Raw genomic sequence first — 115,343 nt, forward strand, 5'->3', positions numbered from 1 at the left:
TCACGCTTTTTTTATGCCCGAAGGTTTTGTGTAATCGGCTAATGTCCTGCGACTCGCAAGCGGTCGCTGCGGATTGGATTGGCATGATTGCCGGGTTAGCACTCATAACTCAAATCCATTGTAGGAACTCCTACAAAAATCCTTTCCTAAACCAAACGATCAGTGAACTTGCCCTGCAATTCGTAGAACTCAAATTGTTAGTCGTTAATAAAAGTTTGCCAATGGAACTTATTTCCTGAGATTTGATCCATCATGTCGGCAAATACTTCCTCCTTTTTCAAATACTTAGGTCCGGGCCTTTTGTACGCAGGGGCTGCAGTGGGAGTTTCCCATTTGGTTCAGTCCACCCGGGCGGGCGCTATGTTCGGTTTCGAACTTTTGGCCGTCGTCATTTTTGCCAATATCATCAAATATCCTTTTTTCGAAATCGGAACTCGTTATACAATTGTTACAGGTAAATCCCTTCTGGACGGATACCAAAACCTGGGCAAACTTCCTATTTGGATCTTTTTCATCATTTCGTTCGGTACGATGTGTATCATCGTTGCTACTGTAACTCTTGTTACATCCGGTTTGTTCGCAAATATTCTGGGAATTAAGATAGAACCTTGGCTTCTTTGTCTGATCATCTTGGGATTCTGCCTGGTTCTCTTGTATTTCGGAAAATACGGAGCTTTGGACAAAATCATGAAGTGGATCGTGATCGGTTTGACTTTATCCACGGTTCTTGCTATGTTCTTTTCCTTTTTCGCAGACATTCCTAAATTAGAAACTGCAGGAAAAAGTTTCGATCTTTCCGATGCCGCGGATATTTCCTTTCTCATCGCATTGATGGGATGGATGCCGATTCCGATCGAAGCGGCCGTTTGGCAATCCGATTGGACATTGGCGAAAAAAGAAGAAACGGGAGAACTTCCTCCTATGAAATGGGCTCTTCTTGACTTTAACATAGGTTATTGGGGGACTACGATTCTTGCCGTTTTCTTTTTAACTTTGGGAGCAAATATGATGTACAATACTGGAAACGAATTCTCCAGCAATTCTGTTACTTTTGCATCAGAACTCATCCGTCTTTATACGACTTCATTAGGGTCTTGGTCTTATCCTATTATCCTGATCGCCGCATTTTTTACGATGTTTTCAACCACTTTGACTTGTTTCGATGCTTATCCTCGTGTCGTGGCGAATGCGAGTCAAAGAGTCGTTCCTCAGCTAACGAACGTTTCCAAAGAAAAACTCTATTGGATTTGGATATTAGTCGTGGCCGCAGGTTCCGTTGCAATCCTTGCTTTTTTCATCACAAGCATGAAGGGCCTTGTTGATTTTGCGACGACTGTTTCTTTTTTGAATGCTCCCATTTTGGCTCTCATTCATCATTTTATCTTATTCGGAAAAGATATTCCTAAGGAACACAGACCTTCTCCTGCGATGAATCTTCTGTCTTGGTTCGGGATTTTATTCCTTTTCGGATTTTCCATCTACTTCCTCCAAATCAGATTCTTCTCGTAACGAATTGATGAGAAATAGAATTCAAAATTTTATTTCTCTATCTCCTTTCTTTTATCTGCTCGGGATGATTTTTTTATCTCGGCAGATTTTCTCCGGAGATCCTTTGTATGGTTCTCATCAGTTCGCTCTGGTCTCTGCCGGTTTTCTTTTGGTTCTTCAGAGAATTCGAAGGGAACATTCTGTTCGAGCGTTTCTACTCGCATTCCAAAAAAATTTAACAGCGGTTCTTCCTGCTATGGAGATTCTTTTTTTCGTGGGAATGCTCATAGGTGCTTGGGCCGTCGCTGGTGTGTTAGGCTCCATGATCCGAATCGGTGTCGCAATCCTGCATCCTTCTTTTTTTCTTCCGGGAGTATGTTTAGCTGCAGGATTCGCATCCGTGATTTCGGGATCTTCCTGGACGACTGCAGGAACCTTGGGAGTTGCATTGATGGGGATCGGTAAAATTTTAGGAATCCCCGAAGGGATTTGTGCAGGTGCTGTCGTTTCCGGATGTTATTTCGGAGATAAACTATCCCCTCTTTCCGACACGACCAATTTGGCTTCTTCTCTCACATCCGTTCCTTTGCAGACTCATATTGCCCATATGGCAAAAACAACAATTCCTAGTTATGTGGTGAGTTTGATTTTGTTCGCAATTTGGAATTTTTCCTTTTTGGATGCAGGAGGAGACGATTCTATTTTGGAAACCTCTTCCATTTTGTCCCGACTGCACCAACTTCCTTTTTCCTATCTGGATCTTCTTCCCGTACTATTCGTATTCGGTTCTTCCTTGTTCGGAATGAAAGCAAGATACTCTTTAATTTTGGGAATCGTCTCCGGTATGGCATTAGCTTTTTGGAAATCTGTTTCCCTTTTCGATTTTTCTTCCGCTCTTCTATTCGGATTTCAAGCTCATACCGGAAATGAAAGCCTGAATTCTTTTTTGAGCGGGGGAGGAATCTCCGCCATTCTGCCTACTGAATTTCTGATTTTTGCCGCTGTTTGGTTCGGAGGAGCTTTGGAAGGATTAGGTTATTTGAATGAGATTTTGTTATCGATCAAGGTTTGGGTGAAAACGAAATGGGATGTGCTTTTGACCACTATGGGCACTTCTTTTTTTCTAAATCTGACAACGGCGGATCAATATCTATCCTTAGTGATTCCTGCACGTGCATTTCGCCATTTGGCGGATGTATTTCATTTGGAACCCAAAGAAGTCTCTAGGGCTTTGGAAGATTCAGGAACGATTTCTTCTCCTTTGGTTCCTTGGAACAGTTGCGGAGCCTTTATGGCGACTTCCTTAAATGTGGCCACTCTCGTTTATCTTCCCTATGTTTGGTTCAATATACTTCATATTTTTCTTTCGATTGCTCTTGTTATACGAAAGAGAAAAAAAGAAATTTCAGTTTAGTTCACCTTTTTGACCCGATCTTTTCGCTCTTTTGACTTCCCTTCGGGATGAGTTTAGGAATCTCTCTTTTCTTTCTTTTCTGCTCAGAAAAAAATATTCTTATATGTTGCCAAAAGTAGAAGATCAAGATTTACTAATTTGTATTATGCGGTCCAGAGAAACAGGAAATATGGAAGAATTAAGATGGAAACTTCCCATCTGGATGGTGGATCGGTTGCGAAGACGAAGAAAACTTTCCTCCGATGAATGCTCCGAGCTGAGGTTGACTATCCTAGAAACTTTGCCGAAAATTTGGAACCTTTCTTTGGCCTACCAAGAAGAAAATCTCCTCGGTTTTTTCGTGACTTATTGTTTTAATTTGTACAGAAATCTCTCCCGTAAAAATCAAGAAACGGAATCGAAGACAAATTATCTTCAATTGTGGAAAAATGATAGCTCTTCTCACGAAATGAAACTGCTTCTCAGTGAAGAAAATCGATGGGAAGCTCTGTCTCGTTTGGAAAAATTGCCAACTTTTACTTGTTTGGCGGTATGCCTGAAATACGATCTTCCTATCACCGGACAAAGGAAAAAACTTTTAGAGTGGAGGCTTGCCCTGTTTCAGAGAGAATATTCCTATTTTGAGAGGCTTTATTCGAAAAAAAGAGAGATTCGGATGCAAAAACTGAACCTCTTGGAACTCAGGGTTCTCCGTTATACTCGACTTTTATATGAACTACCCAATCCTGACAGAAGAAAGTGGTATTTAAGTAAAAAAGAAGACTGGGTCCAATTAAGAATTCGCACGCTTAACAGAAGTTTTTTTTCGGAAAGAGAAATCGCATTGATTTTAGGTATCAGCCGCAAACAAGTCCGAGGTCATCATATGCGAGGAACACAAGCCTTGCAGGCTTTGTTCCAAGATTTATTGCACTGCGCATAAAAATTTGCTTTACAAAGTCCAATTTTTACAGAATTTTATCGCCTATACCACCTTCCGAAAGGGTTATGAAAATCAAAGTTACTAGTAAAAACGACGTGCACATCATTAAGATTGAAGGTGCCATCAAAGCAGGGAACGAGTTCGAACTTTCCGAAAAGATCGAGCAATATATAAAGAAAGGTCAAGTTCCTAAATTTATCATTGATCTTAAAAAAGTTCCTTTTATCAATTCTGCAGGTCTCGGAACATTTCTTAATATTTACAAACACATCGATGGTCTCAATGGAAGACTTGTTTTTGCAAATCTCAATTCAGATATCGAAAATTTGATGGAAATCACCAAACTTTCCAGTGTTTTTGAAATCTACAAAACTCTGGAAGAGGCGGAAGACTCTTTCGAATATTAATTTCAAGCGAGGCGATTCTTGGAGTGGTTTCTCAATTCAAGGAAAACATAAACAGGGTCGCCCAAAAAACCTCCTTTCGCATCTTCTTAGGTTTTTTCCTCCTTTATAAACTCTTCTTCAATTCCTTCACCGCCGACATCCTAATTCCTAGATTGGTTTCTTCTCTGACCACTTCCCGGTTAGAGGCGAATTTTAGTACGTTTTCTTTGTTCTTCGGCATCGAAGCAAAGTCCGTGAAATGGGTGGCATTGGATCCTTCTTTTTCGGAAGAAACCATATTCGATGCCAAACGATTGGCAGTTCGTTATAACCTTCTCTCTCTTTTATTCCTGAAATTAAAAGTTTCCGAAGTAGCGATCGAGTCAGGCTCTTTGTATCTTCATGAAAAAAACGGAGTTTGGAATGTTCTCAGCATTTTAAAGCCGGGCAAAAAAGAAGAAGAGATCCCTGAAGAAGAAGGGGAGCCTCTTACTGAAATCAATACCTATCTTCCGTTAGCTGCCGAAGCGCATGTTCAAATCAACGGCCTTCAGGTAAAGGTTTGGAAAGAATCGGAAAAGAAGATGTATCTGAACGTCTCCGATCTTAATTTCAGAACGGACTTAGTCAGCAATCGTTTCACTTCCATTCCTCTTTCCATCGGATTGCTGGATCAGATCGATTCTTTTTATCTGGCACTTAATCCTGAAAGGCCAATCCCTATCGAATTGGATTTTCTGGATTTGAAATGGAAACAGACTTTGCCTTTGGGCATCCTTCTCGATTGGAATCGGGATTTGAATCCTCCTCGGTTTTTATTCACAACGAATTTAGGTTCCGATGAAATCCATTTGGAATACAAAAACAAACCGGTTCATTTGGGAGTATCTTTGAATCAAAAGATAGAATACTTCCCCGAGAAGGACGAAGTGAAGATCTCCCAATTTCTTTTGAAGTTGATGGGAGACAATTGGCTTTCTATCGAAGGGGGAATCTATCAAACCTTTCAAACATCCCGTAATGTAGATATTAAAGTCAAAGAGTCCGCTATCTCTTTGAATCCTTTGAATCAGACTTTATCTCAACTGCAAGGGATCTTACCTGACATGAGTTTGGCGGGAAAGATGTCTCTGCAAGGAACTGAAATTGCCGGGTCTTGGGATTCTTTAAAACTGGCAGTTCGTTTGTTCGCTTCCGATTTGTATTTTTCTTCGGGTAAATCCAAACCTCATAAAGTTCCTTCATTGGATATCAAATTGGGAGCCGTTTTGGATCCTTCTACCGAGGAAGAGGCAAGTGCCAAATCTCCGATCCCTCTTTTGAAAGAGTTGAACATAGAAAACTTTTATGCGGTATATAACGGGATCAAGGCAAAGTTAGATGGTAACTTAAAAAAAGACGAATATATCTCCTTACAGGCGAATGTGGAAGATCTTTCTCTTTCCGATTTCACATCCGTAGTCGGCGGTAAGGTTAAGGCGAACGTAAACGTGCAGGCGAAAGATTTTTCTTTTCTTCCTGCGGATTTGGATGTAGTAGTGGACGGGTTCCGGTATTCTTTGGATCGATCCAGATCCCCCGCTTCCAAACTTTCCCTTTCCGGGAAAGCGGAACTTGGTTTTTCCAAACCGTTCGGATTGGATTATATCAGGCTTCAGACTGTTTCTTTGGAACAGAAAACTTTGGGAGGTTCCAAGGCTGTCGGTTTGCAGTTAACCGGCCAGGTGGGGCTAGGTGACGAACTTCAAATTCATGTCGCTCCTGCAAATTTAAATCTAAACGTACCTAGTTTGCTTTTGGTTCTTCCTTTGGTATTGAAAGAGAAAATCGCTCCTCTGCAAACGATACTAGGAAATGAACCTTCCGTTAAGGCAAAGTTAGATGCTTCTCTTGGAAAACAAACTCAGAAATTCAAAGCGGGTGTGGTCGCATCTTTACCTGGTCTTGAATTGAACGATTTGAATCTGAATGCGGATGTAAGCATTCAAAAAGGAAAAGAACAAAAGATTTCAGTTCATACTTTGCAAGCTTCCGCATTTCAAAAAACGTTTTTGGTGAATTTGAAAGGGAATTTAGAGGAACGGGAAAAAGAACCGAATCCTCCTTTGGGATCTTTCTTCGGAAATCTGGATGCTGAGATTAAACTTTCTTCCAAGGAAAGAAAGTATCTTTTGAAAGGCGCTTCCTTTTCCGGAGATATTTCCATCAATGCGAAGGTTAAGGATTATGATATCACAGGAAGTTTGGTTTCTAACTCGTCAAATATTCATTATACGAATAATAAATGCCCCGGACCTGAATGTAATCTTTTTCTTGTGGAAGGCATTCAGGCACAAATCCCTCTTCATCATAACCTTGCTTGGAAAAAACAAGATAGTTTGATCGTAGGAGATAAATCCGTTTTCATCAAAACTTACGGAAGAACTGCATCACCTAATTTGACGATTTCGCAAGTTGTGGGAACTCATCCTAATATCCCCGATTTGCCATTTGAATATGTAAAAAAACAACCGAACTCTCCCGGCTTTACCGCACGAATCGATTATAGAGAAAACTATGCTACCATCGAAGAATTAAAATCCTACTCTTTGGACGGAATCGTACTTGGGAAAAACATAGTGTTCAATGTGGGAACCGGCGAACCTAAAAATATGGAATTTCGAGGGAATGTTCAAATCAGGGATATCGACTTGCGGCAGTTAATGCCTCCTAAGACGAGAGACAAAATCGACGACGGAAAAATTAAAGCCGATTTGAACATCACTCTTAGGGACTTGAGTGAACCGATTGCGAACTTGGATTTGTTTTTTTCCGTCTTCCAAATCGGAGAAGATTTCGGAAAGAGCGCTTTGAACGTAATTTCTCCCCAAAATTTCCTTATGGATCGTATTACGGATAGTTATGCGGTTAAAAAAATAGACGTTTCCCTATCGAAAGGACTTGTTTATGCGGACGTATTTTTCAGAAGGTCTCTTCTCTCTCTATTTTTAAACTTGGAAGAAGGTAAAATTTCGCAACAGAGGATGCCGCTCTTAAACTTCTTGAAGCGGGCTCAGTCGGAATTCGAAACCTATCAATAAGGAGTTTATCATGAAATATCTGAATCTTGTTTTGGCCGTTTTTTCTTTCGCATACTGCCAACTTCATTTAAAGGTTCCTCCGATTACGATTACGAACGCACAGACTGCAGCCGAAAAACAAATGATCGGCGAAGATAGGGATTTGGAAAAAGACGGATGGCTTGTTTCCTCGATCCAATCCTCTTCAGGAGGAGGTCTGCAAAATAAAGATAAGAACTTGGTCGATTCCAGTGATCCGGATATGTACGGCAACCTGCAAAGGCTTCAATATCTTTCTTCTGAAGTGAAAAGATACAAAATGCACGGTATGATCGGGGAAGGGATCGGAGGCGTCTTGAAGTTGAATCCGATCGCAAATATCAGTCCTTTTTACTCACAATATGAATTGCCCGCTAAAAAAAAGAGAGTGGAAGATGTGGTTCTTTTGGTAAATGAATCCAGGAAATTTATTATAGAAAAGCAGGTAGAGGCGGAGAAGAAAAAAGGGAAAAAAGAAGAAGAAGTCAGTCTTTTCAAACAGTCTCTCGTTGATTCTTACCAAAGAAATATCGCTAAGGGAGAGTTTTTCGAGTCCAAACTGGGCAAATGGGAGAGACTGTAAATGAGATTCGTTTCTTTTCTCTTCCTTGTTTTTGTTTTTTCCGTTTCGGAGAATTGTTCCCTTTTTCAGAAATCTGTCAAAATCACACCGGTTAATTTTAATTATACGGGAATTTCCAAAAACTATTTTTCCCCTTCTCAGACAAAACCTTTCCCTTTAACAGTACAAAGAGGGAACAATCTTTATAATTCGACGACTGCCGACGGAAGGTATCTATTTTATGCCACGGATCAGAACGGAAATTTCGATATTTGGTTCCGTGATCTTCAGAGTTCCGTGGTCGTTCCTGTTACGAATCATTCTTTCAGTGAATCCAAACCTTCCATATCACCTGATGGTCGTTACCTGGTTTTCGTTTCCGAAGAATTCGATTCGGACGGAGATTTGGTTCTTCTCGAGATGGACATCAAAGATTGGGTGGACGAACTGCTTCAGGGAAATCGTTTTATAGATGATAACTTCGTAAATTTAACGAATCCTAATGCCAAAAAAGAAGGAATCAAACAAAAAATCGTAGATACTGATCCCGTTTGGTCGCCGGACGGAAAATACATTCTTTATGTAACCGACAAATTCACTCCGGGGCTTCCGAATTTGGCTCTATTGAATCCTAAAAAGCCCGATTCCATTCTACAGCTAACAAAGGACGGTGGAGTGAATCCTTCCTGGTCTAAGGACGGGTCTAAAATTTTTTATATCTCCTACAAGGACGATAAAAACGGAGAAATCTATTCTTTGAATTTTCCGGACCTTTCCGAAAAAAAGATCACTGAAAACTCGTTTTTGAATTATTCCCCTTCCGTAGATGCCAAGGGGCAATACATCTATTATGCCTCTATTAGAAAGGACACAAACGGAAACGGATCTCTGGATGAAAGAGATAACAGTTATCTTGTTATGCGACATTTGGAATCAGGAAAGGAAAGGCTTCTTTCTTCCGGAGAAACCTCCTATTTCGACGTTCGATATTCTTCTTTCAACGGAGGTTCTATTCTATTTTCCGCTCCTTATTACAACTCGATTAACGTTTATTTCATTCCGGAAAGTGGCTCCGTTCCTAAACAAGGTTCGATCAATGATCAGTATCAATATGCCAAAAGTTTCGCCAATAAACAAACATTAGATTCGTATTTTCTTGCTTTGGATTCCGTAGAACTTTTTTTCTCAGAAGATCCTTTGTATCCCATCTATCAGGCCAAAGTGAAATCGTTAAAGGTTTCTTCCTTGGATAAGGCGGGTAAGTCGGAACAAGGAAACCGAATTTTGAAGGATATGTCCGGCCTTCCTCCTTCTCCGGAGTCCTATTTTGAAAGAGGGTTCGGAAGATGGCTTTCCGGGGACCCGAAAACCAGAAACAGGGAGCTGGAAATTTATATCGAATCGCTTCCTTCTTCGAATCTCGCATTGGATACTGTTCCCAGTCTGATGCATATCCTTGTGGATGAATATGAGAAGGAAAAAAATTTCAAAAAGACAAACGATTATCTGAATCAGATCTATCGAAATTATCCCGATTATAATCAAATCCATGAGATCAGACGCAGGTTAGGCGGATATGAATTTCACTCGGATACTAAAGTTCTTCCTCCCGTTTATTCTTCTATTTTTGCGGACTGGGAAAAGGAAAGAATCCGATTCGAAGCGGATCCTAAGACGAAATTCTCAGATGATTTGATTTTGGACGTTCGTTTTGTTTTGGAAGATATTTCTGCTAAAATCGAATCGGGAAGAAATGCGGATGAGTTGGGGGTTTGGGCGGACAATCTTCTTCAAGTTCCCGAAAATCAAAACGAAAGAATTTTTTCCTCTTTTTTAAACTACATTAAAGCAAGATCTCTCGCAGACTCTAGAAAGTTCCGAGAGTCGAGTGCTCTTCTCGATTCCATCATTCCTATACCGACGAACATCGATTTGGAGCCTCCCGGCCAGCCATCCGTTTTCGAAAAAACCCAGTTTCAATCCGTTTATAAAAACCCGGTTCTTTTACGCGCCCATCTTCAGAAGTATCAGAATGAAAAATCCTCGGGAAATACTTCGGAAGCTCTTCGCAATATGAAGATCTATTTGGAGTTTTACGACCCTCTTTTGGGTGTGGATTTGAAAGTGGAAGAGATTCAAAATGCTTTTTTCTATTTTGAGAACAAAGCGCTTGAATTCGAAAGATTGGGAGATCTTTTACAGTCTTCTTTTCATTACTTTTTCAACAATCAAAACATGTTTCTTGTAAAAACCAGAAATCTCTATCTGGACACTTTGTACAAAGAATATGCGGTTTATTATCAGCGCAAGATGGTGGATACCATTTTCGATTACGGAAAAAAACTGAGAGAGGAAGAGGAAAGAGCTCTTCTCAGTCAGTTGAATATTCTCGGTAAGGATAAGTTGAACCTCATAGGGAATGTATCCGACGCAGCGTCCGTAGTTACTTTTTTCGCAGACACGAAACTTCTGAAGAACGTAATCAATATCAAAGACTTGGAAAATATAGAGGTCCTTTCCGGCAAAGCTTTGAGTTGGACGGAACTTTATTACAAACAGGCCGTTCCTAGAGCACGACCTTATCTTGATTTGGCGACCTTATACGGATATGCTTATTTTTTAATCAATAAATACGTCATTTTCGAATCCTATTATTATGCGACAGATACGATGACGGATCTTCGTAAAAAAGAGATCCTGGAAAATTACAAAAGAGCGGAATGGGAGTTGAAGTGGATCATTTTCGCTGATCCTACCTATTATGACGCCTATCAGTTGCTTGGTTGGTTGTATCAATATGTCGATTTGATGAAGCTCAGACAGGAGAAAAAAGGAGGGGAGACGGACGAAGAAAAATATGCTTCTCTCTATTCCAAATATTTTCCTGAAAAGAACTTGGAAGCGAATGTCGAGCTGTACAGTCAGATTTTGGTCTTCTTGGGGGCTTCTTATCCGGATGCGAAAGTGATTTCCGATTTGAATTTGAATTTAGGAAATAATCATTTTCTTTTGAACAATTACCCTAAAGCAAACGAAAGTTATTTGAAGGTAGAAGCTGCCTCTCAGTATCTTCTCTCCAAAAATCAGTTTGAACAATATAAACAAGAGGCCGTTTTTCGATACAATTTCGGAAGATCCTTGATTTATCAGGGACAATACAAAAAGGCCATCGAACAATTCGAAAAATCCATAGATATCTATTTCAAAAAAGAATATTATCAAGCGGTAAATTCCGCCGCCTCGGACGATTCGGATGCCAATAAGGAGAGACTGAAAAACATTCGTTCCAAACTGGCTCTTCTTTTTTCTTTAAAAGGACTTTCCGAGTTGGAAAGCCAGAAATATCAGGAAGCAGCCGTATCCTTCCAAACTGCAATCGCATATAATAATAATATTAACTTCATAAATCCTATCAATTTGTATAACTACCTTGCTATCGCTTTTCAAAAAGCGGGAAGATTCAGGGATTCTTATGCGATGTTGGATCTTGCGGAGAAGGAGTATCAAAAAGAAAAGGAAAGTTTTTGGGTTAAGGCTTTGAAGTGGTCTCCTTGGGATCTTGTGATCTCCGAAAAATTCAGAGTTTACGGAGAAGGTAGATTTCCGGGCGATTTTCCAGTCGATTTCAAATATTTGCTTTCGTTAGGTGTTCGAATCGAAAACCACATCGAACAAAGAGAATACTCCCTTGCCTTGCAGGAGTTGAATTCCAGAAACCAATTTATTTTGGATAAATCTTTGGACAAAACGATTATGGGAGCGAATATTCTCGCCAAATCGAAGCAGGTGGCGGCCCAAATTCATTATGAAAACAGAGAAAACGACCTAGCCGTCGATTCTTACAAAGAACTAACCGATCTGATTTTGAAACAAGGAAACGGGTCCAGTAAGGAGAAAGCCTTTGTAGGATTCGGTTATTCCGTTTTTTCCTTTGTGGAATCGAACCTTCAGTCTCCTCAAACTTCCAAAGAGAAACTGCTTTCTTTTCTGGAAGACTTGAAGTCTTGGAAGGAAGGGGAACTGAAAGTTTGCGGACAGGAAGGTGAGACGGAAGCTGCCTGCGAAGATGAGTTTCGTTCTTCGAATATTCAATTCGATATTTTATTGGGAACAGGATACTTTTATCTGGGAGAAGTCAATTCCAAGCTGAACGATTCGAACACAGCTTTGGAGAATTATGCGGAAGCCGCCTATTATCTAGAGAATCCCGGTTATGTGGATCCGAAAAAGATCGGTTTGAATACTGATCCTTTAAAGAGAAAAGAAAGAATCCGCATCCTTCATAATCTTGCTACCATTTATTTCAGATTAGGTGATAGATCCCTCTTCGATAGAAAATGGAAAGAAGCCTATGAATTGGCTTATGAGTTCCGTTTGGAGGACGAGATTTTTTGGCTGAACAACTTGAAATTGGAAGTTCAGTTGCACAAGAAAAACGAATCTGCCAAGTCCCTTACTTCTACCGCTTCCGAAATCGTGTCTTCCTGGAAAAAACGCCCCGAAGTTCGGCTTTTTTCCAAAAGAACTAAGTTGGATCGTTTCAATCGCATCTTGACCGATTATTATCTTCAAATCAAAGATTATGCTTCTATTCCTTCTCTTTGGGAAGAAAGAAGAAGTGTCGATTTATTTAGAGAAGCGTTAGGTGCTCAATTCGAATTCGAAGATTCCAAACTCAATCTGGCTTATGTGGATCTAGTGTCTTGGGTGAAAAATTATAAAAAATTAATTTCCCAGATGGAAGATAAATCCCAAAAACGTGAGGATTTGAATCCCATACTGAAAGCTTACGGACAAGAAGTTTCTAAACTTTCTCCTCTTTTGCAAAAGGTGGTGTCTGTCAGTCCTGACCGTACTAGCTTTTTCGAACCTTTCCGTACCGATTTCGGAAAAACTTCCGAGTCTTGGTTGGGAGTTTATCCCGGGGAAAACCGTTTTCTTTTTCTTCAGTCTTTGAACGGAAACTATCAATTGAGTTTTTGTGAAATCAAAAATATATCTGAATGTTCCCTACCTTTGAATCCGAAGCATGTGTATGTGCAGGGTCTGGGTACAAACTTCGATCATTCTTTGTTAGGTGAACTGAGCGGGTTTCTAAAAACAGGTTCCCGAGAGATCAGTTATCTTTTCGATAGAAGGCACTTGAATTTATTCCCGGAAAGGAATGAAAGAAATTGGAAATGGGTTACCCTTCTGCAGTCGGGAAAAGAAAAAAATCCCGCCAGCCATGTAAGGGTTTTGCATCAATCAGAACTGGGGCCTTTGCTTTATGATACGGATATTTTAATCACCGATAGAGTTCGTAAGTTGAACGGAAGTTTGTTTGCGGATTCTTCTTCGGAACTTCTTCCTTTGCGGGAAATCTTCACTACTTCGGGATCTGAAATTTCTTTGGCTGCGGTTCCTTACTCCAATCTGATCACTTCTTATGATTGGAATCGTTTGGGGTATTTGTATGAAGTGCTTCGTTCGAAAAGAATTCAAAACTTGGCTCTTTTTCCTGATGCAAAAACGGAATCGGAAATTGCGGGAGGAGATCCGGATCTTTCCCTTCTTTCGGAGAACCCTCGTTTGGTTCTTTTTGGAAACTGGGACAAAAAAACGATTTCCCCGGAAGAAAGACAAAACAAAGCGAAGGACTTGATCCGTAAGGGATTCGTTCAGGAGAAAGAGAAAGATTTCAACGAATCATATAATCATTATTATACTGCTTCGACTCTTTTGGGAGATGACGATCCTTCCCTCCCTGAATTGGAATTGAAATTGGCAAAGTTAAAAACGGAACTTTTCCCCACCTATTCTAAAAAAGCTTTCTTCCAACCTCTTTGGAAAAAATACAAAGATTCCGAATTTCAGAATAAGATTAGATACGAATATCTTGTTAGTTGTTTATCGGATAAAAATACGGAAGACTGCGGTAAAATGCCGGAAGTATGGATCGGAGCAAATTCCAATTTGTATGCGAAAGCGGTTCAGTTTTATAAAAAACTTCGTTTCGGAAAAGTAGCTGGTCTTTCCGAATTCGATTCGGCTAGGAAGGAATTGGAGAAAGAAGAAGATCCGTTCCTTCAGTCCTATCGTTTGGGAACCTTATACATTCAAAATTATCTTTTTTACGAGGCGGAGAACGAACTGTCCAGATCCTATTCTTTTGCTAAAACGGCGAAAGAAAAGAACGTAGCGAAGAACCGTGAATTGGAGATCTTATTCCACAAAGGGATGTTATATGGAGATAAGGGCATTTTCCTCACGAATTTGACTTCCACTTCCGCTTACAGCCTTGGTTTTAGAAAAGACTGGAAGGTTTACGATGAAAAAATTTATTCCAGAGAATTTACTAAATTCGGTTATGCGGATTCCATTTACGATCAGTTCAGAAAAAAATTATATCAAAGTTGGAAAGACCAGCAGATTCGAGGTTACTTTGATCCTCTCGTCCTAACTCCGGAATTTTTAACAACGGGAGATTCCGTTCTGAATAAACTTTCTCATTTGAATAGAACCCTTATGTTCTCTCTTTTGAGTAAATCTGTTCCTTTGCAGAAAAAATCGGAAGTGAATTCCCTTGTGGATCTGATCCTTCAGGAGGAAGTTAAGGAAGAAAGACCGATGAGGGTCTTGGCATTTCAATTATTGTATGCTAAAAAATTATTTCTGAGGGGAGATACGGAAGCCGCTGAAAAATTCCTTAAAGAATTCGAATCGGAATATGCCAAACTGGGAGCAGGAAACCGCTTTTTGGATGAGGAATATACCGATCTGAAATATAAAGTAGGTTATATATACGGAAATCCTGCCAGCTTGCGGCCGTTGGGTGGAAATGATTTGTTCATTTCTTATTATCCTAAAATAGCTTCTTCTAATCCTGAAAATTATCTTTCCTTTGTGAATGAGATCGCCAGAAATTTAAGATCCGAATATTACAGTGAGGATCTGAGAGAAGAGTGGGAATTTCTGTTTCTGCATCTTCTGAATCAGTCTCTGGCTAAAAATTCATCCGAGACTTTTTTCGATTTGGCAGTGGCAAGAGATCAGATTCGTGTTTTTGCGGATCGTTATTTAGGGGACAAAACGTTCGGTCGATCGATTCCCAGATTCGATTCTTTCGGAGACGCCTTAAAGAAAAAGATTCCTTCCGGCCAGGAATTGACGGGAGTCGTAGATGTGGGTAAAAAAACCTATCAGTTGAGTTTCACTCAGAATAAATCTTCGGGTAGGGAGCTTTTTGCTGACAATAGGGAAATAGGAAGAGATGTTCTGCGTTATTTTCTGGAATCAGAGTTAGGTGGTTTGGAAACCCTCTTAAGAGACGCAGTATCCGATCGTTATCGAAATTCTCTTCGATTGGCGAAAGGGAAAAGACATTATCTTTATTTACAGGGGATTCACTCGAAAGCTCCTATACAGTTGCCCGATTTGGAATACTACCATGTGGCATCCGTTTCCGATTTCATAAATCGTCCTTCTCTCAAAAAAACTAATTTTGTGCAGTCCCGATTCGAAGTAGGTTCCGTAGATGATTCGAAATCCATCGCTTCGGACGATAAAATCTTTTCGGATTTGATTTCTTGGGAAGTCGCCGCCAAAAAAGGAACCGCTTCTTCCGTTTTGGATTTCACTAAAATCTATTGGAATGATGACAACTTTATCGATTTTGCAGGAACTCCCGTGGGTGCATCCGACTCTTATCGAAGAAAAGGAATCGTATTCTATGCAAACAATCGAGTAGGGGAAACCACTTTTTATTCGGATGATTTTCCTCATCTGGCTTATTTTCTAAGCAAAAAGAACGAAGGTTTGTTTGTGCTTCATTCCGGTTTACAGAAAGGAACACATAATATCTATTTTGCGAAGAAGTTCTTTGAAATCAGTCCTCTCCCCAAGCCGATGTATGTGCGTTTGGAGGAAGGTAAGGATGCAGCAAGGATCGACGCTCCCGAGGACAGATATTGGACCGGTTTTAAACTTTATACGACTTCTCTGATAGAAGATTAGTCGTCAGTTTTTTAAGAAATCTTTTCTTTCCCGGTCAGAAAGCTGAAATAGTTTTCTGACCGACTCATGGAATTTGGGAAAGTTTTCTCCCGATTCCTTGAATAGTTTTTCGAAAGAATTCTCCCCGGAATGATAACGAAGCACTCCTAAAAAGTCTTCGTTGTTCCATTCTTTTTTTTGAAACTCTTCCGCTTTCTCTTTCGGAACTAGATTTTGTTCGATCACTTCCCTTTTGAATTCGGAAATGATATTTCTTTTTTGATTTAGTTTTTCCTCTTTGCCGAGTACTGACGCATACAAAGATTCTAGTTTCTTCGCATAACGACTTAATAATTGAAGGGTTTTTTGTCTGTACGCTTTGTCCTTTTTCGCATCTTCCAGGCTTTTACTCGCCTTACCTTCTTTTTCAAGGTAATAAATTTCCATTCCTTTTTCTTCCACAAAACTGGCGTAAGATTCGTTGAGGTCGCTATCCCCGGGAAGATAAGCGGTGGCATGAGCCAATTCATGAAACACTAATCCTACCAACCTGTGTTCTTTCCAGGAGAGCTGCGGTGACAGAACAGGATCGGAGAACCAGCCTAAGGTGGAATAACCTCCTATCACTCGAATCCTTGTATCGTAACCTTCTTCTTTCAGCGAAGTTTCCAATTCCTGGGCGAGTTTTTTATCGAAATAACCTTTGTAAGGAACGGTGCCTGCGATAGGAAACCACCATGTGTAGGATTCGAATGCCAAAGTTTGGGAGGCGCTCACATTCCATCCGATTTCGTCTCTGTCCAGATGCGTGTAGTATACGAATCCTCCTTTTTCATTTAACCCTAGTTTTGAGATGGCGTATTCTCTGGCTTCCTGGATGAGTTTCAGTTTTTCCAGAAATTTTGGTTCCAATTTTTTTTCGGCCAAGACTTTTTCGATTTTTTCCCGTCCTAGAAGGATATGAGCCTGTTCTTTGCCCAGATGAAACAGGTAGGGTACGCATTGTAAATGAGGCATAAAAACCATCCATAAAACCATAGAAAAAAGCATTTTCTTTTTGATTCGACAAACGAAAGGAATCGGCAATCGTGGAGGAGAAGTTGGCATTGTATGGAAAGAAAATACTCCATTCCACCAGTCGTCTACATTAACTTTGCATTGGTTTTTGTACTATTGGTTGCTATTTTTTTCCCTGAAATTCGTTCCTCAGTAACGAAAATTTTTGCCACCCCTAAACCCATTTCTGCGGGCAAACAAAGCCAGGCCATTCAATTGCAGGGAAGTTTCCGCAATGTGTACAGAGTGGCTCAGGAATTCGTTGTTTCCATTCGTACCAAAAAAACGGAAATGATCTTCCATCCTTACGCATTCGGAGAAACCAGAGATGAAAGAATCTCCTCTCTTGGCAGCGGGTTTATCATAGATGAAAGGGGATTCGTAGTCACAAATTATCATGTAATCAAAAACGCTGAAATCATAGAAATCATCATGCCGGATGGTCGCATTTTCCCCGCACGTTATGTGGGAAGTCATGAAAGAGCAGACATTGCTCTCCTCAAAATACCGAGTAACGACCGTTTTAGTCCCGCATTTTTGGGAAATTCGGACGAGATCGAAGTGGGAGATTGGGCCATCGCAGTAGGCTCTCCTTACGGTTTGGAAAAAACTTTCACAGTGGGCGTGGTATCTGCCAAATCCAGAGAAGATCTGGACGAAACAGGACAAACCCACATCCAGACGGACACAGCCATCAATCCTGGTTCGAGTGGAGGACCTCTCTTGAATATTTACGGAGAAGTTGTGGGAATCAATCGAATGATCCGTTCCGCCTCCGGCTCCAGTTCAGGAATCGGTTTTGCCATCCCCATCAATTATGCCAAAAAAGTATTGAGACAGATCGAACAGAATGTAGGTCAAAATATCCGCCCTGCCACTTTGGGAGTTATGGCGACCACTCCTCTTCCAGATCATAGAAAATCTCTGGGCATTCCCAAAGATACGATCGGAGTCCTTGTTTACGACATCGAACCTTCCTCTTCCGCAGAAAGAGCAGGGCTTCGCAGATACGATTTTATCAAAGGCGCCAACGGGCTCTTGGTAAAAAATATCAACGATTTGAGGGAACAAGTCGGGCTTGTCGGTTTGGGAGGAGTCTTACGGTTGAAGATATTACGGGATACCCAAGAGATGGAATTATCCGTGCCTTTGGTGGAAGCTTCCTACCGTAAAGGGCAGTAGATTTTTAAACCATCATGAGAAGAAATATAGTTCATTCAGGTGCCGATGCACTGATCTATGAGATCCGTCAGATCGTTGCCTTGGCAAAAAACATTCAGGCGTTAGGTGTTTCCATCACTTGGGAAAACATTGGCGACCCGATTCAAAAAGGAGAATCCATCCCCGATTGGATGAAAGAAATCGTAGTCGGATTGGTGAACGAAAACAAATCTTGGGGTTATACCGCCACACAAGGCGATGAAGGAACCCGCAAGTTTTTGGCCTCGAAAGTCAACGAAAGAGGCGGCGCCCAAATCACTCACGAAGATATTCTTTTCTTCAACGGTTTGGGAGATGCAGTCGCGAAAATTTTCGGATTTATGAGACGAGAAGCCCGAGTGCTCGGGCCTTCTCCCGCCTATTCTACGTTATCTTCCGCAGAGGCGGCGCATTCCGGTTACGAACATCTTACTTATCAATTGAATCCTAAAAACGATTGGATGCCGGACCTGGAAGATATCGAAAACAAGGTAAAATACAACGATTCAATCGCGGGGATTCTTCTGATCAATCCCGACAATCCTACGGGAGCAGTCTATCCTAAGGAAGTGATCCGAGAAATCGTAAAGATCTGCGAAAAATACGATACCATTTTGATCTGTGACGAAACGTACGCTCATGTCAATTATTCCGAATGGGGTTCGATCCATCTTTCCGAGGTGATCGGAGATAAAGTTTGCGGATTTGCTCTTCGTTCCATTTCCAAGGAATTCCCTTGGCCGGGGGCTCGTTGCGGATGGTTGGAGATATTCAACCGTAAAAACGATCCGGTCTTCGATCGTTACATTAAATCCTTGTTAGATGCTAAGATGTTGGAAGTTTGTTCTACCACTCTTCCTCAGCTTTCCATTCCTAGAGTGTATTCTCATCCTGAATTTTTGCCTCATCTGAAATTCAGAAATGAAAAGTTCAAAAAAAGAGCGGAGAAAGCCACCAAAGCTCTTTCCGGAATTCCTGGAGTGACTGTTGCGCAGCCGAAGGGAGCTTTTTATCTGACTGTGCTTTTCGATGAAGGAGTTTTGAAGGATAACATGAAACTTCCTTTTGCAAACACTCAGGTGGAGGAATATGTTTCACCTTTACTTGGTAAGGCGGCATTGGATCGAAGATTCGTCCTTCACCTTTTGGCCAGTGCGGGGATCTGCGTGGTTCCTTTGAGTTCATTTTGCTGTGATCTGAACGGATTCCGGGTCACCTTACTAGAGGAAGACGAAACAAAGTTCGATTGGATATACAAAACTCTTGCCGATTCGATCAAGGAATATCTAAGGTCGTAAGATGAATGGTGTAAGCCGACACAGAATCGGATTGTTTGATTCTGGACTAGGTGGTCTTTCCGTTCTTCGTTCCCTTTGGAAGGAAACAGGGGACGTAGATTATATCTATTTTGCGGATTTAATCAACGCTCCCTACGGCAGAAAATCGAAAAAAGAAGTGTTGGAGTTTTCTCAGAACGCTTTTCAGTATCTTTTGGAGCAGAACTGTGACGCAGTTCTGTTTGCGTGTAACACTGCCACTTCGGCGGCGGCCAATCTGCTTCGACAAACTCACAGCATTCCTATTTTCGGAATGGAGCCTGCGGTAAAGCCCGCTTCTTTGGACCATCCCGATCGTCCTATCGCCATTTTTGCCACCGAACTTACCTTAAAGGAAGAAAAGTTCAAAAACCTTTTGGAATCTATGGGAGCAAAAAACGAGTTTATTTTCGTTCCCTGTGAAGGTCTTGCCAAACTCATTGATGAGGACGTTTGGGAGGATGCTTGGGATTTTCTGGATGCCAAAATCAAAACCGTGATCTCTAAAACGAATGTTTTCGTGTTAGGCTGCACTCATTATGTTTTTTTAAAAGAAAGAATCAATTATGTATATCCTGACGTTAAGGTTTATGACGGCAATTTAGGAACTTCTTTGCATATCAAAAATGCTCTTCAAATTCCAGGTTCCGGAAAAAACAATCTGGATATACTTTTAAACACTCATATTTCCGATTATGTGCATTTGGCGAATCGAATCGCCAAAAGTTTCAGCGCTTCTCATACTCTATCTCTTACGAATACAATTACAGGAAAAATTAATGTCTAATTCTTATAAACAAGCGGGAGTCGATACCGAAAAAGGACAGGAGTTTGTTCAAAGAATCAAACAAAATGTGGCCAGCACTCACAACTCGAATGTTCTGGGCGGTCTCGGCGGATTTGCCGCATGTTACGATGTTAGTTTTTTAAAAAATTATTCCCAACCGATCCTTCTTTCCGGAACGGACGGAGTAGGCACAAAACTTGAGTTAGCAAGACAATTGGACATTCACAATACTGTCGGAATCGACTTGGTCGCTATGTGTGTGAACGATATTTTGGTGAACGGAGGACAGCCTCTTTTTTTCCAAGACTACATCGCTTGCGGTAAATTGAATGTGCAAAAAATGGATCAAATCGTCTCGGGAATCGTAGAAGGATGCAAACAAGCCGACTGTTCTTTGGTAGGCGGAGAAACTGCGGAACACCCTGGTGTGATGGAAGAAGATGAATACGATTTGGCCGGTTTCGTAGTAGGAGCCGTGGAAAAGTCGAAAATGATCGACGGAAAGACGATTCAACCGGGCGATACTGTGATCGGTCTTTCTTCCTCAGGACCACATAGCAACGGTTTCTCTCTCATCCGCAGACTTCTTATGAAAGAGGGAAAACTTCCTACGAATTCTTCTGAACTCGATTTCATTAAAAACCATGTTTTTGTTCCTACTAAAATTTACGTAAAATCCATCCTCAGCCTGATCCAAAAATTCCCCGCCAAAGGAATGGTTCATATCACCGGGGGAGGATTTTACGAAAACATTCCCAGAGTGCTTCCTAAAGGTATGGGAGCTTCCATTTCTCTTCCCGATCTTCCCGAATCTTTTGTATTCGAAAAAATCAAAAAAGATCACGGATTGAAAACGGAAGATATGTTCTCTACCTTCAATATGGGAGTAGGGTATGTCTTGGTCGTTTCTTCGAACGATACGGATTCGGTTATTGCCGAATTGACAAAGTTAGGTGAATCTGCAAAACGGATCGGTGTAGTAGATACAAGCGGACAAATCAATATCCGATAGGGAATCTGAGGACGAATTTTGTTTTCCCCGGGGAGGATTCGAAATGAATGTTCCCGGAATGTCTTTTTACGATCTCTTGAATCAAATAAAGTCCTAATCCTAGACCGTCACCTGCATCTTTGGTGGAGAAAAAAGGCTGAAATACCTTCGATTGGTTTTCGGGTGCGATTCCTGGACCATTGTCTATAATGGCTACTTCTGCGAACTTTTCCACAGCGGTCGTTGTGATTTCAATCTCTCCTTTGTGCTGCATGGCTTGGATGCTGTTCCAAATGAAATGAGACCACATCTGGGTGAGGTCCGCCGGATTACAATGGATTCTTCCATCGAATTGAAAATCCGTTATCAGTCTGATGTTTCGTACAAAATGTTCTTTATAAAGTGCGATGGCAGAATGGATCGTGTCTTCCAGGCTGTGTAAACTTAAAGAAGTGTTCGATTGCATCCCTGCGAAGTTTTTCAGAGCATAGGTGATTCTGGAAAGACGTTTGATCGCATACATAATGTGATTGATGGAACGATTCATCACCAAAATTTTTCTCAACTGTGCGAAATCTTCCTCGGAGTCGCAGCTTTGAATGAGTCGAACGGCATCTTCATCGATTTCACTGATCCCAGAGTCTGTGAGTAATTCGGAATATTTATCCGATAGTTTAATATCTGTTTCTTGGAGTTTTTGATTGAGTTCCTTCCTCAATTTTCTGTTCGCAAGACCTGTTGTAAGCCCCAGTTCCGGATAAGGAAGATTTGTAAGTCGGAGAATTTTATCTTCGATTTTGGATCGTGCTTGTGAATTGTAATCGTCGTGCCATTCGCTGGATAGAGTTTCCGTAGAGGCTTTGATGGCTCCGATGGGGTTGTTGATCTCGTGAGACAAACCGGAGATGAGTTGTCCTAAGGAAGCTAGTTTTTCGGATTGAATTAGTTTTTCCTGAGTTTCTCTCAGTGCCGCCAAAGTCTGGTTTAATTCTTCGTTGCTGTTTTGAAGTTCCAAGGTTCTTTCCAAGACTTTGTTTTCCAGGGACTTGTTCAAGTCTCTGAGTTCGATTTCTGCCTTTCTTTTCTGTGTTTGGTCAATTCCGATCCAAATGATTTTTTTGACCTGATCGTTTTCCGCAGCAATGGTTCCTATCCTCCATTCTAAAAATCGAATTTGATTGTCTTTGGAAATGCATCTTAAGATGATGCTGTCCGCTATCTTTCTGAAATCTGAAATATCTTCTATCACTTCCTGGAGTGTTTTTCTATCCGTATCCAGAAGCATAATGTCGTAGATGAATTTGCCGATTGCGTCTTTGCGGGAGATCCCCATTAGATTTTCTGCGGCGTAATTGAAATTTTCGATCACTCCCGTTTCGGATGTGATGACCAAAATGCTAGCTGCATTGTCGAAGACCGCTATATTTAGATTTTTCTCCTCCTCCAAATAACCTTCCGCCGTCTTCGTATTCGTCACATCCATTGCGACTCCGTCTAACGTAAGAGGGTTTCCTTCTAGGTCGTAACTAATGCTTGTATAATGTTCGATCCATAATGTTTTTCCTTCTTTGTTTTTCCATCGAAGAAGTATTGGGGTTTGCCCGGAAAGAAAGTCGGAGATTTGTTTGATGTCTTCCGGAACGGAGATTTTAGAGAGTATTTCCGGATCCGTATAAAATTCTATGATGCTGTATCCCGTAAGTTCTTCCAACCTATGATTCAAATAAATAAAACGAGGGACGGGATTCAGTTCTATGCTGTAAATCAAAGCGGGAACCTGGTTGTTCATGATGAGTAGCCTGGTATGTAGCGCTCTCATTTTCTTTTGAAGTGAGTTGAGTTCCTCATTCGCTTCTTCCAGTTTGCGTTGCTGCAGAAGCAAAGCGGCAACGATCATAGTGATTCCGAATACGAACATTAATGTGATCGGTATGGCGATTCCTAGATTTTTATACCATTCGATTCGTATCAAGAAAGGATAGAAAATTCTATGAAGAGCGATGAACCAGGAGATGCTTGCGATGATGGCAGTGATGCTTTTGGGAAGATCTTTTCTTTGTATGGCTCCCCATCCGAAAAATGCAAAACTTGCGGCGATTAAGATCGAGCTGGGAATCGCAATATAAGAAGTTTCCTGATTTAACAAAAATAATATGAATGTGGAGGAGAATGCTAAAAATAGAACGATGCCTAGTTTGAGAAAAGGAGTTCTTCTTCGGTCTACTCGAAACGCTCCGTTGAATACGAAATATCCTGCGGAGATAGTGAATGTTTCCGAAATGAAATTCAATAGATTGTTGTCTAACGCAGGTTTTAAGGCGAGAAAAAGATACTTTACCGCCAGAATGAAGAAAGCGAGTGAGAGAGAGGAAAGTCCTAAGTTGAAGTCTTTTTTCTTCCCTAAGTAAAATAAGATTACCGCTAATATGAAATTAAAGGCGATCATCCAGCCGAATAAGAATGATTGGATATCCGCTGACACTGGACCTCCCTGCGATTAAAGTAGGCTCTGAATTAAATTGATAAGAGCTTCGTTTTCAAACGGCTTGTGAAGCCAGCCTATGGCGCCCGCATCCTTCCCTTTGTCTCTCATTTCAGGGCTAGTCTCGGTGGACAAGATCACTACTTTCAAATTTTTTCCGTTAGGTGAAGAGAGCGCTTTTTTAGTAAGTTCGATCCCTGAGATATCCGGCATATTTACGTCGAAAATCGCAATATTATAAACATTGGATTCCAGTTTCAGAAGTGCTTCTTTGCCGTTTGCTGCAGCATCCACTTCATGACCTTCCGTAGAAAGAACCAAGCGGAGGATTTTCAAAACAATGGGGGCATCGTCTACGATTAAAATTTTTGCCATCGTCTTTGCCTAAAAATTATCTTTTCATTTCTTTTCGGATCATACGACTCATTTTCAGACCAGGTGCGAAATTAATTTGAGAAGAGATTCGTTTGCGAACGGTTTTACCAGCCAGCCGACCGCCCCTGCATCTTGTCCTTTTTTCTTCATCTCATCGCTGGATTCCGTAGTGAGCATCACGATTTTCATACCTTTTCCGTTAGGTGAGGCTAGGACTTTCCCTGTCAGTTCGATCCCTGTCATCCCGGGCATATTTACGTCGAAAATCCCTATGTCAAACTTGTCGTTTTCCAGTTTATTCAATGCTTCCATTCCGTTGCTAGCAGAAGTAACTTCGTGTCCTTCCGTCGTTAATACCAAATTTAGAATTTTAAGAACTGCTGGTGCATCGTCCACTGTAAGTATTTTAGCCATAGTTTATATCCTTATTTTTGAATAGGAAGTCTGATGGTTAGGCAGACATCCTTACTTTTATTGGGTCGAATGTTGTTTTCAATTGTGTAAATCTGAACGTTCGCTTTGTGTTGTTCTATTATTTTTTTGACAAGAGGCAGACCTAAGCCGAATCGGAATTGTTCGTATTGGACATAACTGTCGTCCATTACGGAAGAGATTCTATAAAAGGGTTCGAACACAAGGTGCTCGTGTTTGCCGGAAACTCCGATAGTTTGGTCGGGATTTTCATAGGCTGGATTGACTACCTTGAGTTCCAGAAAATTCTCTTTTACGAAGAAGATCAGGTAGATTGTATCTTTCTCTCTGGAATATTTAAGAGCGTTGATCAGAACTTCTCTCACTGCATGTCTCATTTTTCCAGGATGCAATCGAATTTGGTTTCCTGATGTTCCACCAGGAACTCCGCTCATTGAAATTTTTTGATTCCTCAGAGAAGCCGCTTCTTCCAGTTGTCTGACTTCTTCTTCCATGATTTGGGAGAGAACGGAAATTGGATGCAGCTCTTCGATTTCAAAACTGTCGTCGATTACGTTTTGGGAGATGGACATACTGTCGAACATCCCTTTGGCGGATTCGTAATTTTCCCGAATCAAATCATAAAGGTTCTTAGGAATCGTATAGGTGGAGCTTGCTTCATCAAATTTTGATTTAGTGAGTAATACGCTGACTACGCTCATCAAGGTTCCTATCCCACTTCCTTGAAATAAACTAATATTCATTTGGTGGATCAAATCGCTCGCTATGTTTTCGGAATCTTTTTCCGTAAGCGCTTTTTTCCAATCGAAGATTTCTATCATTTTTTTATATAATAGATTTTCTCCTTCCTGGATCACTTCCGTCTTTCGTTTCAATTGTCCGTAGTCGAACGCACGATCGATGGTAAGTTTGAATTTATCTTTGCTGGTGATTTCTTCCAGATAGTCGTAGGCTTTATGTTGATTGAGATACTTTGCGACTTGATCCCAGCTTTGTTTTTCCGATTTGAGAATCACCAAAAGATCCGAATGATTCTTTTGAATTGTCTCCAGAATATTGGTTTTATCCTTTCCCAAAACTTCGCAGTCGATGATCAGGATTTGAAATCTTTCTTGGGAGAACATCTTCCAGAGATCATCTGCTTCGGAGATATGTTCTCCGGTATAGTTGAGTTCTTCTATATGACGCAGAACGATTTCCGCTCTTTCTCTGGAAGGATCGAAAATAAGAATGTGAGGAATCATGTTTGTGCCAGCGCCTTTATTTTTTCGCCGATTTTGTCCAAAGGCAATTGGTGGGAAACCGCTCCTAGTTCGAAAGCGACCTTGGGCATTCCGTAAACCACACAACTGTCTTCGTTCTGTCCTATGGTGACGGCTCCTTTTTCTTTGAGGTGAAGGAGTGCTTTCGCACCGTCTCCTCCCATACCGGTCAGTATCGTCGCTACCGTTTGATCGGATAATCTTTGTTCTACTACGGAATCGAACAAAACGTCCACGGAAGGTCTGTGGCCGTTGACTTTTTCCGTTTGTAAAAGTTTCGTATATAGGTCTTTGCCTATTTTTTGAACTGCCAAATGATAGTTTCCCGGCGCAATAAAGATCGAACCAGGCTCCATAATTTCTTTGTCTTTCGCCTCTTTTACGTTCAACCCCAATTCGTTTTTCAGTCTTTTGGCAAATAGTGTCGTGAAGTTTTCCGGCATGTGTTGTGCGATCAGAGTAGGAGGCATGCCGGATTCGAAATGAGAAAGAACCGTTCTGAGTGCGTATGTCCCTCCCGTAGAGGAACCGATCACTAGTAATTTTCTCTTATATATATTCTTCGTTTCCGTTTTGGAGGGAAGGGGAGGAGAAATATATGTCTTCGTTTTATGAAAGTTAACGTTAAAGCTGAGGGCTGCATTCAGTTTTTCGATGAGGGCCGTTTTGGTTTCTTCCAAACTCTCCGGACTTCCCGTCGGTTTAGATATAAAATCGAAAGCGCCAGCATCTAACGCTTCTAAGGTTGTATCCGCACCTTCAGTCGTATGGGAACTGAACATAATGACCGGCATAGGATATTGAGGTAGAAGTTTTTTTAAGAACTCGATCCCGTCCATCCCCGGCATGTGTACGTCCAAAGTCATTACGTCCGGTTTCGTATCTAGGATGCGGTCTCTTGCTTCGAAAGGCTGACTGGCTTCTGCCGCCACTTCCCAGCGAGGATCCGACTCCACCCAGCGGCGGATCATGGATCGAACTGATTTTTGATCGTCTACGATCAGAACTTTGTTTTTTTTCATACAAAGTTCCTTGCATCCTGTTGGTGGAAATAAATAGAGATGAGTTTTCTTACGTCCAAAATCAGACCTGCTTGTCCGTTCCCCAGTATGGTGCATCCGGCAAGACCGTTTATATTTTTGAAAACGGGAGAAATCGGTTTGATGACGATGGATTGATTCCCTAAAATTTGATCGAAAACGATTCCCAGTTTTTTATCTTCATATTCAGCAACGATTACGTAGGTCTCCTTGGGAGAATCGGGACTTCCCAGAGACGAATCGTTTCCAAATAACAGATCTAAGTCGGCTATAGGTATCATCGTATTTCTATATGGGAACATTCTATTATTTTTATATAGTTCGCTGAATTGATCAATAGAAATATAAAAAGTTTCCCGAATATCGATGGAAGGAATGATGAAAAAACCGTCTCCCTTTTTCATCACCATTCCTTCGATGATCGCCAAGGTGAGAGGAACTCGGATCAGAAAAGTAGTTCCTTGTCCCGGGCTGGATTGAACATCTACGAAACCTTTCAACGCGGAAACATTCTTTCTGACTACATCGAGACCGACACCTCTTCCTGAAAGATCGGTGACTTCGTTCGCAGTAGAAAAGCCGGGTTGAAATAAAAAATCCCATACTTCTTTATCCGTCATTTCGGATGTAAGAGAATGGGATGTGAGTCCTTGTTTCACTGCCTTATTGATTATTTTTTCCCGATCCAATCCCTTTCCGTCATCGGAAGCGGAAATCCACACTTCTTTTCCCGACTGCATTGCTTCCAGATAGATTTTTCCTACAGGATCTTTTCCTGCTTCTTTTCTGTCTTCCGTCGATTCCAATCCGTGATCGATCGCATTTCTCAGGATATGAACGAGAGGATCATAAATTTCTTCCACGATGGATTTATCGATTTCCGTCTCTCCTCCGGAGATCAGAAGAACAACTTGTTTGCCGGTCTTTTTGGAAGTGTCTCGGACAAGTCTTTCCATTCGAGAGAACACTCCCGCAATCGGCACCATTCGCAGACTGAGAGTGATCTCTTGCAGGTTGCGAACCAGTTTTTTCAACTGGGAAGCTGTTTTGTGAAAATTATCTAGTGTTAGATGAGCAAGATCCGGATGGTTCGTTACCATCGGTTCCGCAATTACGATTTCTCCTACGATGTCCAAAAGACTGTCCAGTTTGTCCGTGTCGATTCTGAGATCTTTCTTTTGCGCCTGTTTGGTGGTGGATTGAGAGAGAGGTTGTTGTATTGGAGCAGGTTCTTCTTTTTGTGCGGGGGCGAATAATCCGAACTCTTCTTCTTTCGGTTCCTCTTTTGTTTGAATAGGAAACAGTCCGAATTCCTCATTCTCTTCCGGAGATGATGCTGCCGGTTTGAGAAATAAACCGAATTCTTCCGCAGTGATTTGAGTGAGTTTTACCTCTTCGGAAGCTCCGGAAGTTTGGTTTCTTACTGATTCGTTTTTTGAATTCAATTCCGCTAAAAAGTCCCAATGATTGGGATTATGAAGATCTCCGTCTCCCGGATTCGTTTCCTCTGTATCAATTAACTCTCGTAAGATGTCATGAGCTTCCATCAGAAGCTCTAAAGTTTCTACATCCTGAAGTTCAGGATGAACTCTCAAAAAATCCAGAAGGTTTTCCGCAGCATGTGCGATCTTTACTACCCCGCTTAGACCGAAAAAGCCGGAACTTCCTTTGATCGTATGGAAATGGCGGAATAATGTGTCAAGAGTCGCCCGATCCGCTTCTTTGGAACTGTTTGCCAATTTTTCAAAATGCAATAGTTCCGTTTCAATGGCGGATAAAAACTCTCTCGCCTCCGCAAGAAACTCTAATACATCGTTTCTATCCAATTCCATAATTACGATTGAGGGATTTGTTTGGCCAGAGTCGTTTCATCATCGGATAGGATTTTTGTGATATCGATGATGATTTTTACTTCGTCACCGATCCTTCCCGTGGCGGTGATGAATCTACTGGCAAGACTGTCGCCGATTTTGGGAGCGGGATCGATATGGTCTTTAAGAATACGAGTAACTTCGTTCACTTTGTCCACAATCAGTCCGATCACCAGATCTTCCCATTGAACGAGTAAAACACAGGTTCTGTCATGATAGGCGATGGGTTCCATCAGAAAACGAAGCCTCATGTCCAAAACGGGAATCACCTTCCCTCTTAGGTTGATGACTCCCTTTAAAAAACTGATCGTCCCGGGAATGGTAGTGATCGGAGGAAGGGCAAGAATCTCCACCAGATGCCTGACTTCAAAAGCATAATCTTTGTTATCTAAAGAGAAAGTAAGATACAGATTTTCCATCGTATCTTCCTTCGTCTCTTCTTCCCATGTTTTTGCGAATTGAGTCATGTTTCTAAATGCCTTTAGAGGACGATCTCATGTCTTTCCATTCGTACCAGTGCCGTAGAAGTTTCTTTGGTATCCTTCAATTTGAATCCTAAAATGACGGATCTCATTATCTCCACCTGACGTTTCAAAGTCTCGCTGGAAGCGGCCACTTCCTCGGCGGAAGCGGCTGTTGTTGAAGTAACTGTTGTTACTTGATCTATTCCTTGAGTGATCTGAAGAACGGCCGATTTTTGTTCATTGATGGAAAGTGCGATTTCGTTTGTGATTCTATTTACGCCTTCCGCACTCTGAGTGATTTTTTCGAGCACATCCGCCGTTTTTTCCGTGGCTAGATTTCCTATTTTTACCTTTTTAAGAGAGGTTTCTATAAGAGATGTGGTTTCATCTGCCGCCCCTGCGCTTTTTTGCGCCAGGTTTCTTACTTCTTCTGCGACGACTGCGAAACCTTTTCCGTGTTGTCCTGCTCTCGCTGCTTCTACTGCCGCATTTAACGCAAGTATATTGGTTTGAAAGGCGATGTCGTTGATCACTTTATTGATTTTCGAAATTTGTTCGAATGAGGAACTGATCTCCTGCATGGCGCTGATGAGTTCCTGCATCTTTGCATTTCCCTCGTCCGCTTGTTTTGCGGTGACCTGGGAGAGTTGGGTCATTCGTTCTACATTTTCAGCATTCGATAAAAAGCTGTTACCGATTTGAGTCAAAGTGGCTGAAATCTCTTCTACGGCGCTTGCTTGTTCGCTGGCAGCTTCGGAAAGGGAAGTGCTGGCATCCGTCAATTGTTGAGCTCCAATATCCACTTCTTGGGAGGAAAAATGAAGTTTTTCAACGATTTCGGAAAGATTACGGAGCATTAGATGGAGACTTTTTCCTAAAACATCCTTATCCGATTTCAGGGAAACGGAAGAAGTGAGATCACTTGTGGAGATTCTTTCCAAAACATTGGCTCTCTCTCTGATAAAGTCAACTAACTCAGAAAAGGCGTCTGCAAGGATTTTAATTTCGTTCTTTTTTACGATCGATTCCTTGTTTTTTCCTACCTGATCCAGAAGATCCTGAGATAGGCTTACATTCAAGTCCCCGATCGCAATCGTTTTTGCTGCGGCAACGATCTCTTTCATCGGGTTTGCAATGGCTGCGGACATTGTGTACGCAATCCAAAGAACGAATAAAAACGATACACCTATCGTAGTGAAAAAGATATAAATCGAAGTTTTGTAATCTTCTTCGGATTTGAGATATTCTTCCTTTGCAACCACAAGCTGGATGCGAATCAATTGGTCCAAATGATTGGTGAGCGGTTCAAAGATGGGATACATGTCTTCTGCGACAAATCTATCGAATTCCGCCTCGTTTTTTGTGATGAGGAGGGTTTCCAAACGTTTCACTCCCTTCTTCAAAGGAGGAAATTCGTCTTCCATCTTAGCGATCACTTCCTTCTCCGCATCCACCAGGTAGGTTCCTAGATATTCTTTCCAAACCCTGTCCGCTTTCGCTTCGGACTCCCGAATGGAAGTTAGGGCATCTTCGTAGGATAACTTTTTGCTTTTTGCCTTATTGGCAGCATCGATCATACCGATGAGGTAAGCGTCCGAAACATCCTTGATTTGGCTGATCGGAACGACCCTGTCCGCATATACGGAATGAAGTGTTCCTAGGATTTTATCGGTGGTCCAAAGGGAGATTCCTCCGATGAGCAGCATAAATAGGAGAGATACTAAAAAACCGATCAGCAGACGTGCACGAATTCTTAAATTTTTGAACCAGGTCATTCCATTGTCCCCAAAGAGAATGGCAAGATTATTCATAGATTTTTGAAAATGTCAATCCATTGAAGGCGGGATTTGGAATTTTAATTTATCAATTTATTATTTAAGGAAAACTCTAAAAAGTTGCCGTATAACCAATGCTAAAATAAAACAAAAACTGGGGAATCTTCTGAAGTGTGAACTTTTCCCTGGCCCAAATTTTGGCTACGGAATCCAAAGCGGGGTTTCCTGACTGAAAAGAATCGATTGTGTTCAGTATATAAGAATTGACCGGTCCATACATTTTGTTTGGATTCGGAACCAGTCCGTCTTCCGACGTTCTGTTCCAGGAAGCTCTGCCAGGATCTCCTCCTGCGAAACCATAATAATTGTTCGAGTCCCAAAGGTATAAATCGGGTCTGTAGATATTGACTGCTTTTAGGAAAAATTGCCCGAAATGAAATGTGACTGAGCTGGTTATGTCTTGTATCCCGCTTCTATTGTCCAATGCATTGTTTCCCATCGCATAACCTACGTTGACAGAGGGTTGAATGCGGAAGAATTTTTCCTTTCTGAATTCGTGATTCATTTGGAAGGAAACGTAATTTCTTCCGGTCATATACCCTCCGTTTTCCGTGGAATACTGTGTGAAGTACGAAAGGGTCGGAGACAAAGATCGTAAGAAAGGAAGCTTCCAGACGATGAAGTATTCGTGCCAGGTGAGTCTTGTGATCGCATTTCTATTGTTTGCGTTCATTGTGTTCGGACCGTAAGGGAATCCCGTCCCTCCTGCGGCATAGGGGTTGGCGGTTTGCGTTCCGGAAGGAAGTAAAAAGGAAGGCGATTTATGAAATGTATTATAAAACCAAATCCCTCCCGAAAATTGTCCGAACTTAGTGGCATCGAAATGGTATGTGAATACCACGAAAAGTCCGTCGGAACGTTTCATCCCGTTCGGTTCTTTGTAGGGGGCTACATCTTTTCCGGGAACTCTGCTTCCGCATTCCGCTAAATTTCCTCCCATTCCCATGGCTCCCGATTGTAAGGTTTGTGCGCATAGGTCTTGGTTGTGAGGATCCCAATTCGATTTATCTTCTCCTAAATAAGAGGGTCCGACTCCCCCCGAACCGGACTGGAACAATCGTTTGTCGGAATCCCTGTCTTCTCTTTGGTTCAGTTGGAAGTTTCCGAAGAGTTGCAATTGGAATTTTCTATCGTGAGAGAAAAAATCTACCGTAGGTTGAAAAGCGGGAGCATAAGTGAAACTTTCATAAGAATCGCCGTTTCTTCTTTTTAAACTTTCCCCTGCCAGTGAGTTTCCTCTCCAAAGAAAGTCCGTTACGATTTCGGAAGTGAACTCGACGATCATCTCCTTTTTATCGGAGGAAGGTTCTTGTTTTTCCTTAGTATCTTCACCTAATAAAGAAAAGTTGACCAAACAAAAAGAAAGAAGGAATAGAATTCTTTTTGTTTGTTGCATCGGGACTGAATCTTTCCTAAGATATAAATTTTCGATCAAAAAATTTACGGAAGAACCTTGAAAATTTTATCGAAAAATTCCCTGGGCCTTCTTCCGTTTTCTTCAGTGATTCCGTTTTTGAAGATTTGTTTTTTTTTCCCTTGTGATAAAAGATAAATTTCATAAGGTTTTTTCTGTAAAATCACATGCACATAAGAAACATAAGAATCCGCGAACGTATCGTCCGCATTAGTTGAAGAATAAAGAGTGACGAAGGGAGTGTTTTTCAGTTTGCGATAGAGGTTGAGTCCTTCCGGTGCCAATCTGATCTTTTTGTCCCCGTAGAAACGTATCGTTTTTCTTTCTTGGAAAAAACCGGAATCGAATTCCGATTCGTTTTCTCCGATCCAGATACCTTGAAAAAAAGGAAAGGATCTGAAGTCTCTTTCTTTCAAGGAGTAGTCCGGTGCATGATTTCCTAAAACCGCAAGGATATGTCCGAATTCATGTAATAGTATGAAGGAAAGAGCGGCACTGATCGTATCTTTATCTTCCTCTTCGATTCGTAAATGAAGAGTGTTGTTTGCATCTTCCTGAAAAACAGTGTTTTCTTTAAAGCTGGCCCAATCGTTCGCCTTTCTGTTCAGAAAGTCTGTATCTAAGAAGATAATTCCCCCTATCGGTTTTTTTCCATCTCGTATAATTCCGGTTAAACCTGTTGATCCCAGTTTGCGCACGAAATAAATTCCATAAACGAATTCGTCGAACTGACGGTTGACTGCATCGGGGAGAGTCGCGCGCACTTCGCTCAATAATTTTTTGAATTCTTCCTCTTGAGAAGATTTTTCCGGAACATCTTTGAACCCGTCGATCGCATTGATTGAAGTAAGAGTCTTTTGATGGATTTCATCCAGCGGATAGGCTCTTTCATTCCATCTTTCCGGAAGAGGAATGGATAAGGATTGTTTTTGCAGCCCAGGATCTTCCGCACTCCAGGATGCATAAGGGTTGGGAGAAAATCGGGGAGCGGAGGGACTACAAGCTTGTAAAATCAGGATTCCCGAAAAAACGTAGAATAAGGTGCGATTTTTTTTTCTCATATCGTTGGCGGTCAGGAAAGTATTCCGAGAATTTAACATAATGATCAGGATCTTGGGACTTTGTCTGTTTCTTTTTTGTCCGATTTTGGCCCAGTCCAATCCTTGGAATCGGCTTCCCCATGTGAGGGTTCTCTCTAGAAAGGAAGTCAGTCATATCGTTTTAGAAGCCAGACCGGATCATTTCAGAGTGACCCTTCTTGTTTCGGAAAGGTATCCTTACAATTATAAATCTCTTTCCCATCCTTTTTTCTTTCGTATGGAAGATGAGAAAAAAGCGATGGAACTTGCGAATACAATGGACAAGTATTTGGATTCGGGCAAGTCTTTCACCATCACCCTAAAAGGGTCCGAGATCAGTCATCTGCTGTGGGGAGAGCCGTAATTGTCCCAAACTCTGTATAAATACTTTCACGATCTTTTTAAGAAACCCAATCGAACCGATTTCGAAATCATACAACTAGTAGAGCTAAAATATGATAGGGAATATATCTTTTATACCTTTATCATACATTTCATCGCTTACTTTCTTTTGATCCTCCCTCCTTTCTTTTCGTTTCGCGCAGAAGTGCTTCCCTATCTTCTGGGAATCACGATTGCAAGACTGGTTTTACTTCTCCAAAGTTATACAAAAATCGTTAACCTTGGTTTTGTGATCTATGTGAGCGGTTTTATCGCAGACGCTCTTTTGTACATTGCGATCGCTTATTCCATTCACAAAATTCCCAGTCTGGAAAACTATTATCTGGCGAATGCTTATTTGATGGTATTCATCATTCCGATTCTGCTCTTCAGTTTTCGAGTGCAAAGATCCGCATGTTTGTATCCCGGTTTTTTTCTGATTCTGTTTCATTGCGTTTATATTTATTTTTTGCCGGACGTATTTTGGGACGAAACCACTCATTTCTCCAAAATTTTTCCCATCATTACTTTTGCGGGAACATCTTTGGTGGGAAGCGTCTTCATTCTGAACAAAAGAAAGAACATCACCGACTTGTACCGGTTATCCGAAGAAAGAAGATACATCCAGCAGGAATTGGAACTTGCTAAAAAAGTGCAGGACGCCCTTTTTCCGAAGGACCTGGATATCAACGGTTTAAAATATAAGTATTATCGAAAGAACCCGAATCTCATAGGGGGAGACTTTTTCGATTTCGTACAACTCAGGGAAGGCAACGTAGGAGTTTTTCTCACGGATGTGGCCGGTCATGGAATTTCTTCCGCCATGGTCGCTTCCATCATGAAAGTACTCGTCTCTACCATTCCTTATCGTTTTAAACTTTCTCCTTCCAAACTTTTGGAATACCTGGACGAAAGACTTGCGAAAGATCTGAACAAATACCACGCTTCTGCCATCTATGTATTTTTCGATTTCATAGAAAAAAAGATGAACATAGGAAATGCGGGCCATCCTTATATCATTCACTGCCCTAAAGACGGTTCCTTCCAAGAGATAGAAACGGAAGGGGCCATTTTGGGATTCAATATCCGTTCTCCCATCGTTTACGAAAAAATAATGGAGTTTCAATCGGGAGATCGTTTCGTCATTTATACGGACGGACTCATCGAATCCACCACATCGAAAGGAGTGGAATTGGGTGCGGACGGTTTTCTGCAAATCCTCAATAAAAACAAGGAATTGCGTAAACTGCAAGATCTGGAAATTTCCATTCTGCACGAGCTTAAGTCGGAATTCGGGATCGAATCTTTTTCAGATGACACTATGTTTTTATTATTAGAAGTAGACTAAACAACGGAGAAATATTTTGCCTTTTATAGAGATTCAAAAGAAAACAAACTATGCTTTGGTGACCATCAAAAGACCGGAAGCATTGAATGCACTCAATGACCAAGTGATTTCCGAAATCGGAACTACAATCGACGCTTTGGAATCCGACACTTCCATCCGCGCCTTCATCCTTACCGGAGAAGGAAAGGCGTTCGTAGCAGGCGCAGACATCGCCAAAATGAAAGAGTTCGGGGAAAGCCAAGGAAGAGAATTTTCCGAGTTAGGCCAAAAGGTATTTAGAAAATTAGAATTATCTTCATTAGTTTCCATCGCTGCTATCAACGGTTTTTCTTTGGGAGGAGGTTTGGAACTGGCTCTGGCTTGTGACATTCGTTTTGCTTCTCAAAATGCGAAATTGGGTCTTCCTGAAGTTTCTTTGGGGCTGCTTCCCGGTTTCGGAGGTTCACAAAGACTTCCTAGAATCATCGGGGTGGGACGCGCCAGCGAGCTGATCTTCAGCGGAGACATGATCGGGGCGGAAGAAGCTTTCCGATTAGGCATTGTTAATCGAGTCACTTCTCCTGAGGAATTGTTACCTGAGTCCGAAAAATTAATTGCTACGATTTTATCGAGAGGGCCTAATGCAATCAAGGCCGCAAAGATGGCAATCCGCCAGGGAATCGAAACGAATTTGGACCGCGGATTGGAATGGGAAAAACAGCTATTCGGCGGTCGTTTTTCCGATGCGGAAACCAAAGAAGGTTTAGGTGCCTTTTTGGAAAAAAGAAAACCCAATTTCGGAGGTTAGATTATGCTTCGCAGGGTCGTGATTCTATTTATTTTCGGACTATTTTACCAATGTAGTCCAACTGATTCCGCTCCTGTTCAAACAGAAACCATCTTCGGATCGATCGGAGATCGTTCCTTAAAACTGGAAGTTGCGAACAATCCAAGCACTAGAGCTGTGGGTTTGATGCATCGAACTCGTTTGGGTGAGGATGAGGGCATGTTGTTCGTTTTCCCGAAAGAAGAATATCTTTCCTTTTGGATGAAAAACACTTTGATCCCTCTTACTTTGGGGTATTTCAGCGAAGATATGCGTTTGTTGGAAACCCACGATATGACTCCCAATCAAACGAAAGAAGTGTACAATTCCATGAAACCCGCCAAATATGCGTTGGAAGTGAACCTGGGTTGGTTTGCAAAAAACAAAATCGGGAAGGATGCAGTTCTGCTTTTGGAGAAGAAAATTTCCGCTAGAGATTAACCAAAAATCCCTTCTTTTTACTTGAATACAAAATCATGGAAGAGTAGTATCTTCTTCCATGATCGTAGAAAACTCCCGCCTCATCGACCTTCTCTCCGAAGAACAAAAAACGGATCTCTCTTCTCTCGAAAAACAATTCGCCCATCATCTGGAATACACGATCGGTAAAAGTAAATATACCATCAAAAACGAAGACATCTACAAAGCTTTAGGTCATACTGTTCGCGATTTTTTGATCGATCGACTGAATATCACGAACGAACGTTATAGAAAGGAAGATCCTAAAAAAATATTCTATTTTTCCCTCGAATTTCTGATGGGAAGAACATTGATGAATGCTCTCATCAATCTGGGGTTGTATGATCTCGTTAAACAAATGATTGGCGGCTTCGGTTTCAAATTGGAAGAGGTTTTGGAATTTGAAATGGATGCAGGGCTTGGCAACGGAGGATTGGGACGACTCGCCGCTTGTTTTTTGGATTCCATGGCGACCTTGAATATCCCCGGATTCGGATACGGGATTCGATACGATTACGGAATTTTCAATCAGATCATTGCGAACGGAGCTCAGGTGGAGATGCCGGATCATTGGGATGCGGACGGGGTTCCTTACGAAGTGATCCGTCCAGATGTGACTTATTCTGTCGGATTCTTCGGTTATACGGAAACCAAAGTTTCCGGAAAAGGAAAACTGCAGCATTATTGGATTCCCGATGAAACGGTTCTTGCATCCGCACACGACTGCCCCATCCCCGGATTTAACACAAGTACGGTGAACTATCTCCGCCTTTGGACCGCAAAATCTTCGGAAGAGTTCAATTTGGACTATTTCAATCACGGGGATTATATGAAAGCAGTGCAGGATAAATCCATCTCCGAGAACATTTCCAAGGTATTGTATCCGAACGATACCACCGAACAAGGAAAACTGCTCAGACTCAAACAGCAATACTTTATGGTTTGCGCTTCCTTGCAGGATATCATTCAAAATCATAAACAAACCCATTCTGGTTTGGAGAATCTTTCCGATAAAATCGCAATCCAATTGAACGATACTCATCCCAGCATCGGAATCGCGGAACTCATGAGAATTCTAATCGATCTGGAGGATTGGTCTTGGGAGAAGGCTTGGGACCTAACCATTCGCATTTTCTCATATACGAATCATACTGTTTTGCCTGAGGCTTTGGAAACTTGGAAAGTGAGTCTCATCGAGAAACTGCTTCCTCGTCATCTTGAGATCATTTACGAAATCAATCATAGATTTTTGGAATCAATAAGGAGTTCCGGGAAACTCTCCGATTTCGAGATCGGGGAAGTGAGTATCATTGCGGAAGGAGCGGAAAAAAGAATTCGAATGGCGAATTTGGCGGTAGTAGGTTCGAACAAAGTGAACGGCGTCGCTGCCCTTCATTCGGATCTCATCACAAAAACCATTTTCCGTTCTTTCTATAAGATATTTCCTGAGAAGTTCAATAACAAAACGAACGGAATCACTCCCAGACGTTGGCTGATTCAGTCGAACCCTGGTTTGTCGGAACTGATCTGTAAAAAAATCGGGGGAAGTTTTGCCACAGATCTAAGCCGCCTAAGGGATTTGGAAAAGTTCGTAGACGATGCCGATTTTAGGAACGATTGGGCGAATGTAAAACAAGCGAATAAAGACAATCTTGCCAAACTCATCAAGAGCGATACAGGAATCGTCATCGATCCCGCCTCCATGATCGACGTACAGGTGAAACGATTTCACGAATACAAAAGGCAGCTTTTGAATGTTTTGAGGGTGATCGCTCTTTACAGACGCATCAAAGAGAATCCGAATCTTCAGATCACTTCCAGAACCGTAATTTTCGGAGGGAAAGCCGCTCCAGGATATTACATGGCGAAACTCATCATCAAGCTCATCAATAACGTAGCTTGGATGGTCAACCACGACAAAGATGTGGATGGTCGCCTAAAGGTTGTTTTTCTTCCTAACTACAGGGTTTCTCTTGCGGAAAGAATCATTCCCGGAACGAATTTATCCGAACAAATCTCTACCGCTGGAACGGAAGCATCCGGAACGAGTAACATGAAATTTATGTTAAATGGTGCTCTTACGATCGGGACTTTGGACGGAGCCAATGTGGAGATGTTGGAGGAAGTAGGAGAAGAGAATATCTATATCTTCGGACTCAAAACGGAAGAAGTGTTCGCTCTCAAGGAAAAAGGTTATGATCCGGGAGACTACATCCGAAAGAATGAAGAACTTCATAGAGTGCTTTTGATGATTCGGGAAAATTATTTTTCCATGAACGAGCCTGGAGTTTTTTCCCCTATCTACGACAGTTTGTTTTATACGGACAGTTATTTGTTGGCGGCTGACTTTACCGCTTACGACGAAATGCAGAGAAAAATCGCCCAGGACTTCCGCAACCAAGATGTTTGGACCAAAAAAGCGATTCTCAACGTCGCTAGAGCCGGAAAATTCTCAACGGACAGGACTATCCGTGAATATGCGGAAGATATCTGGAAAGTTCCTCTCTTGCCTATGATGGAGCCTAAAACTAAGTACAAATTGGCATAAAAGTGGATTTACAATTTTCGGAAATCAGGCTAAGTTCGATGAGAAGGTTATCAGAATGAGTAAAGGTTACATCATTTGTGTCGATGATGAAGTATCGGTATTAGAGACATTGGCAGAGCAGTTGGCATCCCGGTTCGGGGATTCCCATTCCGTTGAAACGGCAAGCAGTGCAGAGGAAGCACTGGCTCTCATCGATGAAATCCAAGCCGGAAACGATATCGTAGAATTGATTGTTTCCGACCAAGTGATGCCCGGAATGAAAGGGGATAAATTTTTGGAGGAGGTCCACCAAAGATTGCCCGATGCGATTAAAATCCTTCTTACCGGACAAGCAGGTTTGGATTCGGCCATCTACGCCATCAATCACGGAGGGCTGAGTCGTTATGTGGAAAAACCATGGAACATCGAAGAACTATCCAAAGACATACGAGACCTTCTTGATAAATTCAGACAAAATTTGGAAAACCAACATCTCATCCAAGCCCTCAATCGCAGAATTATGGAATTGGAAGGCAGGGATTCGTAACCTATTTTTTATTTCATTCATTTTTTCCGCTTCCCTGTTGCCGGCAGAACCGGCGCCAGCATCTACGGAACAACCTTCTACATCCTCCTCTTCCCCCGCACCCGCCTCTTCTAAAAAGGAACTTAAACCGGAACAATTGGAGAAAAAAAAAGAAGTACTCTCCAAAGTATTAAAATACGGAACTTCCCAGGAAAGGAAACAGGCGTTATTCGAACTTTTGAAATTTCCAAAAGAGTATTCCAAAGAACTTCATATCCAGTTGGGAGAGATGTTGAAAACGGAAAAAGATTTGGGAATGAAAGTGGTGATGCTTCGAACGATTTCCGAACTAGGTCTTGCGGAAAACAAAGATACGATCATTTCTCTTTTCGAAGATCCGAACGAAGATGTTTCCAAACAAGCGGTGTCGACTGCTAAAAAACTCAAGATTGCGGAAGCGGTTCCTCCGCTGATTGAAAAATTGAAAAAGGAAGATTTCGCAAAGAACTCGAATGCGCTCAGTTTGTACATCAACGCTTTGGCGGATCTTCCTAACGGCAAAGATGCTGCCGGCTTTCTAGAAACAAAGTTTAAGGAAAAATTCAATCATTCTGATATGAGAGCACAGATCGCGCTTTATTTCGGTTCTGTGGGATACACAGCAGCCGATGCTGCATTGCAGGATGTTGCATTCGACGATAATCAACAAACTATACTTCGTTGTTATGCGATTAATTCTTTGGGGAAACTCAAATCCGATTCCGCAAGGCCGAAGTTATTCGAACTTCTGGATTCTTTGAAAAAAACTGCCGGCAAACTGGATGCTAAAAAAGCGCAGTCCTTAAAGATCTATGCGATCGGGGCTTTGGTGGTTATGGGAGACAAAGAGATTTTTCAGGAATTGAACGAATTTGCCAGAGACGACGACGCAATGGTTCGTTTGAGAGCCATCGAACATATGGGCAATATGAAAGATCCCGCTGCATTGGAACTGTTGGAATATAAAAGGGACAGAGACCCAAGTCCTAAGGTGCAGAAGGCCGCAAGAAAAGCGATCGATCAAATCCAAGGGAAAGAAACGAAACAAGATTTGGAAGAAGAAACGAAAGAGAATTCGGATAAGGAGCCACTTCCTTAAACGAATCCATGAAATTTTTAGAACTTATTTTTTTTATTTTCTTTTGTCTGGTTTCGTTCGGATTTACGGAAGCGCAGACTCAGCAGAAATATACAGGTTCTATTTCCGTAACGGAAAAAAGAATCGCAGACGCCAAAGAAGAATATAAAAAAACAAAACGTTTTCCCACCGAATGGAAGTTATTCTACAAAGGAAAAGAAGGGGATTTTGTCGTCTTTTACGATTGGAACGGGCAAGAAATTCATTATCGATACCGCAGAAATAAATTCGATTTGGACGGCGAAGAATTCGTAAAAGATCTGTTCCAGGGAAATCCGTATTTCATTCAAGGAGAATGGACAGGTTATTATTTTTATTCTTTGGATTCCAGAGGTAGAAGAAAGGTTTTGCCTGAGAAAAAGAACCTTCCCGCAAAGGAGGAAGAGTTCATCGACCTACATACGGTTCCTATTTTTAAACTCATCCGTTATCAGGAAATTTTTACCGACGAATTATTGTATTAGTATTTCCGTCTGCTTTTGTTTTTGAGAAATCAATCGACCCAAACCGTGGTAAGACGAAAAACTAAGAAACGCACAGATCCCAACGACGGCAGTCATGGGTAATGCCGTTTCCGAATGAAAAATTCCCACAACTGCGCTTGCAGTAGAACCCACAGCCATCTGCATGAAACCCATAAACGCCGAAGCGCTTCCTATATTTTTAGTAAAATGACTGAGCGCCATACCGTTGCTATTTGGAGTTATATTCCCCATACAAAATAGATATGTGTAGATGGGAACCAGTAGAAAAAACGGAGAGAGGGAAATTAAAAAATGAGAAAGAATCAACAACCCTCCCGTCCCGAAAAGAAAGGAAGTTGCTACGAAAAGAATTCGGTCGGATTCAAATCTGGAGAGTAAAATTCGACTGACTTGGCTTCCCAGAAGTAAACCGGTTACATTCACTGCAAACATGATCCCGTATTCTTTTTCAGTAAACCCGAACAGATCGATCATTACGAAAGGAGAACCCGCAAGATAGGCAAACATCCCTGCGGAAGCGAAACTGCCTGTCAACGCATAACGAAGGAATGTGAGATCTTTCAATACGAATATGTATTTCCCGAAGATGACGGAAGGTTTGAGTAATACGCTTGTATCCGCTTGTGTTGTTTCCGGTAGAAAAAAAGATACGGATACGAAAAGGAGAAGTCCGAAAACGCTCAAGACCAAAAATATGGAATGCCATCCGAACCAAGATGTGAGTAGTCCTCCCAGTGTGGGCGCGATCATAGGAGCGATTCCCATCGTAAGCATCAATAGGGAAAATACTTTCGCAGTTCTATCCGATGGAAATACGTCTCTAACGACTGTGTTGGCAGCAACCATTCCTACACATCCGCCTAATCCTTGTAAAAGTCGAAGAAGGATGAACGTATGAATGTTCGGTGCGAAAAAACATCCTACGGAAGCGATTGCATATAAGGAGAGCCCTATCAATAGAGGTTTTTTGCGTCCGAATCGATCCAAAATCGGGCCGTAGATCAATTGACCTAAGGAGATTCCTGCGAAGAAAAAAGTAAGGGAAAGTTCCACTCCGGAAATGTTGATCCCGAAGTATTTGGCGATTGCGGGAAAACTGGGAAGATACATATCGATGGAAAGAGGAGCCAGAGCCGTGAGAGTTCCCAGCAGAAGGATAAGCCAGGTTTCTTGTTTATTACTTAGATTTCTCATTTCCAATCCTTTCCGAAATTCGGATTTCGTTCAATAATGCAATATTATTGAAATAATGGAATATGGCGATCTAAATTGAAGGGAGGTTCTTAAAATTGATGCAAAAACTGAATGTTCGCATAATAGATGTAAGTGACAGTATCCGCTCTTTGGCTGAGACTTAAATTGACAGAGAATTCCTTTCCTATCAGTCTCAATTTCCATATTTCATTTCTTTCCGTTAGGTTGATATTGAAGTTCGTGGCAAAACTCCAGTTTTCGAACCAAGAACGCATTTTTATATTTTTATCCCTATAGATTCCGCTCATTTCCAAAAGATATCCGTACATCAAAGGGAAAGATAATTTTACTTCCCATTCCTGCTTTTTCTCTTTGGCCTCTGTTCCTAGGCTGATTCGATAGGAATCTTTTCTCCATTCGTAAAACAATCCTCTTCCGAAACTATGATTCGGTGAAATCCCGCTTTCTCTGTAGTCTCTATATCTCAAAACCAAAGCACCGTAGTCCGATGAAAAAATAGGGAAATGAATTCCGTATCCGGATTCATATCTAAGACCTTCTAATGATTGTAAGGCTTCCAACACGTAATACTTTTTCCAGCGCAATCGTGTGTATTGAAGGTCTTGCCGAACACCCACTCGGTCCACCATTTCATTTACAGGGAGAGAAAGTAAATTTCCTCCGTCACGATATGCGGTTCCTTCCCAATGCAGATCCCAACTCGCTTGGAATATTTTTCCGTATATAAATCCGAAGAACTGATCCGATCTTCCCATACCTTCTCCTTGCAGAGACAAATTCCAGTCTTTCATCGAATAACGATCGTTTATAAGCAAACTTCCTATGCGAGAATGAGGAGCCCATGTGAATGAGTAAGATCTATTCGGCGATACATAATAGATTCCAGGTTCGGGAGAAACGGATGTGGAATGATAGATTCCCAACCTATGCCCCGCCCCCTCTTTTTGAGAAGAGAATCCTAAAAAATAGGAAGTGAGAATGGGTTGAGGGAGTGGAGAATTTTTTCCATCGAATGCGGAATAAAAATCGGGGTCTTTTGCGAAATAAAATTGAGGGATCGGTTTGTATCTGTTTCCCGCAAACACTTGTAAGTAGGAAAAATTTCCGGAAAATCCTCCCGTAAACGTTTCGTTTCTTTTTTCCAAAATAAAGGACAGATTGTCCGTCATAAACCCCGCTTGTTGGCCGGATTGATTTTTACCGGAAGAGGGGAGATAACGAGCATCTAAATTCTGATAACTACCTCCCACAAAATAGATGTTTTCTTTTTTGCGGGGAGCTTCCCTTTCTGTGGCAGTGGTTTTCTTTTTCGTATCTACAAGATGTTTCCGTTTTAGAATTATATTATTTTTTCTGAATATAATGAAGATCTTTCTTTGGGTCTTTTCCGGTTTTTGTTTCAGCCATTTCAAAAAATAAATTTCTCCTCGGGAGGAGGCGGAAACAATTTCTGCGGATTCTGCCACAGTAAACCCTTCCTGCAACCAGAGGGAAACGGGTAAGGAGCGAAAATTCCCCTCCGCATTGGTAGAAATCACAAAAAAAAGATAAAAAAAGAGGCAGGGAAGGGGGAAAAGTAGCGATTTTTTGCCCGATCGTTCTGGATTCACGGACAAGAGAGAGAAAACAACAAGGAAATTGGTACGTAAAAAGCTTGTTTTTTAGAAAGAAAGGGTCATAATTCTATTTTTTTTTATCAAAAGGAGGGCCGGAAGGAGTATTTTGTCTCATCTATTTGCTAAATTGGTATTACAAACCGGTAAGAAATGCAAAAAAACGTTGACTTAACTTCTCATTTGTTAAGTATTGTAAACAGACGTTTAGTAAATTATTGGGAATCATTTTGAGTTTTATGTCGTCTAAGTAGATGACGGGGAGGAATAAAATATGATCGTTCGATCCATCCATCAACCCGCTTATAATCGCCACAAAGAGAGTGGCTTGGCAGGACAAGGTCCTACAAAAAAAGGTTTTGCTCATCAATCCGGTGGCAAGACTTTCGAAGAGTATCTCATGGAGGCCTTTCAAGGCGAGGTGGTACAAAAAGGAGATTGGGTTTCCCCCAAAATTTCCGATTTGAGCCAAAAGAATCTTCGTAGGCTTTAGTCTTGGATTTACGTGCCAAAGTCTTCCACAGCCCTAGCAGCTTGGAAGACTGGGAGCTTCTTTCCGTGCTTTGGGGCTCGGGAACCAGGGGAAATGATATCTACTCCACTTCTCGGTCTCTTTTGTTGCAGAGTTCCGGTCTAGTCGGTCTCGCACAATGGAATCCAGAGCGCCTATTGAATTTCCCCGGACTGGGCAGAGCGAAAGTCGCAGGTTTCATTGCCAGCTTGGAACTGTCTTCCCGGCTCACTCCTACGTCTCATCTTTCTGCTTATTCTTCTTCTTCTCCCAAATATCCTAAAAAACTTCCTCTTTTTCTTTGGAAAGAGGCCATCCGGCAAGAAAGGGAAACTTTCTACCTTCTCTCTCTTTCTAGGCAAGGGGAGCTTTTGGGAAAACATGTTCTAGGCACTGGGTCCGAAACGGAAGTCTGTGTTCGCAAAAAACATTTAGCTCAAACTTTATTCAGAGACCAGGCAGCAAGGGCGATCCTGGCTCACAACCATCCCAGAGGCAGCTTTCGACCCAGTGAAGAAGATCGAATTTTGTTTATAGAGGCCAAAAATTTTTTGGAAGAAGTGGAGATCGAACTTTTGGACCACTGGGTGTTGGGAAAAGAGGGAGTCTACTCTATCGCTAAGGAAAAAGCCCTTTCCCCATTTCGGAAAGCATAGTTTCCATTCCAGATTGAGGGGGTAATTCTCCGAAAATAAGATATATGCAGAAGCTATCGATTCTTTGGGCATTGGTTCGCCGTGACTATGCGTTGCAATATGCAGGTTCCTTTTTGGGAATTTCCTGGATGTTCCTCCAAAACATCATCCTCATCTCACTCTATTCTCTCGTTTTTTTAGTTTTGAATCTAAGAACTCCCAGCACTCAGGATGATTTCACATCTTACCTTCTGACAGGGCTTTTGTTCTGGATCCCTCTTCAGGAATTTTTAGTGAGAGGAACCGGAATTTTGACAGACAATCGTTCTTTGTTGAAACGTTCCTCCTTAGGTTTGGATCTTTTTATTTGGATTCCTTTTGTGCAGTATGTGATCCACGTATTCATCACATCTCTTCCCGTTTATGGAATGTTAGTGTATTACGGAAAGTTGACTTGGGTAGGAGCTCTTTCCGGCTGGATTTGCCTGATCTCTGTGGGATTGTATCTTCTTCTTCTTTTGCATTATCTTTCCCGATTGAACGTCCTTTTGAAAGATATTTCACCTTTGGTTCGTTTGGTGAGCCAGCTTCTTTTCTGGGGAATTCCAGTTTTGTATTATCCTACAGGATTTTTAAAAGATGTGAATCTTTGGAATCCTTTCACAATTCCATTGGATATGTTTCGATCCGTCGTGATCCGAGGTTATGAATCTCAGTTCGATTGGTTCGGAATTTTTCCTTTTGTATTTTCTTTTTTTCTCATCTACCTTCTTGCGAAAAGAAAGTTTCAGTCCGTGGTGCTTGACCATCTATAAGTATGGGCTCCATTCGAATCAAATCCCTTTCCAAGGAATACTTAGGCTTTTCCAAGCCGCATAGAAGAATTCTTGCAGGACTTAGTTTCGGTTATTGGGGAATCGATACACGTTATCGTGCTTTGAGTGACATTCATCTGAATGCGAAACAAGGAGAAGCGATCGGAATCATCGGTAGAAACGGAGCGGGCAAATCCACTCTATTGAAAGTTCTTTGCGGAGTGATTCAGGCGGAAGAAGGAGAGATTGAAATCGAAGGAACCCTTCGCGCCTTGCTTGAGTTAAGCGTAGGATTCAACCCTGAACTTTCCGGGGAAGAAAATGTATATTACAATGGGTTGGTATGGGGTTATCAACCGAATGAGATTCGTGAAATTATGGATTCAGTCTTCGAGTTTGCCGGCCTTACCGAATTTCGTAAAATCCCTTTGAAAAATTACAGCTCCGGGATGAGTATGCGGTTGGGTTTCAGTTTGGCTACCGCCAGAAGGCCGGATATACTCATCGTCGATGAAGCGTTAGCCGTAGGAGATGCCGGTTTTCAGCAAAAATGTTTGAATCGTTTTTATGAATTTTTGGCGCAAGGTTCCATCGTCCTTGTGGTGAGCCACGACCTAAGTTTAGTGTCTCATTTTTGTAAAAGAGTGATCCTTTTGGAGAAAGGTAAACTTTTGTTTGACGGTGAACCCAAAAAGGCGATCGAAAACTATATGCATCTTTTGGCCAATCCAGAGAACCTAGAGTTTATCGATTCGAATCCTCTTTCTTTGGGAGATTATATAGAGTCCCTTCATATCTCTTTTTTACAGAATGACAGGCCGGGGCCGGATCTATTGTTTGTGGGGGGGGAAACCTGCCTTCAGATAGAATTACAGGCGAAACAAGATCTAACTGATGTTACTGTCGGATTCCATATCGATGACGGGAAAGGAGTCCGTGTTTTCGGGACGAATTCCCTTCTTTTGGGAGAAAAAATTCCCTCACTGAAAAGATCGGAAACACGTAAGGTCCAGTTCCGGTTTCCCGTCCATTTTTCTGAGGGAAAATACTCACTAGGAGTGGCAGTTCATAAGGGAGAAACTCATATGGAAGGCAGTTATTTCTGGGGAGAATCCATTCACGATTTCGAAGTGGAAAGAGTCGGGGTGAATAAATCCGTCGGGTTGGCATATTTTCCTGTGGAAGTCCGGATTTCCTAAGGATTTTTCTTTCCATAATTCTATCCGTAACCCCTCGAAAAACAGTTTCCCAGAGACTAAATTTTAAAATTCTGGAGACAATATGAAAGTATGTGTAGTAGGAACAGGCTATGTGGGTCTGGTTGCGGGAACTTGTTTTGCAGAATACGGAAACGAGGTCGTTTGCGTAGATAAAGACGAAAAAAAAATCAAGGATTTAGAAAACGGAATCATTCCTATTTATGAGCCGGGACTCACCGAACTTGTGGAACGCAATCACAAAGAAGGCCGCCTTCACTTCACAACTTCTTTGAAAGAGGGAGTGGAAGCTTCCGAATTCGTATTCATTGCAGTAGGAACTCCTACATCCGACAACGGATCTGCCGACTTACGTTTTGTTTTTGCAGTCGCAGAAGAAGTGGGAAAGGCGATGAACGGTTATAAAATCATCGTAGATAAATCAACTGTTCCCGTTGGAACCGCCGACAAGGTAAAAGAGATCGTCGCAAAAAACACAAAACATCCGTTTGACGTTGTTTCCAATCCTGAGTTTTTGAAAGAGGGAGCGGCGATCGATGACTTTATGCGTCCTGAAAGAGTCGTGATCGGAGCCGATTCCGAAATAGCTGCAAAAAAAATGAGCGAACTTTATTCTCCGTTCGTTCTGAACGGAAATCCTATCATTACTATGGGGATTCGTTCCGCCGAACTTACCAAATACGCTTGTAACGCCTTCCTTGCTACGAAGATATCCTTCGTAAACGAAATCGCAAACCTTTGCGATGCGGTGGGAGCTAATTTCGAAGATGTTCGAAAAGGTATGGGAACAGACTCTCGTATCGGCAGACAATTTTTATACGCCGGAATCGGGTACGGCGGATCTTGTTTTCCTAAAGACGTAAGAGCGTTACTCCGAACTGCGGAAGAATACAACACATCTATGGAAATCATTCAATCTGTGGAAGATGTGAACGAAAGGCAAAAGACTCGTCTTACTGATAAAATTTTCGAACATTTCAAAACAAAGGATATGAAGGGCAAAACGTTCGGGATTTGGGGACTTGCTTTCAAACCTGGAACGGACGATATGAGAGAAGCTCCTTCTATACCTTTGATCTACGAACTTCATAAAAACGGAGCGAAGATCCAAGCCTTCGATCCTGCTGCGATGGAAACTTCTAAATACTATTTCGACGGTAAAGTGGAATATAAAAAAGATGCTTACTCTGCGCTGCAAGGAGCGGATGCTTTACTTCTTCTTACCGAGTGGAGAGAATTCAGAGAGCCGGATTTCAATAAAATCAAATCTCTTTTGACTTCTCCTTTGATTTTCGACGGAAGAAATCAATATAAGCCAAGTTATATGAAAGAAGTAGGGTTTACCTACTATTCGATCGGTAACCGCTAAAATCCTTTTCTGATCGCTTCCAGCGCCTCGTCTACGGAATGTATATCCTCAGGATCATCCAGGCGAGGCCTAACTTCCGTTAATATTTTTTTTGCAAGTTTTTTTTCTCCAACTTCCTTTAAAGAAAGTCCGTAACAGAGTTCCGCAGTCACGGAATTTTTAGACTTGGGATATTTATCCAAAAAACTTTTCCATGAGGATGCGGATTGTTTCCAATCCTCCATTTGCACATGGATAAGACTTAGGTTGAATAAAGCATCTTCTTGAACGGATTTGTCTTTCGGGATTTCCGAATCAGCAGCTAACTTTAAGTAAACTTTTGCGTTTTCGAAATCCTTTTTATGATAATAGTAGGTCCCTAATCGGAATTGGATGCTGGATGAATTCGGCTTTCTGTTCAATTCGTTTTTTAAAACGATTTCTAAATCGGGAGAAGCCAATACTTTTTGAGAAGTATCTAGGATAGTCTTTTTAGTGGAAAGCCCTGTGATCTTTGTAAGAAAATTTGAATATTGATCGATGTATAGGATGGTAGGATAACCTTCGATTCCGTATTTTTGCATCAGATTCGGGAATTCTTCACCGTTTAACCTAACAGTAACGAAACCTTCCAGGACCTTCTCTACTTCCTTATCCGGGAAAATTTCCTTTTCCAAAACCTTACAGTAACCGCACCAATCCGCATATAAGTCGATGAGTATCGGTTTGTTTTCCGATTTGGAACGTTCCAATCCTTTTTTGATTGAGGATTCCCATATAGTTTCTGCCAAAAGGGAAGGAACAAAGCTGAGAGTTGCGAAACAAAATAAGACAGAAAAAAATTGTCTCATAAGCTTATTCTTTCTCCTCTTCGAAAACTTCTCAATCGGTAATTTTCGCTTTTTCGAAATTTGCAGAGCAGATTCTCTGGTAGGAAAGTGCAAAATTTATGGAATTTTTACAAAAATTAGAAGACGTTTTAAGAAAAAGAAAGTCTGAGCTGCCGGAAAAATCTTATACCGCTGAACTTTTCCGAGATGGTGTGGATCGCATTTTGAAAAAGATCGGTGAAGAAGCCAGTGAGGTGATCATCGCGGCAAAAAATCCGAATGAAAAAGAACTCATTCATGAAGTGGCTGATTTGATTTTTCACGTGGAAGTTCTTTTGGTAGAAAAAGGCCTGAGCCTAGACATCATTGCCAAGGAATTGGAAAAAAGACACAGTTAAGCGGAACACTTCGATTGGAGGCGATTTTGAATTTCATCCTTCGAAGTGTGCTTCGGATTCTCTCTCCTTTTTCCTTTCTTTATCAATTTCTTTTTTTCCTCGACCGCACTCTTACAAAATCGAAACGAATTGATGGCGCTCTTGTCATCAGTGTGGGGAATCTTACCGTAGGAGGAACCGGTAAAACTCCTTTCGTCCAACATTTGGTTTCTTATATCCGAGACAATCATAAGGATTATTCCATCACCATCCTCAGCAGAGGGTATAAGGCATCTCTCAGTGAAACGGGCGCTAAATTGGAAGAGAGTTCCCTTCCTTCCGAAGTAGGAGATGAACCTAAACTTCATAAGGAAACTTTTCCAGATGTTCAAGTGATCATTGGGAGAAATAGATTCGATAGTTTTTATAAATTCAATTCTGTTCCCAAAGGGAAAAAACATATACTTTTGTTAGATGATGGTTTTCAACATCATAAAATCGAAAGGGATTTCGATTTCGTTCTTTTGGATGCGAATCGTCCTTTAGGAAACGGATACACCATTCCTTTGGGAATTTTAAGAGAGCCTTTGTCTTCCTTAAAAAGAGCGGATGCCGTTTTGTTTACTAAAATCACGGAAGCAACTAGAAAAGAAGTTACTTTGTTAGGCGAAGTCATAAGTTCTCGTTTCCCGGGGCTTCCTGTTTTGCATTCCCGTTTTTCGGCAAAACTGAATCCTTCCGAAGTTTCCGCAGATTCTTTTCTAGTAGTGACCGGAGTAGGAAATCCTGAATTCGTTCGTAAGACTGCGGTTTCTCTTTTGCCGGGAAAAAAGATCGAAACCAAATTTTTCCCGGATCATCATCATTATTCTCAAGAAGAGATGATCTCTTTATTATCCGATATAAAGCCGAATCAAGGTTTGGTGACTACGGGCAAAGACTGGATCAAATGGAAAGAGTTTCCTTCGTTTTTGGAAAAAATCAAGGAATTGAATGTTTCTTTATTTTTAATTTCCCTGGAAGTGGAGATGGAAGAAAAGGAACGGTTTAGGATCCTATTGGAATCCCTCTTTTCCAATTACGAAGCAAAAATCTCTCGGGGCGAAAATCGTCTCTGAGATTCTGAGGAAGTAGACTCGGTTCGGACAATGCTTCTCTCACTATGATTTCCGCACTCAATAGAGAATGGGTCAATCCTCTGGAACCGAGTCCGCCCAAGACATAAACATTATTATGGTATTTGATCTTAGGGGATTTTCTGATATGAGACTCTCCTTTTTTATAAGGATTCTCTTTTTGGAATATTTCCGCATCCGGTAGGTTTCCCAGAACAGGTCTTCTGTCTTGGGTTTGTGATCGAAAACTAACTCTTGTTTGTAATGCTTCCGGCGAGGAAAGAAGTTTATCCCAATAGGCGTTTGATTCCGGGAATACCGATTTTGCGGATCGAATCATGTCGACGGATTCGGAAACTCTAGGTTCTTCTTCCCATTTGAATTCGTCGAAGCTGGCTCCTAACACGGAACCGTATCCTAAATCTTCGGTGATATAGTTTCCGAATAATACGGAATGATCTAAAGGAATCAGTAAATCGTCTTTAGGTAATCGTACAATCTGTCCTCTTACTTTTCTTAAAGTCATCCATTTCGTGCGATGATCTTCCGAGATTTCGTTGGAGTTGCATAAAAACAGAAATTGGGAACGGTATTTTTTTTGTTCCGTTTCCATCTCGATGGGAGAGCCGTCTTCCCATCGGATGAATTCTTCCGAAGTATGGATTGTTAAATGGTCTTCTGCGAGTCTGCAGATCGTTTCCGTGAACAAAGGAGGGGAAACCGTTTTTCCGTTTTTGAAGAAAACAGATTCCTTGTCTTGAGAAAAAGAGGTTTGTTTTTTGATTTCAGCTTCCGTTTCAGGGACATTGTGTGTGGACAAAGCGGTATGATATCTGTCCTTATCCGTTTCCGTTTGTGTTAGGAAATGGATTCCTTCTTTTGAGAAATGATCCACCTTCCGATCCGTACGAATTGAACGAAAAGATTCCCGGATTCGATTCCATTCTTCGTTCAGAAATCGAAACGCAAAAAGAGAAAACTCACTTTCGGATGTTTTATGTTTGGTGAGAAAAGGATAAATCAATCCTACGGGATTACCGCTTGCTCCTTCCGCCAAGTTCTGTCTTTTTTCGAGTAGAAGGGTTTTGATTTTTCTTTTGGCAAGAGAATAAGCGACGGAAGCACCTGCGATTCCTCCTCCAATCACTACCGCTTCGTAAACTTCAGTTTGTGCGTGTGAATCGGCCAACTAACATCTCTCTTTTTTTCCCGAAACCTTTTCTTTTTTCCACGGAAAACCCCAGGTTTTGCAGGGATCTTCTTACGAAACCTGCCGCGGTGAATGTAGAAAAGCTGGAACCTTGTTTTGATTTTTCTGCGACTGCGGAGAGTATTTCCTCGGACCACATTTGAGGATTTTTAGAGGGAGCAAATCCGTCCAGATACCAAGAATCGATAGATACATCCCAAATTTTGAGAACTTCGGAAACATCTCCCAAATACAGTTTTAAGGTGAATGTGGATGTTCCGCTGGGATGAGGAACGATCCATTCCCAAGGATCTTGCGGTATAGGTTTCCTTGCCATATAATTTAGGTAGGATTGCAGAATCGAAGTTTCCCAAGTGATGAGTTCGGGAAAATGAGTCTGCATCGTTTTAAGTGTTCTCTCTTCTAATGGATGTTTTTCGAGAGTATAAAAGAATAAAGAAGGAGGTTTTTTTTCTTTCCTCCAAAGCTCCAAACTTACGAAATAATTGAGTCCCGTTCCGAATCCTAATTCTCCTATACTGAAAGAGCTTTTTCCGGATGCTTTTAGTTTCTTGGGTATGTCGTTCCCTTCCCAAAAAACATAAACGGTCTCTTCCATTCCCCCTTCTTTGGAAAAATAGACATCGCCAAACTCTTTTGAGACGGGAACGTCGGATTCGAAAATAACTTCTGTCAATGTCCGAAATTTCCAGATTGAAAGTCAGTGAATGCCTGCATGATTTCTTCTTTCGTATTCATGACAAAGGGGCCGTATTGTACGATCGGTTCCCGAATCGGCTCACCTAATACTAATATACCTTCGGCGGGAGAATTCGTTTTGTTCTCGATCACTATCTCTTCTCCCGATCCGAAAACTCCCAGAAAACCTGTAGGCAAGGATTCGTTCTCAATTTCTATATTCCCTTCCGCTACATGCACAAATCCGTTCCATTGGGAAGAAACCGGAATCTTTAAACTACCGTTAGGTTTGATGTACCAATGAGAGTAGAGAAGAGGTGTTTTTGATTTGGCAGGGCCTTGTATTCCTGAAATTTCTCCCGCTAATATATCGATATGCCCATCTTCCGATTCGAGTCTTTTCCAGTCTTTTCTGGAGACGTCGAAATAACCAGGTTCGATCATTTTTAAGCCTGATGGAAGGTTGACCCATAATTGGTATCCTCTCATCATCCCGTTCTCTTGTTTGGGCATTTCGCTGTGAACGATCCCTCTTCCGGCAGTCATCCATTGAACTCCCCCTTTTTCGAGTATTCCTCGATTGCCTTTGGAATCGTTGTGTTCCATGATTCCTTCTAAAAGGTAAGTAACCGTTTCGAAACCTCTGTGGGGATGATTGGGAAAACCTGCCAGATAATCGTCCGGGGAATCGCTTTTGAATTCATCCAACATAAGGAACGGATCCAAATTGGGTATATCTTCCGTGCCGATCATTCTGCGGAGTTTGACTCCGGCGCCGTCTGTGGCTGCGATTCCGCTGGTTTTGTAGGATATTTTTCTTCGGCCCATAGTAAGGATTAGACTAGGGGAGTTTTGGCTATGGCTAGTCTTATTTGGAGAGGGAAATATGGTAGGTACCACATTTTGTTCCTTCTTTTCTGATTGCCAAATACCTCTTTGCAGTCTCTTTTTAATTCATCTTCCGTAGGAGAGGAGTCTTCGGCTCTTTTTGCGATTCGAATGAAACAATGGTTCCGCATACTTTTATCTGTATTCTTAGCGTTCTCTCTTTTGATCGGTGTGGTCTATGCAGTAGGATCCGGCCTTCCCCAAGCGCATACAGTATCCTTATCCACGGAACTTCCGTTAACTCCGGACAAATTGTATCCTAAATTGAGAAACTTCCGCGAATTTCCTTCTTGGCAAAAGAATTTGGAGTCGGTGGAACCTGTCAGTGAGATTTCCTGGAAGGAAAAGGATACGAGCGGAGATACGATCACTTATGCAATCGTTAAGGAAGAACCGAATCGAATGTTCGAAACGAAAATTATGGATGAAGACCTTCCTTTCGGCGGGTCATGGACGTTTGAAATTTCTGAAACGAAAGACGGCAGCCGTTTGACGATCACAGAAAACGGATACGTTTATTCTCCTATCTTTCGATTTGTCGCTCATTATGTGATGGGAAACGATTCCTCTATTAAAACTTATTTAGAATATTTGAATTCTGCTTTGAACCGGGAGAAAGTTTCTAAGTGACAGAGGGATATTCCGGAAAACCTCTAGGTGATAAACTGGGATTGAAGAAGGGAATGCGTGTTCATTTCCTTTCTCTTCCGGAAGAAGTAAAGGAGGATCTTTCCGTTTATTTGGCCGAAGCGGAAGTTTCCAAAACCTTAAAAGGAAAATTCGATTATCTGCATTTATTCACCAAGGAAACGGCAGAGCTGGAAAAGAAATTCCCCGTCCTTGTGGAACATCTTGCGGAGAAAGGAATGATTTGGATTTCCTGGCCGAAAGGTTCTTCCAAGGTGCCTACTGATGTGAATGAGAACCTAGTTCGTGAGATCGGCCTAAAACTAGGGATAGTAGACGTGAAAGTATGCGCTGTTTCTTCCGTTTGGTCCGGTTTAAAGTTTTATAGAAGAAAAATATAATCTTATAAAATGATTGAATCGAATTCCTAAGAGGGTATAGTATTTCGGAAAATGCTAAGGAAGGTTCCGCAATGTTTTACCCCAAACCTCCTCCGTACGACGCTCTCGAATGGGCAAAAAAGTCATTTCAAGATCGGGCAAGATTAGCCTGCCAAGCCTGGGCCGTGCAAGGATACGGTTCTCCTACAGGCGCCTATTTGGTGTATGCATTTAAGGTCGTTTTCTATATTTGGGGCTGGTCCTATTTTTGTTCCTTCACTCCAGGATTAGGAGAATGGGACTCTATTGTTTGGTGGTGGAATCCTATCGCCTTCCAAAAGGCAATCGTCTGGAGTCTTTTTTTCGAAATATTAGGGTTAGGTTGTGGGAGCGGTCCGCTTACCGGGAGATATTTCCCTCCGATCGGAGGGTTTCTGTATTTTTTAAGGCCGGGAACAACCAAACTTCCGTTATTTGAAAATGCTCCTGTCATAGGAAACCGCAACAGAGGTTTCATAGAGATCTGTCTTTACGCAGGTTTACTTGTTTTTCTCGTTTTGGCATTGACACACCCTTCTCCTGGGTTTTGGGAATGGCTTCCTATCGTCATTATCCTTCCTTTGTTAGGTGTTTTGGATAAAACCGTTTTTCTTGCTTCAAGACCCGAACATTATTTGGTGACCATTGTCACATTCGCTTTTGCACCCAATTGGATTGCCGGCGCCATGGCGGTTCAATTGGCTCTTTGGTTGTTTGCAGGATTTTCCAAACTCAACCATCACTTCCCTTACGTAGTCTGCGTGATGGCAAGCAACAGTCCGTTCACTCCTTTTTCCTGGTTTAGAAAGGCGATGTATAAGGATTATCCGAACGATTTGAACCCATCGGCAACCGCAATAGGAAAGGCTCGCATGGGGATTTTATTGGAATTGGGAACTCCTATCGTGCTCACAGCCGGTGTATTATTAGGAAATTATAATATCATCATTGCGGGGCTCGTTTTGATGGTATTTTTACATTCCTACATCACTAGCAACGTTCCTATGGGAGTTCCGATCGAATGGAATTTTATGGTGGTGTATGCGGGGTTCTTTTTGTTCGGAACCAATCCCAATACGATTCCGTTCGATGTAGATTCTTTCCCTGTTCTTTTGTTTTTAATCTTTACCTGTTTGCTCCTTCCTGTTTTGGGGAATTTATATCCGGATCGAATTTCTTTTTTACTTTCGATGAGGTATTATGCGGGGAACTGGGCTTGCAGTGCTTGGTTGTTTCGGGGGAATAGTTCCGAAAAGTTAAATCGACTTACGAAAACTTCCGCAGGTGTTTACGATCAGTTGGATCGCTTTTATGATAGAAAGGCATCCGTGGGACTTTTAAGTAAAGTGATGGCATTTCGTCTTATGCATCTCCATGGAAGAGCATTTCAGAAACTGGTTCCTTTGGCAGTTACTCGTTCGGAAGATTACGAATGGATGGAAGGGGAGTTGATTGCAGGTATGGTCACCGGATGGAATTTCGGAGAAGGTCATCTTCATAACGAACAATTGTTACGTTCCGTACAGCATCAATGTGCTTTCGAGGAAGGTGAATTGGTTTGTATCTTTCTGGAGTCTCAGCCTCTGGGTAAGTCTACACAAGCCTTTCGAATCTTCGATGCGAAAAAAGGACTTATCGCTTCCGGAACTGTGGAAATCGGAGAGTTGCTGAATTTACAGGCTTGGCCTAAAAATTCTTCTGCTTCCTAAACACAATGACTCGCACCAAAGACAGATACGACGTATGTATAATAGGCTCCGGACCGAACGGATTGTCCGCAGCCTCTCTTTTGGCGCAGTCAGGGCTGTCCATTCTTGTTTTAGAAGCTAAATCGAAATTAGGCGGAGGAATGAGGACGGAAGAACTTACTCTTCCCGGTTTTCTGCATGATGTATGTTCCGGCGCCCATCCTATGGGAATTTTATCTCCTTTTTTCAAAACACTTCCTCTGGAGAAGTTCGGATTGAAATGGAAAGAGCCGCCAATCTCCGTTGCTCATCCGTTGGATGAGGAACCTTCCGTTCTTTTGACTCAGTCAATCGAAGAGACTGCGGAAGGATTAGGAATTGACGGCTCTTCTTATCAAAAGTTGATATCTCCTTTTGTGAACAACTCTCCTCATTTTTGGGAAGATGTTCTGGCCCCCATTCATATTCCCAAAGATCCTTTTTCGTTTGTTCGTTTCGGGTTAACCGGGATTCGATCAGCGAAAGGGCTTGCAGGAAGCAGATTCAAAGAAAAAAGAGCCAAAGCATTGTTTGCCGGCCTAGCCTCTCATTCCATCCTTCCACTGGAGTCTCCTCTTACCGCTGCACTCGGGCTTGTATTTGCGGTTTCTGCACATCAGAAGTCTTGGCCGGTAGTAGAAGGAGGCTCCGAAAATTTAGCAAAGGCTTTGGTCGCCTATTTAAATACGATGGGTGTTGAATTTCAAACGAATACGCGAATCACTTCGATCGCAGAACTTCCGCAAACGAAAGTGGTAATTTTTGATACAGATCCTTTGCAATTGGCTTCTCTTACGGAATCTCATTTGCCAGGTTTGTATAGAAAGAGGCTGGAACGTTTTCGATTCGGGCCGGGAGTCTTTAAGATGGATTGGGCTTTGGATCGTGCCATTCCTTGGAAAGATCCTAAATGTTTATCTGCTTCCACGATCCATCTGGGAGGCACGATGGAAGAGATTGCAAAGGCGGAGGCGGATGTTTGGAAAGGGAAACATCCCGATAGACCTTATGTATTGCTTGTGCAGCAAAGTTTGTTTGATCCTTCCAGGGCGCCAAACGGAAAACATACGGGATATGCATACTGCCATGTCCCTAACGGTTCCCGGATCGATCTAACGGAAGTGATCGAAAAACAAATCGAACGATTTGCACCAGGGTTTTCCAAAACCATTTTGGCAAGACATAGTATGTATACGGCAGACTTTGAAAGATATAATCCGAATTATGTGGGAGGTGCGATTACGGGAGGAGCTGCCGATTTGACTCAGGCATTTTTTAGACCTGTGGCTCGCCTGAATCCTTATTCCACACCGAATCCTCATCTCTATATTTGTTCCGCTTCCACTCCTCCAGGGGGAGGGGTGCATGGGATGTGCGGATTTTATGCGGCGAAAACGGTTTTGAAAAGAATCGATAAACTGAAGTCTCTTAAATTTACCTGAATACGTATGGCATTCTTCCTTAGTCCGTAGTCGAATGTTTTGTGGTACCTGCCGCAAAACTTGGAATCTATGGATTCACCGAATGTAGGAACTACTACACTTCACCCTCTAAAAATTATGTCTCATAAAAAAGACTGTACAAAATAAGGCCTAATCATAAATTTTCAACAAATCCGGGGGATTTAGGGAGTATTCAGGATGGATTTTGTCAAAATCCGAGGCAAAGATCTGCAAGATTGCATCATGCAAATGAAAATGAAGTATGGGCCGGAGGCTCATATCTATGACCAACGTGTCACTACGGAAGGCGGTTTGTTCGGAACCGGACTTCTGGCCAGCAAGATGTATGAAATCGATGTAGGCATCCCCGAAAAACAAAACTCCAAAGATCGAATTGAGAAAAAACTCAAAGACCTGAAAGAACTCATCAAACAAAAACAAAAAACAGAAGTTACGGCTGTTTCTTCCGAGAAAAAACCGGTGCGCACGATTGAAACCGTTCGTCCTTTCTCGGAAAGAAGAAAACGAATTTCAGAAAGAAAGGAAGTAACTGCCACTTTGGATCGTGATTCTTTCGAATCCTACGAATCCGAACTGCAACCTTATGAGCCTTATGAAACTCCAAGAGAAGAACCGATCGGAATTTCCTTAGGAAATGTTCCTGAAATCCACGAAAAACCCCCGATTTTCAAAGAAATTCCTTCCGTTCCCAAAAGATCACCTAATATCGATAAATTGATGGGACGATTGAAACAGGAAGGAATGAGTGACTCCTATGTAGAAGAAATCACTTCCCTTTTGGAAACCCATCTGTCTTCCGTAGACGCTTCCAAATACGGAACTGTTTGCGAAAAAGCAGCTTCTCTTTTGGAAGATCGCATTTCCATAGATTCAGATCTTTTCAGCGGAACCCCCCGAGGAAAAAGAAAAGTCATCTTCTTTGTAGGACCCACAGGCGCAGGAAAAACGACTTCGATCGCAAAATTGGCAGCTAAGTATTCTCTTCATATGGGGAAAAAAGTTTCCCTATACACAACAGATAACTACCGTATTGCGGCAATCGACCAGTTGAAGTTTTATGCGGATGCGATGGGTATGCCTTTTTATGCAGCCAAAGATGTGAGAAAATTGAAAGAGGCGGTTGCCCGTGACGGATCCGAACTCATTCTGGTAGACACTGCGGGATACTCCCATAAAAACTTAGATAATATCCTGAAATTAAAGGAATTTTACCAAGCCTTCGGTGAGAAAGATTACCTGGAAAACATCTTGGTTCTTTCCGGAACCGTATCTCCCCAGAATGCGTTGTCTGTTGCGAAAGCTTACGAGCAGATCGGATACAAAAGAATTTTATTAACTAAGCTGGATGAAGCAGAATTTTTAGGTTCTATGATTGAATTAGCCGATACTATTCATAGGGAATTCGCATTCTTAAGCGTTGGGCAGGATGTTCCTTTCGATATATTAAATGCATCGAAAAAACTTCTTGCAGAGTGTGTGATTTACCCTGAAAAATTGAAAGGGATAGCGGGCGAGGTCTTCGACAAGACTTGATCGGTTTAGCTATCCCTGTGTGACTGGGGAATGGCTAAACAATGGACCAAGCGGCAAATCTAAGAAAGCTAACAGAAAGTAATACTGGTTTAAAATTAGTTCCCTCTTCTGAGGCTCAGAAAAAGACAAAGATCATTGCTGTAGCCTCCGGAAAAGGCGGGGTAGGGAAGAGCACTGTTTCCGTAAACCTTGCCATCGCCATCGCTAAAACCGGCCTAAAGGTTTTGATCTTCGACGGGGACTTGGGTCTTGCCAACGTAAACGTCCTTCTGGGAATCATTCCCAAATACAATCTTTATCATGTAGTCAAAGGACATAAGTCCTTAAAAGATATCATCATATCTACTCCCGAAGGAGTGGATATCATTGCAGGTGCGTCCGGATATTCCCAGCTGGCGAACCTGAATGAAACCCAAAGAAATAATCTCATCAAAGGTTTTGCCGATCTAGATCGTTACGACATTATGATCATCGATACGGGTGCCGGAATCTCCGCCAATGTCATCGGCTTAGTTATGCCTGCGGACGAAGTTGTGGTAGTTACCACACCGGAGCCGACTTCCATCACCGACTCCTACGGTCTTATCAAATCCATCGTTTCCCAATCCAAAGATAAAAACTTGAAGATCATTGTGAATCGTGTGCGAAGCGCGATCGAAGGAAAAAAAGTGGCGGACCGAGTCATCGATATCTCCGGCCAATTTTTGGAAGTGCAAGTAGAGAACTTGGGATTTATCTTCCAAGACGAAGAAGTGGAAAAATCCATTCGAGAACAAAAGCCTTTCATTCTCAATGCTTCTCGATCGAAAGCGGCCGCTTGTTTGACTCGAATCACTCACACTCTTCTCCAAACGGAAGGAAGTTTTTCCGATGACGAAGGTCTTACCGGGTTCTTTAAAAAATTCTTCAGCTTTGTGGACTTCAAAGAGAAAGAATTGGAAAAACAAATGGAAGAAGAAGGTTAAATCCCTTGCAGTTAGGATTCCTTGTCGGATTTGCAATCCTCGGTACTCTCATCAGCACCGTCTGCGGCTTTTTAGTCGGAAATAGAATCACATACATATTGTTTGTCTCCGCTATCTCTACTCTTGCTTTTGGCGGTTTGGGATTCGGTGTTTATACCGTTCTAGAAAAAAAAGTCCCTGAGTTTTTGGAATTTTTACAAGGAATTTCACTCGGTGGATTCGGGTCCTCCGAAGGGGATTATGAAGGAGAAGAAGGTGGTTCTTTTGCTTCAGGTTCCGAATCGGGTTCTGTATCCGGAGATGACTTCGGAGTTCAGACTGCCGCAGGAGATCCTGCGATGGATGCCAAACTAGCAATGGCAAAATCGGGTAAATTCGGAGATCATATCATAGTTGATAAAATTGCCATCAAAAATGAGCCTAAATTGATGGCAGAAGCCATCCGAACCATGTTGGCTAAGGACGATCCCCAAGAAGGATAAAAATTTATCCATTTTATAGGACATAAGAAAAAAATTGCTCTTGTAATTTTCGTTTCTATACGATTTTTTCTATAAAGTAAAGAGTTTCCGGGTACCCGGCCAATTATGTCCAGATTGCTAGACAAATACAATCAATTCGACGAGACAGATCTCTGGAAACAGTATCGAGTCAGCAAAAATGCCGAAATCCGAAGTTACCTTGTCGAAAAATACTCTCCTTTAGTAAAACACGTAGCCGGTAGAATTGCGATCGGTATGCCTCAAAATGTTGAATTTGAGGATTTGGTAAGTTATGGCGTTTTCGGTCTGTTAGACGCTATTGAAAAATTCGATCCTTCCCGCGAAATTAAATTCAAAACCTATGCGATGACCCGTATCCGAGGTTCCATCTTCGACGAACTTCGATCAGTCGATTGGATCCCTAGATCCATCCGCCAAAAAGCGAAACAATTGGAATCCATCATTGCCATGTTGGAAAATAAAGAAGGTAAAAAAGTCGAAGACGAAGAGATCGCAAAAGAGCTCGGAGTTTCGATGGAAGAATACAATTCCCTTCTTTCTAAACTTTCAGGAACCTCTCTGGTTTCTCTCAATGATATTTGGTTCTTAGGAGATGAGAACGATGAAGTTTCTTTTATGGAAACTTTGGAATCTCCGATGAATATGAACCCGGACAATATCATCGAAAAAGAAGAAATCAAAAACGTGATCGTAGATGCCATCAAAGGCCTTCCTGAAAAAGAAAAAAAAGTAATCGTGCTTTATTATTATGAAGATCTCACCTTAAAAGAGATAGGCGAGGTGCTGGAAGTTACTGAATCCCGCATTTCACAACTCCATACGAAGGCGGTCGCAAGGCTCAGAAGTAAACTTTCCAAAGTTAAGTCCGCCATCCAAAAACGGTAATCCTACATGTCTCTTACTGAGTTTCTCACACAGGAACTGGGAGAGTTCGAAAGAAAAGAAAAAGAACAAGTCGAAGTCATCGCCGACTCGATTGAAGAATGTTTGGCTCTTGCCAGCGCTCATTTCGGTAAAAAAATCCATGAGTTGGATTATGTAGTCCTCAAAAGAGGCAAAAAAAGATTATTCTTTTCAGAACCATTCCATATCCGAGCTTCCATCATCCCGGAAGATTTGATCTTAGAAGAATTGAGTGCCCTCGATGAACGCCTCACAGGCGGTAGCGGGAAACTGGTATCCAAAGATTTGAAAGATCTAGTGGCTCCTAAAAACAAAGACGGTCGTCTTTCCGTTAAAATTTACAAAACGGGTGTTTTCCTTACGGTATATCCTCCATTAGGTGAAGGGAATCCCGTCAGTTTGGCAGATGTTTCCAAAAGACTTTCTTTCAGAGGCGTTGCGGGAGTAGATCAAAATCTTCTAGGTAAAATCATCAAAGAAGCGAAAGCGCAGCCTGTTTTAATCTCCAATCAAAAACCGAAACAAGGAAACGATTCCAGTTGTCATATAGAGATCGGAAGCGATCAAATGGAAGCTTTCGTCACGATTTTCCCGGCAAGACCGGGAGGAAGGGACTTGGAAGTGAACGACATTGTCGTTTCTCTCAAAAATATGGGAATCGCTTACGGGCTGAAAGAAGATGAAATTAAGAAGGCGTTAGACGAGGACAAAACAAACGTTCAATTCGTTGGTGCCGAAGGCGATTATCCTGTGAACGGAAAAAATGCGGAGATCCGTTATTACGTTCGCACGGAAAAGAAAATCAATTTTAAAGAAGATCAATCGGGAAGAGTCGACTACAAAGATTTAGATATGATCGAAAACGTAGTCGTAGGTCAGCTTCTCGCAGAAAAGATTCCCGCAGAGAAAGGCAAGCTAGGAAGAAATTTATTCGGAATGGTTCTTCCTGCCAAAGACGGCTCCGATACGGAACTCAAACAAGGAAAAGGAACCATTCTCTCTGAAGATAAAATGAGACTCACTGCGGAAGTGAACGGACAAGTTCTCTATGCGGCAGGAAGACTTTCCGTAGAAACGGTTTATCGTATCAACGGAGATGTAGGAGTTCGTACAGGAAATGTGACTTTCCTAGGTTCCATCATCATTACCGGAAACGTGGAAGATAATTATTCTGTGAAGGCTGCGGGCAATATCGAAATTTACGGAACCGTACAAAAGGCTGTGGTGGAAGCCGATGGTGATATCATCGTAAGACAAGGTGTGACCGGAAGGGAAGAAGCAAGGATCGAATCCACAGGAGGGAACATCGTTGCTAAGTTCATTCAGAACGCCACAGTCATCACAGAGAAAGACATCATCGTGCAAGAAGGGATTTTGCATTCTCATTTGATGGCTGGTGGAAAGATCAGCTGCAAAGGAAAAAGAGGACAGATTGTGGGAGGAACCATCCAAGCTGCCCAATTGATTTCCGCCAAAGTTCTCGGTTCGCAAGCCAACCCTCAAACCGATTTGATCGTAGGTAACAATCCTAAAATCCTAAAACAGATCAGCGAATACGAAGAGAAGAAAAACGAAAACCAGGAAAAGCTGGATCAGTTGACTAAAACGATGAGAACGTTGAAGGCAAGAAAAGAGGCGGATCCTGCCAGCTTCTCTCCTGAAAACGAAGCTCATCTTCAGAAATTGGTAGCAGGGACCAAAAAACTGGAAAAACGAATCGCAGAATACGACAAAGAAATACAGACCCTCATCGCTTATATGGACGAACAAGCTGCCAGTGGTCGTGTTTCCGTGGAAAAAACGATATTCCCCGGTGTAACCATCCGCATTCGAAATGCCGATTTTAAACTGCGCCACGAAACTAAGGCAAAAACTTTTTTCGAGGAAGACGGGCAGGTGCGCAGCACGAATTACGAAGATCCGGACGAAGATAAAAATGACTGGAGAAAAAAACGAGGTCGTGGTAAAACTAAGAATCAGTAGGGGAGCCGACCATGATTCTGAACGAAACATTTGCAAGCAACACCCACCACTTCGAAATCGCAAAGCGAGCTCAAGTGGAGACACCCTTTACTCATCAGAACCAGGTAGTGGAACTGCAAAAAGCGGCCATCACCAGCCAAGTTAGGGCGCAAACGGTTCCTGAATCCAAACCTTCCGCCTCCGGGACGGGTCTAAAACCAAAACAAGAAAAAGAAGAATTGGTTTCTTACTCTAGGAAAGGCGTGGAAAAATCATACGCATCGGAAAACAAGGGTTCCTTTTTCGATTCAAAAGCATAACTTCATTTAGCTTCCGGAATGTTGTTGGAAATGTTCCACTGGAGACAAAAAAATGGAGCTTTTTTCTTTAGTTCTCATCAACTTTTTGTTCGGTGCCGTGATGTATGTCTTGGTTTCCGCAAAAGTGCAAAAAGCAGTATCAGAATATTATGATAAAAAATTAAATCGCGCCATCGATATGGCGACGGCAGAGACGATCAAGGAATTGGATGCAACTGTAGGAGTCATCGAATCCCGATTGGCAGCGCTTCGCAACATGATCGAAAAAGCGGAACTCATCGCAAAGGAATTCAAACATTATCAAAATTCCCGTGCTGACGAAAAACTTTTCACCAAACAAGAAGTAAACGAAAGTCATTCTTATGCGGAGATGGGTCTTTCTTTGGAAAAGGAACTTTCCCAAGCGAAAGAAACCGTAAAGGAAGAAACACAAGAAGCGGCTTCTTTGCTGAAAGAACAAAGAACGGGCATCGGACAGGTGTATCAGGCGAATCAATTCCGCAGTTTGGATTCCGCTTTGACTACGGAAGGAACCGTGAACCAAGTGTTCGGTAAATTAGGAAAGGCAGTGAAAGGTATTTTCGGTATGGATGGAATGATGACTCCTTCCGACGAAGCGATCGGAGGAGTGGAACTTCCCGTTTATAAACCTAAAACGGATTATACGGTAGGAGGAGATCCTTTCTCTGAAGAAAAATCCCATTCTACGATCATTCGAGATGAAAATACGGATGGTAAAACCAGAAGGGAATTTCTCACTCAAGTTTCCTATGCGAATGATCCTGCGTATGCGGCACATCAAAAGAATGTTTCTGATCAAATTCATCTTTCACTTGAGTCCGCTTTGGAAGAACTTCCTGCCAGCACAGGGAAAATCGATAAGGTAGTGCATCTTTTGAAAAAAGGATACAAACATGAAGATATCTCTGACGTGATGAATATAGGCATTCATGAAATTCATTTGATAGAAACGATTAGGCTTGATCGATCCAGAAGAATTTAGTATTTTGTATTCATGTCGTCTTCTCCCGTCTTAAATGTCGGGTTTTCCAATGTAGTATTTGCTTCCAAGATTCTGGCGATTTTACAAGCTGAATCTGCGGGAGCAAAACGTTTGCGTACGGATGCAAAAGAAGGTGCAAGGCTGATCGATGCGACCGGCGGTAGAAAAACAAGATCCATTCTCGTTTTAGATTCCGGACACATCGTACTTTCCGCCATTCGCCCGGAAAGTCTCACCAAACGTCTGGAAAACGGAGACAATAGTTTCGGAAAAGAAGAGGAGGACGAGGAAGTATGACCCTCTCTCCCGTTCCGAATCTATATATCATTTCTTCCGTAGCGGGCGGAGGAAAATCGACGATCATCAGCCAAATTCTGAAAGATCATCCTGATTTTTATTTTTCAGTTTCCTGCACCACTAGAGATCCTCGTCCGGGAGATACTGTCGGAAAATCGTATCATTTCCTAACCGTGGAAGAATTCAAAAAAAGAATCGAAGAAGATGATTTTTACGAATGGGCTTTGGTGCATGGAAACTATTACGGAACTCCTAAATCCCCCATTCTTTCCGCATTGGAGCAGAACAAAGTCGTTCTTTTGGATATCGACGTGCAGGGAGCCAGAATCGTAAAAAAGCTTCGTCCCGAGTCCGTCAGTATTTTCATTCAGCCTCCTAGTCAGGAGATTTGGATCGAAAGATTGATCAAAAGAGGAACCGATTCGAAACAAAGCATAGAAAAAAGAATCGAAAACGGTTTAAGTGAACTGGAAGAAGCACCTAGCTTTGATTATGTTATCGTGAACGACGAACTCACCAAAGCGATTAAAGAAGTGAAAGCCGTGATTTATTCCGATTTCGGTTCGTTGTCTTCATCGTCCAAAGATTTACCGTAACCAGGCACGTTTCTAGCGCTGGCATCCAGCCATTTATTCGAAATCACGGATCTTCTTTCCGCAGGAAATAACGTAAGAAGGTAGGTGGTGATCGTAGGTCTTCCTTCCTCTTCCGCATCTTTGTCCATCTGTTCGAAAACTTCTATGATATCGTAATCCGGCCAGTTGATGAGCATGTCTCTTGCCGATTCAGGAGGCATGTTCGCAACCTTGTTTGCGAGCACTTTTACTTTTTCCGCTCTTGCAGATTCCCGTTTGGCTTTTTCCGCCATTTCTTTTTCTTTTCTTTGGATTCCTTCCTTTAATTCTTCCAACCTTTCCTTATCGGTTGCTAACGAGGATTTTGCGGATTCCAATTCGAGCTTTAGTTTTTCCAATTCCTCTTTGTCCGCCACCAAACGTTCCTTTGCTTTTTCCATTTCCAGTTTCTCCAGTTCCGTAGGAGAAAGAAGGTCTTGGTTCACGAAGCCAGGTTGTCTTTTGAGAAAAGAGAAATAATCTTCCGCATTGATGACTTGAAAATAATCGAAGATGAAAAAACCGATTGCGATCAAAAAGAAAATCAATAAAATCAAAAAGAAGGATCTAGTTTTATCGGTAACGCTTGCCATTGGTTATTTACCTTGTCCCATATAATATTTTTCGTAAAAGTCTCTTAAGTTTTTAAAATCGCTGGTCAATTCGTCGCCGCCGTCTTCTCTATTCAGAATTTTGAATGTTTTAGGAATTTTTTGAGCCTTAGGTCCTGTCGATTCCAAAGAATCGAAATAGGAATGGGAAGCGAGTATGCTCGCATTGTATTCTTCCATTTCTTTTCGTTCCGCTCTGTTTCTCTTTTTTTTCCATTCATTGAACCTGTTTTCTTTCAGAACTTCTATGACTTTTTTGTCTTTTCTTGCGACTAACACATCTTGACGAACTAAGTTTACTTCTTCGTTCTTTCTCTCTATACTGTGCCCGAGTTCTTCGTTTTGTTTCATCAAACCTTGGATATATCTTTCGATGGAAAGATAATCGGAAAGGCTAGTTCCTACCTTGGCACTGGATTCGATCTCTTGATAGGATCTTGCGATTTCTTTTTCGTTAAATTCACGTTCAGCGAAGAGGGAATTCAGCTCCGAAACGACTATGGAAAGTCTTTTGATCTCTTCCTCTTCCCGCCATTCCCGAAGTTTTAAAACAGTTTCTAAGCTGAATCGAAATCGTTTCACTACCGTCTATTTCTCTCTTTTGGAATTTTTTTTGTACTCTTTTTTAGTCGGATTAGTAAAAAAATGACCAGAGATGAAAAACTTCCGCATCATTAGCAAGGAATCGCCGTTTCGATTTTGGATCCTTTGTTTCTGGTTTTCACTGACCGGTTTATCCGCCTCTCCTTCCGAAATCGTGGAAAAGAGCGGGGGAGATCCCGTACATCTGGAAGGGAAATGGGAGTTTTATCCGAATCGTTTTTTACAGCCGGGAGAAACCCACTCAATCGAACCTGTTTTTTTAGAGGTTCCTGGAATTTGGAACTCAGAATTCGGAGGAGCGGAAGGTTATGGAACCTACAGACTCGTATTAGTTGCACCTAAGGATATTTGGGAAAAGAAAACCCCTTACGGAATCCGCATCCCTGACATGGCAACTTCCTTCCGTTTTTACTGGAACGGGGCATTGGCCGCAGAATCGGGTCGACCTTCTTCAGAGAAGGAACTTTCTATTCCTTCCTATCGATTTCGCACTGTCCCCATTTTTTGGAAAGAGGGTAAGAACGAAATCCTATTCCATGTTTCTAATTTTCATCATGCGAAAGGGGGGATGTGGGAACCTCCTCTTTTCGGAGAATGGGAAAAACTGAATGCGGAGTTGGATCGAAATTTGGCGTCTTCTCTTTTTCTTGCAGGAGCCGTATTCATCATTGCTTTGTATCATTTCGGACTTTTTTACTGGAGGAGGGAAGACAAAGGTAACTTTTTGTTCGGTCTGGCTGCGTTTATATTAAGCATTCGGACATTGTTTACGGGAGATCGATTCGGTTTCAATGAAGTTGAGCCTTGGTTAGGTTGGGGTTTCTGTCTTCGAGTCGAATATTTGACTTTTTATCTTTCCCCTTATCTCTTTTTCGCATTTTTCAAAGAGTTTTATCCTTATTATTATCCTAAGTGGATGAAGTGGACCTTTCTTCTACCTACTTTGTTTTTTATAAGCCTACTTATTTTCGTAAATCCTGAGACCTTCACTTCGTTAAACGCTTATTTTAATGTGGTTTTATTTTTCGGGATCGGTTTCGTTCTGCAGGGAATTTTGCGTGCGGTTTGGGACAAAAGAGAAGGTAGTTTTTTGTTCGCCCTTGGTCTTTTGTGTATGGCTTTTGCCGCTTTGATCGATGTCCTCAACGCCTATCAAATATTATTCTCCATCGAAGCGGTTCCGATCGGAATCTTTCTTTTTATACTTTTACAGTCTTTGACTTTGTCCCGCAGATTCAGCAAAGCTTTTTCCGACGTAGAATCTTTATCGAAAAGATTGATGGTTTTGGATAAATTAAAGGACGAGTTTTTGGCGAATACTTCCCATGAATTGAAAACTCCTTTGAACGGTATCATAGGGATCGCCGAATCCATGTTTGATGGAATTGGCGGCAGTTTGAATTTCGAACAGAGACAAAATTTAGGAATGATCATAGGATCAGGGAAACGTCTTTCTTCTTTAGTCGACGATATCTTGGATTTTTCCAAAATGAAAAATAGAGATTTGGATCTGGATCTAAAATCCGTAGATATGCATCAAATCTCCGATTTCGTTCTGGTAGTATCTAGGCCTTTATATACCACGAAAAGTCTTCAGGTAAGAAATCAAATCCCTTTGGATTTTCCTCCCGTTTTGGGAGATGAAGCAAGAATCCAGCAGATACTTTTTAATCTGATTGGGAATGCCATTAAGTTTACGGAAAAAGGAAAAATCGAATTGAGTGCGGTGGTGCAGGATAAAACCGCTAAATTCTCAGTTTCCGACACTGGGTTAGGAATTCCCAAAGATAAGTTCCACGATATATTCCAATCTTTCGAGCAGGTGGATTCTTCCACCACACGTCAGTTTGGTGGAACAGGACTCGGTCTTGCCATCACGAAAAGGCTTGTGGAATTGCACGGCGGTTCCATCTGGGTGGAGTCCGTACTCGGGGAAGGTTCCGTGTTTTATTTCACTCTTCCTCTGGCCAGAGAAGGGGAGATCCCCTTGGAAAGAGAAAATACGAAAAAACTTTCTCATTGGTTCTTACAAGAAAACCCCGATTTACTCACCCCCATCGAAGACGAAGATTTGGAAGAGATGCGGAAAAATCATGTGAAGGTGCTCATCGTAGATGATGAACCGATCAATCGACAGGTTTTAAAAAACCATCTTCGTTTGATCGGATGTGATGTAACAGAAGCCTCCAACGGAGGAGAAGCGATTCAATTGATCCGAGACGAAGGACCGTTTGAGTTGATGCTTCTGGATATTATGATGCCAGGGATGAGCGGATATGACGTATGTTCCGTGATCCGGGAATCGTACAGTTTGTATCAGTTACCTATCTTGTTTTTGACGGCGAAAAATCAGATCACGGATATTGTCACCGCATTGGAAGCGGGAGGGAACGACTATCTTGTAAAGCCGTTCGATAAACGAGAGTTAATTTCCAGAGCGAAAAATTTAATCACGCTGAAAAAGGCAGTGGAAGAACAGAATAAATTCATCGCCTTTCAGAATGAATTAGGGGTCGCCCGTAAACTGCAAAGTTCGATCCTTCCCGAATCCGCCCCGGAAATGACTGGACTCAAAGCCGATTTTTATTACGAACCTATGGACAGTGTGGGGGGAGATTTTTTTGACTTTCACGAGATATCTCCTACGGAGCTGGGAGTGATGATTGCGGACGTTTCCGGTCATGGAATTCCTGCAGCATTGGTTTCCGCCATGCTGAAAATCGCATTTTCCACACAGGTGAGATTGGCGAAAGAACCTGCCGCTTTATTGTCGCAGATCAATACCACCTTACTTGGGAAAACGAAGGGAGCTTTTCTTACTGCAAGTTACGTATATATCGATTTGGAAAAAAAACAGATGATCCATGCCAGATGCGGTCATTTACCTTTGATCTTGACCCATAAAAACGATGAGTCTTCTTTTCTCAGTTTGCCTCCGGGCAAATTGATCGGTTGGATTCCTGAATTAGATATCAAGGAAGAGGTTTTAAAGATTCGTTCCGGGGATCGTTTGGTTTTATATACGGATGGAATCACGGAAGCATCGAATTCCACAAAAGAAATGTTAGGTCAGGAAAATTGGCAAAATATCGTCGCACAGACGAGATTCGTTTCTTTGTCGGAAGCTAAGTCCAAACTTTTGAATCATATCAAAACGTTTACGGGAAGAAAGTCTCCCGACGACGATGTGACTCTTGTCATTGTAGATATTGAATGATTTAAAAGTCGTCTTCCGATCGGGAAGGTGTGCTGAGGATTTGTGCGAGTTTGTTTACGGACTCGTTATAATTGGACTTCTCTTCGATTCTTTGCACTAGGTAATCATCAATTGCTGATTTTTTATCGATGGCCATATCGATCTTAGGATCGGCTCCTCTCGTATAGGCATTGAGTAAGATGATATCTTCCGAACTTTTGTATTTGGAAATCAATTCGCGAACCAAAGAAGAGTGCATATAATGATCATCACCCACTATCTTTTGCATCAATCTGGATAAGGACGCCGGGACGTCGATCGCAGGATAGTGGCTTCTTTCCGCAAGTTTACGAGTGAGTACGATGTGACCGTCGATGAAACCTCTTACCTTATCGGCGACGATATCGTCCATATCGTCTTCAGCATCCGTTAGTATGGTATAAAAACCTGTAATAGAACCTCCATTATGTGAAGTTCCCGCTCTTTCCACTAGCTTCGCCATTTTTGTGAATACGCTCGATGCGTATCCTTTCGAGACGATCGGTTCTCCTATGGAAAGTTCTCTAAGTGCCTCCGCATAACGTGTCAAAGAGTCCATATAAAGATTCACGGACAAACCTTTGTCTCTAAAGTATTCCGCAGCGGAACAGGCTAAATTGGCACAGCTTACCTGTTCCATTTTCGAGGAATCCGATGTGGATACGAAAACCACGGAACGCAAAAGTGCTTCCTTTCCCAATTCCACATTCAGGAATTCGTTTACCTCTCTTCCCCTTTCCCCGATGAGAGCGACAACGTTTACATCCGCATTCGTATAACGGGCGATCATTCCTAGGAGACTGGATTTACCGACTCCCGAGCCTGAAAAGATCCCCACTCTTTGGCCTCTTCCTACGGTCAACATTCCGTCGATGGCTCTTACTCCAGTTTCTAGAATTTCCGAAATAGGGGGGCGATCGAGAGGATTCAAAAATTTAGGTTCGGAAGCACGTTCTTCTTTTGTGATCAGCAAACCTTTGTTATCAATCGGTTTTCCCAATCCGTTCAAAACTCTTCCTAAAAGTTCGTCACCGGCATTGAGCATAATCTTTCTGCCGGAAGAAAAAACAAAAGCATGAGGAAATATTTCTTGTGTGTCACCTAAAGGCATTAAGGTGTAGAGATGGTCTTTGAAGCCGACCAAAACACACGCCAAATAACCTTTGTCACTGCCTCTTTCTACTTCTAAGATCTCACCGATTTTGGAATCGGGAGGACCTTGTGAATAAATGACGTTGCCCACGACCGAAACGACGACACCGCTCTTGCGAATCGGTTCGATTTTTTCGACGACATTCAAGTATTTCGAAATGGCGTCTATGTGTTCGGTGAACTTTTTTTCGATCATGGCCGGATAAGTAAATTACAGAATGTGACATAATAAAAGCAAGCGATTTGGTAAATGGCAAAAAAGTGAAAAGAAATGTAAAAAATTTCCTCAAAAAGGAAAAGAACTCCCCTCCCACGGGAAGATCCTGTAGAAGGGAGCCATTGGGTGGCGGGCGGAAAGCCCCACCCAATGAGGGTGGGGACCTAAAGATTCACACCCCCTACCGGCACACCTCAATTTCGTCCAATTTGCTGATCATTTTAGGCTCAGATAATTTTTTTCCCAACTTGATTTTGTAAGGTTTGTCTCCCTCTACAAAAGATTCCGCATACGCATTTTTTCCGTAAGTAGTGGATGGAGTGAAACAATTCGGAAATGATTTTGCCTCCGTAAGTTTACCTTTCGCCAAAGCCAAAACTTTGTCAGGCGTTCTCACATAAAGAGTCTCGCTATCTTTGGCCCATCTCATTCCGTACATCGGCAATGCTGTCCAGAAGCTGAGAGGATAACTTGCCACTAACCCGGATTTCGTATTTAAAATACGAAGTTCAAATTCAGAAAATTCCCAATTTGTATTCGTATTGGCAGTGATGAGTGCTACAGATTCTGCGTTAGGCGAAGGAGCGATTTGAAATAAAATCAGATTTTCTGGTGCTGCAGGATAAGAATAAGCAGCTTGGGATTTAGGATAGATGGAAAGTCTTTGTTCCAAAGTTCCGTATTGGTCGTTTTTACCATGAAGCACGAATAGGGTTCCACTTTCGTTATGATAAAATGCAGACTCAGCCAAAGCCCAAGAAGGAATTTCCCAACTTTGAATTTTGTCGGAAGAAGTTTGTTGGAAACGGACTAGATCGATCTTAGTTCTATAATTTCTTTTATCTGTAGTTCCATTGAGAGGATTCCAAGAAGACTTTTCTTCATAAAAAACTTCCAAAATCGCAACAGTATTCGGTTGATCGGAGGGAGAGATGTCCGGAGTGAGATTTGTTTCTTTCCAAATCATTTGAGAGCAGTTCCAGAAGGAAAATAAGGGAAAGGCAAAAAGGCAAAGCAGACTTTTTTTCATGCGTATTAGACTAACCCGTTTCAGGTAAGATTGCAAAGAAAAAACTACGTTTATTTCGGTTAAAAAAAAGGGGATTCAAAGAATCCCCTTCTTAAGCGGAACAAAAAACTAGGCTTATTTACCTTTTTTTGCTTTTGCTTTTTCTTTGTTCTTTTGATCGATTTGAGCGCGGTGCTCATCACATAATCTGTACAATTTACCTGTAAGCGGGTTCTTGCGAGAAACTTTAGTTCCGCAAACGATACAAAGACCTTGTGCTCTTCTTCTTTTGTAAAGTTGTTGAACTCTCTCAGCGCCAGAAGCTTTGTATTTGGAAATTTGAATGCGGAAACCTTTAAATAAATAGTTTCCGATTGATTTTTCCGGATCTTTTTTTAGATCATCCGCGATTTTGTCGATTTGTCCTGGGCCTACTTTAAGTGGTTCCATAGCTTTCTTTTCCTTTTTAAAAAATCTAGATTTTATTTGTCAGACAAAGCTTTCTCAAGCTCTAATACAGATTATGTTTGCTTTAGTTAAAATATTTCAACTTTTTTTTTCCTCGAATAACGTTTTTTTGATGTAATGCGGACATTTCAGTATCTATTGCTTGTTTTACTATGTAGAATTGTCAAAAAATTATGTTTCAGATAGTGCTAGTGAAACAATGAATAGGTGTGATGATTATCTTTAATCAAAGTTATTATGATTTAAAACGTCTATTCTGATTGCTTTTGGGAAGCTGGGGCAAACTTCGACGCAAAGTCCGCATCCTGTGCAGCTAGAACTTGAAAAAATAGGCAAATTTCCTCTAAAATTTACAGTTTTTTCAACAGGACAGGCCGAAAAGCAGGCTTCACAAGTTTTGTTGCCTGTTTTCTGATTGATGCAGTGATCATAAATCCCTTTTGCTTTTCCGAATTTAGGTTTTGTTTCGGATACATCATATCCTACTAAAGCATTTTCAGGGCACACTGCAATGCACGGCCAATCAGAACAAAGATGGCAAGATTTTGCGTTAGGATCAAGGAAAGGAAATGTTTTGTTTTCTTTCTCTGGTGTAACAGGGAATAAGGCGGTGTAAGGGCAGGCAAAAACACATTCATTGCAACCGGTACATAAATTGAAAAAATCTTTCGTTGCGCCTGGAGGTAGCGAAAGAGTTTTGAACAATCTGGATTTTCTTTTTGTGACCGCCTTTCTTTTTTTAGGCGGAAGTTTTTCTTTGTTCTTCTTTTTCTTTTCTTGCTTTTTCTCTTCCGACCATACTTCTCGAATCGTTTCCGTCAAATCGTCCGTTTTTTCGAAGGCGAATTGAAAGACGGATTTAAATCCTTCTCGAAATAGGTCTTTTCTTTTCATTTAATTAGGGACTCTTTCTATTTGAGCTCCTAAAGATCTGAGTCTTGTGTCTATCGATTCGAATCCTCGATCGATTTGAACTATATTATGAATTTCGCTTGTTCCTTCCGCGCATAGTGCTGCGATGATCATTGCCATCCCTGCACGAATGTCGGGACTTGCGACTCTTTGTCCGTAGAGGCGGGAAGCCCCGATAACAATTGCTCTATGGGGATCACAAAGAATGATTTGAGCTCCCATCGCAATGATGTTGTCCACGAAGAAAAGTCTGGATTCGAACAACTTTTCATGAATGAGCACGGTTCCTTTGCACTGAGTTGCGGTCACTAAAGCGACAGAAGTCATATCCGCAGGAAATCCAGGCCAAGGCGCATCGTCGATTTTAGGAGTGGCGCCGTGGTAGTCTGGAATGATTTCCAATTTCTGATCGGAAGGAACCAAAATCCCTCCTTCTACGGGGCGCACTTCAATTCCCAATCTGGAATATACCATTCGAATCATTCGAATGTCTTCCGGGTTTACATCACGGATCATGATTTCTCCCCCGGTAACAGCTGCTAAGCTGATAAAAGAGCCTATTTCCAAGTAGTCGGAACCGATTCTGTGAGTCAGGCGGCCGTTCGGAGAAGAGAGTCCGCTGACTCCAATGATTTGAAGGAGGTTCGTTCCGATGCCGGAAATATTGGCTCCCGCTTGATTTAAAAAGCGACAAAGTCCTTGCACATGCGGTTCGCAGGCCGCATTGCGGATGATAGTTGTTCCTTCCGCAAAAACGGCAGCCATCACCGCATTTTCCGTAGCAGTGACGGAAGCTTCGTCCAAAAGAATGTCTTTACCGATCAGTCTGTCTGCTGTGATTTCGTATCCGTCGGGAAATACTTCTATTTTTGCGCCTAGCGCTTCCAATGCGAGAAGATGAGTGTCCATCCTTCTGCGTCCGATCTTGTCTCCTCCCGGTTTGGGGAGAAAAACTCTACCTGTACGGGCTAAGATGGGCCCTGCGAGAGTGACAGCTCCCCTCAGCTGGGAACATAGTTCGTAAGGAAGATCTGATTTTACTTTTGTTTTTTTATGGAAAAGGTACGAGCCATGGGTATCTAATGGAGTTATCTCCACTCCAATATGTTTTAAAACTTCCATGAGCTTTAAAACGTCGGCTATTTGAGGAAGATTTTCCAAAACGACGTCTTCTTCCCAGAGGAGTAGGGCGCCTAAGAGGGGAAGGGCTTCATTTTTATTCCCCTGTGGAACGATTGTTCCGTGGAGAGGGTTTTTTCCGATAATTTTGAAATAGGAAGAGCTCACTTACTTCCATGGAACGTGGGGCAATTGAGAGGAAAAGTAATTTATGGAATTCTTGGCACAAGTTTGGATTTTTCCAAAATTCGACACAATCTATTTTTTTTACCTGTTTTTACTGGGTTTGGCGGCTTTTTGCTATGTTCAGTTTATGAATTTTCTGCAAAGGAAACAATCAAATGTCGTCAATTATTGGCATGATTTTCAGAAATTCGCACTGGCAAGGAAGTGCAACCAGGTAGAAATGAATATTCTCAAATCTTTCTACGACAGTTTAACTCAGGAAGATGTACAACTATACCTTCATCCTGAAAATCGACCTAAGCTGAAAAACGCACTTTACCGCTATTTTATGAAATCTACGGGAAATCCTACGGAAAAAGAAGTAAATTTATTCGATAAATTATTTCGTTCCAGTGCGGATCATAAGAAAGAAATTTCCAGTCTGGACGATATCAGCGTGGGAGAAGTTTCCGCATTGGAAGCCGACGGAAGAGAAGAATTAACCTATGTTATGCAAAAAACGCAGGAAGATCTGCTCTTATCCTCGAAAGCTCTTTCTAAGGATTTTTTTGTCCCTGGAAAAGTCGCTAATTTATACGTATTTAGACCGAGTAGCGGCGGTTATTTGATACACGGAACGATCACTCGATTGAACAACAACGGAGTCGTATTTCACTACGACGGTGTGATCGAAAAAAAAGGGGAAGCCCATCTGATGCTTGTGGCAAAATATTCCCTGACGATTTCCCCTTGGCCTCCCAAAGATCCTGAAAAAGAATCTATCGAGTTGGATCGAAATAAATTGGTTCTATTTGAAGAGAATGTGGACAAACAATTGGAACTTTTGAAAAAAATTTCCAAAGAACAGTCTGCCCATGATGACGATAAATTTAAGTTCCCTGATGTAGCGAAAAGTTTTACTGCGCTTTCGGAAAGAATCTCAGATCGTGGGATTACCTTCGAACTTCCGGATCATATCTCTCCTGAGATTTGGAAAGCTCAAGATCTTTGGGAAGTGCATTTCGGTTTTCCTGGAGGAGCTAATTTCGAATTGAGAGGAAAAATCTTTCCAGTGAAACAAAAAGGGGATTTATTTTTGCTCAGGTTTGTGGATGCTGACGAGGCTTCTAGGAAATCCATCTACGAAGAAATTAAAAAACGAGGAGGAACTCGTGAAATTCTTACATAGTCTTTTTGTTCTTTTTTGTCTGGTTGTCGCATTTCAATGTACTACCACTGCACCGAAACAACCGGAACCTGCAACGGAAACCCCTGTGGAAGAAAAACCTGCAGCAGTAGTCACTCGCAGTCTTCTTCCTACATCCGGATGTTGCGAATTGCATCAGGAATTTATGAATGTTGTTGTTTTAGATCAGGTATGCATCACTGAAAAGGACACCAAACTAAGATTATATACAAAGGAAAGCAAAAAGGTTTGTGTTCTGAAAGAAGGAATGTTGTTCCAAGACGATTTGGGAACTTCTTTTTCTTTTTTGAAATCGGAAGGAGTGGGCCTTTGTCCTAAAAGAACCCAAATGAAACAAAAACCGTTTTTTCTTTATTTCGATCGAATTTCGAATGAAGCGACCACTTTCGATTTAGTGGAAGATAAAAACGCAAAACACGCACATATTCCTTGGAGTTTCTATAAGGTTGACTTAACTTCCTGCCAATGGAAATAATGCAATCGCTGAACACCTAACTTAAGACAGGTTAGGTGCTCTATCGCTATAATCTTTCCGGAAAAGCCCCTTTCGAAGGGGTTTTTGCATTTTTAGGAAGAAGGATCAAATCCACTTTCGGAATTTCTTTCCCTGAGAGATAAGTTTCCCCCAATGCTTCCCAAGATCCTGAAGTGAGAGAAAAGGAAAGGAGATAATTCAAGTTAGGCAAGGTGGGAAGTTGGATGAAAGGAGTCCCTCCATGCAAAATCACGAATTCTTTGTTTTTGTATTTTTTTGCCAAAGCTGCCACTGTCTCAATTTCTTTCTCTGAACTGGAATCGATCAGAACATGTGTAATTTCAGGTTTTGCCAAAAGTTTCGTTAATTGTTTTAGGTTTGTTTGAGAAATTCCTTTTGTTTCCAAAACTTTTCTAAGATGAGGGTTTTTGATCGCAGATACGGAAGATGATTTTTTATTCTCCTTGGGCAGATAAGCGGAAGGAAACGCTCGGATTGAATCCGAATTGATTTGAGAAAGATGTTTGCCGGAAAGGAGAAGTTCTTTCATCTTCAATCTTCTTTCTTCTTCTTTGCCTGCAAGATATTCCTTCAAGTTTTGATTTTCGGAATAAATTTCAGGAGAGATGGAATCGGAAGAATACAAACTCATTTCTAATTTTTTTCGGATCTGTTTTTGAACCGCTTCCTTTAAGATATTTCTTTCCTTACCGGAAGCTTCCTTAGAATGAAAGTCTCCTTTTCTATAAGCATCTAATAGTTGTTCTTTGAAGTTTCTTGCAGTTTCTCCCCAGCTAGTGAGAAGCACTATGTTTGCTCCTGCCTGCAAAGCCAAAACTCCAGGTCTGTCTTTTTCGTAATTTTTGGAAATGGCATGCATCTCCATCGCATCCGTGATGATGATTCCTTGAAATTTCAGTTTTTCTCTCAAAACTCCGTTGAGTATTTTTTTAGAGAGAGTTGCAGGATATTTTTCGTCTATCAAAGGATAGACGATATGAGCGGTCATCACTGCTTCCGCACCAGAATCGATCGCTTTTTTGAATGGAACTAGTTCTAAGGTTTCTAATTCTTCCAAGGTTTTTTTGATGACTGGCAATCCCAAATGACTGTCCACATTCGTATCTCCGTGTCCGGGGAAATGTTTGATGACGGGAAGAGCTCCTCCTTGTCTGGCACCTTGTTCATAAGCAACTGCAACATTGGAAACTCGATTCACATCCGAACCGAAAGAACGTGTATTGATTACAGGGTTGAGTGGATTATTATTGATATCTAATATTGGTGCGAATAAAAAATTGATTCCTAACTGTCTCAATTCGTAGGAAGTCACAAAACCTACTGTCTTTCCCCATTCTTCTTTGCCCGTTTGTCCTACAGCCATGGCGCCGGGGTATTCGGTGATTCCGTCCTTCACTCGGAAAACCCTTCCTCCTTCCTGATCCGTAGAGATAAGAAAAGGGGGAAGTCCTTCCGCAGTAGCCGTCTTTTGTAGGTTAGTTGTAAGAGAGATGATTTCTTCTTTTTTTCCCAGATTTTTGCCGAAAAGAATGATCCCTCCCGGCTTCGTTTTGCGAATCTCTTCCAGGGCGACCGCATCGACCGTTTTGGAGGGAATTGCAATATGGATGGTTTGCCCCACCAATTCTTCCTCAGTCATCCTGTCCGTGATTTCCCAGGATTTATTTTCCAGCCAGGTATCTCTTTCTTCCGCACGAAGTTCCGTAATATAAAAATTGAAAAAGTAGGAGGAACCTATGAATCCCATAACCAGAAAGATGGAAAAGATAAGGCGAAGTAAAATTTGATTCATGTCTCTTCTAAGATCGGTAGTCGGTTCCTAATGACAAGAAAGAAAATTGCTTAGATCGTTCTCTCGTTTTCGTCTAAACTCTCGTGGATGATTTTTATCAAACCTTGGAAGCGAGTCCCGATTTTCGTTCCGTATTCGACCAAAACGGTTTTTTGCCCGTTCCGGATGACTGGTTCGTTCTTATCACAGATATCGTAGGTTCAACGAAAGCGATTGAAAGCGGTAGGTATAAGGATGTGAATACCGCGGGCGGACTCACTGCCATAGCTGTTGCCAATGTTTACGGACATATGGATTTCCCTTTTGTCTTCGGGGGAGATGGAGTCAGTTTTTTACTTCCTATCACTTATTTATTTCCAATACGTTCCGCCATTGCGGATACGATCGGAAAAGTAAGAGCCGGTTTCGATTTGGAAATGAAGGCAGGGATCGTTCCCGTGCAGGAATTATATAAACACGGAGCTAAACTGTATTTGAGTAAATTCGAAGCATCTACTCATTATAACCAATGTTCCATTTACGGAGACGGTTTGAGTCTTGCCGAATCTTGGATCAAATCGGAAGAGGATGAATCGTTTTTAGTTCGGGAAACAGAGAAAATTACGGATGCCGATTTTACAGGATTCACCTGTCGTTGGAAAGATATTCCCAGCGAAAAAGGAGAGGTGATTTCTCTCATCATACGTCCGGAGTCTACGGACTATGAAACTTCCGCCAAATTGATTTCCAGAGTTTTGAATTTCATCCGCACCGAATTCGGAGAAGAAGAGGACTATCATCCCGTTGCCACAAAACAATTATTTCTCGATAACGGTCCCAATCTAAAAAAGGAAGCTTTGGCACATAGCGGAGGCAGAAAAGGGATCGGATATTTATTTCGTTTGATGAAGATTTGGTTCGAAAGAGTTGCGGTAGACTGTTTCATCCGGTTTAAAATTCCTTTCCGATCCTTTCATTATCGATTGGACCGGTTGAAAGAATATCAAGTATTATCTGCTGACTTTAGAAAATACGATGGAACCTTAAAAATGGTCATCAGCGGAACAAAGGAGAACAGACTGGCATTGCGGGAATACTTAGACGATCTTTCGCATCAGGAAAAGATTCTGTACGGGATGCATATCTCCAACCGTTCTCTAATGACTTGTATCTTAAAAGTTGGATCTTCCCAGGAGGTGCATTTTGTGGATGGCGCCGACGGAGGATTTGCATTGGCCGCCAAAGAATTGAAGCAGAAGATGAAACAAAAGATTTAGCTCTTGAATCGTAGACATCGGCCAATTCCTTGGACAAAAGGGGTAATGGAATGATCTATGAAATGACTGCGTTGCAGTTTGCCAAGATGTTAAGGAATTTAAGTGCTTTTTTAGATAAATCGGCTTCAACTGCAGAAGCTAAAAAAATCGATTTTAACTCTCTTCTCTCCGCAAGATTGGCACCAGATCAGTTTGATTTAACAAAACAAATTCAAATCGCATGTGATAATGCGAAAATCGGTGTAGCCCGCCTAACCGGAAAGACTGCTCCGAAACATGAAGATAACGAAAAAACTCTTCCGGAACTTCAGAAACGAATCGGAGAAGTTCTTTCTTATCTTGCCGATTTTTCCGAGCAAGATTTTAAGGATGTGAAAACTCTGCAAATTTCCCTTCCTTGGTGGGAAGGAAAACGTTTGTCAGGTGAGGTATATGCCATTCATCATTTGATTCCTAATTTTTACTTTCATATTACAACTGCTTATTCTATTCTGCGTCATAATCTGATTGATTTAGGCAAAAAGGATTATTTAGGCGTTATGCCTTTTGAATAAACAGATAGTACAATAAAATACCTGTAGGCATTATTACTACAGGTATAAAAACAATAATTTATTTTTAGAGCTGTTCCATCGAACATTTCGTACTCTAAGCCTTGCGGGAAACTACTAGAGTTATATAGTGAATCTTGGTAACCGGCACATATAACGGGTGGTATATGGTTAGGGATATCTAGCAATCTTTGAAAGTCATTGAAAATTAATCCTTTTTGGGGGTTTCTGCTTTACACCCCATCCTCTTTTTTTCCACTGAAGATTAAGTTAAAATCAATTCGGTTGTATTATATGAAAAAGAGCCAATATTTTATTTCCTTATTTCTACTTGCTGCACTTCTTCATTGTCGTGCTGCTAGCGAGGCAGCCGACCAGTTGCTTTTCGGAGCTTCCGAATCCGTGGATAAATCTCCTGCGGGAGTGACTGTGACTTCCACAACGGGAGGATATTCCGTATCCGAAAATCCTGCTTTGGGAACTTTGGAAGTAACCCTGAAATTGGATCGGGAACCAGTGAAGGAAGTGACTCTTCCGATCAGTATCGACAATAAAAACCTTGCTACTGTTTCTCCTAAATCTCTTACTTTTTCAACTTCCGATTGGAACAAACCGCAAAGCATCGTTATTTCCGGAATCAATAACTACCAAGTGGATGGAAATAGGGACACTATTTTAGTCATTGGAAATGCGGTGAGTCAAGATGCACTTTATAATAATCTAATTACTCCTAATCGTCCAGTAACTGTCATTGATGATGATACTCATAGCGTGGTGGTTTCTCCTCGAACCGGTTTGAGAACCAAAGAAAACTTAGCGGCTACGGATAGAAATGCTACTTTTACCGTTGTATTAGGGAGTGCGCCGTCCGGGACAGTGACTATCGCTTCTATCACCAGTGACGATACTACAGAGGGAACAGTGTCACCTACAAATCTTACGTTTACTCCCTCTAATTTTTATATCCCTCAAACGGTAACGATCACCGGTGTCGATGATAATGTGTTAGATGGAAACATCAATTATAACATCGTATTAAGCAATGCTACTAGCACCGATGTTGCGGATGTGTATCATAATCTTGCGGTTCCTTCCGTTCCCGTTGTAAATATTGATGATGAATTGCCTGGTATCGTAGTCACTCCAACTACTTTGAGTTTCAATGAAGGTGCGGCTGTGGGTGCTGCCAATCGATTTACTGTGGTGCTTACGAATCCTCCTGTCGGCAATGTAACGATTCCTGTTGCCATCGCTTCCACTCCTGCTGCTGCTGCCACTAGAGCGACTGTCAGTACTGCCTTACTTACTTTTACACCTGCAAACTATAATACTCCTCAAACGGTCACTGTGACTCCTACAAACAATTCCGTTGCGGATGGGAATATTTCGTTTGTAGTCGAATTGGGAATTTCGACAGGTTACGGCGGGGAAAATCCTCCCGATGTAACAGTTACCGTCATTGATGACGATACGCCCGGAGTGGAAGTGGTTCAGTTGAATCAATCAATCGTTGAGCATACGTTACAGTCTGGATATTTCAGGTTGAGATTGAATTCGCAACCGACCCATGACGTTACCATTCCGATCAATGACACTTACGATCCTAAAAACGTAGGACACAGACAAGGGAGCGCTAGCGCTTCCTCGGTTACTTTTACTCCTATGAATTGGAATACTTACCAAGATGTGACGGTCACTCCTGTGAACGACGATGTGGCGGACGGTGACTTCCAGTGGATCATTGAACTCAAAAACTGTACCAGTACGGATCCCAAATACAACGGATTAACTCCTACTCCGAACATTACAGTGAATGAATCGGATAATGACGTCGCAGGATTCAATATTGTTGCCAATAATTTAATGAATTTAGGAACTTCTAATGTTCTTACCGCTAAGTCCGCAAGTGCTGTTACAGGGTTCGCGACGGACGACAGCGCTAGGTTAGATCCTCAGTTATATTCTAAATGGACGATAAGATTGAGATCAGAGCCACGCGCCACTGTGAATTTGACCCTGTCCGTGAATTCCACTCATAATGATGGAGTTTTGAATACTACCTCCCTTACTTTCACTACCACCACTTGGAACACTCCTCAGACAGTTTACGTAACGGGAGCTTCCAACGGAGCGAATGAAGGAAATCTGGACTACACAGTGAATGTCGCAGTCAGTGGCGATGATCTTTATGGGAATGGAACATACGGATATAGGGATGCAACTCAAGTCGCACGTCCTTCCTTTACGATCTATAGTTGCGATAACGATGTCGCTAATCTGATTGTGGGATGCAGAAGATCGGGAAGTTTTGCTACTTCGGAAGGGGGTGGAACCGCTACCTTTCATCTCATCACTCAATCAGCTCCCGGTTCCAATGTTTCTGTGGGAGCTACTTCCGGTAATACGAACGAAGGTACGATTTCCTATAGTCCCGCAGTCATCACTTCCGGCAATTGGAATAGCATGGAGGCTGCAGGAACCAATAGAATTGAAGCGACAGGTGTGAATGATATAACTCCCACACCGGATGGAAATGTCACTTATTCTATTGTTCTCGGTGCGTCTACGGGAGGTTTGAGTTTTACTCCGCCTAGCATGAGTATTGTGAATATAGATGATGACCAAGTTCTTGAAATAGGAAACGTGTCGGGAAATACTTCGGAAGATGGTACAACTGCTACATTTGGCGTTAGGCTAAGAATTCAGCCTTCTTCCGATGTGACATTTACGATCGCTTGTAAATCAGGCAGCACTGAATGTGCAAGTTTGAATAAATCGTCACTCACTTTTACCAATGCCAATTGGAATACTTATCAGATAGTTACAGTTACAGGAAAGGACGATTCTAGGGCGGATGCGGCTCAACCGAGTTGTGTTAGCTTTGGTGCGATTACAAGTTCGGACGCAGTGTTCAATGAGTATCAACCTCCGGAAAGCTGTCCTTTGGACAATTTGGATAATGACAAGTTAATGTTTATCACGACTAACGATTACAATCCGAATTTTAATTCCGGTATGACTGTGGCAGACGGATTTTGCGGAACAGATCCTGCCGCTCCCAGCAATTGGGGATCGGCTACTTTTAAGGCTTTGATAGCCGATACTGCAACCAGAGTCGCTACTACTACGGGAACGGATGCAACCGGACAAGTAGCTTGGATATTGGCAGCAAACAAGGATTATTATCTGAAAACGGGCGGTTCCGGACCTTACACGAGTAAAGTGTTTACTACAAATGCAAATAAATTATTTACATTCGGTTCCTTAACTACACCTTTTAGTGCTTCCGGTGGAGATACTTTCTGGACTGGATTGAATTCTGATTGGACTTCCTCTACAAATAATTGTACCAATTGGACTCAGAATGGAAATTCCGGAGCGCCGCATTTGACAAATATAGGAATTGGTGGCGCAACAGGAACAGCTTCCATCAATAATGGAACGAGTGACTGTGACGTTGCAACTACACGAAAACTCATCTGCGTTCAGCAGTAACAAGTGTTTGTATGGAATGATGATTTGATTATATGAAAATTAAAAAGTTAATGAAAATGAATCGATTTTGTTTCTTGTTTCTATTTCTATTTGTCTCCCATTGTATTTCCGGCGAAAAGCCGGAGTGGGTGAAATCAAAAGCATTTCAAAGGTTTTGTGGTTGTGTTCCTTTGGATCTGGAGCTCCCTACGGCAGAGCCTGCCTCGGAAAGAGAAAAACTTTTGGGAAGTCTTCCTGTAGGTGCTTTGGATCAAATGGGAACAGAAGACTATCTCGAAAAAGTTTATAACGGAATTAAAAACGATTTCGAATATTCAGGAACTCAGTTTGAGAAGGCTGAGGATGGTCTGGTTGCCAAAGGGATCGAATTAAAACGAGTTGAAGAAGAAAAAAAACTTAGAGAGATTCTCATCGTAATCGACGGAGACGTAGCGTTCCCATCCGGCAAATCGACGATGACTCCGAAAGCCAAAACGATGATCGGGAAAATTTCCGATGCTGTGTCTTTGTATCCTGAAACCAAAGTAAAGATAGGCGGTCATACCGACTCCGCAGGTGTATTTGCTAAAAACTTGAAATTGAGTAAAGATAGAGCTCAGGCAGTGAAGACCGAGATGCAAAGAACCCATCAAATTGCGGAAGAAAGATTCACCGAAGTGGACGGTTATGCGGATTTAAGAAAGATCGTAGATACGATGCTTGCCGAACCGAAGAACAGAAGAACCGAAGTAAGGGTCGGAACCGTTCGAATTGTACTGTAAGGCGAATTTATCTATGAGAATCATTTCCAATCTTTCCTTTTCAATCTTATATTCTTTTTTAATTTTATCTTTCGTTAGTTCTTTGTATGCAGAGGGTCCGAATCCTCCTTCAGTCGAAATTCCTAAAGCGGATGTGAAAGAAGAACCTACACTTCCTTTTAAACAGCCAATGGATCGATACGAAGGTGTTTATGAGCATCGTTTCCAAATCAGAACAGGTGCGGGAATCGGAAAATTATCTCCTGCGATCCTGAACGAAACAGGACCGGCGTGGCTTGCGAACTCCATCATGAGACAGGCAAATGAACCGAATGCACCGCTTGCCGTTCCTTATAAACAAACGAAAACATTGGATACCATCGGGCAGTTTTGGGATTTTACTTACGGATGGAAAAACAAAATCGAAATCCAATTGGCGCAAAACACTACTTTGGGGAAATACGGAAGAGATCAACCGGCTTCGATTGATTTTGTTTCTCCCAGGACGGATCAATACTGGGCTTCCGTATTCGAGGGAAATCGGCTTCTGCGTTTTGAAGGAGTGAGCCAGCACTTTCGATTTTCATATACTCATCCATTCACCAAGTGGTTGATGATCGGTCCTTCGATCAATATTCATCGTTATACGGAGAAAAATAATATTTCCTACGGTTCCTATTCAACAAGCAGACCTGAGGCGGCCATTCCTAACAAAGCGACCTGGTCGATCGGAGGGGATGCGAAGGCGGAATATTATATGAAAGGGATCCTTCCCGGTTTGTATCTTAAGGCGAAAATCAGGGATTGGTGGGAAATTCGTTCCCGTTTGGAACTCCTCGACAGAAAAGGCGATTTTTCCGTCTTAGGAAGCCAAATCATTCAGGAAAGTTACTCTGACGGTAATGTCGGTTATACGGGAGTCCTTCCCGCTTATGCAGGACAGGCAAGGGACAAAGGAACTTTATTTATGTTGGAATCTTCCTTTCGTTATTGTCGATTCAGTTTGGACGTAGGACTCATCCGCCAAGATATCAAACGAAGTTATTCTTTATATTTGGGAGATACGATCGGGAATGTTCCTAGAAACGATTACTCCGCAAGAAGTGTCCAGGTCGGTTTTACGGAAATGTCTCAATCCACCAAACATACTGTCACCGAGATTTATATCGCTCCCGGTGTCTCTTTTCATTATGATTCAGAAGGCGTTTATTAAACCGATTATTATTTAATCGGTTATTGTTCTACACAGTAAAGTCGCGCAGTGAGAAGCGTGCATCCTGCATTATTGTCATTCAATGCGGCTGTCCCTGTAGATGTGGATGAACCCATTGTGGCAGTAGGCCCTAATATAAAGTTAACGAAATTGTCGCAGTTGTTTCCAAGCACCCAAGGACTGCCGCTAGGATTGATTCCTGTCAAAACGTTTGTCGCCGCCGTTGAAGAGATCGAGTGACGGAGAGGGAATGTGAATTCTCTTTGCGAATTGGTTTCTCCGATCGGAGTCACCATATCGGTTCTTACATAAAGAGTATTCGCAGCTAACGGCCAGTCTATGGAAGGATTTCTTGCAGAACCGTAGACAAGTGCTTTGTAGGTTCCTGTTGTCGGTTTTTGGCCGTCCGAGTTGCAGGAGCTATCGAATCCTGCAATGTTGACCGAAACCAAAACGGGTGTGTTTGTCAGATAAATTCTTTTGACTGCAGGTTGCTCTGCACAGTATAACTTCGATGAAGTGGCACAGGTATTTGCTCCGTTGGCGAAGGCGGTGCTACTGTTGGATCCTGCTGTTCCCGATCGTGCATAACTTGCTCCGTCATTCGTCGTCCAACCTGAGCAACTGAAGCCGCTTTCGTTCATATTGCCCGATCCGTCCATATCGATTCCCGTAAAAACATTGGCTCCGGATATTCCGATCGAATTTACAAAAGTTCCGCTGGTCCAACCTAATCCTGCACCGGACTGAGTGGTTCCTATCAAGGTCGTACCATCTGTACGGTAGTAGTCCCACCCTTTTAATAGAACCCAGTCGGTAGTTCCGTTTCTTCCTCCCCCCATACGCACTGCTTTATAATTGGAGCCGTAATAAGGTCTAGCAAGATCGTTATTACATAAGGAATCCGCATTTGCAGTGGACATTAACCCGTCCGTAGCAGTTTCAGAAACGAAAACCCTGAGCACAGGAGAGGAGATGGTAAGGGTCTTCGTTGCAACGGAAGAGGAACCGTAATTTGTTTTGCAGGCGACCATACTTACTGTTCGGGAACTTGCATGCAGATAGTTGGCCGAGGGACTTCCAATCATACAGCCGCCGGAAGAATCACAAGCAGGAGTTGTTCCATTGTCCGTCAGACAAATCGTTGCGGTTGAAGTCGTGGAACTGAGCACAAAATTAGAGTTAGGTAATGTTGCCGAAGCAGGAAGGAAATTGACATTCCCCAGTTTAAATACCGGATCGGATACCGTAAAATTGAATAAGGAAGTCCCCGCCGTAGAAGCACTGTAATTCGACTTACATCCTACGACTCTTAGGTTGTGGTATCCTCCCGAACCTGCTACCGGCATGGAAACACCGCTTCCATAGGAGTATGTTCCTGCAGCGGCTAAGTTTTCGCAATCGGGAGCAGATGCATCGATTCTGAAATAGAGGGCAGCACCTGTGGTTGATGTGCTCCATGTGGATACAAGGTCGTTCGAAAAACCTCCGTCAGATGCGGGGGAAACTCTGGATGGAGTGGCCACTTGCAGATTGCTGGTTTTGGAAACCACTGCAGAAGGAGAAGTCAATGCAGCACATCCGATCGCTCTTATGTTTTGATTTCTGGCAGTAATGGAAATAGGTCCGGAGTATTCTGTCGCACTGACCCCTGTGCAGTCAGGGTTGACACCGTCGGTTCTATAATAGATATGAGAAGAACCTGTCGCAGTCAAAGCAGTCGTATAATCGTTGTAAGCGACAGTATTCGGGTCAGGAGTGAATGTGACCGTTCCTACGGATCCACTGATCACTACCGATTGAGAGACTACGGAAGATTGCGTATAATCCGTACTGCAAGATCTTGCTCTGAAATCGCTGCTGGTTGCTATCGGAACGGAAGTAGAATAAACTGTTGTTCCTGATGCGCAATAACCTCCCGTAGAGAGAGCAGTTCCTCCGTTTGTGGAAGAACATTCCGGATCACTTCCTATCTTATAACAGAGAGTTTGCGTAGAGGGAGGAAGATTCGCTGTCACAGTGATTGTATTTCCCAGCCCCGTCGGCCCGGAAAGAGTAGGGGAAGGAACGGTTCCCGTAATTGTGTAAGTTCCGGTGAACAGATCCGAGTCCGTATAACCCGCCTTACAACTGATTGCTTTCACAATATAATTTGCCGTATTCAAAGGGATGGTTACCGAACCTGTAGGCGAGCCGCAATTGGGATCTGCAGGACTCGCTCCGTGAGTGACATGAGTGCTCACTCCCGAAGTTGTGTTCGAAAAAGAAATGGTTTGTGCTGTCTGATAAACGCCCGGCGTAAGGGAAGGAGAAGGAGTTCCCGCTTTCAATGTATAAGAAGCCGAAGTGGATAGATTTGAATCTAAAAAATCGGTTTTGCAGGCGATCGCTTTGATCGTATTGTTTGTGTTAGATGTAATGGAAACGGAAGACCCTACTGTTCCGGTTGCACAAGTGGGAGCCGCTTGGCTGCCGTCTCCTAATGTGTAACGAATCGTGGCGCCGGGGGTCGTGCTGGACAGGGTGATCGTTTGATCATTTGCATAAATTCCTGATTCCAAACCTGGATTTGCGGAAAATGCAGGAGCATTCACCTGGCCATTGATCGTGAAACCTGCACTGGTTACGGATGAACTCGTCCAAAGAGGAGTATCTTTGCAGGCAATGGCTTGGATCGTCATACTTGCATTCACCGAAATCGGATTAGGTGACGTAGGGCTTAGGCAATCCGGGGTTGTTCCGTTAGTAGTGTAATGTATGTTCGTTCCTGGGGGGCTTCCTGCACCGGGAGAAACCGTTACCGATTGAGTCCCCGGATAAGCTCCTGCAGGAAGCGAAAAAACGGGGATAGGCAATGTTCCCGTCATAACATAAGTTCCGGAGACCACAGAAGAAGAGGAATAATTCGTTTTACATGCAATCGCATATACATCGTTCGTTGTTTCCGCACCTGTGAGATTCAAAACAATCGGAGAAGGAGAATCTGAACAGGATGCCGCAGAACCTAGGTTATAGTGGATCACTGCTCCTGTGCTGGAAGAAGAAGCGGATACGGAAATTCCGTTTTGGTAGGTTCCTGCAACGGGAGACAATAACGGGTTTGCCGCAGTGAATCGATAGGTTTGGGATACGATCGAGGAATCCGTCCAGGTAGGTCTGCAGGCAATCGCTTTGATGCGAGTGTCGTCTATCGACAAGGGAATCGGATAGGAATACAAAGTGGAGCTGGAGCAATCCGGATCCGAAGGGGTGCTTCCGTCCGTTGTCATTATGTATCTAATGCTAGCACCTGATGTAGGTGTGGATAAAGTCAAGGATTGATCATTGTAAAAAGTTCCACCTAATACGCTGAAGCTTGTTTGTGCTACCGTGCCGGTGATTTCATAATAAGCATCCACTACGGAAGATTTTGTATAACCTGCCAAACAAGAGATCGCTCTTACTGTGGAAGAGGAAGCGATAGAGACAGGGCTTCCTGAAGGGCTGGAACAGTTCGGCAAACTTCCATCCAATGTGTAATGCACTGCAGTTCCTAGAGGAGATCCGGGAGGGTTGATATCGAGTGAAATTGCGGAAGGATAATTTCCTGCCGGCAAACTAAATGTAGGTGTTCCTAGGAGTCCGTTCGTAACCGTATATTCTCCTCTTTGCACGGAAGAGGATCTACCTTCTTTGCAGGCGATCGCACGTAAATCGTAAGCTTCGATCGTAGGAGGGGCGGAAGGTCCTGCCAGATTTACGGAACCCGAATAAATTGTTCCATTGCTTCCCGAACAATCCGGAGGATTTCCATCTAATGAATAGTAGATGACTGCACCTGAAGTCGTTGTAGTGATTTGAACGGACAATGCCGAATAATATTCGCTTTGAGGAGGGGAATAAACGGGAGCGGCTACATAGATCGCATCTCCACACTGAACTCCCACGGTAGTAATGTTGTTTGCGTTGATTTGTCCTTCCGAAGCAGTGACTTCACATACTTGTGCAGGTTCACTCGGCTGAACTAAAATGGTAACTTTGTATGAAGTTAAATCTTGATGTAGTCCCGGAAAACGAAAACTTCCGTTCGAATCCGCTTCAAATGTTTCATATACTAAGTTGGATTCGGTTGTTTTGCGGGTTTCCAGTTGAAGAGTCAGTTTTTTACCGACTAAGTTTGTGACTTCTCCGCCGATCGCATAACGATCCCAACCTAAAAATTGTTTCAAAAAATTGGTAAGGGAATAAAATTCCAAAGGAGACCGTTTCAGTCTCAATCCGCTGCAAGTTTGAAAGGATAAAACTAAAAAGAGTAGTAGATATCCGTGTTTTGCACGTATTTTCACCATCTATATACTATGAAATTCGAATCGGGTCTAGGGTCAAATTTTTATTTCCAGAATGATTCTAAATCAAAAAAATACTTCGCATTTATGCTGTTAATCGGTTTGTCAATAAATATTATATTGATGAAGTTTGTGGTAACAATGTAGCATATATGTCTATAAATGTTCCCATTCTTACGATTCTCTTGTAGGGGAAAACTTTACTTTCTCTCTCGACAATTTTCGGAGAGTTAGAAAATGGAAGCTATGAGAGCTGTTTTTTGTGTCCTTTTTTTATCTGCCATTTTGATCTCTTGTTCCGATCCTTCTCAAGATGAGAAAAAAGAAGTGAGTGCACCAGTGCTTTCCGAAGAACCCAGAATTATTTTTTTCGGTGACTCTCTTACCGCAGGTTACGGTTTGAACGATTACGAAGAAGCTTGGCCCCATCTGGTTACAAATCGTTTAAAAACGGAAGGTCATTTTTACCAAATAACAAACGCAGGTGTTTCCGGGGATACTTCGACGGGAGGTTTGGGTAGATTGGATTGGGCTCTCAGTCAAAGACCAAGTATTTTCGTTTTAGAGTTGGGTGCCAACGATATGTTGCGGGGGATCACTCCTCAGGTCACTCGTTCTAATCTTCAGTCCATGATTCGTAAGGTAAAATCGGAATACCCTGACTGTAAGATTCTTCTAGTGGGGATGATGGCCATGCCCAATATGGGGAAAACCTACGCAGCCGAATTCAATCGAATTTATCCGGATCTGGCAAAAGAGGAAAACGTACCTCTTGTCCCGTTTCTTTTGGAGAAAGTTGCCACCATACGTAAGTTAAATCAAAAAGACGGAATCCATCCGACGGCGGAAGGGCATAAATTGGTGGCAGATTACGTATATCCTTATCTGAAAAAATTGGTCCCGGAAAAGTAAGATCAATCCCCTCTTTTTTCCTTGCAGAAGAAGAGTTTTAAAAAATCATGGTGATACTCAAACCTCTTGCGGGAATAGCTCAGCGGTAGAGCATCTCCTTGCCAAGGAGAGGGTCGCGGGTTCAAGTCCCGTTTCCCGCTAACAGAGGATTGTAAATGGGGCGAAAATATAAAATTGCATCCGTCCTTGTTTTTCAGCTACACCAGCTCTTTTTTCCCACCTGTATTCTTAAATTTGATATTGGATTGAACGGTTTATGGAATTTACTGCAAAAAAAAATAACAACGCATCTTGCGACCTTACCATTAGTTTTAACGCTTCCGAAGTGGAAGTAGCCTATAAAAAAGCATACGAAAATGCCAGCTCCAAAGTAAAGATTCCCGGCTTCCGTCCAGGAAAAGCACCTCTCAATATGCTGGAAAAAGTGTTAGGCGACAGTGTTATCGATGACGCAGCCAACATCATGCTCAATAATGCAATGGCGGATCTATTCGACAAATTGGAACACAAACCTATCCGCATTCCTCAGTTCCAAGTGGAATCCTTTGATCGAAAAACAGGCGCTAAAGCAAAAACGACTTACGATACGAAACCCGAAATCACTCTCCCTAAACTGAAAAAAATCAAAATTCAGCCGAAAGAAATCAAAATCCAAGATTCCGATTTGCAAAAGGAATTGGAAGGAATGCAGAAAAACATGGCTCGCAATTCCTTAAAGGAAGATGGTGATTCCGTGGAAGCGACTGATCTTTTGGAAATGAATTATAAATTCAAAGAAGAAGGAAAAGAATATCCGGAAGCATCCCAAACTGGCAAATACCAAATGGGAGCACCTCAAAACCCTCCCGGTTTCGATTCTGAACTTTTGGGTCTGAAGGCAAACGAAGAAAAAGAATTTAACTTCCGTTATCCTGATTCTTTCCCTCAATCTCCCGAATCGGCAGGAAAAGTTTTCACATACAACATCAAAGTCACCGCACTTTATAAAGTGACTTACCCTGAAATCAACGACGACTTCGCTTCCGAGGTGGACGGTTCTGCCAACTTGCAAGAGTTAAAAGATAAAACCAAAAAACAATTGGCCGATATTTTCGAAAACGCTCTTAAGAAAAAAGCGATCGATGAAGCCTATGCGGAAATCATAAAAGAATCCAAATTCGTGATCCCCGAGTCTCTCGTAAAAGAGGAAACGGACGGGGTGTTCCAAAACTTTATGCAAGAGTTCGGCCTTCCGGCTACTTCCATCGCAGAGTATGCGAAAAAACTGGGAAAAGAAGAGGCAGAAGTCAGAGAGTCTTTCGCAAAGGCTGCGGAAAAGAGAATCCAAACCTACTTATTGAAGCATAAAATCGGGGAAGAACATAAAATTGCCATTTCTGACGAGGAAATGGAGGCGGGTTATGAAAAAGAAGCCGCAACGCAAGGAATTCCCGCCGAATCTCTCAAAAAAGAAGTCCAAAAACAAAGGGCGGAAACCTTTTACAGAGACAAATTCCTGTTTGATAAAATCGACGAGTTTGTTTACAGTGAGGTAGAGAAAAAGTCTCCTAAATCGGTTTCCACCGAAGAAGCAGAGAAGCTATTGAGCGGGAAAGAGTAAACATGTCAACATTAATGCCTTATGTAATTGAGCAAACGAGCAGGGGAGAACGTCAATACGACATCTTTTCCCGACTATTGAAGGATCGAATCATTTTCCTAGGTTCCGGCATCGACGAAGCCTATGCCAATGTCATTTCCGCTCAATTATTGTTTTTGGAAGCGGAAAATCCGGAAAGAGATATCTATCTCTACATCAATAGCCCCGGCGGTTACGTAAGTTCCGGTATGGCGATCTACGATACAATGCAGCTCATCAAACCGGAAGTGAGAACGCTTTGCATCGGTCAGGCGTCATCTATGGCGGCTCTCCTTCTGGCTGGGGGAGCGAAAGGAAAAAGATCCGCGCTTCCTAATTCCAGAATTATGCTCCACCAACCTTACGGCGGTGCAGGCGGTCAGGCATCCGATATCGAAATTTCCGCAAGAGAAATTGTTAAGATAAAAGACAAGTTGATCGACCTTTATGGTAAGCACACCGGCAAACCTTCGGATCAAATCAAAAAAGACACCGAGCGCAATTTCTACATGAGCGCAGAGGAAGCAAAAGAATACGGAATCATCGATAACGTAATCCAAGAGCGTAAGCAGATCCAAGTATAATAGGAGACCACTATGACCAAGCGACCAACAACTACAGGGAATACTCGGGAAAAGCTCCACTGCTCTTTTTGCGGAAAGGCTCAAGACGAAGTTCGTAGATTGGTGGCTGGTCCAGGTGTTTATATCTGTGACGAATGTATTTCTCTCTGCAATGAAATAATCGCAGAAGAACCGGCAGCAGGAGAGAAAACAGCGATCGTAGGGGACATTCCGAAACCTACCGAGATCAAAAAAATCTTAGATCAGTATGTTATCGGGCAAGAGCAGGCGAAAAAAGCTCTTTCCGTTGCCGTTTACAATCACTACAAACGTATTTTCCATAACGACCGTAAGGCGGGAGATGTGGAGTTGGAAAAATCCAATATCATGCTCATCGGCCCTACCGGATCCGGTAAAACCTTGCTCGCTCAAACATTGGCGCGCATTCTAAAAGTCCCTTTTGCAATCGTGGATGCTACCGCTCTGACTGAGGCAGGTTATGTGGGAGAAGATGTGGAAAACATCATTCTCAAACTCATCCAAAATTCGGACAATGATGTCAAACGTGCCGAAATGGGTATCATCTATATCGACGAAATCGATAAAATCTCCCGTAAATCCGACTCCGCATCCATCACTAGAGATGTGTCCGGGGAAGGTGTGCAACAAGCTCTCTTAAAAATTATAGAAGGCACCGTGGCCAACGTTCCTCCTCAAGGGGGAAGAAAACATCCTCATCAAGAATACATTCCTGTAGAAACAAAGAACATTCTTTTTATCTGCGGAGGTGCTTTCGTAGGTTTGGATCAAATCATCAAACAAAGAGTCGGTGTAAAATCCATCGGGTTTCATTCCGGCGATGTTGTGAACGAAATGGGAAAAACAATCGATACGAACGAAAGTTTGGTGCACCATGTCATTCCTGATGATTTGATGAAATTCGGACTCATCCCTGAGTTTATCGGCCGTTTGCCGATCGTGGCAACTCTGGATGAATTGACTGTGGAATCCTTGAAGTCTATCTTTACGGAACCTAAAAACTCTCTTCTCAAACAATACCAGAAGATGTTCGATATCGAAAACGTGAAATTGAAGTTCACGGAAGAGGCGATCGAGGCCATTGCAGAAACCGCAATCAAAAGAGAAAGCGGTGCCAGAGGTCTTCGTGCTATCATAGAAGACATCATGATGGATCTAATGTTCCAAATTCCTTCTCGAAAAGACGTTTTGGAAGTTGTGGTTACGGAAGATACGGTTCTTAAAAACGAACCTCCTATCACCATCTTGAAAGGCGATATCGAAAAGATCGCTTAAAAAGGGTTTAGGCAGTTCATCTTCGGACTGCCCTTGTGTGTTTGCCTCGAGTGAACCTCTTAAGATCCTCTGGGCGCAAAATATAAAATTCCCACTCCTATAAGAACAATCACCGAGCCGATCAGATCGTATCTGTCCGGAATGGAGTTTTCGAATTTCCATCCCCAGAGAAGAGACAGAAAGATAAACACTCCACCGTAAGCGGCATAGGTTCTTGTGAAATCTGCGGGTTGCAGCGTAGCCACCACACCGTAAAGTCCCAAAACGGCAAAACCGATGCAGGCATACCAGAAAGGTTTTTCTTGTCTCAGCCAAAGCCAAACTAAATATCCACCTCCTATTTCGCAGATTCCTGCTAACAAGAAGATGGCGGCTACTTTCAGATACAACATGGGTGAGAGCGGCAGGATTATTATTTCCTTATTTTGTTCTGCGAAGAACGAAGATGCTTAGTTTTTCCAGAGGGTTGGTAAGATTTCTTTCTTTTCCCATCTTTTCCATTTTTTTGGCGATGGCTAGAAGCATTTCTCTAGAGGAGTTAGGGCTTAGATCCAATAGATAATCCACAAATTCTTCCATGATTTCGAAAGAGGTGAGTCCGAATTCTTTTAAGGTTCTGTCGCTTCCCCAAACCAGATAGTCTCCGATTTCGATTCCGTCCGCCATGGAAAATTCATGTTCATGAAGGGCATGCCAGGAGTCGTCTCCGCTTCCTTCTATGACCTGAATTCCTTGGTTGGAAAATTGGAACACAGGCATGTCCATAAAATGAAGGAACTTCAATTTGTCTTTTTCGGATCCGATTCCGAATAGGGAAAGTTTTAAACCTTGCAGGCTGAGTTTGTGAAAGCTGGATTCGATTTTATCCAGGATATCGAACGAAGGTTCCTCTGTATTCGCATATGCGGAAATGATTCCATGAATGAACAAACGTTCTGCGGACTCGGTCACTCCCGGTTCCATGTGACCAGCAAGAATTCCCACAAAACCGTCTTTGGTTTTGATGATTCTCATATAATCGCTGTTTGCATGGCGCATGATGCTGGGGAAAGCGGATATGTCCCAACCTTGGATTTTTTTCAGCTCCAAATCGGGAACCATTCGGTTGAGAGAAACGGCTTTGGAAAGTTCCCAATCGAATTGGTTTTCGAAATTCACTCCGCTGACCGATTCTTCCGCTTGAAACAAGGCAAGTTTGATGGAACGCAAAAGGGATGCTTCTTCGGAAGACTCCTCATCATCCGTATCCGAACCCAGATCTACGTGTTGGATTTCACTTGCTGCACGTAAGAACATTTTGTAAATGAAACCTAATAGGTGGTAGGTGAAGAATGCAGTAGCAACGGAAAAAGCTAAGGAGAGATAAAGCCCCAACATTTTAAAGTTGAGGACATTATTTCCCGCAGGGTTTTGCCAATGAGTGAAAGCGAACTCAGCGAGTAAAAACTGGGCTAAAAAAAGGATAAAACAGAAAAGCCCTATTAGGAACGGTATTTTTTTGCGGATGCTGACTCTTTTCATGTCTATGAATTCGCATCTGATCTTTCTAAAATTTTCATTAGAACCGCAGAAAGGAAGAATAGGAAGGTGAGAGGCAATAGTAACATCATCATAGAAAACACATCCGGTCCGGGAGATAATACTGCGGAAACGACAGCAATCATCAGAATACCTTCTCTCCATTTGGAAAGCAAAAAACCAGAGGATAGGATGCCTATTCTACCTAATAAAATGAGTACGATCGGTAACTCAAAAGAGGCTCCGAAAACCAGATGCAAGTTAAAGAATAAATCATAATATTCATCGATAGGCAGATACGGATCGATTCCTTCCGGCCGAAGCACTACCAAGAAAACTCTTAAAAAACCTTCGAACACTGTGAACCAGCAGAGAGCGATCCCTGACCAGAACAAAAGCGTGGAAAATAAAATGATGAACTTACCCCATTTTTCCGTCCTAGGATTCACTGCGGGAACGATAAACCCCCAAAGGATGTAGAGAAGGATCGGCAGTGCAATGAGTACGGAAAGCATCAAGGAAGTTTTCAAATAGATCAAAAACGGAGCCATCAGCTGGATCTGAAAAAAATGGGCATTCGGCCCAAGCACCGCACGATACGGGCTGATCAGAATGGAATGGATCTCACTTCCGAAATAAAGTGACACCGCCATAAAACCTGCAACTACTAGAAGGGAGTAGATAAGCCTTTGGCGAAGCTCTTCCAAATGTTCGCCAAGGGTCATAAATTTTTCCCTGGTTTCCGAATGTTCCGGAGGGGGAAGAGGAAGTGATTTTGTTTTGTTTACTTTCGCCAAAACTAAAAGATTATGCTTTTTTCTTTTTCGATTTTGTGGTTTCTTTTTCGTCAGTAGTCACATCTTTCCCAGGCAAAGAAGTTTGAACTGGTTCATCTTCAACACCTGTCATGGACTTACGAAATTCTTTGATTCCTGAACCCAAATCTTTTGCCAGGGAAGGCAGTCTTTTGCCTCCGAAAAAAAGAAGGGCTAAAAAAACGATGAGAGCGATTTCCCAAGGACCTAAATTGAAAAAAGCCAGTGGCGGTAGAAAAGAAATAGGAATGAGTAACATATTTTCCTCTTTGGAACAAGACTTATGCAAATGAACCAGGAAGCAAGCGGAATGATGGATTTCTTTCGATTGTTGCCCCAAACTTATCCGGGAGGGGTGTATCTATTCGAGCCCAAATCAGGCGCTTTTTTGTTCGCAAACGACTACTTTGAAAAAATTTTAGGAAGTCCCTCTAAGGGAAAAACATTTTTTCAATCCGACTTACTTGCCAAACTTCATCCGGAAGACCGAATTCATTTTGAAACAAGAAGCCTGACCCTTTCTCAATCTCAGGAAGGAAGTCATTTTGAGAACGATTTCCGTTTTTTATTAGACTCCAAAGGTTTGAGTAGTTGGCTTCATTTTGAAGAAAAGCTGGTGCGCCTTCCTCAAATTTCCGAGGAATTTTTGGTCATAGGATTTGTCAGAGACGTGACCAACGAAAAGGTGAACGAACAGAACATCAAGGAACAGATCCAGTTTTTTCTAGGATTGTTCGAAAACGCATCCGTAGGAATGGCCTTGCAGGATTGGGAAGGAGGATACTTTCGTATAAACAGACGTTTTACGGAAATCACCGGATACACAATACATTCTCTTACCGATCTGAATCTGAAGCGCATCCGGGGAGAAGCTCTCAGTCCTGAGGAGCTGGAATATTTTAAGTTCTTCAAAGAGGGGATGGATGAGACCACTTTGACCGGAAAGGATGGTCGCAAAATCGATGTTTATCGAAAGACCAATACCTTTCGAAACGCTCAAGGCAAACCCGATTTTTATTACGTCTTTTTGGATGATCTTACTGAGAAAAAAAGGAAAGATTCTTATCATCTGCATTCCCAAAAACTGGAAACGATCGGGAGCCTCGCAGGCAATTTAGCTCACGACCTGAACAATTATCTTCAACCGATCCATGTGTTTTCCAAATTAGGCCAAGATCTGCTTGTGAGTTCAGGAACTCAAGAAGCCTATCGGGAAAAACTTAAAGAATTTTTCATTAAAATCGGAACGGCGGCAGATAGCGCTCGTTCTATGGTTCATAGAATCATCCGTTATTCCAAAACGAGTGAAGAGGAAGTGATCGACAGAGTGGACGTTTCCTCCGCGCTCGAATCCAGCATTCCCATTTTAGTGGCGGAATCCCCCAAAAATGTTCGTTTGGAATTCAGTCTTTGTGAAGATCCTCTTTTTGTTCGGATCGACCCAATCCGTTTTTCAAAGTTAATCGGTGAGTTTGTGATGGGTTCCATTTTCCCTTGGGATTCCCAAAAAGAAGGTTCCGTTCATATCTCTACAGGTGTGCCGGATGGAAACGAAAAAGACAGGTTTCTCATCTCTCTTCGTTTTTCCGGTTTGGCTCTTTCTCATTTAGATCTGGAGTTTTTGAACCAATCCATCTTTGAAGAAGACGAACCGAAATGGATTTTGCTTCAGTTGGCGAACCGACATATCAAAAACTGGGGAGGGGAACTTCTTTGGGAAATGAAGGAAAATTCGATCTTACTTGTTTCCATTTATCTTCCTGCATCTTCTGAAAAAAGAGAAGCTCCCGTTTATCCTAAAGAAAAAAAAATCGAAGGGAAGGATGTTTGGCAGGATATCGCCAAAAAGAAAATTTGGATCGTGGAGGACGATGATCCTTCCAGAGAATCTATCGCTATGGTGCTCGGTTTGAAGAATATTGAACCGGAGTTATTTGCTACTCCCAAAGAAGCATTGGAAAGATTGAAATCGGAAAAACCCGACTTTGTTCTCTCCGACTACAGAATGAAAGAATTAAACGGACTTTCTTTGCTTCGTAAAATCAAAGAATCGGTTCCGTATCTATCCGCCGTTTTGTATACCGGGAATGCGGAAGGAATCGATATAGAGATGTTGGAAGCGGAAGGGATACTGGTTCGCACCAAACCGATATCCGCATCCGAACTTCACGAATCTATTTTATTATCCTTTGGGTTTCTTTAGTCCCGTTTTAGGTGCGATCACTCCAGTGACTTTTGTGATGAAGTCGGTAGTTTCCTGAAACAAAAGTGGTTTGTCCGTTTTCGAAAATTTGGACATAAGGACATGTTCTCCCTTCTCCACATTCACCGCTTTGTTGAGAGGATTGGATTGGATCTTTTGGAAATTCTCTAACATCGCTTTGACGGAAGCGGAGCGATCCTGCTCTTCTTCCGATTTGTAAAAATAAAACATAAGAACCGGATCTTGGATTTTATGGATGGAGTCTTCTTTTTCTACGAATCGTTTCAAGTTCATCAGATGTTTGATGGAAGCGTAGTATTGGTCTCTGTACCAATATTTGTAAGCTTCGTCTTTAGGATCTTGTTCTTTTGATTTTCGAATTTCTCCCATGGCCGCATTGATGAAAGAAGATCCCCATGTGAATCTGAATAGATTCGCTGTTGGATCGGGAAAGTTATAAAAAGGAGAAGCTAAAATGACTCCCGAAATGAGTTCGGGATGTTTGGCTGCAAGATAAGTGGAGATGAGTCCTCCCATGCTGGTTCCTACCAGAATCACTTGGTCTCCCAATTGAGTCGCCATCTGAAGTGCTGTTTCCGCATCTTGCAGATATTTATCGAAGGTCACTTTTTTATGATCTTCTACATCTGTTCCGTGACCGGGAAGTCTCACATAATAAAGGTTTGCTTGGAAGTGATCCGCTACTTTGTCGATTACATCTTCTCCTTCCGCACGACTGGCTCCGAATCCGTGCACATAAAGAATGGCGATAGGGGTTTTTGTGTCGGAGTAACGAACTAATCTTTCTTCGTTTCCTTCCCTTGCGTTTTCCGATTTGCTGATTTCGAGTTCTTTTTTGTAATACTCGTCAAAATCGGAGAAGGTCACAGTCTGGTCGTACTGATAGTCGGGAACATTCCATTCGTATGTGGATGCCAGAAAGGATGTGAGGATGAGAGAAAAAGCAAACAGCCATTTTCCTATTATTTTCATGAGGGTGCTCTTGTTCCAAAAGATAAATATAACAAATTTGACAATTCTTCTTCTATTTCAAGTCAATTTGTTCTTTTCTTGTACAAAGGAAACGGGCAGAGAGAAGGAAGAGGGAGCGATTGTAGCAGATCTTTGGATGAGACCACGACCTCCGGGAGTTCGTATGGTTTCCATTTACGGTAAAATCCAAAATAACGGCTCTTATGAGAGAAAGATTCTCTCTTGGCAATCTTCTTCTTTCTCTTCTCTGGAGATGCACGAATCGAAATTGGACGAAAAAGGAATCATGAGAATGAAGGAAATTCCCCTTCCCGTTGTCCTTCCTGTCGGAGAATCCAATTGGGAACCGGGAAGCACACATATCATGGGGATCGGAGCTGTCTCCGAAAAAGAAGAAGAGGCTTTTTTGGAAGTACAGTGGGAGGATGGAAAAAAATCGGTTTGGAAGGTGGAGATTCGAAAATGAAAAAAATCGTAAGTGTTTTTATTTTATTCGCTTTTGTTTTGTTTGGTGCTGGATGCGATTCTAAAACGGAATTGGATACTCTTCCTTTGGGAGGAAATTTCTCAGAGATGGATCAATCGGGAAAAATGGTTTCCTTATTCGATTTGAAAGAACCCATTCTTTTTGTTTTTTTCGGTTATACCTATTGTCCCGATTTTTGCCCCAATATGCTTTCCAAAATCAAAAAAGCGGAACAATTATTAGGTGAAAATGAGAGAAAATCCGTAAGGACAGTGCTCATTTCCATCGATCCGGAAAGAGACCGCCCAGAAACGGTTCAGAAGTATGTGAATTTTTATTTGGAAACTGCGACAGGGTTTTCTTTCGATAGAAACACTACGAACCGCATCATCAAACAATATGCAGCTTATGTGGAAAAAGCAAGAGATGGAGTGATGATCGATCACTCCACTTATGTCTATGTTTTGGACAAGGAAAGAAAAACCAGAAAACTTCTGAAGTCTACCGATTCCGTAGAAACGTTCGCGGAAACGGTTCGTCTTCTAGGCGGCAATCCCATTTAATCGAAGTAAGGCTTCAATCTCAGGATCTTTTCCGTAGAAATCACGGAAAAGTTTCATTGCATTCTCCGATCCTCCTTTTTCTAAAACAGTCTTTCTAAAGTGTTCCGCCAATTGCAGGTCGAATACTCCTTTATCCACGAAAGAATAATATGCGTTTGCTGAGAGTAACTCCGCCCATTTATAGGAATAATACCCTGCTGCATATCCTCCTGCGAAAATATGAGAGAAAGAGTTTTGAAACTTATTATAGGATGGAGGAAAAAAGACACTCACTTCTTTTCTCACTTCATTCAGTATATTTTGAACTTCTTCTTCCTTCGGAGCTACTTGGTGGATTTTGATATCGAAAATCGCAAACTCTAATTGTCTTACTACCGCCATAGCCGATTGGAAATTTTTAGCATCCACCATCGTTCGGATGTATTCTTCCGGAATTTTCTCTCCCGTTTTGTAGTGTTTGGCGAAGAGAGAAAGCACTTTGGGTTCATAAGCGAAATTTTCCAAAAATTGGGAAGGAAATTCCACTGCATCCCATTCCACTCCGTTCACTCCGCTGACGAATGCTTCGTTTACTCTGGAAAGAAGATGGTGGAGGGCATGCCCCAATTCGTGGAATAAAGTGACCACATCGTTCGGTTTCAATAAGGATGGATGGTCTTTGGTTGCGGAAGGGAAATTTCCTATGACGAAAGCGATAGGAAGAGTTTCTTTTCCTTTTTCGTTTATGAAATGAGGTTTCCAATTGTTCATCCAGGCTCCACCTTTTTTTTCTTTGCGGGCCTCCAAATCCAGATATAACCTAGCTCTTGTTTGGTTTTCTATGATTAGATCGTAACATAAAACGGAAGGATGCCAAACTTCCGTTTTTGCCTCTTGGAAACGAATCCCTAGTAGGGATTCCAAAAAGACGAAAGTTCCCTTGGTTACTGATTCTTTTTCCAGATAAGGGCGGTATTTTTCTTCTTCGTAATTGAATTTTTCCTTTTTGAGAAGTTCAGAATAGAAAGTGAGATCTTGGGACTCCAGATTTTCAACGCCTCTTTCTTTTGCAAACTCACGTAATGCGGAAATCTCTTTTTCTGCAATCGGTTTGGCCTTCTTTGCCAAACTATTCAAAAATTCCAATACTTGTTCCGGAGTGTCGGCTACTTTCGTTGCTAGGCTGAGGTTCGCATAGGTTTCGTAACCTAACAGAGTCGATTCTTTTTTTCGAAGCTCTAAAATCTCTTCGAGTATCTTTCCGTTTTCGGGAGCTTTCGTTGTATATGCCTTGTAGAGTTCTTTTCTTTTTTCCCGATTCGGGCCGTACGTCATATAAGCGATGTAACTGGGGAATTGAAGAGTGAATTTGTATTTTCCGTTTTCCGTTTTGGCGCTATTCAATTCTCCTTCCGGCATTCCTTTGACGTCCTCTTCGGCAAGGATCATTTCGAACGCATTCGTCGCATTCAGTACGTTTTGCGAAAACTGATTGCTTAAATCGGATAGCCGAATTCTGATTTTTTTTAATTCTTCCTTTTTGGAGTTTTCCAATCCGACCCCGGAAAGGCGAAAATCCCTGATTTCGTTGGAAAGAACTTTTTTTTGTTCCGGATTGATCGTTCTGTCTGTCTTTTCTATTTCCAGAAACGCATTATAGATATTTTCATTCTGCCCTAGGTTCGTATAGTATTCGGTTAGCTTAGGAAGGATGCGGGTATAAACCGCTTGAGACTCTTCATTATTTTTAACGGAGTTTAGGTGAGATATTTCCGTACTTAGATCGGAGAGTTCCGTATGAATCGTCTGATAGGGCTTTAGAAAATTAGCAAAATTAAACTGAGATTGTTCGAGAAGATTCGAAATGAATTTCTCGTTAGACTCCATTTTTTCCAAAATCGCTTTTTCTTTTATAAGTAAATCGTCGGATTTAAATTCAGGAAACATGTTCACCCTCTTTCTTTAGATTCCTATGGGAATCTAAAGGTCAGACTGTCCGAATCCTAAGAAAGAGCAATGGAAAAAGAATTCGTTTTTTCTATCTAATTTTAAATAAAAGAAGGGTTAGAGTTTTGTCCCTGTCGTAGGCCCAGATTGTTTTTTCTTTTCCCAAAGCCTCTCCTTGGATGCCCAATAGATTGAGAAAATAAAATGTTTCCTGATCCAAAAGCAGAATGGTTCCGGAGGGAAGGGTTTGTATAAGCTGAAGATCCGTCTGTTCCCGAATTTCCGCATTCAGATAATAGGCAAGGCTGGGGAGTGCGTAGTTTTTGATCGAAACGACAGTATCTCCCTGTTTTAGAAATTGATTCCAAGATTCCGCTGCCCTGTAGCTGTCCCTTCTTTTTTCCGAAAACAAAGGAAGGAACACTGTCACGATTGAGATCGTCTGCAAAACCGCAAGACGGGGGATCCATTTTTTCCAAAAGGTTAGTGATTCCGATCTTTCCATTGAGGAAGCGATTAAAACAGCTAATATTGGATAGGCGGCTAAAGGATAGGATGGGAGTTTACTCATTAGAAGTTCGTAGAAAATCCATCCGAAACATAATCCGGAAAGGAAGAGAATCGAAAGGGACATTTTGTTCTCCGTCAGAGATGGAAATTCTGAAAACTCTTCTTTTTCGTATCTCCATGCGATGTACACTTCCTTTATCGTTCTAATTGTACGGATAAAAGCGGACGGCAGATAAAAGGACCAGGGAAAGAGTGTGATAAAAAATAACAAAAGATAGGTGCCTGGAGGGCCGGATTGCCCGAAGACAGGGTCTGCCGCTCTTCTAAGTATGTACCAATCGATCATCCAACGGATCAATTCTCCGTTTGTGTTTTGCCAAGCCAGGTATCCCCAAAACAATAGAGGCAAAAGAGCCAATGGTAGAAAGAACCAAGGGCGGAGTAGAAAGATAACCTTTCTTGTTTTTTTATAAAATAAAAATACGAAGCAGATCCCTCCCAAAAAAATTAGGATCGGAGGGCCTTTCGTCAAACATCCCATAGATACTGAAAACCAGAACAGAAAGATCCAAGCTCCCACACGATCCTTATTTTGTAGCAAGATGCGAAAGAGGGAATAAAATCCCAGGGTTTGCAAGAAGGTAAGAAGACCGTCTACAAGAGCGATCTTTCCATTTAGCGGAAAATAAACGGATGTTGCCAGTATCAGAAAAGAATAAATTGCTGTTTTTTCGTTGTACAGTCGTTTTGTGAGATCGTAAGTCAGAAGGCAAATCGCCAAAATCCAGACGGCAGGAAGCAAACGAAGAGAGAACTCCGAAACTCCTAGAACTTGGTAACTGATGGATGTGAGCCAAAAATGAAGAGGAGGTTTTCTATGCGGTTCCGAAAAAGGGAATTCCATCGTTACATAGTCTCCCTTGGTCAACATGGTTTTTGCAAAACCAGAGTAGGCGGCTTCGTCTTGGTCGTAAAGAACGGAGTCGTTTCCATAAAGAAGACAGAGAGCTAGAAAAATAGAAAGGATTCCGATTTTGGGGATCTTGCTGAAAAAAGACACGAAATCCAATGGACAACGGCTTTCTTTTCTGCAAAGAAATTTACGAAGTCTGAATCGTTTCAATTTTGTAATCTTTCTGCAATCAAAATGGAATCAAGCAGGATTATCCTAAAATCATGTTGTCCACTCTCTCCGAACCGGTTTTGGCAGAGGTTCGCGTGTCGGAAAAAAAAACGTTCCTAATCAAAAGAATTTCGGCCGTCGTTTTCGTTCTTTTGGTCTTTTTATTTCTCTATCAAATCACTGTTATACTTTTACTTAGAGTTCCCGTTTCTTCCGAATCGAAACCTTTTTCCGGGAAAGATTGGATGAATCCCTATCAATCCGGGGATTGGAATGTACGCTCCGAAAAGATCGCCTTACACATTCATACCGATGAGGTTTGGTACACACCTGAAAGGCATTCAGTAGAAGAGATCGAATCCGTTTACTCTAAAAACGGATATTCTTTGGTCGGAATTTCAGATTACGGAAGGGAAACGCAAACGAAACGTTTTCCCTGGTTGCGAGGATTCGAGTGGGGATTGAATGTAAAGAAGAGACATGTTCTTGCCATCGGAGGAACAGACGATGTTTCCGATTTTTTCCCCGTTTACGGTTCTAGAGAGAATCTAACCTGGACATTTCAAAAAATGAGAAGTCATGGAAGTTATGTGATCATCGCTCACCCAAAACTTCATTCTTCTTTCAGTAGACAAGAGTTGGAAGCAGTCTCCGGTTATAACGCTATAGAGGTATTTTCACCTTACGGAGATGATACGAAAATACTGGATTCTCTTTTGAGCAAAGGTAGAAACGTTCATTGTATGGCAAGCGACGATCTTCATTATTTTCCTGAAAAAACGATTCAATCCTTTTCACAAAGCTGGTGGAAAGACCTTCTCCAAAAGATCATGTTTGTTCGAGGGAGAGAAGGAGAAAGCCTTCTTCGTTACATATCCACTTCTCATTCTAGAAACACCCCTGAATTGGTTCGCAGAGATTTGGAGACAGGTTCCTTTTTCTGTGTGAAAAAATTCTTCAGAGAAGGGGAAGATCCTAAACTTCCCGATATCAAAATCCAAAACGACACGATCGTAATGACGGGAGGAGAAAGATATTTGGAAGTGAAATGGATCGGGGAAAATGGAGAGATCAAACGATTGGATCCTGATACGGACCGATCTTCGTATAACTTGAAGGAAGCGGATCGTTATGTAAGATTGGAAATAGTCGGTTTGACAGGGAAAATACTGTCAAACGCGATCTATCGATATGAAACCATCCCTAATCCTAATTAAGGAACGGATTTAAAATCCAGTTTATTTGCCTCAGTGCCTGAGACGAGAGAATCCAAATAAGTTTTGTTTGATGCTTCGTACGTGCTGATGGCGGGTTTGCCCGAGCCCATACTTGCACCTGCAGCCTGATAGGTTCTTTGAAAGGCTTCTTCTACGGACATAAAATCGGCTCCTCCTTGCGTAGGACTAGGATAGGCGGCAGGTACTTGAGAGGCACTGAGTCCGTCGTTTACAAATCCGTTTACATCGAAGATTCCGTAAGAAAGTTGCGTTTGGAAACTTGCGGAATTAGGTAGATTACAAATTGTCTCAGGAAGAGTGGCGCTTGTAGTGATTGTAGCTTTAGCGGTTGTTAAAAATGGACTGTCGAATTTTTGCATATAAGCAAGTCCGTAATAGGCCTGATCTATATTGCCGCAAAAACTTTTTAAGGTATTGAGTCCGCTTGCGGAAGAAGGACTAATCTCCGTAAGTTTGCTGAACTTCAATCGGACTACGGAACGAAAACACAATTGTTTTCCGGAGTCCACTTCTGTGAGGATCACTCTACCTATGTCGCTTGGCCAAACTGAATTTTCAGGACCGTTTCTCCAAGTATAAGTTTGAAATTTGGTTCCGTAACTGGCTTCGTTCCCCGTATAACTTTCCGTAATTACTCCGCCTACGTTTGCAAATTGAGAAGAATTGAAATCTCCCAGTTTATAATAAATTAATGCACCGTCGTTTCCCAGCATAGTGTTCGGATCGTCAAAAAACAATTGTAAACTGGGGGATGTGTTTCCCGTTTTGGTGATTTCAAAAAAATGATTAAACGATTTCGTTCCAGAAAACGCAGTGGCTTGAACAGCGATAGGAGATGCAGATTGATTGAGTTTCAAGCGTAAGGTTGTGCTTCCGATTCCATCCAAGTTGACTCCCTGAATAGTTTGAGTCACAGGGTTGGTATTTGTGAAATAGCCGGCTCTTTTGAGTCCCGCAATGAGTTGGTCGATCAGGTTCGAATTTCCTCTAGCCCAAGTGGCCGACTGACGGACAAAACCCCATGAATTAGCTGCGGCAAAAATAGGCTCCGTTCCTAAATTCAATGAGAAGGATTGATCGAATTGGGAGGTTATATTCTGTAAAGATTCCGTATTGGAAAAACGTGAGAAATCGGAAACCTGTAGAGACACCCCTAAGAATAAAAATAAGTAAATAATTTTTTTCATATATTCTACTCTGCGATTCCTTTCGGAATGCAAATCGTGAACCCGCTCTCAGGATTGCAGGCCCCGTTATTTCTTAATAAAAATCCCAAAAGAAGTAGGTTTTTAAGATCTTTATCATCGTCAGATTTCTTAAACAAACTACACTGAGCCGTGGATAGTAAAATTGCAAGTAGCAGGAATGAAATAAGGATTGGTTTCATAACTTTTCTTTTTACTACAAACTTTTTCGTTTTGCAAGTTTTTGTAGAAAAAAACCTCTGATTTTCGTTAATTGGATAAAACCATATCTTATTTTTAGATTCTTTATGCTTCATTTTCGCACATATCTTTTCGTGTTTCTTATGTTTTCGATCTTTCAAATCCGGCTTGGTTCCGAACCAAACAGGAAAGGTGTTCTGATTGAGGGATCGAGCGAGCGATCAGGCAAAAGGATCGCTCTCGTCGTAGGAATCAACGAATACAAAGATGTGGGGTTGAATGATTTAAGAAAGGCCCGTAACGATGCGAAGGGGATCGCAAAGATTTTGATACAAAACGGTGAATTCGATTCTGTCACTGTGATGACAGACGAGATAGACCCTAAAGACGATCCCGATTCCCTTTTTCCCACCAAACTTAATATAGACGAAAAGCTGGATTCTATTTTGAATCATGCAGGTCCGAACGATACTTTTCTGTTTTTCTTTTCCGGTCACGGGATTTCCGATTATGAAGAAAAAAGTTATTTGTTAACGCAAGACTCCCTCTTGTCGAAACCATATAATTCTTCTTTATCCGTGGAATCCATCGTCCAGAGAATCAGTAAAAAAGGGCTTAAGAAGTCTTTGTTGATTTTGGATGCCTGTAGAGATTCCATGTTTGCCTCTAAAAATCCTCAAGTAGGAGGTATGACCGATATGATTTTAGAGGGAGAGATCTTCGGAATTTTATATTCAACTAAGGCCGGTTTTTACAGTTACGAAGATGATGAAAGTTCTTACGGAGTATTCACGAAATATTTGATCTACGGATTGGAAGGGCGGGCGGATAGCAATCGAGATCAAAAAGTTTCATTCGGAGAATTGGAATTTTATATTACGGAAGCTGTCAAGAATTGGTCGATCCGTAAAAACAAACAACAAAAACCTTATACTCGTTATTTTGGAGAAAAGTCCGGAGACATCATTCTTTCTTATTCGACAAACCCTGATGTAAGTTTGGCTGATGTTCCTATCACAAAACAGGGTAAGGAAGCCGCTTGGACCAGATCCATTCTGTTTCCCGGTTGGGGACAACACTACCAAGGCGATGAAATCAAAGGGAAAACCTATATGGGAATCGCTGCCGCATTACTTTTGGCTACGATCGATTCCTATTCGAAATACAGAGAAGCGAAAAATTCTTATAACTCTGCCATCATTGTTCCTCCCAGTTCTCGTTTCGGAGAATCTTTAATCATCAATACGCTGTTACTTGAACCTAAAAAACAGGATCTTTTGACTGCTGAAAATCGTTTGCAGCAAGTTTCCGTTCTTTTCGTAGCTTTTTATCTTTGGAACTTAGCCGATTTGGCTTTATTCTCTGCTGGGAATTCAGAAGCATCCAAATTTAATTTTTCCATGTACAAAGAATTTTATCCTATGGGAGGAACCGGTCAGGCAAATCGATATGAGTTCAGTTATCAATATCGTTTTTAAATTTTCTTTGTTATTCGCCTTCGGTTGCGGTTTTGTCGGTAAAATGGATGGCAGCCGGAGACTGAGCGAAGCTTTTTTGGCTGAATATTTGAATCTGACCATCACTCCTAGCATCGTTGCTTCAGTGGAAGCCAATTCGGTCATCAATTCCCTTTCCGATCTGAATGTCCGTTTGCCCTATCCTTTGTTAAATGAAATTCATAAGGAAAACATAAGTTTGGAAGGTTACGGAAAGGGCAGTTTGCAGTTGGAAACCGTTCGACAGCTTTCCCCTCAGGATATTAGTTTGAGTTTTTCCGGAAATCTAAATGACGGAGAACTTTTTATTCATTTTTCCGGCTTGAAATTTTACGGACGATTCGGAGAGACAAATGAAAGTTATTCGATTCGATATGTAGTGAACAATCAAAGACCTTTTTTGAGTCTCGATTTTGTTGATGGTGATTTCCCTTCTTTTTTGGAAGACGGTTATCTGGACATCCAATATTCCGAACAGGTATTAGGTGCGGATAAAAGAGAAAATTATTCTCTTTCCGAACCGATTGCAAGCGATGTTCTTATTTTAAATGTTCTGTCATTGGGAAATAATCGTTATCGTTTGGTTCTTGCCGGGAAATCCTACCGGAATTTTTCCTCTTTCACTTTGACCGTATCTTCCGTCACGGATGTTGCAGGGGAAAAATTGCAAAATCCTCTGATTCGCTTCGTGCAACCCAGAGTGAAACAAGTCGCCACCATGTCCCAACCTCGTTGTTTCCCGGAATTGGTAAAACTTACCGATGGGAAAGTGATGATCATAGGAGGGGCGTTGGATGCCCTAATACCATTGAATACGATCGAGATATTTGATCCTTCAGATAATTCTGTAACAGCATATCCGTACAACATGAATCAACTCCGATGGGAACATACGGCTAACTTACTTCCTGATGGCAGAGTCATTGTAGTAGCAGGAGTAAAAGGTAATAATGGAGTTCTTGCGAATTATTTGAGTGACTACGAAATATTGGATCCATCCGGAACGACTCCTCCCATACTTGCTTCTTTACCTGGTGCGGTACCTAGAAAAGGCCATAAATCGATCGTTGCAGGAGATGGCAACTTGTACATCTTAGGTGGAAGGAATGCACCAGGTGTCGCTGATGCAGTTTATCAGAGTCGGGTGGATGTTTTTTATCCTGCCACGAACACTACTTCCGTATCCGCAAGCATGAATGTTCGTCGAGAAGGGGTTGCTGTGGAATTGAGTCCTACAGGTAAAATCATGGCCTCCGGAGGAATTCGCCAGAGAGTCACTCACGATAACACCTTCGAGATGTACGACCCAATCGCTCAAACGAGTTATTTATACCCGAATACTCTCAATACGACCAGACGAGACCATAGTATGATCCGCTCTCCTTTCGGAGATTATTTTGTGTTAGGTGGCGGAAATATTGGCGGAATCGCAAGCGTAGAAAAAATTTCTTCGGAGGGAATCGTTTCTATCGTGGGGGCTTTCCAAGAAATTAGATATAAAGGTAGGTTCGAAGTTTGGAATGATAGTTCTATCATCGCCATTGGAGGGGGGGTAGGTACAGCACCTTCCGATAGTTTAGAAACTATTAATTTTAAGTCAGAAAAGTTCTATCAAGTAGTTAATTTACCTTTCACGGGAGGTTGTATTTCTACAATCGCTTTGGGGAAAAGGGATATATTGATCGTAGTTGGCGATTTGGGTGGAACGTATAAAAATTTGCAGAGGTTGAAAGCGGATGAATAAACGTTTAGGATGTTTTCTTTTCGTTTTTCTGCTTTGTAATTGTTTCAGTCGAACGGAAGATTCTAAGGAAAAACTTCTTTTTTGGAGCGATGTGACGTTCGCGTTTGTGCAAAGAACCGTCAATTTGAGTTCCGATCCGGATCTACAAAGGCCTGTCTCCACTTTGCGTTTTTCCATCCATTTTTCGGAACCAATCGCATCTCAAATTCGTGCGGAGGAGATAGAGATTCGATCTTCTTCAAATAAGATCGTTACGGGTGTTTCCGTGGAGCGATTAGATAATGTTAGGTTAAGGATCGTTTTTCCTGATGATACCGTTCCGGGAGAATATAGTATCGATTTTTCAAAATGTATTATTAGTTTGGGCAAACAAATTTCACCTTCGGAATATAAGTTCATTTATGACCCGGAGGCTCCTTCTTTGTCCAGCTCCCATGGAAATATTTTGGATAGCTCTTTTTTCTCCGATGGGTATCTGGATGTGAATTACAGTGAGCCAGTGCAAGGTGCCGACTTTCTGGATCATTACACATTGTCCGGTTCCGCAATAGGAAGCATTCGCCTTTCCAGTGTATTTAAGATTAAAACGAATTTATACAGATTGTTTTTTACAGGTGTTCCTGCTGCTAGCGGAGGTTTACTGTATTTATCCGCTAAAAACATAAAAGATGAAGCTGGAAATAATTTGTCTTCCCAACCTATCGAATGGAGAATTTACGGCTTCAAACAAGCCGGAAATTTATTGATCGGTCGCAGAGAAACCACTCCGGTCATTCTGAATTCCGGCGAAATTTTAATCACGGGAGGATATACGGATACAGGGCTTACGAACACCGCAGAAATTTATAATCCAACGACTCGTGTCTCCCGGTTTACTGCAGGTAATTTGTCACAAGTGAGGCGACGCCATTCTGTGACCCTCCTTCAAAACGGAAAAGTTTTCATTGCGGGAGGAGGGGCAGTTGTAATTGGAATAGCTGACGATCCGACTGCTTCCACTGAAATTTATGATCCGTCTACGGATAGTTTTACTCCGGGGCCTTCCTTACAAAGACCTAAGATGGATCATACGGCGACTCTTTTGAGTTCCGGCAAGGTTTTGATTGCCGGAGGCATAGAGAATGAAAGATCTGGCTCGTTGGATGCGGTGGGGACTGCAGAAATTTATGATCCTGTTTCCAATTCGATTACAAGTATTTCCAGTTTGAATTATCTCAGAAAATCACATAGAGCGGCTCGTCTTCAGGATGGAAATTTATATATGTTTGGCGGTACTTCCCGTCTAGGCCTTGGTGCTTTATATGCCTATGAAACGGAAATCTTCAATGAAGCCACATCTGATTTTTCCGTGGTTAGCAAATATAAACTGAATTATCCCCGATCTAATTTTGTTTTAAGAACCTTTTCTTCAGATGGAATCGTAGCTATTGGATCTTCCACTTCGGAAGTCTTCGATCCCAAAGAAAATTCTTTTCAAATCAGCAGTGATCTATCGACCCCGAGAAACAGCTATACTTCCGTTCAATTGAGTGATGGAAAGAGCATTTTGTTTGGAGGTGAGAACGATAATAACTTCGTATCTAGAATCGATTTTTATGATCCTGCAAGCGCTCTATTCAGGTTAGGAAGTAGACTGCTTTATCCCAGAGTCTCACCTTTCAGTGTTCTTCTTCCCGGTGATAAGGTTTTGATTTTCGGCGGCTACGATATTCGTATGATTACTGCAGTGGAGGAGTATTCGTATGAAATGTAGTTTTTTATCCTTCTTGGTTGCCTGCTTGCTTATTTCCTGTTCCATAGGTGATTTTAAATCCGGCTCCGAGAAAGGAAGAGAAGCTATGTTTCTGGAATTGACTTTCGGCTATTTATTTCAAGGAACCAGTGTTTGTCGAGTCACTCCGGATCAATCGAAAGTATTGTCCCATTGGGAAGAAATTCGTGTCCAATGTCCTTTCGGTTATACGATCGCAGAGGAATCCCTTTCCCAATCGATTCGTTACGAGGCTTTGGATGCATCCGATTCGAACTCTGTTTCCGATTTTTATTGGGAAAGAATTTCTTCCGAGGAAGTGAAATTGAAAGCGAGATCTTCCGATGTTTCCGGTAAAATTTCCTTTATACTCATATCCATATACGAAGAATCGGGAGCAAAACATTCCCCTATCGAATATTCCATCATAATCGACAAAAATCCTCCTGTAGCGACCGCAAAGTTTCCTTCCGGCAATTACGATATTTCCATATTTTTGACAAATCAATTCGATTTGGAATTTTCAGAACCTGTCACAGGTGCCGACCAATTGTTCAATTATGAGATCGTTTCTTCTTTGGGAGGTAGTTTGACGATACGAAATATTGCCAGACTCTCCGACAGATCGTATCGAATTTTTTGGCAAGGAAGCTTTCCTAGATCAGGAGGAACCTTACAGCTTACGATTCGAAATATAAAAGATGGCGCAGGTAATGCGGCGGTACCAGGATTTCAATACCGCATCTCCGGTTGGAAGCCAGGACCTAATTTGAATCAGCCAAGAATCGAATTTCAAGCAGTGACTCTATCTAACGGGGATATACTTATGTTAGGTGGTGTGATTTCTTCGACGATCCTTCGGTCGGTGGAAAGATATTCCGAATCCGTAAATTCTTTCGTCACTCAAAACGATATAAGTATAGGAAGAAGGGCGTTTGCCGCTTCTGTGACAGCTTCGGATGAAATCGTTCTTTCCGGTGGATATGGAACCAATGTTTCGAACGACGCCGCTATGAGAAATACGACAGATATTTATAATCCGAATACGGGAACTTGGTCTTTAGGCCCGAATTTATCTTCCGTTCGAGTGGCTCATTCTTCCTGTACACTTCCCGATGGAAGAGTGTTGATTACAGGAGGAAGGGTGAATAGTGCTTCGAGTTCCGCTCCCGTTAAGACTTCACATATCATCACTTTAGACCATTCCGGAGGCGGAACGATTGCCCACTACAATTTGTTAGTTGCCAGGATGGGTCATACTTCCGTACTTTTACCAAATGGAAAAGTTTGGATTGCAGGATACGGAAAACAAACCGAATACTTCGATTATCAAACAAATGCATTTAGTTTAGGACCTGAATTGGCCGTAAGCCAAGATTCTATGGTCACCTTGCAAGATGTAGACGGTAATGTGTATTTGATCGGAGGTACTTCCGGTTTTGTTACAGACGTTGTGCAAAAATACGATTGGAGGACGGAAGAGGTCAGCATCGTCTCTTATATGACCAAAGGTAGATTTAAACACACTGGGGTTAGGCTCCCCGACGGAAATTTTTTGATTATGGGGGGAACCCTTGATGAACTTTCAGCTAGTTTGGCGATCGTCGAAAAAATTTGGAAAGAAGGAGGATTGATTGGATTTCCCCTTCCCCCAATGGCGCAAAGAAGAGAAAATTCCCAAGCTGTTCGATTGCCTTCGGGAAGAGTTATGATGATCGGAGGGGCTTCCGGTACCGGTATCGTGGATTATTTACTGTCAACGGAAATATTCGGGGATTGAATCATCTTAGTTTGAGGGAGTCTTTCCTTCCGGTAAAATTTCGTATTCCCATTCGAAGACGTTTGTTTGTGCAATCGTTTTAGAAAGTTTCTCTAGACCGGGAAAGGAACTAGACTTGGCTCCTGTCAAAGCGGGAGGAAGGAGTTTATAGAATGAATCTCCTTTTTTGCCTCTCAACTGTAGGTCGGTCCATTCTTCTTTGGAAGCAAATACTCTGATTTTGTCTTTTCCATAAGGAGGTGCCGCTTTCAATGCCTGCCCGTTTTCAGGGATCATCACCTTTTGGCCTTTCTTCAAATAGTTTGCCGTTTGTGCCGGATTGGGGAAAATCAAAATAGGTTCGTCCGTTTTTTTCTCCGGCACTAGAACCACATAAACGTAGTTATCTTCCAAGGATTCCAATTGAAAATGAATCGATTCTCCTGCCACATATTTGCTTTTTAAGGAAGTGAATTTAACTGGATTGGCGGGGGAGGATTTGGTTTCTGAAAGTGCCAAAAAAACGTTTCTTTTGTCTAAATAGGAATAAAAGTCAGTCAGCAATGTTTTGGTCAGAGATTCAGGAAGTGAGTTTTTGTATTCCAATCTACCTGTTAACACATCTATGAATTTGATTTGTGTTTCCGTCTTGGAAGTTTGAAGCCAAACGAATTTATCCGCATCACTGATGTTAGTGAGCCATTTTTTTGTGTTTTCATCTCCCTCACCTTTTTCATGGAACACCAAACCTTCCTTGGGAAAGTTGAAAGAGGAAAAGACTGGATTCCCTCTTTTTGTGGAAGTGATCTGGCTTCTTAGGTGCTGCATTAGAATTTGGGATTCCGCAGAATCGCCTGAAGAATGAAATGCAATTCGGTAGAGGGGTTGTCTGTTAAAAGAATCGTCCGAATGGATTGCGAAGCAGAGAAAAAGGCAA

95 protein-coding genes and 1 tRNA gene (1 of these 96 running past the window's edge) are annotated in these 115,343 nt (G+C 42.0%); 60 read left to right on the forward strand and 36 right to left on the reverse strand.

The annotated features are described in order from the left end of the window. The first annotated feature begins 252 nt into the window (after positions 1 to 252). From EHS15_RS09630 to EHS15_RS09660, 7 genes are all read left to right on the forward strand, one after another. The gene (locus EHS15_RS09630; RefSeq protein ID WP_135760359.1) at positions 253 to 1,509 is read left to right on the forward strand and encodes an NRAMP family divalent metal transporter; all 1,257 of its coding nucleotides are present in this window, start codon (positions 253 to 255) and stop codon (positions 1,507 to 1,509) included. Between the two features lie 7 nt (positions 1,510 to 1,516). Next, positions 1,517 to 2,902, forward strand: a complete 1,386-nt coding sequence (locus EHS15_RS09635) for a Na+/H+ antiporter NhaC family protein (protein ID WP_135760360.1) — start codon at positions 1,517 to 1,519, stop codon at positions 2,900 to 2,902. Positions 2,903 to 3,071: 169 nt separating this feature from the next. Next, positions 3,072 to 3,824 (forward strand): RNA polymerase subunit sigma-70, encoded by a 753-nt coding sequence (locus EHS15_RS09640; protein WP_135760361.1) that lies wholly within the window; start codon positions 3,072 to 3,074, stop codon positions 3,822 to 3,824. A gap of 65 nt (positions 3,825 to 3,889) precedes the next feature. Then, entirely contained in the window at positions 3,890 to 4,231 is a 342-nt protein-coding gene (locus EHS15_RS09645) for an STAS domain-containing protein (protein WP_002989181.1), read from the forward strand. A 23-nt stretch (positions 4,232 to 4,254) separates the two neighbouring features. Next, complete coding sequence (locus EHS15_RS09650; protein ID WP_246052040.1) at positions 4,255 to 7,290, forward strand: LIC_11026 family protein; 3,036 nt, start codon at positions 4,255 to 4,257, stop codon at positions 7,288 to 7,290. A 10-nt stretch (positions 7,291 to 7,300) separates the two neighbouring features. Beyond that, the gene (locus EHS15_RS09655; protein ID WP_135760362.1) at positions 7,301 to 7,891 is read left to right on the forward strand and encodes a DUF1318 domain-containing protein; all 591 of its coding nucleotides are present in this window, start codon (positions 7,301 to 7,303) and stop codon (positions 7,889 to 7,891) included. Then, positions 7,892 to 15,865, forward strand: a complete 7,974-nt coding sequence (locus EHS15_RS09660; protein WP_246052041.1) for a biopolymer transporter TolR — start codon at positions 7,892 to 7,894, stop codon at positions 15,863 to 15,865. It abuts the gene before it with no gap. Between the two features lie 3 nt (positions 15,866 to 15,868). Here EHS15_RS09660 and EHS15_RS09665 read toward each other — a convergent pair whose 3' ends face one another. Continuing rightward, a complete protein-coding gene (locus tag EHS15_RS09665; protein ID WP_342775514.1) occupies positions 15,869 to 16,861 on the reverse strand; it encodes an aminopeptidase in 993 nt (330 codons plus the stop codon). Between the two features lie 93 nt (positions 16,862 to 16,954). Between EHS15_RS09665 and EHS15_RS09670 the strand changes: the two genes are divergently transcribed. The 4 genes from EHS15_RS09670 to purM are packed head-to-tail and all read left to right on the forward strand — an operon-like array spanning position 16,955 to position 21,215. Continuing rightward, positions 16,955 to 18,082, forward strand: coding sequence for a S1C family serine protease (locus EHS15_RS09670; protein WP_135760364.1), 1,128 nt, complete (start codon positions 16,955 to 16,957; stop codon positions 18,080 to 18,082). A gap of 14 nt (positions 18,083 to 18,096) precedes the next feature. Further along, entirely contained in the window at positions 18,097 to 19,398 is a 1,302-nt protein-coding gene (locus EHS15_RS09675) for a pyridoxal phosphate-dependent aminotransferase (protein WP_135760365.1), read from the forward strand. Position 19,399: 1 nt separating this feature from the next. Then, positions 19,400 to 20,203 (forward strand): glutamate racemase, encoded by an 804-nt coding sequence (murI, locus tag EHS15_RS09680; protein WP_135760366.1) that lies wholly within the window; start codon positions 19,400 to 19,402, stop codon positions 20,201 to 20,203. Further along, a complete protein-coding gene (purM, locus tag EHS15_RS09685) occupies positions 20,112 to 21,215 on the forward strand; it encodes a phosphoribosylformylglycinamidine cyclo-ligase (protein WP_281277625.1) in 1,104 nt (367 codons plus the stop codon). Before murI ends, purM begins: the two co-directional genes overlap by 92 nt. On the opposite strand, the gene EHS15_RS19450 is transcribed toward purM, so the two are convergent. The 10 genes from EHS15_RS19450 to EHS15_RS09735 all read right to left on the reverse strand — a co-directional run bounded on the left by EHS15_RS19450 (position 21,202) and on the right by EHS15_RS09735 (position 33,469). Beyond that, the gene (locus tag EHS15_RS19450; protein WP_135760368.1) at positions 21,202 to 23,676 is read right to left on the reverse strand and encodes an ATP-binding protein; all 2,475 of its coding nucleotides are present in this window, start codon (positions 23,674 to 23,676) and stop codon (positions 21,202 to 21,204) included. The two genes, purM and EHS15_RS19450, sit on opposite strands and share 14 nt — an antisense overlap. 15 nt (positions 23,677 to 23,691) lie before the next feature. After that, positions 23,692 to 24,051 carry a response regulator gene (locus tag EHS15_RS09695; RefSeq protein WP_135760369.1) on the reverse strand — a complete coding sequence of 120 codons (360 nt, stop codon included), beginning with the start codon at positions 24,049 to 24,051 and terminating at the stop codon, positions 23,692 to 23,694. A 54-nt stretch (positions 24,052 to 24,105) separates the two neighbouring features. After that, on the reverse strand, positions 24,106 to 24,465 hold the full coding sequence (locus EHS15_RS09700) for a response regulator (RefSeq protein ID WP_135760370.1): 360 nt from the start codon (positions 24,463 to 24,465) through the stop codon (positions 24,106 to 24,108). Positions 24,466 to 24,476: 11 nt separating this feature from the next. Further along, positions 24,477 to 25,727, reverse strand: coding sequence for an ATP-binding response regulator (locus EHS15_RS09705; protein WP_135760371.1), 1,251 nt, complete (start codon positions 25,725 to 25,727; stop codon positions 24,477 to 24,479). After that, entirely contained in the window at positions 25,724 to 26,767 is a 1,044-nt protein-coding gene (locus tag EHS15_RS09710; RefSeq protein ID WP_135760372.1) for a protein-glutamate methylesterase/protein-glutamine glutaminase, read from the reverse strand. Before EHS15_RS09710 ends, EHS15_RS09705 begins: the two co-directional genes overlap by 4 nt. After that, positions 26,764 to 28,617, reverse strand: a complete 1,854-nt coding sequence (locus EHS15_RS09715) for a chemotaxis protein CheA (protein ID WP_246052043.1) — start codon at positions 28,615 to 28,617, stop codon at positions 26,764 to 26,766. The genes EHS15_RS09710 and EHS15_RS09715 overlap by 4 nt, the downstream gene beginning before the upstream one ends. A 2-nt stretch (positions 28,618 to 28,619) precedes the next feature. Next, positions 28,620 to 29,123, reverse strand: coding sequence for a chemotaxis protein CheW (locus EHS15_RS09720; protein WP_135760373.1), 504 nt, complete (start codon positions 29,121 to 29,123; stop codon positions 28,620 to 28,622). A 14-nt stretch (positions 29,124 to 29,137) separates the two neighbouring features. After that, on the reverse strand, positions 29,138 to 30,895 hold the full coding sequence (locus EHS15_RS09725; protein ID WP_135760374.1) for a HAMP domain-containing methyl-accepting chemotaxis protein: 1,758 nt from the start codon (positions 30,893 to 30,895) through the stop codon (positions 29,138 to 29,140). A gap of 112 nt (positions 30,896 to 31,007) precedes the next feature. Then, on the reverse strand, positions 31,008 to 32,351 hold the full coding sequence (locus tag EHS15_RS09730; protein WP_246052045.1) for a hypothetical protein: 1,344 nt from the start codon (positions 32,349 to 32,351) through the stop codon (positions 31,008 to 31,010). Positions 32,352 to 32,395: 44 nt separating this feature from the next. Beyond that, positions 32,396 to 33,469 (reverse strand): hypothetical protein, encoded by a 1,074-nt coding sequence (locus EHS15_RS09735; protein ID WP_135760375.1) that lies wholly within the window; start codon positions 33,467 to 33,469, stop codon positions 32,396 to 32,398. A 1-nt stretch (position 33,470) separates the two neighbouring features. Between EHS15_RS09735 and EHS15_RS09740 the strand changes: the two genes are divergently transcribed. From EHS15_RS09740 to EHS15_RS09775, 8 genes are read left to right on the forward strand one after another with little or no spacing between them, the layout of a single operon-like run. Then, positions 33,471 to 33,812 carry a hypothetical protein gene (locus tag EHS15_RS09740; protein ID WP_135760376.1) on the forward strand — a complete coding sequence of 114 codons (342 nt, stop codon included), beginning with the start codon at positions 33,471 to 33,473 and terminating at the stop codon, positions 33,810 to 33,812. Continuing rightward, positions 33,813 to 35,177, forward strand: a complete 1,365-nt coding sequence (locus EHS15_RS09745) for a PP2C family protein-serine/threonine phosphatase (protein WP_135760377.1) — start codon at positions 33,813 to 33,815, stop codon at positions 35,175 to 35,177. It abuts the gene before it with no gap. A 16-nt stretch (positions 35,178 to 35,193) separates the two neighbouring features. After that, positions 35,194 to 35,964: an enoyl-CoA hydratase-related protein gene (locus EHS15_RS09750; protein WP_135760378.1), complete on the forward strand. Its 771-nt coding sequence runs from the start codon at positions 35,194 to 35,196 to the stop codon at positions 35,962 to 35,964. A 3-nt stretch (positions 35,965 to 35,967) separates the two neighbouring features. After that, complete coding sequence (locus EHS15_RS09755; RefSeq protein ID WP_135760379.1) at positions 35,968 to 36,423, forward strand: DUF192 domain-containing protein; 456 nt, start codon at positions 35,968 to 35,970, stop codon at positions 36,421 to 36,423. Between the two features lie 58 nt (positions 36,424 to 36,481). After that, positions 36,482 to 38,989, forward strand: a complete 2,508-nt coding sequence (locus EHS15_RS09760; RefSeq protein WP_135760380.1) for a glycogen/starch/alpha-glucan phosphorylase — start codon at positions 36,482 to 36,484, stop codon at positions 38,987 to 38,989. A 55-nt stretch (positions 38,990 to 39,044) separates the two neighbouring features. After that, positions 39,045 to 39,515 (forward strand): response regulator, encoded by a 471-nt coding sequence (locus tag EHS15_RS09765; protein WP_135760381.1) that lies wholly within the window; start codon positions 39,045 to 39,047, stop codon positions 39,513 to 39,515. 37 nt (positions 39,516 to 39,552) lie between these two features. Continuing rightward, complete coding sequence (locus EHS15_RS09770; RefSeq protein ID WP_135760382.1) at positions 39,553 to 40,632, forward strand: HEAT repeat domain-containing protein; 1,080 nt, start codon at positions 39,553 to 39,555, stop codon at positions 40,630 to 40,632. Between the two features lie 8 nt (positions 40,633 to 40,640). Then, positions 40,641 to 41,135 (forward strand): LIC_11959 family protein, encoded by a 495-nt coding sequence (locus EHS15_RS09775; RefSeq protein WP_135760383.1) that lies wholly within the window; start codon positions 40,641 to 40,643, stop codon positions 41,133 to 41,135. On the opposite strand, the gene EHS15_RS09780 is transcribed toward EHS15_RS09775, so the two are convergent. Together EHS15_RS09780 and EHS15_RS09785 are read right to left on the reverse strand one after the other, a co-directional pair. Further along, entirely contained in the window at positions 41,124 to 42,350 is a 1,227-nt protein-coding gene (locus EHS15_RS09780; RefSeq protein ID WP_135760384.1) for a multidrug effflux MFS transporter, read from the reverse strand. The genes EHS15_RS09775 and EHS15_RS09780 overlap by 12 nt on opposite strands. A gap of 89 nt (positions 42,351 to 42,439) precedes the next feature. After that, the gene (locus EHS15_RS09785) at positions 42,440 to 43,837 is read right to left on the reverse strand and encodes a hypothetical protein (RefSeq protein ID WP_135760385.1); all 1,398 of its coding nucleotides are present in this window, start codon (positions 43,835 to 43,837) and stop codon (positions 42,440 to 42,442) included. A 421-nt stretch (positions 43,838 to 44,258) separates the two neighbouring features. Here EHS15_RS09785 and EHS15_RS09790 point away from each other — a divergent pair, with 421 nt between their 5' ends. The 5 genes from EHS15_RS09790 (at position 44,259) to EHS15_RS09810 (ending at position 48,531) form a co-directional block, all read left to right on the forward strand. Beyond that, positions 44,259 to 44,477 (forward strand): LIC12298 family protein, encoded by a 219-nt coding sequence (locus EHS15_RS09790; RefSeq protein ID WP_135760386.1) that lies wholly within the window; start codon positions 44,259 to 44,261, stop codon positions 44,475 to 44,477. 2 nt (positions 44,478 to 44,479) lie between these two features. Beyond that, positions 44,480 to 45,151 carry a JAB domain-containing protein gene (locus tag EHS15_RS09795; protein WP_135760387.1) on the forward strand — a complete coding sequence of 224 codons (672 nt, stop codon included), beginning with the start codon at positions 44,480 to 44,482 and terminating at the stop codon, positions 45,149 to 45,151. A 44-nt stretch (positions 45,152 to 45,195) separates the two neighbouring features. Next, the gene (locus EHS15_RS09800; RefSeq protein ID WP_135760388.1) at positions 45,196 to 45,945 is read left to right on the forward strand and encodes an ABC transporter permease; all 750 of its coding nucleotides are present in this window, start codon (positions 45,196 to 45,198) and stop codon (positions 45,943 to 45,945) included. A 2-nt stretch (positions 45,946 to 45,947) separates the two neighbouring features. Continuing rightward, positions 45,948 to 47,144 (forward strand): ABC transporter ATP-binding protein, encoded by a 1,197-nt coding sequence (locus EHS15_RS09805; protein ID WP_135760389.1) that lies wholly within the window; start codon positions 45,948 to 45,950, stop codon positions 47,142 to 47,144. Between the two features lie 82 nt (positions 47,145 to 47,226). Further along, the gene (locus EHS15_RS09810; protein ID WP_135760390.1) at positions 47,227 to 48,531 is read left to right on the forward strand and encodes a UDP-glucose dehydrogenase family protein; all 1,305 of its coding nucleotides are present in this window, start codon (positions 47,227 to 47,229) and stop codon (positions 48,529 to 48,531) included. On the opposite strand, the gene EHS15_RS09815 is transcribed toward EHS15_RS09810, so the two are convergent. Then, complete coding sequence (locus EHS15_RS09815; protein WP_135760391.1) at positions 48,528 to 49,361, reverse strand: tetratricopeptide repeat protein; 834 nt, start codon at positions 49,359 to 49,361, stop codon at positions 48,528 to 48,530. The two genes, EHS15_RS09810 and EHS15_RS09815, sit on opposite strands and share 4 nt — an antisense overlap. Before the next feature lie 98 nt (positions 49,362 to 49,459). Here EHS15_RS09815 and hisE point away from each other — a divergent pair, with 98 nt between their 5' ends. Together hisE and lpxK are read left to right on the forward strand one after the other, a co-directional pair. Next, positions 49,460 to 49,738 (forward strand): phosphoribosyl-ATP diphosphatase, encoded by a 279-nt coding sequence (gene hisE, locus EHS15_RS09820; RefSeq protein ID WP_135760392.1) that lies wholly within the window; start codon positions 49,460 to 49,462, stop codon positions 49,736 to 49,738. A gap of 26 nt (positions 49,739 to 49,764) precedes the next feature. After that, positions 49,765 to 50,835, forward strand: a complete 1,071-nt coding sequence (gene lpxK, locus EHS15_RS09825) for a tetraacyldisaccharide 4'-kinase (RefSeq protein WP_246052046.1) — start codon at positions 49,765 to 49,767, stop codon at positions 50,833 to 50,835. On the opposite strand, the gene mnmC1 is transcribed toward lpxK, so the two are convergent. The 3 genes from mnmC1 to EHS15_RS09840 are packed head-to-tail and all read right to left on the reverse strand — an operon-like array spanning position 50,765 to position 53,548. Then, positions 50,765 to 52,021, reverse strand: coding sequence for an FAD-dependent 5-carboxymethylaminomethyl-2-thiouridine(34) oxidoreductase MnmC1 (gene mnmC1, locus EHS15_RS09830; RefSeq protein WP_135760393.1), 1,257 nt, complete (start codon positions 52,019 to 52,021; stop codon positions 50,765 to 50,767). The two genes, lpxK and mnmC1, sit on opposite strands and share 71 nt — an antisense overlap. Continuing rightward, positions 51,996 to 52,718, reverse strand: coding sequence for a tRNA (5-methylaminomethyl-2-thiouridine)(34)-methyltransferase MnmC2 (mnmC2, locus tag EHS15_RS09835; RefSeq protein WP_135760394.1), 723 nt, complete (start codon positions 52,716 to 52,718; stop codon positions 51,996 to 51,998). Before mnmC2 ends, mnmC1 begins: the two co-directional genes overlap by 26 nt. Next, entirely contained in the window at positions 52,715 to 53,548 is an 834-nt protein-coding gene (locus EHS15_RS09840) for a pirin family protein (protein ID WP_135760395.1), read from the reverse strand. Before EHS15_RS09840 ends, mnmC2 begins: the two co-directional genes overlap by 4 nt. Positions 53,549 to 53,656: 108 nt before the next feature. Between EHS15_RS09840 and EHS15_RS09845 the strand changes: the two genes are divergently transcribed. From EHS15_RS09845 to gmk, 13 genes are all read left to right on the forward strand, one after another. After that, on the forward strand, positions 53,657 to 54,238 hold the full coding sequence (locus EHS15_RS09845) for an LIC10604 family protein (RefSeq protein ID WP_135760396.1): 582 nt from the start codon (positions 53,657 to 53,659) through the stop codon (positions 54,236 to 54,238). A gap of 53 nt (positions 54,239 to 54,291) precedes the next feature. After that, entirely contained in the window at positions 54,292 to 54,636 is a 345-nt protein-coding gene (locus EHS15_RS09850; RefSeq protein ID WP_135760460.1) for a DUF3052 family protein, read from the forward strand. 71 nt (positions 54,637 to 54,707) lie between these two features. Continuing rightward, positions 54,708 to 56,363: a DUF3556 domain-containing protein gene (locus EHS15_RS09855; protein WP_135760397.1), complete on the forward strand. Its 1,656-nt coding sequence runs from the start codon at positions 54,708 to 54,710 to the stop codon at positions 56,361 to 56,363. 5 nt (positions 56,364 to 56,368) lie between these two features. Beyond that, the gene (locus tag EHS15_RS09860; protein ID WP_135760398.1) at positions 56,369 to 57,823 is read left to right on the forward strand and encodes a phytoene desaturase family protein; all 1,455 of its coding nucleotides are present in this window, start codon (positions 56,369 to 56,371) and stop codon (positions 57,821 to 57,823) included. Positions 57,824 to 58,021: 198 nt separating this feature from the next. Further along, complete coding sequence (gene flhF, locus EHS15_RS09865; protein ID WP_135760399.1) at positions 58,022 to 59,377, forward strand: flagellar biosynthesis GTPase FlhF; 1,356 nt, start codon at positions 58,022 to 58,024, stop codon at positions 59,375 to 59,377. A 41-nt stretch (positions 59,378 to 59,418) separates the two neighbouring features. Beyond that, positions 59,419 to 60,342, forward strand: coding sequence for a MinD/ParA family protein (locus EHS15_RS09870; RefSeq protein ID WP_135760400.1), 924 nt, complete (start codon positions 59,419 to 59,421; stop codon positions 60,340 to 60,342). Between the two features lie 5 nt (positions 60,343 to 60,347). Then, positions 60,348 to 60,824 carry a hypothetical protein gene (locus EHS15_RS09875; RefSeq protein WP_135760401.1) on the forward strand — a complete coding sequence of 159 codons (477 nt, stop codon included), beginning with the start codon at positions 60,348 to 60,350 and terminating at the stop codon, positions 60,822 to 60,824. Between the two features lie 105 nt (positions 60,825 to 60,929). Next, positions 60,930 to 61,730, forward strand: a complete 801-nt coding sequence (whiG, locus tag EHS15_RS09880) for an RNA polymerase sigma factor WhiG (RefSeq protein ID WP_135760402.1) — start codon at positions 60,930 to 60,932, stop codon at positions 61,728 to 61,730. A gap of 6 nt (positions 61,731 to 61,736) precedes the next feature. Beyond that, positions 61,737 to 63,731 (forward strand): FapA family protein, encoded by a 1,995-nt coding sequence (locus EHS15_RS09885; RefSeq protein ID WP_135760403.1) that lies wholly within the window; start codon positions 61,737 to 61,739, stop codon positions 63,729 to 63,731. A gap of 11 nt (positions 63,732 to 63,742) precedes the next feature. Beyond that, a complete protein-coding gene (locus tag EHS15_RS09890; protein WP_135760404.1) occupies positions 63,743 to 64,030 on the forward strand; it encodes a hypothetical protein in 288 nt (95 codons plus the stop codon). Positions 64,031 to 64,082: 52 nt separating this feature from the next. After that, on the forward strand, positions 64,083 to 65,033 hold the full coding sequence (locus tag EHS15_RS09895; protein ID WP_135760405.1) for a hypothetical protein: 951 nt from the start codon (positions 64,083 to 64,085) through the stop codon (positions 65,031 to 65,033). Positions 65,034 to 65,045: 12 nt separating this feature from the next. Beyond that, complete coding sequence (locus EHS15_RS09900; RefSeq protein WP_135760406.1) at positions 65,046 to 65,330, forward strand: DUF370 domain-containing protein; 285 nt, start codon at positions 65,046 to 65,048, stop codon at positions 65,328 to 65,330. After that, positions 65,327 to 65,926, forward strand: a complete 600-nt coding sequence (gene gmk, locus EHS15_RS09905; protein WP_135760407.1) for a guanylate kinase — start codon at positions 65,327 to 65,329, stop codon at positions 65,924 to 65,926. Before EHS15_RS09900 ends, gmk begins: the two co-directional genes overlap by 4 nt. Here the strand turns inward: gmk and EHS15_RS09910 are convergent. Together EHS15_RS09910 and fliJ are read right to left on the reverse strand one after the other, a co-directional pair. Further along, the gene (locus EHS15_RS09910; protein ID WP_135760408.1) at positions 65,878 to 66,537 is read right to left on the reverse strand and encodes a periplasmic-type flagellar collar protein FlbB; all 660 of its coding nucleotides are present in this window, start codon (positions 66,535 to 66,537) and stop codon (positions 65,878 to 65,880) included. The two genes, gmk and EHS15_RS09910, sit on opposite strands and share 49 nt — an antisense overlap. A 3-nt stretch (positions 66,538 to 66,540) precedes the next feature. After that, entirely contained in the window at positions 66,541 to 67,137 is a 597-nt protein-coding gene (gene fliJ / locus EHS15_RS09915) for a flagellar export protein FliJ (protein WP_135760409.1), read from the reverse strand. Between the two features lie 73 nt (positions 67,138 to 67,210). Here fliJ and EHS15_RS09920 point away from each other — a divergent pair, with 73 nt between their 5' ends. Beyond that, positions 67,211 to 70,375, forward strand: a complete 3,165-nt coding sequence (locus EHS15_RS09920; protein WP_135760410.1) for a SpoIIE family protein phosphatase — start codon at positions 67,211 to 67,213, stop codon at positions 70,373 to 70,375. A 1-nt stretch (position 70,376) separates the two neighbouring features. Here EHS15_RS09920 and EHS15_RS09925 read toward each other — a convergent pair whose 3' ends face one another. From EHS15_RS09925 to murA, 5 genes are all read right to left on the reverse strand, one after another. After that, on the reverse strand, positions 70,377 to 71,741 hold the full coding sequence (locus tag EHS15_RS09925; RefSeq protein ID WP_135760411.1) for a FliI/YscN family ATPase: 1,365 nt from the start codon (positions 71,739 to 71,741) through the stop codon (positions 70,377 to 70,379). A gap of 202 nt (positions 71,742 to 71,943) precedes the next feature. Continuing rightward, positions 71,944 to 72,729, reverse strand: a complete 786-nt coding sequence (locus EHS15_RS09930; protein WP_135760412.1) for a hypothetical protein — start codon at positions 72,727 to 72,729, stop codon at positions 71,944 to 71,946. A 177-nt stretch (positions 72,730 to 72,906) separates the two neighbouring features. Continuing rightward, positions 72,907 to 73,221, reverse strand: coding sequence for an LIC10235 family protein (locus tag EHS15_RS09935; RefSeq protein ID WP_109020270.1), 315 nt, complete (start codon positions 73,219 to 73,221; stop codon positions 72,907 to 72,909). 240 nt (positions 73,222 to 73,461) lie between these two features. Further along, entirely contained in the window at positions 73,462 to 73,944 is a 483-nt protein-coding gene (locus tag EHS15_RS09940) for a 4Fe-4S dicluster domain-containing protein (RefSeq protein WP_246052048.1), read from the reverse strand. Positions 73,945 to 74,133: 189 nt separating this feature from the next. Further along, positions 74,134 to 75,438 carry a UDP-N-acetylglucosamine 1-carboxyvinyltransferase gene (murA, locus tag EHS15_RS09945; RefSeq protein WP_135760414.1) on the reverse strand — a complete coding sequence of 435 codons (1,305 nt, stop codon included), beginning with the start codon at positions 75,436 to 75,438 and terminating at the stop codon, positions 74,134 to 74,136. Between the two features lie 238 nt (positions 75,439 to 75,676). Between murA and EHS15_RS09950 the strand changes: the two genes are divergently transcribed. Then, positions 75,677 to 76,624: a hypothetical protein gene (locus tag EHS15_RS09950; protein ID WP_342775516.1), complete on the forward strand. Its 948-nt coding sequence runs from the start codon at positions 75,677 to 75,679 to the stop codon at positions 76,622 to 76,624. Then, positions 76,608 to 77,117: a hypothetical protein gene (locus EHS15_RS19380; protein WP_246052050.1), complete on the forward strand. Its 510-nt coding sequence runs from the start codon at positions 76,608 to 76,610 to the stop codon at positions 77,115 to 77,117. Before EHS15_RS09950 ends, EHS15_RS19380 begins: the two co-directional genes overlap by 17 nt. Positions 77,118 to 77,163: 46 nt before the next feature. On the opposite strand, the gene nagZ is transcribed toward EHS15_RS19380, so the two are convergent. Then, positions 77,164 to 78,930, reverse strand: coding sequence for a beta-N-acetylhexosaminidase (gene nagZ / locus EHS15_RS09960; RefSeq protein ID WP_135760416.1), 1,767 nt, complete (start codon positions 78,928 to 78,930; stop codon positions 77,164 to 77,166). Positions 78,931 to 79,013: 83 nt separating this feature from the next. Here nagZ and EHS15_RS09965 point away from each other — a divergent pair, with 83 nt between their 5' ends. The 5 genes from EHS15_RS09965 to EHS15_RS09985 all read left to right on the forward strand — a co-directional run bounded on the left by EHS15_RS09965 (position 79,014) and on the right by EHS15_RS09985 (position 86,185). Then, entirely contained in the window at positions 79,014 to 80,186 is a 1,173-nt protein-coding gene (locus tag EHS15_RS09965; RefSeq protein ID WP_135760417.1) for a DUF3095 domain-containing protein, read from the forward strand. A 50-nt stretch (positions 80,187 to 80,236) separates the two neighbouring features. Then, positions 80,237 to 80,740, forward strand: a complete 504-nt coding sequence (locus EHS15_RS09970) for a DUF1993 domain-containing protein (RefSeq protein WP_135760418.1) — start codon at positions 80,237 to 80,239, stop codon at positions 80,738 to 80,740. 291 nt (positions 80,741 to 81,031) lie between these two features. Then, positions 81,032 to 84,232 carry a DUF1554 domain-containing protein gene (locus EHS15_RS09975; RefSeq protein ID WP_135760419.1) on the forward strand — a complete coding sequence of 1,067 codons (3,201 nt, stop codon included), beginning with the start codon at positions 81,032 to 81,034 and terminating at the stop codon, positions 84,230 to 84,232. A gap of 32 nt (positions 84,233 to 84,264) precedes the next feature. Next, on the forward strand, positions 84,265 to 84,993 hold the full coding sequence (locus tag EHS15_RS09980) for an OmpA family protein (protein WP_246052052.1): 729 nt from the start codon (positions 84,265 to 84,267) through the stop codon (positions 84,991 to 84,993). 13 nt (positions 84,994 to 85,006) lie between these two features. Next, a complete protein-coding gene (locus EHS15_RS09985) occupies positions 85,007 to 86,185 on the forward strand; it encodes a hypothetical protein (protein WP_135760420.1) in 1,179 nt (392 codons plus the stop codon). A 20-nt stretch (positions 86,186 to 86,205) separates the two neighbouring features. Here EHS15_RS09985 and EHS15_RS09990 read toward each other — a convergent pair whose 3' ends face one another. Beyond that, entirely contained in the window at positions 86,206 to 90,513 is a 4,308-nt protein-coding gene (locus EHS15_RS09990) for a chitobiase/beta-hexosaminidase C-terminal domain-containing protein (protein WP_135760421.1), read from the reverse strand. A gap of 243 nt (positions 90,514 to 90,756) precedes the next feature. On the opposite strand from EHS15_RS09990, the gene EHS15_RS09995 reads away from it, so the two are divergent. From EHS15_RS09995 to clpX, 5 genes are all read left to right on the forward strand, one after another. After that, a complete protein-coding gene (locus EHS15_RS09995) occupies positions 90,757 to 91,422 on the forward strand; it encodes an arylesterase (RefSeq protein ID WP_135760422.1) in 666 nt (221 codons plus the stop codon). A gap of 68 nt (positions 91,423 to 91,490) precedes the next feature. Beyond that, a tRNA-Gly gene (locus EHS15_RS10000) sits at positions 91,491 to 91,562 on the forward strand. Positions 91,563 to 91,678: 116 nt separating this feature from the next. Then, a complete protein-coding gene (gene tig / locus EHS15_RS10005; RefSeq protein ID WP_135760423.1) occupies positions 91,679 to 93,022 on the forward strand; it encodes a trigger factor in 1,344 nt (447 codons plus the stop codon). A gap of 2 nt (positions 93,023 to 93,024) precedes the next feature. After that, positions 93,025 to 93,624 carry an ATP-dependent Clp endopeptidase proteolytic subunit ClpP gene (gene clpP / locus EHS15_RS10010; RefSeq protein ID WP_135760424.1) on the forward strand — a complete coding sequence of 200 codons (600 nt, stop codon included), beginning with the start codon at positions 93,025 to 93,027 and terminating at the stop codon, positions 93,622 to 93,624. Positions 93,625 to 93,636: 12 nt separating this feature from the next. Further along, positions 93,637 to 94,917: an ATP-dependent Clp protease ATP-binding subunit ClpX gene (gene clpX / locus EHS15_RS10015; protein ID WP_135760425.1), complete on the forward strand. Its 1,281-nt coding sequence runs from the start codon at positions 93,637 to 93,639 to the stop codon at positions 94,915 to 94,917. Positions 94,918 to 94,976: 59 nt separating this feature from the next. Here clpX and EHS15_RS10020 read toward each other — a convergent pair whose 3' ends face one another. The 4 genes from EHS15_RS10020 to EHS15_RS10035 all read right to left on the reverse strand — a co-directional run bounded on the left by EHS15_RS10020 (position 94,977) and on the right by EHS15_RS10035 (position 97,509). Continuing rightward, the gene (locus tag EHS15_RS10020; protein ID WP_135760426.1) at positions 94,977 to 95,309 is read right to left on the reverse strand and encodes a YnfA family protein; all 333 of its coding nucleotides are present in this window, start codon (positions 95,307 to 95,309) and stop codon (positions 94,977 to 94,979) included. Positions 95,310 to 95,337: 28 nt separating this feature from the next. Continuing rightward, a complete protein-coding gene (rktP, locus tag EHS15_RS10025; protein WP_135760427.1) occupies positions 95,338 to 96,438 on the reverse strand; it encodes an Arg-Lys translocation region protein phosphatase RktP in 1,101 nt (366 codons plus the stop codon). 2 nt (positions 96,439 to 96,440) lie between these two features. Continuing rightward, complete coding sequence (gene tatC / locus EHS15_RS10030) at positions 96,441 to 97,160, reverse strand: twin-arginine translocase subunit TatC (RefSeq protein ID WP_135760428.1); 720 nt, start codon at positions 97,158 to 97,160, stop codon at positions 96,441 to 96,443. Positions 97,161 to 97,242: 82 nt separating this feature from the next. Next, positions 97,243 to 97,509 carry a Sec-independent protein translocase subunit TatA/TatB gene (locus EHS15_RS10035; RefSeq protein ID WP_135760429.1) on the reverse strand — a complete coding sequence of 89 codons (267 nt, stop codon included), beginning with the start codon at positions 97,507 to 97,509 and terminating at the stop codon, positions 97,243 to 97,245. Positions 97,510 to 97,539: 30 nt separating this feature from the next. Here EHS15_RS10035 and EHS15_RS10040 point away from each other — a divergent pair, with 30 nt between their 5' ends. Further along, a complete protein-coding gene (locus EHS15_RS10040; RefSeq protein ID WP_246052054.1) occupies positions 97,540 to 99,453 on the forward strand; it encodes a hybrid sensor histidine kinase/response regulator in 1,914 nt (637 codons plus the stop codon). Here the strand turns inward: EHS15_RS10040 and EHS15_RS10045 are convergent. Continuing rightward, complete coding sequence (locus EHS15_RS10045; RefSeq protein ID WP_135760431.1) at positions 99,433 to 100,446, reverse strand: alpha/beta hydrolase; 1,014 nt, start codon at positions 100,444 to 100,446, stop codon at positions 99,433 to 99,435. The two genes, EHS15_RS10040 and EHS15_RS10045, sit on opposite strands and share 21 nt — an antisense overlap. On the opposite strand from EHS15_RS10045, the gene EHS15_RS10050 reads away from it, so the two are divergent. Next, a complete protein-coding gene (locus EHS15_RS10050) occupies positions 100,445 to 100,912 on the forward strand; it encodes a copper chaperone PCu(A)C domain-containing protein (protein ID WP_281277627.1) in 468 nt (155 codons plus the stop codon). The two genes, EHS15_RS10045 and EHS15_RS10050, sit on opposite strands and share 2 nt — an antisense overlap. Next, a complete protein-coding gene (locus EHS15_RS10055; RefSeq protein WP_135760433.1) occupies positions 100,909 to 101,475 on the forward strand; it encodes an SCO family protein in 567 nt (188 codons plus the stop codon). The genes EHS15_RS10050 and EHS15_RS10055 overlap by 4 nt, the downstream gene beginning before the upstream one ends. Here EHS15_RS10055 and EHS15_RS10060 read toward each other — a convergent pair. After that, complete coding sequence (locus tag EHS15_RS10060; RefSeq protein ID WP_135760434.1) at positions 101,455 to 103,401, reverse strand: M3 family metallopeptidase; 1,947 nt, start codon at positions 103,399 to 103,401, stop codon at positions 101,455 to 101,457. The genes EHS15_RS10055 and EHS15_RS10060 overlap by 21 nt on opposite strands. Before the next feature lie 91 nt (positions 103,402 to 103,492). Then, positions 103,493 to 105,034, reverse strand: coding sequence for an ArnT family glycosyltransferase (locus EHS15_RS10065; RefSeq protein WP_246052056.1), 1,542 nt, complete (start codon positions 105,032 to 105,034; stop codon positions 103,493 to 103,495). Positions 105,035 to 105,087: 53 nt separating this feature from the next. Between EHS15_RS10065 and EHS15_RS10070 the strand changes: the two genes are divergently transcribed. Beyond that, entirely contained in the window at positions 105,088 to 106,251 is a 1,164-nt protein-coding gene (locus tag EHS15_RS10070; protein ID WP_135760435.1) for a phosphoesterase, read from the forward strand. On the opposite strand, the gene EHS15_RS10075 is transcribed toward EHS15_RS10070, so the two are convergent. Both EHS15_RS10075 and EHS15_RS10080 read right to left on the reverse strand, forming a co-directional pair. Then, complete coding sequence (locus EHS15_RS10075; RefSeq protein ID WP_135760436.1) at positions 106,248 to 107,459, reverse strand: LIC_12337 family protein; 1,212 nt, start codon at positions 107,457 to 107,459, stop codon at positions 106,248 to 106,250. The two genes, EHS15_RS10070 and EHS15_RS10075, sit on opposite strands and share 4 nt — an antisense overlap. Positions 107,460 to 107,464: 5 nt before the next feature. Then, entirely contained in the window at positions 107,465 to 107,659 is a 195-nt protein-coding gene (locus EHS15_RS10080) for a hypothetical protein (RefSeq protein ID WP_135760437.1), read from the reverse strand. 141 nt (positions 107,660 to 107,800) lie between these two features. Here EHS15_RS10080 and EHS15_RS10085 point away from each other — a divergent pair, with 141 nt between their 5' ends. Genes EHS15_RS10085 through EHS15_RS10100 form a run of 4 tightly spaced genes read left to right on the forward strand, consistent with a single transcriptional unit; the run spans position 107,801 to position 114,427 of the window. Then, positions 107,801 to 109,135, forward strand: coding sequence for a caspase family protein (locus tag EHS15_RS10085; RefSeq protein WP_167884205.1), 1,335 nt, complete (start codon positions 107,801 to 107,803; stop codon positions 109,133 to 109,135). Beyond that, positions 109,107 to 110,897: a Kelch repeat-containing protein gene (locus EHS15_RS10090; protein WP_135760439.1), complete on the forward strand. Its 1,791-nt coding sequence runs from the start codon at positions 109,107 to 109,109 to the stop codon at positions 110,895 to 110,897. Before EHS15_RS10085 ends, EHS15_RS10090 begins: the two co-directional genes overlap by 29 nt. Then, positions 110,890 to 112,650: a Kelch repeat-containing protein gene (locus EHS15_RS10095; protein ID WP_135760440.1), complete on the forward strand. Its 1,761-nt coding sequence runs from the start codon at positions 110,890 to 110,892 to the stop codon at positions 112,648 to 112,650. The genes EHS15_RS10090 and EHS15_RS10095 overlap by 8 nt, the downstream gene beginning before the upstream one ends. Continuing rightward, positions 112,640 to 114,427 carry a Kelch repeat-containing protein gene (locus EHS15_RS10100; RefSeq protein WP_135760441.1) on the forward strand — a complete coding sequence of 596 codons (1,788 nt, stop codon included), beginning with the start codon at positions 112,640 to 112,642 and terminating at the stop codon, positions 114,425 to 114,427. The genes EHS15_RS10095 and EHS15_RS10100 overlap by 11 nt, the downstream gene beginning before the upstream one ends. Before the next feature lie 6 nt (positions 114,428 to 114,433). Here EHS15_RS10100 and EHS15_RS10105 read toward each other — a convergent pair whose 3' ends face one another. Then, positions 114,434 to 115,343, reverse strand: the 3' portion of a protein-coding gene (locus EHS15_RS10105; protein ID WP_135760442.1) for a DUF4384 domain-containing protein. It continues 17 nt past the right edge of the window; only the last 910 of its 927 coding nucleotides appear in the window; the start codon falls outside the window, past its right edge; the stop codon is at positions 114,434 to 114,436.

Origin of the sequence: Leptospira idonii, from assembly GCF_004770995.1 — a bacterium.
GTDB lineage: Bacteria > Spirochaetota > Leptospiria > Leptospirales > Leptospiraceae > Leptospira_A > Leptospira_A idonii.

Coding starts and splice junctions, on each gene's coding strand:
- EHS15_RS09630 (WP_135760359.1), top strand. CDS start 253: ATGTCGGCAAATACTTCCTCCTTTTTCAAATACTTAGGTCCGGGCCTT.
- EHS15_RS09635 (WP_135760360.1), top strand. CDS start 1,517: ATGAGAAATAGAATTCAAAATTTTATTTCTCTATCTCCTTTCTTTTAT.
- EHS15_RS09640 (WP_135760361.1), top strand. CDS start 3,072: ATGGAAGAATTAAGATGGAAACTTCCCATCTGGATGGTGGATCGGTTG.
- EHS15_RS09645 (WP_002989181.1), top strand. CDS start 3,890: ATGAAAATCAAAGTTACTAGTAAAAACGACGTGCACATCATTAAGATT.
- EHS15_RS09655 (WP_135760362.1), top strand. CDS start 7,301: ATGAAATATCTGAATCTTGTTTTGGCCGTTTTTTCTTTCGCATACTGC.
- EHS15_RS09660 (WP_246052041.1), top strand. CDS start 7,892: ATGAGATTCGTTTCTTTTCTCTTCCTTGTTTTTGTTTTTTCCGTTTCG.
- EHS15_RS09665 (WP_342775514.1), bottom strand. CDS start 16,861: ATGCCTCATTTACAATGCGTACCCTACCTGTTTCATCTGGGCAAAGAA.
- EHS15_RS09670 (WP_135760364.1), top strand. CDS start 16,955: ATGGAAAGAAAATACTCCATTCCACCAGTCGTCTACATTAACTTTGCA.
- EHS15_RS09675 (WP_135760365.1), top strand. CDS start 18,097: ATGAGAAGAAATATAGTTCATTCAGGTGCCGATGCACTGATCTATGAG.
- murI (WP_135760366.1), top strand. CDS start 19,400: ATGAATGGTGTAAGCCGACACAGAATCGGATTGTTTGATTCTGGACTA.
- purM (WP_281277625.1), top strand. CDS start 20,112: ATGTGCATTTGGCGAATCGAATCGCCAAAAGTTTCAGCGCTTCTCATA.
- EHS15_RS09695 (WP_135760369.1), bottom strand. CDS start 24,051: ATGGCAAAAATTTTAATCGTAGACGATGCCCCCATTGTTTTGAAAATC.
- EHS15_RS09700 (WP_135760370.1), bottom strand. CDS start 24,465: ATGGCTAAAATACTTACAGTGGACGATGCACCAGCAGTTCTTAAAATT.
- EHS15_RS09705 (WP_135760371.1), bottom strand. CDS start 25,727: ATGATTCCTCACATTCTTATTTTCGATCCTTCCAGAGAAAGAGCGGAA.
- EHS15_RS09710 (WP_135760372.1), bottom strand. CDS start 26,767: ATGAAAAAAAACAAAGTTCTGATCGTAGACGATCAAAAATCAGTTCGA.
- EHS15_RS09715 (WP_246052043.1), bottom strand. CDS start 28,617: ATGGAATTGGATAGAAACGATGTATTAGAGTTTCTTGCGGAGGCGAGA.
- EHS15_RS09720 (WP_135760373.1), bottom strand. CDS start 29,123: ATGACTCAATTCGCAAAAACATGGGAAGAAGAGACGAAGGAAGATACG.
- EHS15_RS09725 (WP_135760374.1), bottom strand. CDS start 30,895: ATGACCTGGTTCAAAAATTTAAGAATTCGTGCACGTCTGCTGATCGGT.
- EHS15_RS09730 (WP_246052045.1), bottom strand. CDS start 32,351: ATGCAACAAACAAAAAGAATTCTATTCCTTCTTTCTTTTTGTTTGGTC.
- EHS15_RS09735 (WP_135760375.1), bottom strand. CDS start 33,469: ATGTTAAATTCTCGGAATACTTTCCTGACCGCCAACGATATGAGAAAA.
- EHS15_RS09740 (WP_135760376.1), top strand. CDS start 33,471: ATGATCAGGATCTTGGGACTTTGTCTGTTTCTTTTTTGTCCGATTTTG.
- EHS15_RS09755 (WP_135760379.1), top strand. CDS start 35,968: ATGCTTCGCAGGGTCGTGATTCTATTTATTTTCGGACTATTTTACCAA.
- EHS15_RS09760 (WP_135760380.1), top strand. CDS start 36,482: ATGATCGTAGAAAACTCCCGCCTCATCGACCTTCTCTCCGAAGAACAA.
- EHS15_RS09765 (WP_135760381.1), top strand. CDS start 39,045: ATGAGTAAAGGTTACATCATTTGTGTCGATGATGAAGTATCGGTATTA.
- EHS15_RS09775 (WP_135760383.1), top strand. CDS start 40,641: ATGAAATTTTTAGAACTTATTTTTTTTATTTTCTTTTGTCTGGTTTCG.
- EHS15_RS09780 (WP_135760384.1), bottom strand. CDS start 42,350: ATGAGAAATCTAAGTAATAAACAAGAAACCTGGCTTATCCTTCTGCTG.
- EHS15_RS09790 (WP_135760386.1), top strand. CDS start 44,259: ATGATCGTTCGATCCATCCATCAACCCGCTTATAATCGCCACAAAGAG.
- EHS15_RS09800 (WP_135760388.1), top strand. CDS start 45,196: ATGCAGAAGCTATCGATTCTTTGGGCATTGGTTCGCCGTGACTATGCG.
- EHS15_RS09805 (WP_135760389.1), top strand. CDS start 45,948: ATGGGCTCCATTCGAATCAAATCCCTTTCCAAGGAATACTTAGGCTTT.
- EHS15_RS09810 (WP_135760390.1), top strand. CDS start 47,227: ATGAAAGTATGTGTAGTAGGAACAGGCTATGTGGGTCTGGTTGCGGGA.
- EHS15_RS09815 (WP_135760391.1), bottom strand. CDS start 49,361: ATGAGACAATTTTTTTCTGTCTTATTTTGTTTCGCAACTCTCAGCTTT.
- hisE (WP_135760392.1), top strand. CDS start 49,460: ATGGAATTTTTACAAAAATTAGAAGACGTTTTAAGAAAAAGAAAGTCT.
- EHS15_RS09840 (WP_135760395.1), bottom strand. CDS start 53,548: ATGGGCCGAAGAAAAATATCCTACAAAACCAGCGGAATCGCAGCCACA.
- EHS15_RS09850 (WP_135760460.1), top strand. CDS start 54,292: ATGCGTGTTCATTTCCTTTCTCTTCCGGAAGAAGTAAAGGAGGATCTT.
- EHS15_RS09855 (WP_135760397.1), top strand. CDS start 54,708: ATGTTTTACCCCAAACCTCCTCCGTACGACGCTCTCGAATGGGCAAAA.
- EHS15_RS09860 (WP_135760398.1), top strand. CDS start 56,369: ATGACTCGCACCAAAGACAGATACGACGTATGTATAATAGGCTCCGGA.
- flhF (WP_135760399.1), top strand. CDS start 58,022: ATGGATTTTGTCAAAATCCGAGGCAAAGATCTGCAAGATTGCATCATG.
- EHS15_RS09870 (WP_135760400.1), top strand. CDS start 59,419: ATGGACCAAGCGGCAAATCTAAGAAAGCTAACAGAAAGTAATACTGGT.
- whiG (WP_135760402.1), top strand. CDS start 60,930: ATGTCCAGATTGCTAGACAAATACAATCAATTCGACGAGACAGATCTC.
- EHS15_RS09885 (WP_135760403.1), top strand. CDS start 61,737: ATGTCTCTTACTGAGTTTCTCACACAGGAACTGGGAGAGTTCGAAAGA.
- EHS15_RS09890 (WP_135760404.1), top strand. CDS start 63,743: ATGATTCTGAACGAAACATTTGCAAGCAACACCCACCACTTCGAAATC.
- EHS15_RS09895 (WP_135760405.1), top strand. CDS start 64,083: ATGGAGCTTTTTTCTTTAGTTCTCATCAACTTTTTGTTCGGTGCCGTG.
- EHS15_RS09900 (WP_135760406.1), top strand. CDS start 65,046: ATGTCGTCTTCTCCCGTCTTAAATGTCGGGTTTTCCAATGTAGTATTT.
- gmk (WP_135760407.1), top strand. CDS start 65,327: ATGACCCTCTCTCCCGTTCCGAATCTATATATCATTTCTTCCGTAGCG.
- EHS15_RS09910 (WP_135760408.1), bottom strand. CDS start 66,537: ATGGCAAGCGTTACCGATAAAACTAGATCCTTCTTTTTGATTTTATTG.
- EHS15_RS09920 (WP_135760410.1), top strand. CDS start 67,211: ATGAAAAACTTCCGCATCATTAGCAAGGAATCGCCGTTTCGATTTTGG.
- EHS15_RS09925 (WP_135760411.1), bottom strand. CDS start 71,741: ATGATCGAAAAAAAGTTCACCGAACACATAGACGCCATTTCGAAATAC.
- EHS15_RS09930 (WP_135760412.1), bottom strand. CDS start 72,729: ATGATTTGGAAAGAAACAAATCTCACTCCGGACATCTCTCCCTCCGAT.
- EHS15_RS09935 (WP_109020270.1), bottom strand. CDS start 73,221: ATGGAACCACTTAAAGTAGGCCCAGGACAAATCGACAAAATCGCGGAT.
- EHS15_RS09950 (WP_342775516.1), top strand. CDS start 75,677: ATGAATATTCTCAAATCTTTCTACGACAGTTTAACTCAGGAAGATGTA.
- nagZ (WP_135760416.1), bottom strand. CDS start 78,930: ATGAATCAAATTTTACTTCGCCTTATCTTTTCCATCTTTCTGGTTATG.
- EHS15_RS09970 (WP_135760418.1), top strand. CDS start 80,237: ATGATCTATGAAATGACTGCGTTGCAGTTTGCCAAGATGTTAAGGAAT.
- EHS15_RS09975 (WP_135760419.1), top strand. CDS start 81,032: ATGAAAAAGAGCCAATATTTTATTTCCTTATTTCTACTTGCTGCACTT.
- EHS15_RS09980 (WP_246052052.1), top strand. CDS start 84,265: ATGAAAATTAAAAAGTTAATGAAAATGAATCGATTTTGTTTCTTGTTT.
- EHS15_RS09985 (WP_135760420.1), top strand. CDS start 85,007: ATGAGAATCATTTCCAATCTTTCCTTTTCAATCTTATATTCTTTTTTA.
- EHS15_RS09990 (WP_135760421.1), bottom strand. CDS start 90,513: ATGGTGAAAATACGTGCAAAACACGGATATCTACTACTCTTTTTAGTT.
- EHS15_RS09995 (WP_135760422.1), top strand. CDS start 90,757: ATGAGAGCTGTTTTTTGTGTCCTTTTTTTATCTGCCATTTTGATCTCT.
- tig (WP_135760423.1), top strand. CDS start 91,679: ATGGAATTTACTGCAAAAAAAAATAACAACGCATCTTGCGACCTTACC.
- clpP (WP_135760424.1), top strand. CDS start 93,025: ATGTCAACATTAATGCCTTATGTAATTGAGCAAACGAGCAGGGGAGAA.
- clpX (WP_135760425.1), top strand. CDS start 93,637: ATGACCAAGCGACCAACAACTACAGGGAATACTCGGGAAAAGCTCCAC.
- EHS15_RS10020 (WP_135760426.1), bottom strand. CDS start 95,309: ATGTTGTATCTGAAAGTAGCCGCCATCTTCTTGTTAGCAGGAATCTGC.
- rktP (WP_135760427.1), bottom strand. CDS start 96,438: ATGAAAAGAGTCAGCATCCGCAAAAAAATACCGTTCCTAATAGGGCTT.
- tatC (WP_135760428.1), bottom strand. CDS start 97,160: ATGACCCTTGGCGAACATTTGGAAGAGCTTCGCCAAAGGCTTATCTAC.
- EHS15_RS10035 (WP_135760429.1), bottom strand. CDS start 97,509: ATGTTACTCATTCCTATTTCTTTTCTACCGCCACTGGCTTTTTTCAAT.
- EHS15_RS10040 (WP_246052054.1), top strand. CDS start 97,540: ATGAACCAGGAAGCAAGCGGAATGATGGATTTCTTTCGATTGTTGCCC.
- EHS15_RS10050 (WP_281277627.1), top strand. CDS start 100,445: ATGAGGGTGCTCTTGTTCCAAAAGATAAATATAACAAATTTGACAATT.
- EHS15_RS10045 (WP_135760431.1), bottom strand. CDS start 100,446: ATGAAAATAATAGGAAAATGGCTGTTTGCTTTTTCTCTCATCCTCACA.
- EHS15_RS10055 (WP_135760433.1), top strand. CDS start 100,909: ATGAAAAAAATCGTAAGTGTTTTTATTTTATTCGCTTTTGTTTTGTTT.
- EHS15_RS10060 (WP_135760434.1), bottom strand. CDS start 103,401: ATGTTTCCTGAATTTAAATCCGACGATTTACTTATAAAAGAAAAAGCG.
- EHS15_RS10070 (WP_135760435.1), top strand. CDS start 105,088: ATGTTGTCCACTCTCTCCGAACCGGTTTTGGCAGAGGTTCGCGTGTCG.
- EHS15_RS10075 (WP_135760436.1), bottom strand. CDS start 107,459: ATGAAAAAAATTATTTACTTATTTTTATTCTTAGGGGTGTCTCTACAG.
- EHS15_RS10080 (WP_135760437.1), bottom strand. CDS start 107,659: ATGAAACCAATCCTTATTTCATTCCTGCTACTTGCAATTTTACTATCC.
- EHS15_RS10085 (WP_167884205.1), top strand. CDS start 107,801: ATGTTTTCGATCTTTCAAATCCGGCTTGGTTCCGAACCAAACAGGAAA.
- EHS15_RS10090 (WP_135760439.1), top strand. CDS start 109,107: ATGAGTTCAGTTATCAATATCGTTTTTAAATTTTCTTTGTTATTCGCC.
- EHS15_RS10095 (WP_135760440.1), top strand. CDS start 110,890: ATGAATAAACGTTTAGGATGTTTTCTTTTCGTTTTTCTGCTTTGTAAT.
- EHS15_RS10100 (WP_135760441.1), top strand. CDS start 112,640: ATGAAATGTAGTTTTTTATCCTTCTTGGTTGCCTGCTTGCTTATTTCC.